Annotated in this window: 81 protein-coding genes, 2 tRNA genes and 2 pseudogenes; 41 read left to right on the forward strand and 44 right to left on the reverse strand. The window is 70.7% G+C overall.

The features are described from left to right. Nucleotides 1-54 precede the first annotated feature (54 nt). Nucleotides 55-486 (forward strand): hypothetical protein, encoded by a 432-nt coding sequence (locus tag ABS52_08615; protein ID ODT03588.1) that lies wholly within the window; start codon nucleotides 55-57, stop codon nucleotides 484-486. 68 nt (nucleotides 487-554) lie between these two features. On the opposite strand, the gene ABS52_08620 is transcribed toward ABS52_08615, so the two are convergent. From ABS52_08620 to ABS52_08635, 4 genes are all read right to left on the reverse strand, one after another. Further along, nucleotides 555-2,516 (reverse strand): peptidase S9, encoded by a 1,962-nt coding sequence (locus ABS52_08620; protein ID ODT03589.1) that lies wholly within the window; start codon nucleotides 2,514-2,516, stop codon nucleotides 555-557. Nucleotides 2,517-2,698: 182 nt separating this feature from the next. Continuing rightward, nucleotides 2,699-4,582 (reverse strand): hypothetical protein, encoded by a 1,884-nt coding sequence (locus tag ABS52_08625; GenBank protein ID ODT03523.1) that lies wholly within the window; start codon nucleotides 4,580-4,582, stop codon nucleotides 2,699-2,701. A 133-nt stretch (nucleotides 4,583-4,715) separates the two neighbouring features. Then, nucleotides 4,716-5,144, reverse strand: coding sequence for a hypothetical protein (locus tag ABS52_08630; GenBank protein ID ODT03524.1), 429 nt, complete (start codon nucleotides 5,142-5,144; stop codon nucleotides 4,716-4,718). A gap of 55 nt (nucleotides 5,145-5,199) precedes the next feature. Further along, complete coding sequence (locus tag ABS52_08635; protein ID ODT03590.1) at nucleotides 5,200-6,663, reverse strand: amidase; 1,464 nt, start codon at nucleotides 6,661-6,663, stop codon at nucleotides 5,200-5,202. A 479-nt stretch (nucleotides 6,664-7,142) separates the two neighbouring features. Here ABS52_08635 and ABS52_08640 point away from each other — a divergent pair, with 479 nt between their 5' ends. After that, complete coding sequence (locus tag ABS52_08640; protein ODT03525.1) at nucleotides 7,143-8,711, forward strand: hypothetical protein; 1,569 nt, start codon at nucleotides 7,143-7,145, stop codon at nucleotides 8,709-8,711. 108 nt (nucleotides 8,712-8,819) lie between these two features. Here ABS52_08640 and ABS52_08645 read toward each other — a convergent pair whose 3' ends face one another. After that, complete coding sequence (locus ABS52_08645) at nucleotides 8,820-10,667, reverse strand: hypothetical protein (GenBank protein ODT03526.1); 1,848 nt, start codon at nucleotides 10,665-10,667, stop codon at nucleotides 8,820-8,822. 336 nt (nucleotides 10,668-11,003) lie between these two features. Here ABS52_08645 and ABS52_08650 point away from each other — a divergent pair, with 336 nt between their 5' ends. Together ABS52_08650 and ABS52_08655 are read left to right on the forward strand one after the other, a co-directional pair. Further along, nucleotides 11,004-11,801, forward strand: a complete 798-nt coding sequence (locus ABS52_08650) for a hypothetical protein (GenBank protein ID ODT03591.1) — start codon at nucleotides 11,004-11,006, stop codon at nucleotides 11,799-11,801. Between the two features lie 156 nt (nucleotides 11,802-11,957). Further along, nucleotides 11,958-15,140, forward strand: coding sequence for a hypothetical protein (locus tag ABS52_08655; protein ODT03592.1), 3,183 nt, complete (start codon nucleotides 11,958-11,960; stop codon nucleotides 15,138-15,140). Between the two features lie 127 nt (nucleotides 15,141-15,267). On the opposite strand, the gene ABS52_08660 is transcribed toward ABS52_08655, so the two are convergent. Then, nucleotides 15,268-17,655, reverse strand: coding sequence for a hypothetical protein (locus ABS52_08660; GenBank protein ID ODT03527.1), 2,388 nt, complete (start codon nucleotides 17,653-17,655; stop codon nucleotides 15,268-15,270). Between the two features lie 196 nt (nucleotides 17,656-17,851). Here ABS52_08660 and ABS52_08665 point away from each other — a divergent pair, with 196 nt between their 5' ends. After that, nucleotides 17,852-19,123, forward strand: a complete 1,272-nt coding sequence (locus tag ABS52_08665) for a glutamate/aspartate:proton symporter GltP (GenBank protein ODT03528.1) — start codon at nucleotides 17,852-17,854, stop codon at nucleotides 19,121-19,123. Between the two features lie 15 nt (nucleotides 19,124-19,138). On the opposite strand, the gene ABS52_08670 is transcribed toward ABS52_08665, so the two are convergent. Then, nucleotides 19,139-19,897, reverse strand: a complete 759-nt coding sequence (locus ABS52_08670; protein ODT03529.1) for a hypothetical protein — start codon at nucleotides 19,895-19,897, stop codon at nucleotides 19,139-19,141. Then, nucleotides 19,867-20,655, reverse strand: coding sequence for a 3-deoxy-7-phosphoheptulonate synthase (locus ABS52_08675; protein ID ODT03530.1), 789 nt, complete (start codon nucleotides 20,653-20,655; stop codon nucleotides 19,867-19,869). Before ABS52_08675 ends, ABS52_08670 begins: the two co-directional genes overlap by 31 nt. Nucleotides 20,656-21,096: 441 nt before the next feature. On the opposite strand from ABS52_08675, the gene ABS52_08680 reads away from it, so the two are divergent. Further along, nucleotides 21,097-21,657, forward strand: a complete 561-nt coding sequence (locus ABS52_08680; GenBank protein ID ODT03531.1) for a hypothetical protein — start codon at nucleotides 21,097-21,099, stop codon at nucleotides 21,655-21,657. 205 nt (nucleotides 21,658-21,862) lie between these two features. Then, nucleotides 21,863-22,048: a hypothetical protein gene (locus ABS52_08685; protein ODT03532.1), complete on the forward strand. Its 186-nt coding sequence runs from the start codon at nucleotides 21,863-21,865 to the stop codon at nucleotides 22,046-22,048. A 93-nt stretch (nucleotides 22,049-22,141) separates the two neighbouring features. Here the strand turns inward: ABS52_08685 and ABS52_08690 are convergent, their stop codons facing one another. Next, nucleotides 22,142-23,317, reverse strand: coding sequence for a hypothetical protein (locus ABS52_08690; protein ODT03533.1), 1,176 nt, complete (start codon nucleotides 23,315-23,317; stop codon nucleotides 22,142-22,144). A 73-nt stretch (nucleotides 23,318-23,390) separates the two neighbouring features. Continuing rightward, nucleotides 23,391-24,692 (reverse strand): hypothetical protein, encoded by a 1,302-nt coding sequence (locus ABS52_08695; protein ID ODT03534.1) that lies wholly within the window; start codon nucleotides 24,690-24,692, stop codon nucleotides 23,391-23,393. Nucleotides 24,693-24,906: 214 nt separating this feature from the next. Here ABS52_08695 and ABS52_08700 point away from each other — a divergent pair, with 214 nt between their 5' ends. Both ABS52_08700 and ABS52_08705 read left to right on the forward strand, forming a co-directional pair. Next, entirely contained in the window at nucleotides 24,907-26,385 is a 1,479-nt protein-coding gene (locus tag ABS52_08700; GenBank protein ODT03535.1) for a hypothetical protein, read from the forward strand. Nucleotides 26,386-26,708: 323 nt separating this feature from the next. Beyond that, entirely contained in the window at nucleotides 26,709-30,374 is a 3,666-nt protein-coding gene (locus tag ABS52_08705; GenBank protein ID ODT03536.1) for a hypothetical protein, read from the forward strand. A gap of 156 nt (nucleotides 30,375-30,530) precedes the next feature. Here the strand turns inward: ABS52_08705 and ABS52_08710 are convergent, their stop codons facing one another. Next, entirely contained in the window at nucleotides 30,531-31,688 is a 1,158-nt protein-coding gene (locus ABS52_08710; protein ODT03537.1) for a serine hydrolase, read from the reverse strand. 391 nt (nucleotides 31,689-32,079) lie between these two features. Between ABS52_08710 and ABS52_08715 the strand changes: the two genes are divergently transcribed. From ABS52_08715 to ABS52_08725, 3 genes are all read left to right on the forward strand, one after another. Further along, nucleotides 32,080-32,451 carry a hypothetical protein gene (locus ABS52_08715; protein ID ODT03538.1) on the forward strand — a complete coding sequence of 124 codons (372 nt, stop codon included), beginning with the start codon at nucleotides 32,080-32,082 and terminating at the stop codon, nucleotides 32,449-32,451. 276 nt (nucleotides 32,452-32,727) lie between these two features. After that, complete coding sequence (locus tag ABS52_08720; protein ODT03539.1) at nucleotides 32,728-34,287, forward strand: amidohydrolase; 1,560 nt, start codon at nucleotides 32,728-32,730, stop codon at nucleotides 34,285-34,287. Nucleotides 34,288-34,318: 31 nt separating this feature from the next. Further along, nucleotides 34,319-34,948: a hypothetical protein gene (locus tag ABS52_08725; GenBank protein ODT03540.1), complete on the forward strand. Its 630-nt coding sequence runs from the start codon at nucleotides 34,319-34,321 to the stop codon at nucleotides 34,946-34,948. Between the two features lie 16 nt (nucleotides 34,949-34,964). Here the strand turns inward: ABS52_08725 and ABS52_08730 are convergent. From ABS52_08730 to ABS52_08755, 6 genes and pseudogenes are all read right to left on the reverse strand, one after another. Beyond that, a pseudogene (locus ABS52_08730) lies at nucleotides 34,965-35,864 on the reverse strand (hypothetical protein). Nucleotides 35,865-36,454: 590 nt separating this feature from the next. Beyond that, nucleotides 36,455-37,105, reverse strand: a complete 651-nt coding sequence (locus ABS52_08735) for a hypothetical protein (protein ID ODT03541.1) — start codon at nucleotides 37,103-37,105, stop codon at nucleotides 36,455-36,457. A 136-nt stretch (nucleotides 37,106-37,241) separates the two neighbouring features. Beyond that, nucleotides 37,242-38,414 (reverse strand): hypothetical protein, encoded by a 1,173-nt coding sequence (locus ABS52_08740; protein ODT03542.1) that lies wholly within the window; start codon nucleotides 38,412-38,414, stop codon nucleotides 37,242-37,244. Nucleotides 38,415-38,610: 196 nt separating this feature from the next. Further along, nucleotides 38,611-38,853, reverse strand: a complete 243-nt coding sequence (locus ABS52_08745; GenBank protein ID ODT03543.1) for a hypothetical protein — start codon at nucleotides 38,851-38,853, stop codon at nucleotides 38,611-38,613. Between the two features lie 10 nt (nucleotides 38,854-38,863). After that, a complete protein-coding gene (locus ABS52_08750) occupies nucleotides 38,864-39,079 on the reverse strand; it encodes a translation initiation factor IF-1 (GenBank protein ID ODT03544.1) in 216 nt (71 codons plus the stop codon). A gap of 91 nt (nucleotides 39,080-39,170) precedes the next feature. Continuing rightward, nucleotides 39,171-39,383, reverse strand: coding sequence for a cold-shock protein (locus tag ABS52_08755; GenBank protein ODT03593.1), 213 nt, complete (start codon nucleotides 39,381-39,383; stop codon nucleotides 39,171-39,173). A gap of 315 nt (nucleotides 39,384-39,698) precedes the next feature. On the opposite strand from ABS52_08755, the gene ABS52_08760 reads away from it, so the two are divergent. Further along, on the forward strand, nucleotides 39,699-41,492 hold the full coding sequence (locus ABS52_08760; protein ID ODT03545.1) for a hypothetical protein: 1,794 nt from the start codon (nucleotides 39,699-39,701) through the stop codon (nucleotides 41,490-41,492). A gap of 28 nt (nucleotides 41,493-41,520) precedes the next feature. On the opposite strand, the gene ABS52_08765 is transcribed toward ABS52_08760, so the two are convergent. Then, nucleotides 41,521-43,557, reverse strand: coding sequence for a hypothetical protein (locus tag ABS52_08765; GenBank protein ODT03546.1), 2,037 nt, complete (start codon nucleotides 43,555-43,557; stop codon nucleotides 41,521-41,523). A gap of 494 nt (nucleotides 43,558-44,051) precedes the next feature. On the opposite strand from ABS52_08765, the gene ABS52_08770 reads away from it, so the two are divergent. The 5 genes from ABS52_08770 to ABS52_08790 are packed head-to-tail and all read left to right on the forward strand — an operon-like array spanning nucleotide 44,052 to nucleotide 49,486. Next, on the forward strand, nucleotides 44,052-45,836 hold the full coding sequence (locus ABS52_08770) for an acetate--CoA ligase (GenBank protein ODT03547.1): 1,785 nt from the start codon (nucleotides 44,052-44,054) through the stop codon (nucleotides 45,834-45,836). Further along, entirely contained in the window at nucleotides 45,833-46,855 is a 1,023-nt protein-coding gene (locus ABS52_08775; protein ODT03548.1) for a pyruvate dehydrogenase (acetyl-transferring) E1 component subunit alpha, read from the forward strand. The genes ABS52_08770 and ABS52_08775 overlap by 4 nt, the downstream gene beginning before the upstream one ends. Beyond that, on the forward strand, nucleotides 46,852-47,847 hold the full coding sequence (locus ABS52_08780) for a pyruvate dehydrogenase (GenBank protein ODT03549.1): 996 nt from the start codon (nucleotides 46,852-46,854) through the stop codon (nucleotides 47,845-47,847). The genes ABS52_08775 and ABS52_08780 overlap by 4 nt, the downstream gene beginning before the upstream one ends. 53 nt (nucleotides 47,848-47,900) lie before the next feature. Continuing rightward, entirely contained in the window at nucleotides 47,901-49,235 is a 1,335-nt protein-coding gene (locus ABS52_08785) for a hypothetical protein (protein ODT03550.1), read from the forward strand. Further along, nucleotides 49,232-49,486: a hypothetical protein gene (locus ABS52_08790; GenBank protein ODT03551.1), complete on the forward strand. Its 255-nt coding sequence runs from the start codon at nucleotides 49,232-49,234 to the stop codon at nucleotides 49,484-49,486. Before ABS52_08785 ends, ABS52_08790 begins: the two co-directional genes overlap by 4 nt. Before the next feature lie 97 nt (nucleotides 49,487-49,583). Here ABS52_08790 and ABS52_08795 read toward each other — a convergent pair. Further along, a tRNA-Gln gene (locus ABS52_08795) sits at nucleotides 49,584-49,656 on the reverse strand. A gap of 104 nt (nucleotides 49,657-49,760) precedes the next feature. Here ABS52_08795 and ABS52_08800 point away from each other — a divergent pair. Beyond that, on the forward strand, nucleotides 49,761-51,035 hold the full coding sequence (locus tag ABS52_08800; GenBank protein ID ODT03552.1) for a hypothetical protein: 1,275 nt from the start codon (nucleotides 49,761-49,763) through the stop codon (nucleotides 51,033-51,035). Nucleotides 51,036-51,215: 180 nt separating this feature from the next. Here the strand turns inward: ABS52_08800 and ABS52_08805 are convergent. After that, nucleotides 51,216-51,288: transfer RNA gene (locus ABS52_08805), tRNA-Ala, on the reverse strand. Nucleotides 51,289-51,584: 296 nt separating this feature from the next. Between ABS52_08805 and ABS52_08810 the strand changes: the two genes are divergently transcribed. Next, entirely contained in the window at nucleotides 51,585-53,012 is a 1,428-nt protein-coding gene (locus ABS52_08810) for a hypothetical protein (GenBank protein ID ODT03594.1), read from the forward strand. Nucleotides 53,013-53,158: 146 nt separating this feature from the next. On the opposite strand, the pseudogene ABS52_08815 reads toward ABS52_08810, so the two are convergent. After that, nucleotides 53,159-53,365: pseudogene (locus ABS52_08815) on the reverse strand (stress-induced bacterial acidophilic repeat motif family protein). Between the two features lie 402 nt (nucleotides 53,366-53,767). Between ABS52_08815 and ABS52_08820 the strand changes: the two are divergent. Next, nucleotides 53,768-54,703 (forward strand): ribonuclease Z, encoded by a 936-nt coding sequence (locus ABS52_08820; GenBank protein ID ODT03553.1) that lies wholly within the window; start codon nucleotides 53,768-53,770, stop codon nucleotides 54,701-54,703. Nucleotides 54,704-54,732: 29 nt separating this feature from the next. On the opposite strand, the gene ABS52_08825 is transcribed toward ABS52_08820, so the two are convergent. The 5 genes from ABS52_08825 to ABS52_08845 form a co-directional block, all read right to left on the reverse strand. Beyond that, entirely contained in the window at nucleotides 54,733-55,008 is a 276-nt protein-coding gene (locus tag ABS52_08825) for a hypothetical protein (GenBank protein ODT03554.1), read from the reverse strand. A 17-nt stretch (nucleotides 55,009-55,025) separates the two neighbouring features. Continuing rightward, nucleotides 55,026-55,448, reverse strand: coding sequence for a hypothetical protein (locus ABS52_08830; protein ID ODT03595.1), 423 nt, complete (start codon nucleotides 55,446-55,448; stop codon nucleotides 55,026-55,028). Then, a complete protein-coding gene (locus ABS52_08835) occupies nucleotides 55,445-56,812 on the reverse strand; it encodes a hypothetical protein (GenBank protein ODT03555.1) in 1,368 nt (455 codons plus the stop codon). Before ABS52_08835 ends, ABS52_08830 begins: the two co-directional genes overlap by 4 nt. Nucleotides 56,813-56,868: 56 nt before the next feature. After that, nucleotides 56,869-58,113, reverse strand: a complete 1,245-nt coding sequence (locus tag ABS52_08840) for a cysteine desulfurase-like protein (GenBank protein ID ODT03556.1) — start codon at nucleotides 58,111-58,113, stop codon at nucleotides 56,869-56,871. A 61-nt stretch (nucleotides 58,114-58,174) separates the two neighbouring features. Continuing rightward, nucleotides 58,175-59,062, reverse strand: coding sequence for a 3-hydroxyisobutyrate dehydrogenase (locus tag ABS52_08845; protein ID ODT03557.1), 888 nt, complete (start codon nucleotides 59,060-59,062; stop codon nucleotides 58,175-58,177). Nucleotides 59,063-59,119: 57 nt separating this feature from the next. Between ABS52_08845 and ABS52_08850 the strand changes: the two genes are divergently transcribed. Continuing rightward, nucleotides 59,120-59,368 (forward strand): hypothetical protein, encoded by a 249-nt coding sequence (locus ABS52_08850; GenBank protein ID ODT03558.1) that lies wholly within the window; start codon nucleotides 59,120-59,122, stop codon nucleotides 59,366-59,368. A gap of 96 nt (nucleotides 59,369-59,464) precedes the next feature. On the opposite strand, the gene ABS52_08855 is transcribed toward ABS52_08850, so the two are convergent. Beyond that, complete coding sequence (locus ABS52_08855) at nucleotides 59,465-62,014, reverse strand: hypothetical protein (protein ID ODT03559.1); 2,550 nt, start codon at nucleotides 62,012-62,014, stop codon at nucleotides 59,465-59,467. A gap of 385 nt (nucleotides 62,015-62,399) precedes the next feature. Here ABS52_08855 and ABS52_08860 point away from each other — a divergent pair, with 385 nt between their 5' ends. After that, nucleotides 62,400-63,779: a magnesium transporter gene (locus tag ABS52_08860; protein ODT03596.1), complete on the forward strand. Its 1,380-nt coding sequence runs from the start codon at nucleotides 62,400-62,402 to the stop codon at nucleotides 63,777-63,779. After that, nucleotides 63,776-64,687: a hypothetical protein gene (locus ABS52_08865; protein ID ODT03560.1), complete on the forward strand. Its 912-nt coding sequence runs from the start codon at nucleotides 63,776-63,778 to the stop codon at nucleotides 64,685-64,687. Before ABS52_08860 ends, ABS52_08865 begins: the two co-directional genes overlap by 4 nt. Before the next feature lie 61 nt (nucleotides 64,688-64,748). On the opposite strand, the gene ABS52_08870 is transcribed toward ABS52_08865, so the two are convergent. Continuing rightward, a complete protein-coding gene (locus tag ABS52_08870) occupies nucleotides 64,749-65,477 on the reverse strand; it encodes a hypothetical protein (GenBank protein ID ODT03561.1) in 729 nt (242 codons plus the stop codon). A gap of 28 nt (nucleotides 65,478-65,505) precedes the next feature. Then, nucleotides 65,506-66,387, reverse strand: a complete 882-nt coding sequence (locus tag ABS52_08875; GenBank protein ID ODT03562.1) for a hypothetical protein — start codon at nucleotides 66,385-66,387, stop codon at nucleotides 65,506-65,508. Nucleotides 66,388-66,520: 133 nt separating this feature from the next. On the opposite strand from ABS52_08875, the gene ABS52_08880 reads away from it, so the two are divergent. The 3 genes from ABS52_08880 to ABS52_08890 all read left to right on the forward strand — a co-directional run bounded on the left by ABS52_08880 (nucleotide 66,521) and on the right by ABS52_08890 (nucleotide 68,192). Further along, nucleotides 66,521-67,390 carry a hypothetical protein gene (locus ABS52_08880; protein ODT03563.1) on the forward strand — a complete coding sequence of 290 codons (870 nt, stop codon included), beginning with the start codon at nucleotides 66,521-66,523 and terminating at the stop codon, nucleotides 67,388-67,390. A gap of 104 nt (nucleotides 67,391-67,494) precedes the next feature. Next, nucleotides 67,495-67,695, forward strand: a complete 201-nt coding sequence (locus ABS52_08885; GenBank protein ID ODT03597.1) for a hypothetical protein — start codon at nucleotides 67,495-67,497, stop codon at nucleotides 67,693-67,695. A 140-nt stretch (nucleotides 67,696-67,835) separates the two neighbouring features. Beyond that, nucleotides 67,836-68,192, forward strand: coding sequence for a hypothetical protein (locus ABS52_08890; protein ODT03564.1), 357 nt, complete (start codon nucleotides 67,836-67,838; stop codon nucleotides 68,190-68,192). 22 nt (nucleotides 68,193-68,214) lie between these two features. Here the strand turns inward: ABS52_08890 and ABS52_08895 are convergent, their stop codons facing one another. From ABS52_08895 to ABS52_08945, 11 genes are all read right to left on the reverse strand, one after another. Next, nucleotides 68,215-69,708, reverse strand: a complete 1,494-nt coding sequence (locus tag ABS52_08895; GenBank protein ID ODT03565.1) for a hypothetical protein — start codon at nucleotides 69,706-69,708, stop codon at nucleotides 68,215-68,217. A gap of 15 nt (nucleotides 69,709-69,723) precedes the next feature. Next, entirely contained in the window at nucleotides 69,724-70,575 is an 852-nt protein-coding gene (locus ABS52_08900) for a hypothetical protein (protein ODT03566.1), read from the reverse strand. After that, on the reverse strand, nucleotides 70,518-71,705 hold the full coding sequence (locus ABS52_08905) for a hypothetical protein (protein ODT03567.1): 1,188 nt from the start codon (nucleotides 71,703-71,705) through the stop codon (nucleotides 70,518-70,520). The genes ABS52_08900 and ABS52_08905 overlap by 58 nt, the downstream gene beginning before the upstream one ends. Next, nucleotides 71,705-72,640, reverse strand: coding sequence for a hypothetical protein (locus tag ABS52_08910; protein ID ODT03568.1), 936 nt, complete (start codon nucleotides 72,638-72,640; stop codon nucleotides 71,705-71,707). Before ABS52_08910 ends, ABS52_08905 begins: the two co-directional genes overlap by 1 nt. A 143-nt stretch (nucleotides 72,641-72,783) precedes the next feature. Beyond that, nucleotides 72,784-73,407: a DtxR family transcriptional regulator gene (locus ABS52_08915; GenBank protein ODT03598.1), complete on the reverse strand. Its 624-nt coding sequence runs from the start codon at nucleotides 73,405-73,407 to the stop codon at nucleotides 72,784-72,786. Between the two features lie 177 nt (nucleotides 73,408-73,584). Next, nucleotides 73,585-74,034 (reverse strand): hypothetical protein, encoded by a 450-nt coding sequence (locus tag ABS52_08920; GenBank protein ID ODT03599.1) that lies wholly within the window; start codon nucleotides 74,032-74,034, stop codon nucleotides 73,585-73,587. Then, entirely contained in the window at nucleotides 74,034-75,416 is a 1,383-nt protein-coding gene (locus ABS52_08925; protein ODT03569.1) for a divalent metal cation transporter, read from the reverse strand. The genes ABS52_08920 and ABS52_08925 overlap by 1 nt, the downstream gene beginning before the upstream one ends. A gap of 134 nt (nucleotides 75,417-75,550) precedes the next feature. Continuing rightward, nucleotides 75,551-76,396: a polysaccharide deacetylase gene (locus tag ABS52_08930; GenBank protein ID ODT03600.1), complete on the reverse strand. Its 846-nt coding sequence runs from the start codon at nucleotides 76,394-76,396 to the stop codon at nucleotides 75,551-75,553. Nucleotides 76,397-76,618: 222 nt separating this feature from the next. Further along, nucleotides 76,619-78,139 (reverse strand): hypothetical protein, encoded by a 1,521-nt coding sequence (locus ABS52_08935; protein ID ODT03570.1) that lies wholly within the window; start codon nucleotides 78,137-78,139, stop codon nucleotides 76,619-76,621. A gap of 66 nt (nucleotides 78,140-78,205) precedes the next feature. Beyond that, nucleotides 78,206-78,754 carry a hypothetical protein gene (locus ABS52_08940; GenBank protein ID ODT03601.1) on the reverse strand — a complete coding sequence of 183 codons (549 nt, stop codon included), beginning with the start codon at nucleotides 78,752-78,754 and terminating at the stop codon, nucleotides 78,206-78,208. 68 nt (nucleotides 78,755-78,822) lie between these two features. Then, a complete protein-coding gene (locus ABS52_08945) occupies nucleotides 78,823-79,185 on the reverse strand; it encodes a hypothetical protein (GenBank protein ODT03571.1) in 363 nt (120 codons plus the stop codon). A gap of 93 nt (nucleotides 79,186-79,278) precedes the next feature. On the opposite strand from ABS52_08945, the gene ABS52_08950 reads away from it, so the two are divergent. Beyond that, entirely contained in the window at nucleotides 79,279-80,562 is a 1,284-nt protein-coding gene (locus tag ABS52_08950) for a hypothetical protein (GenBank protein ID ODT03572.1), read from the forward strand. On the opposite strand, the gene ABS52_08955 is transcribed toward ABS52_08950, so the two are convergent. Both ABS52_08955 and ABS52_08960 read right to left on the reverse strand, forming a co-directional pair. After that, on the reverse strand, nucleotides 80,543-81,772 hold the full coding sequence (locus tag ABS52_08955) for a hypothetical protein (GenBank protein ID ODT03573.1): 1,230 nt from the start codon (nucleotides 81,770-81,772) through the stop codon (nucleotides 80,543-80,545). The genes ABS52_08950 and ABS52_08955 overlap by 20 nt on opposite strands. Before the next feature lies 1 nt (nucleotide 81,773). Further along, nucleotides 81,774-82,841 carry a hypothetical protein gene (locus ABS52_08960; protein ID ODT03574.1) on the reverse strand — a complete coding sequence of 356 codons (1,068 nt, stop codon included), beginning with the start codon at nucleotides 82,839-82,841 and terminating at the stop codon, nucleotides 81,774-81,776. 140 nt (nucleotides 82,842-82,981) lie between these two features. On the opposite strand from ABS52_08960, the gene ABS52_08965 reads away from it, so the two are divergent. The 9 genes from ABS52_08965 (at nucleotide 82,982) to ABS52_09005 (ending at nucleotide 94,605) form a co-directional block, all read left to right on the forward strand. Next, nucleotides 82,982-86,251: a hypothetical protein gene (locus ABS52_08965; GenBank protein ODT03575.1), complete on the forward strand. Its 3,270-nt coding sequence runs from the start codon at nucleotides 82,982-82,984 to the stop codon at nucleotides 86,249-86,251. Nucleotides 86,252-86,723: 472 nt separating this feature from the next. Next, entirely contained in the window at nucleotides 86,724-87,197 is a 474-nt protein-coding gene (locus ABS52_08970) for a hypothetical protein (protein ID ODT03576.1), read from the forward strand. Between the two features lie 74 nt (nucleotides 87,198-87,271). Next, nucleotides 87,272-89,635 (forward strand): hypothetical protein, encoded by a 2,364-nt coding sequence (locus ABS52_08975; protein ODT03577.1) that lies wholly within the window; start codon nucleotides 87,272-87,274, stop codon nucleotides 89,633-89,635. Nucleotides 89,636-89,700: 65 nt separating this feature from the next. Continuing rightward, nucleotides 89,701-90,381 carry a hypothetical protein gene (locus ABS52_08980; GenBank protein ODT03578.1) on the forward strand — a complete coding sequence of 227 codons (681 nt, stop codon included), beginning with the start codon at nucleotides 89,701-89,703 and terminating at the stop codon, nucleotides 90,379-90,381. A 172-nt stretch (nucleotides 90,382-90,553) separates the two neighbouring features. Next, nucleotides 90,554-91,093, forward strand: a complete 540-nt coding sequence (locus ABS52_08985; protein ID ODT03602.1) for a hypothetical protein — start codon at nucleotides 90,554-90,556, stop codon at nucleotides 91,091-91,093. Further along, nucleotides 91,090-91,920, forward strand: a complete 831-nt coding sequence (locus ABS52_08990) for a hypothetical protein (protein ODT03579.1) — start codon at nucleotides 91,090-91,092, stop codon at nucleotides 91,918-91,920. Before ABS52_08985 ends, ABS52_08990 begins: the two co-directional genes overlap by 4 nt. A gap of 2 nt (nucleotides 91,921-91,922) precedes the next feature. Continuing rightward, nucleotides 91,923-93,032, forward strand: a complete 1,110-nt coding sequence (locus ABS52_08995; protein ID ODT03580.1) for a hypothetical protein — start codon at nucleotides 91,923-91,925, stop codon at nucleotides 93,030-93,032. Between the two features lie 19 nt (nucleotides 93,033-93,051). Next, nucleotides 93,052-93,855 carry a hypothetical protein gene (locus ABS52_09000; GenBank protein ID ODT03581.1) on the forward strand — a complete coding sequence of 268 codons (804 nt, stop codon included), beginning with the start codon at nucleotides 93,052-93,054 and terminating at the stop codon, nucleotides 93,853-93,855. 72 nt (nucleotides 93,856-93,927) lie between these two features. After that, the gene (locus tag ABS52_09005; GenBank protein ID ODT03582.1) at nucleotides 93,928-94,605 is read left to right on the forward strand and encodes a hypothetical protein; all 678 of its coding nucleotides are present in this window, start codon (nucleotides 93,928-93,930) and stop codon (nucleotides 94,603-94,605) included. Between the two features lie 138 nt (nucleotides 94,606-94,743). Here ABS52_09005 and ABS52_09010 read toward each other — a convergent pair whose 3' ends face one another. Both ABS52_09010 and ABS52_09015 read right to left on the reverse strand, forming a co-directional pair. Beyond that, nucleotides 94,744-95,028: a 4a-hydroxytetrahydrobiopterin dehydratase gene (locus ABS52_09010; GenBank protein ODT03583.1), complete on the reverse strand. Its 285-nt coding sequence runs from the start codon at nucleotides 95,026-95,028 to the stop codon at nucleotides 94,744-94,746. A gap of 38 nt (nucleotides 95,029-95,066) precedes the next feature. Beyond that, complete coding sequence (locus ABS52_09015) at nucleotides 95,067-96,455, reverse strand: hypothetical protein (protein ID ODT03584.1); 1,389 nt, start codon at nucleotides 96,453-96,455, stop codon at nucleotides 95,067-95,069. A gap of 352 nt (nucleotides 96,456-96,807) precedes the next feature. On the opposite strand from ABS52_09015, the gene ABS52_09020 reads away from it, so the two are divergent. The 4 genes from ABS52_09020 (at nucleotide 96,808) to ABS52_09035 (ending at nucleotide 101,717) form a co-directional block, all read left to right on the forward strand. Beyond that, a complete protein-coding gene (locus ABS52_09020; GenBank protein ODT03603.1) occupies nucleotides 96,808-98,886 on the forward strand; it encodes a hypothetical protein in 2,079 nt (692 codons plus the stop codon). A gap of 280 nt (nucleotides 98,887-99,166) precedes the next feature. Continuing rightward, nucleotides 99,167-100,630, forward strand: coding sequence for a hypothetical protein (locus tag ABS52_09025; protein ID ODT03585.1), 1,464 nt, complete (start codon nucleotides 99,167-99,169; stop codon nucleotides 100,628-100,630). Between the two features lie 91 nt (nucleotides 100,631-100,721). Then, nucleotides 100,722-101,231, forward strand: coding sequence for a hypothetical protein (locus ABS52_09030; protein ODT03586.1), 510 nt, complete (start codon nucleotides 100,722-100,724; stop codon nucleotides 101,229-101,231). Nucleotides 101,232-101,240: 9 nt separating this feature from the next. Further along, nucleotides 101,241-101,717 carry a hypothetical protein gene (locus ABS52_09035; protein ODT03587.1) on the forward strand — a complete coding sequence of 159 codons (477 nt, stop codon included), beginning with the start codon at nucleotides 101,241-101,243 and terminating at the stop codon, nucleotides 101,715-101,717. Nucleotides 101,718-102,719: the final 1,002 nt, after the last annotated feature.

Raw genomic sequence — 102,719 nt, forward strand, 5'->3', positions numbered from 1 at the left:
CGCGCCGCCGATGAGGGCGAGGCGATCCGCAAGGTGCCCTGGGGGGTGATCGTCATGGTGTGCGGGGTGTCGCTCCTGATCGCCCTCCTGGAACGGACCGGGGGGCTGGACCTCTTCACCTCGCTCCTCGCCCGCCTGGCGACGCCCGCCACGCTCAACGGGACGATCGCCTTCGTCACCGGCGCCATCTCCACCTACAGCAGCACATCGGGAGTCGTCCTCCCCGCCTTCCTCCCGACCGCCGCATCGCTGGTGCAGAAGGTCGGCGGTGGCGATCCGCTGGCCGTCGCCCTCTCCATCAACGTCGGCTCGGCGCTCGTCGACGTCTCGCCACTCTCCACGCTCGGGGCGCTCTGTGTAGCGGCGCTCCCGAGCCCGGAGGTGTCGCGCACCCTCTTCAACCAACTCCTCGCCTGGGGGATGGCGATGACCGTCGTGGGCGCGGTCTTCTGCCAGCTCCTCGCCGGGCTCCTGGCCCGCGCCTGACGAGCCGGCGCATCGGCCGGCTCGCGCGGCGGCGCGGGGCGCTGCGTCGCGCCCGCAGGCGCGCGCGGCTACGGCGTGGGCGGGCGCAGGTACTTCTCGTACCAGCCCAGGTAACGCTGGTAGCGGTCGAGCACGAACGAGGGGCGCGTGATCCCGTGGAACTGGCCGGGATAGACGATGAGCTGGGCGTCCACGCCTAACGACTTGAGCGCCTGGTACATCTGCTCGCTCCCTGCGATCGGGACGTTGAAGTCCTTCTCGCCGCCAAGGAACAGCGTGGGCGTGCGGATGCGGTCGGCGTGGTAGAACGGATAGGAGACCTTCTCCCATGCCTTCGGGTTCTTCCACGGCGCCCCGAGCTCGGCCTCGTACTGGAACGTGTACTGGTCGCTCCCGTACATCGACGTCTGCAGCGAGCTCCCCGCCCCGCTCGTCGCGGCGCGGAAACGGGGCGTGGTCGCGATGGTGTAGTTGGTCAGGATGCCCCCGTAGCTCCATCCGCCGATGGCCAGGCGATCGGGGTCGGCGATTCCCGCCGCAATGACGTGATCCACGCCGGCGAGGAGGTCCTGCACCTCCTTGTTCCCCCAGTCGGCGAAGATCGCCTTCTTCCAGGCCTGCCCGCGCCCGGAGCTGCCGCGATAGTTCACCGCCAGGACCACGTAGCCTCGGGCGGCGAAGAGTTCACGCTCGAGGGAGAAGGCGTGCTGGTCCTGCCCGTTCGGCCCGCCGTGAATGCGCAGGACGAGCGGGTACCTCCTTCCAGGGGTGTAATCGGCCGGCTTCACCAGGAGGGCCCCCACCGTGAGCCCGTCCTTGTTCCTGAACGAGAGGTCCTCCGTCGTCCCCAGCCGCAGGTCACGCACCAGCGAGTCGTTGGCGTGCGTCAAGGCGCGCAACGCCCCCGCTTCCACCGCGAAGGCCTCGTAGGGCTGCGTCGCCGAGGCGACGCGGGCCACCATGCGTCCGTCGTCGCTCATGTCGAAGGCGCTCACTACCCGGCGTCCCTCCACGACTCGCGTCACCGCCCCGCTACCCACCGCGATGCGCGCCAGGTGCTGTGCCCGGTCGTCGGTGACCAGGGCCCAGATCGACTGGCCATCGTGCGCCCACATCGGGCGCGACACGTCGCGATCGAGCGCGGGCGCGAGCAGCCGTGGTGTCCCTCCGGTGCTCGGGATGACGGCGAGTGCGTCCTGGTTGTAGGCGTAGAGTCGCGGCTCGCTCCCCTGCAGGTAGGCGATCTGCGTCCCGTCGGGGCTCCACTCGGGGGTGTCGTCGGGTCCGGGCCAGCTCGTCAGGCGCACGGGCGTGGCGCCGGCACGCGCCTCGACCACGAAGATGTCACTGTTGTTCTCCCGGTCGGCGTCGCTCCCGCGTCGCGACACGAAGGCGAGGCGCGTCCCGTCCGGCGACCAGCGCGGCGAGGCGTCGTCGAAGTCGCCGCTGGTCACCTGCTCGACCTTGCGGCTGGCGACGTCGACCACGTACAGGTGGCTCCGCCGTCGCTCGAGGTACCCCTCCCGGTCCTCCTTGAAGTGGTACCGGTCGATGACGATCGGCTTGGGTGACCTCGCGGCCGCGCTGTCCCTCTTCTCGTCCTCGGGCACCGGGTCACGCGACACCACCACGAGGCGCGTGCCGTCGGGTGACCAGGCATACTCGGAAACCCCGTCCTTGAAGTCCGTCAGCCGCACCCCTTCCCCCCCGGCACGGTCGAGCAGCCAGACCTGCCCCCCCTTGCCCTCGTAGCGTCCCGAGACGAAGGCCAGGTAACGGTTGTCGGGCGACCACCGCGGCGCCCCCTCTCCCTCGGGCGAGTTCGTCAGGCGCACCGTGCGCGTCCCGTCCCAGCTCACCATCCAGACGTCGCTGTCCGACTTGTCCTTGACGGAATCGGTCGTCGTCAGGGTATAGGCAACCCAGGCGCCGTCCGGCGAGATGCGTGCCTCGCCCACGTCGCGGAAGCGGAAGATGTCCCCGGGCTGGATCGCGCGCCCTTGTGCAGCGAGGGCGAGCGGAAAGGCCATCGCGGGCGCGATCGCGATGGCGAGGAGGAAGCGGGCGGGAAGGCGCATGCGTGAGCGGGCGGGTGTCGGCGAGGCGTCCTGGGCATGGGCACCGGAAACGCGGCGCCCCGGCAGACGTTAGCCTCCAGCCGAGCGTCGTGCAAAGCGCGCCACCCGGGGCGCGGAACCCACGGGGCGACCGGCTACGCCGCCTCCGCCAGCGTCACCCGGTTCCGCCCCGCCTGCTTCGACCGATAGAGCGCGCGGTCGGCCTGCTCGATGAGCTCCCCCAGCGTCACCTCGCTCGACTCGGCGGTCGCTGCCCCCACGCTGACGGTGATGGGACGGTCCTCCCACGGCGCGCTCGCAATCAGGAGGCGCAGGCGCTCGCCCATGTCCTGCGCCCCGCCGACCCCGGTGTTCGGGAGGATGACCGCGAATTCCTCGCCGCCAAAGCGCACGGCGACGTCGGAATCGCGAATCGCGCGCGAGAAGAGGCGCGCCACCGTCCGGAGGACCTCGTCACCGCGGGGGTGTCCGAAGGAATCGTTGAACGCCTTGAAGTGGTCGATGTCGAGAAGGAGGAGCGAGACCGGCTGCCCCGACCGCCGGATGCGCGCGAGTTCCTCCGTCATCCGCTCCTCGAACGCGCGGCGGTTCTTCAGCCCGGTGAGCCCATCCTGGGAGGCCAGTGCCGCGAGCCGCTGGTTGGCCTCCACCAGGCTCTCCTGGTTGGCTTGCAGCCGGCGGCGCGCATCCTCCAGCTGGCGCTCGTACTCCTTGCGCTCGGTGATGTCGCGCGACGACGCCTGGAGGCGCGCGACGCGCCCATCGTCATCGGTCATGCTGCGCCACATCATCTCGAGCCAGAGGTGGCGCCCCGTCTTGTGCAGCATGCGACAGGCAATCGCCGTCACCGGCTCGCCGCGCAGGAGGTCCTCGAAGTGACGGCGCAACCGCTCGCGGTCGTCGGGGTGCACGAGGGCGAACGGCCCCATCCTGGTCACCTCGTGGGCCGTGAAGCCGAGGATCCGCTCGCACGACGGCGAGATGTAGCAGATGCGCCCCGACGGGTCGTGCAGCGACACCACGTCGCTCCCGTTCTCCGCCAGGAGGCGGAAGCGCAGTTCGCTGTCGCGCAGGGCCGCCTGGGCACGCGCCCGCTCCACGTACGTCTGGTGCACCTGGGTCGCGTTCCAGGCGATGAGCCCGACGAAGACGAGGATCATCGCCATGATCAGGAGCATGACGACCAGCTCAGGCTTGTTCGGCTGGACCTCGTTGCGCACGCCCCACACCGCCACCCAGCCGAAGATGGCGGGGACGAGGAAGCCCGCCGGGAGGAGCCCCCGCGCCAGCGTCCCGCCCGGACCGTCGCTCAGCACGACGGCGAGCACCCCCGAATCGCGGCGCAGCGCCAGGGTCCCGAGGGCAAGCAGCACGAACGCCATGGCGCTCGGCACGGCCATGCGGTTGAAGTAGCCGATGGTCTCGAACCACCCGCTGCGATACACGTGCGCCAGCAGCGCCACGGTCGACGACGCCAGGACGATGGTCGCGAGCACCTGGGCCAGCGCCTCGCGCGTGCTCACGCGCTGCGCCATGAGGAGCAACGCCGTTCCCGACAGGAGGAGGTTGGTGGCGGTCCCCAGCGCCATGCGATTGTCGCGCCCATCGTGCGTCGCCGCCATCGCGTCGTGGAAGATGATGGTGTCGATCCCCTCCGCGTGCCCGAACACCATACTGGCCAGGCGCAGGATGCCGACGCTGACGACGACCACCGCGAGCCCCTCGGCGACATACCATCGCGTGTGCGCGCCGCGCTCCGCCAGGGTCCAGAGCGACGCCGCGACGCCGATGAAGCAGAGGGCCACCGTCGGGTTGGTCGCGGCGTTGCCGGCGGGGCCCAGCGCCCGCAGCTCCGCCACCCCCATCATCCACCCCACCAGCACGAGAGTACCGAGCGACGCGACGATGGCCGCGGTCGCGCGGGGGATGACACTCCCGCCAAGCACCGTCTGGAACGACGACGGGGCCGGGTCGGCCGGGGGGGCATTCGCGGAGGACGTGATCGAGGAGAAGGGCATGGCGGGCGTTTGCCCAAGGACGGTGCGAGTCGCGGTCCCGTCACGCGTGCCGAGCGGCGCGTTCCCTCCGCGGCGCGTTCCCTCCGCGGCGCGTTCCCGTTACGGCACGTTCCCGTTACGGCGCGGCCGCGGCCTACGCCACGATGTCGGTGTCGCCCTGCCCCGAGAGGCGCCGCGAGAAATGCGACCACGACATCCCGATCCCGAGCACGATCGAGACGGCCGCGAGGACGAGGCGGGCGACCCCCTTGCCGCTGGACGCCGTCATCACGTTGCGGCTGATGAGGAGCCAGATGACCCCGGCGCAGATGGCAGTGATGAGGACCGCCCCCGCCAGGCCGATGGAACGGCGTGTCGCCTGCACGTACACGACCCACCCCGCCGCCAGCAGCGTCCCGACGAGGAACTTGGCGGCGTCGAACGACCGGACCCCCTGTCGCAGGGGGGCGATCGCCCAGTGGAAGTACGAGAAGCCCTCGGGGTTGTACGTGGCGAAGACGAGGATCGCGGCAGCGACGACGCGCAGGGCGACGCCCCCCCAGGAGACGGATTCGGTGGCCATGGCGGAGAAGCTACGTCTCCCGAGGGAACGGCACCAGACGCCCGGCCGCGCGGGGCTAGGGCCGCAACGCGGCCGTGGCCAGGAAGCGCGGTGCCCGCCGCGCGCGCACCGCCTGCTCGAAGGCGTACGCGTACCTAACGAGCTTTCCCTCCTCCCACGCCCCGGCCACGAACGAGAGCCCCACCGGGAGGCCGAAGACCCGCCCGGCCGGGACGGTGATGCTCGGGTATCCCGCCACCGCCGCGAGCCCCGAGCTCCCCCCGCCGAAGTGATCGCCGTTGACCAGGTCGGTGAGCCACGCCGGGCCGCCGGTGGGCGCCACCAGGGCGTCGAGCCGGTGCGTCCGCATCACGAGGTCGATCCCCTGCGCTCGCGTCAGGCGCCGGCACGTCGCCAGGGCCTTGCGATACGCCGGCGAGTCCAGCCCGCCCTTCTCCTGCGCCCGCTGCAGGATGTCCTGCCCGAAGTAGGGCATGCTCGCGTCGGCATGCTCCTCGTTGAACCGGATGACGTCGGCCAGGGTCCGCGGCAGCCCCGGCGTGATGAGCGTCGCGAGGTAGGCGTCGAGCCCCGCCCTGGACTCGTACAGCAGGACCTCGTACTCCGCCGCCTCGAACTGCCCTAACGAGGGGACGGCGACCGGGTCGACGAGGACGGCGCCTGCCTCGCGCATCGCCGCGAGCACATCCTCCATCACCCGCGTCACCGCCGGCCCGGCGTTGAAGAGCTGGCGCACGACGCCGATGCGTGCCCCCCTGAGGCCGTCCGGGTCGCAGAAGGCGGTGTAGTCCGGCGCGATGCGCCCGGCAGATGCCCTCGTCGCCCGGTCGCGTTCGTCGGGGCCCGCCATCACGCCCAGCAAGGCCGCGGCGTCGCGCACGGTGCGGCACATCGGCCCCGCCGTGTCCTGCGACGCCGAGATGGGGATGATCCCCGCGCGCGAGACCAGCCCCACCGTCGGCTTGATTCCCACCAGTCCATTGGCATTGGACGGGCAGACGATGGACCCGTCGGTCTCGGTCCCGATCCCGACCGCGGCGAGGTTCGCCGCGATCGCCGCCCCGGTCCCCGACGATGACCCGCAGGCGTTGCGGTCGAGCGCATAGGGATTGCGCGTCAGTCCGCCGCGACCGCTCCATCCGCTGCTCGAACGCGACGAGCGCCAGTTGGCCCACTCGGACAGGTTGGTCTTGCCAAGGATCACCATTCCCGCCTCGCGCAATCGCGTCACGAGCCCCGCGTCGCGTGGCGCGTGCGACTGCGCCAGCGCCAGCGACCCCGCCGTCGTCTTCATCCGGTCCGCGGTGTCGATGTTGTCCTTGATGAGCACGGCGATCCCGTGCAGCGGCCCGCGCACCTTCCCGGCCGCGCGCTCGGCGTCGAGTTGGGCCGCGATCGCCAGCGCGTCGGGGTTCACCTCGATGACCGAGTTGACCGAGGGGCCGGTGCGATCGACGTCCTGGATGCGCTGGAGATAGCGCTCGGCGATGCCGTGCGCGGTGAAGCGCCCGCTCGCCATCCCCGCCTGCAGTTCCGCGACCGTGACCTCCTCGAGCGCGAATGGAGAGGGGGGAAGCTCCGCCGGGGCGCCCCCCGGTCCCCCCGCTGCGCCCGCCGCCGGACGCCCGGCGATGGTGACTCCCGCCCCGATGGCGACCCCTCGCCTAACGAACTGCCGGCGGTCCATCGGCGGGGGAGGCGTGGCGGGGTGCGAACGGTCGGAGCGCGACATGGCAAGCCTCGGGGCGGCGAAATGGAACGACGGCTGGGCATCGGCGCACCGGGCGCCGTGCCGGTGATCCTATCCGCTGTGCCGGGGCAAGGGTAGGCGGCGGCGCCCGGGCGAGCGCTCCGACGGCGTCCCGCGTACAGCATACCTGGGGAGGACACGGCGCATCGTCGTCACCCGTCGCGAGACGCCCCCTCCCCAAGTCGCGCGTCGGCACGTACAATCGCCGCGCTCCATCCATCCGCTCCCCCTGCCCCTCTGGAGGGTACGTGTCCCAACAGCACGGCTTCTCGTCGCGCCTGACCATGATGCTGGCCATGCTCAGCATGGCGGTCGGCACCGGCAACATCTGGCGCTTTCCGCGCATCGCCGCCACCAACGGGGGCGGCGAGTTCCTCGTCGCCTGGGCGATCTGCCTCTTCACCTGGTCCATCCCGCTCATCCTCATCGAGCTCGGGATGGGGCGCCTCACGCGGCGCGGGTCGGTGGGCGCCTTCGTCATCACGCAAGGGAAGAAGTCCGCCTGGATGGGTGGCTTCATCGCCTTGGTGGCCATCGCCATCATGTGGTACTACTCGGTGGTGTGCGGCTGGACGCTGCGCTACTTCATCGCCTCGGCCGGCGGGCAGCTGACGGGCAACAACTCGGTCGGCTTCTGGCGCGACTTCTCCACCTCGTACGCCCCCGTCCTCCCGCACATCATCTCCATGCTCGGCGCGACGTTCATCGTCGCCCGCGGCGTGAAGGGGATCGAACGGGCGACGACGATCCTGATGCCGATCCTGATCCTCATCATCCTCGGGCTCACCGGGCGTGCCCTCATGCTGCCCGGGGCGAGCGACGGCCTGGCCTACCTGTTCACGGTCGACTGGCACCGCCTGGGCGACGCGAGCCTCTGGCTGCAGGCGCTGACGCAGAACGCCTGGGACACCGGCGCGGGGTGGGGGCTCGTCCTCTGCTATGCCGCCTACATGCGGCAGAACGAGGACACCGCGCTCAACGGCTTCATCCTCCCCGCCGCCAACAACATGATCTCGTTGTGCGCGGGAATGATGGTCTTCTCCACCGTCTTCACCGTCGTCCCGCAGCTGGCGGCATCGCTCGCCAGCCACCCGGAGGCGCTGGCCGACTTCCCCGCCCTCGCCGATGCGGTGAAGGGAGGGGCCGCGCTCGACGCCACGCTGGTGCAGAACACGATCTTCAACGCCGGCAACGAGGGCGTCACCTTCATCTGGATCCCGAAGCTCTTCGCCACGCTGCCGGGCGGACGCATCCTCATGAGCTTCTTCTTCCTCGCCCTCTTCTTCGCTGCCTTCACCTCGCTCATCTCGATGGTCGAGCTGGGGACGCGGGTCTTCCTCGACATGGGATGGAAGCGCGAGAAGGCGGTCTGGCTCGTCGGGCTCACCGGGCTGGTGATGGGACTCCCCTCGGCCTTCTCCATCGACATCCTCCACAACCAGGACTGGGTCTGGGGGATCGGCCTGATGATGTCGGGCTTCCTGTTCGCCTACGCCGTCATCAAGTACGGCGTCACCAAGTTCCGCGAGGAGCAGCTCAACCACGCGCACTCCGACATTCGCATCGGTGCGTGGTGGGACGTGCTGGTGAAGTACCTCCTCCCCTTCCAGGCCATCGCCCTCATGCTGTGGTGGATGTGGCAGGTGCGCGGGCCGGGCGCGATGAACCCCTTCGGGATCGAGAACATCGGGACGATCCTCTTCCAGTGGGGGATCGCGCTCATCCTCCTCCTGGTGTTCAACAAGAAGCTGGGCGACATCAAGGCGGTCGCCGCGCACGACCTCGAGGCCAACCGGATGCCGCCAAGCATCCCCTGACGGCGTCGCGGGGTCCGGCAGGCGAGCGCCCGGCCACGTGGCCGGGCGCTCGCGCGTGTCAGGCCCGGCACGTCACGCCCGGCGGGGGCTCCGCCGGGCGCGCGGCGGTCACCAGCGCGGATTCCGCCGGAGCAGCGCCTCGAGCTCGTCGGCGTCCAGCGGGTGCGTGAAGAAGTACCCCTGGCCGAACGGGCACCCCATGCGCCGCAGCATCGCGAGCTGCTCCGCGCTCGCCACCCCTTCGGCGATCACGTCGAGCCCGATCGCTCCCACCAGCGTGAGGATGGCCGCCACCACGTGCCGGGGGCGATCCTCGGTCTCCATCGAGCTGGTGAAGGCCCGGTCGATCTTGATGGCGTCGAGCGGGAGGCGATGGAGGTAGCTGAGCGACGAGTAGCCGGTGCCGAAGTCGTCGAGGTGGATGGCGACGCCGAGCTCGCGCAGCTCGGCGATGGTCTGCAGCGCCGGGTCCTGCTGGCCGATGATGGCGCTCTCGGTGATCTCGAGTTGCAGCTGCGCAGGCGCAAGTCCCGTGTCCTCGAGCGCGGCCGACACGGCGCGCACCAGGTCGCCCTGGGCGAACTCGCGCACCGAGAGGTTGACCGACAGGTGCAACCCGGACGCCGAGGGCACCCGCTCCCCGAGCGCCTTGACCTGTGTGCACGCCTCGCGCAGCGCCCAGCGCCCCATGGGGACGATCAGCCCCGTGTCCTCGGCCACCGGGATGAAGTCGTTCGGGGAGATGACCCCTCGCTCGTGATGGCGCCACCGGATGAGCGCCTCCACCCCGTGCACCCGCCCGTCGGCGAGGGAGACGATCGGCTGGTAGTGGAGGACGAACTCCTGCCGCTCCACGGCGCGGCGCAGGTCGGTCTCCATCTGCAGGCGGGTCAGCGCCTCGGCGTGCATCGCGCGGTCGAACATCTCGAATCGCGCACGCCCCTGGTGCTTGGCGCGGTACATCGCCATGTCGGCGCTGCGCAGGAGGTACTCCGGCCGCTCGCTCGCGGAACTCGACAGGACGACCCCGATGCTCGCCGTCGTCACCCACTCGTACCCGCCGATCGTCATCGGTGCCGTCAGCGCCCGCTGGATCCGGTCGGCGACCATCGCCGTGTCGCGCGCATCCTCCACCCGCTCGAGGAGGACGGCGAACTCGTCGCCGCCCAGCCGCGCCACGATGTCGCCGCCGCGAATGCACTCCTCCAGCCGTCGCGCCACCGTGACGAGCACCTCGTCGCCGACATGGTGCCCCATGCTGTCGTTGACGAGCTTGAAGTCGTCCAGGTCCAGGAAAAGGACCGCGAAGAGCCCGTCACCCTCGCGCCGCGCGCGCAGCGCGGCGTCGGCCAGGCGCTTCATGAAGAGCGCCCGGTTCGGGAGTCCCGTCAGTGCGTCGTGCAACGAGTCGTGCCGCAGCTGGCGCTCGCGCATCTCGCGTTCGGCGAGCGCGTGTCGCAGCTGCAACTCGACCGAGGCGACATCGGCCAGGTCGGCCAGCAACCGCAGGTCCTCGTCGCTCCAGCGGCGCGGCAACTCGTCCAGGGCGAGGAGGGTGCCCAACAGCGTCCCGTCCTTCCTGGTCAGCGTGGCGACGGCGACACTTCGGACCTGCATCTCCTCGGCGGCCGATCGCATCTCGCTGCCGGTCGGCTCGTCACTGGCGTCGTCGATGGCGAAGATCCCGCCGTTCTCCAGGGCCCGCGAGACGACCCCCGCCCGGACGAGAACGCCGGCGTCGTGCGATATCCACGAACACGCGATCGAGCCGGCCCGGAAGGTCCGCCGATCGGCCCCCATCAGGGCCAGCGTCGCCGCTGGCGCGCGCAGCATGCTGGTGGCGAGGCGCGCGACGCGCTCCATGGATGCGGCCAGCGTCCCACTGAGCAGGGTTCGCTCGGTGGACCCGGTGCTGCCGGAGAGCGGGGGATCCGCGGGAATGAGGGACGCTGCCACGATACGAGGACGCGCGCGCCACCTCCGCGTCACGCGGCGGAGTGGTGCCCGCCGCCGTGGCGCGCGCCTGCAGCCGCAATTAGCGGCCGCTAACGTCCCTAACGACCCGCGTGACGATCGCCTGCAGCCGCGATCGGTGGATTCCGCCCCCCTAGCGACCCGCGTGGCCCGTGCGTAAGACAGTCCGGCCAGTCGTCCGCCCCCCTCCTCCCCCTCCTCCCCTTCCCCGGACCACAGCCCATGCGCCCAGGCACCGTCCTCTCCCTTGCCGCCGCGGCGGTCGCCCTCCTCGCCGGCCAGGGAACCGCCCAGCCCTCCCACACGAAGAAGGTCTACATCTCGGTCGATCTCGAGGGAGTTGCCGGGGTGGTCGCCGGCACCCAGACCTCCCCGGGGGGGCAGAACTACGAATGGGCGCGCCGGCAGATGATCGCCGAGGCCAATGCGGCCATCGAGGGCGCGTTCGCGGGCGGGGCGACCGAGGTGCTGGTCAACGATTCGCACGGGCCGCAGACCAACCTCCGTCCCGACGAGATCGACCGCCGCGCGACGCTGATCACCGGGCAGCCCAAGCCGTTAGGCATGACCCAGGGGCTCGACTCGACCTTCGACGCCGCGGTGTACATCGGCTACCACGCCCCGGGATCGACCGCGAACGCCGTGCAAGGCCACACCTTCTCCAGCGCGCTCAAGGTCGTGCGCCTCAACGGCAAGGAGGTCGGCGAGTACGGCCTCAACGCGATGGTCGCCGGTCACTGGGGGGTCCCGGTGGTCTTCATCTCGGGCGACAAGGCAGCGGTCGAGATGGCGCAGGACTTCATCCCCGGCATCGACGGCCTGGTGGTGAAGGAGGGGATCGGCACCTTCGCCGCGAAGACGATGCACCCGCTGGAGGCGCGCGAGAAGATCGCGGCCGGCGTGCGCGCGGCGCTGGTGAAGCGCATCGCCCGCCAGCCGGTCCGGCTCGGGAGCAGCATCACGCTCGAGGTCGAGCTCGATGCGCTCGCGCACGCGGACCAGGTCGCCCTCGTCCCCGGGATGCAGCGCCGCGGCCGCACCGTCAGCTACACCTCGGCCGACCCGCTCACGATCTACCGGGTCGCCCGCGTGATCATGGCGCTCTCCCGCGACTAGCCGTCGATGACCCACGATGCGATCGTCCCCGGCGCCGGCGAAATGGGGAGCGCCGGCGCATCCCCCCTCGCCCGGCGCGGGATGCGCCTCCTCGCCCCCCTCTCCCCCCGCCCTGCACGGAGCTTCCGCATGCACTCCCACCTTGCCGCCGCCGCCCTGCTGGCGGCCTGGACGCTGGCGCTCCCCGCCAGCAACAACGCGCACGCGCAGCGCGCGCGCCCTACCGGCCAGGCGGCGTCGGCGCCCCCTCCGGCACACGACAGCACCCTCTTCGCCGCCCTCTCCTACCGGATGATCGGCCCCTTCCGCGGCGGGCGCTCGACGGCCGTCACCGGGATCGCCGAGGAGCCGCACACCTTCCTGATGGGGAGCACCGGCGGCGGGGTCTGGAAGACCGACGACGCGGGGCTCAACTGGACCAACATCTCGGACGGCTTCTTCGGCGGGAGCATCGGCGCCATCGACGTCGCCGACAGCGACCCGAACGTGATCTACGTCGGCACCGGCTCGGCCGACGTCCGGGGGAACTCGTCGCAGGGACGCGGCGTGTGGAAATCGGTCGACGCCGGCAAGAGCTGGCACTTCATCGGGCTCCCCGAGTCCGGCGCCATCCGGCGCGTGGTCGTCCACCCCGCCAACCCGGACCTGGTCTACGTCACCGCGCTGGGCCACATGTTCGGGAAGAATCGCGAGCGCGGCGTCTATCGCTCGCGGGACGGCGGGACGTCGTGGGAGCAGGTGCTCTTCCTGAACGACTCGACGGGAGCGAGTGACCTGGCGATGAACCCGCGGAACCCGCGCGTGCTGTACGCCGGGATGTGGCGTGCCGAACGGAAGCCGTGGACGATGATCTCCGGCGGTCCGGACGGGGGGATCTACAAGAGCGCCGACGGCGGCGACACGTGGACGAAGCTCGCCGGCGGGCTCCCCACCGGGATCGTGGGGAAGGTCGGGGTGACCGTCTCGCCCGCCAATCCCGATCGCGTCTGGGCCATCGTCGAGGCCGAGCCGGCGGGGGGTGTGTACCGCTCCGACGACGCGGGCAAGACGTGGGTGCGCACCAACAGCGAGAACAACCTGCGGCAGCGCGCCTGGTACTACACGCGCATCGAGGCCGACCCGGTCGACGAGAACACGGTGTACGCGCTCAACACGTCGATCTACCGCTCCATCGACGGCGGCAAGACCTTCACCCCGATCGAGGTCCCGCACGGCGACACGCACGACCTGTGGATCAACCCGCGCAACAACCGGTTCATGGTGATCGGCGACGACGGCGGGGCGCAGGTCTCGCTCACGCGCGGGAAGCGCTGGTCGTCGATGAACAACCAGGCCACCGCCGAGTTCTATGATGTCGCCGTCGACAACCAGTTCCCCTACCGCGTGTACTCGGCGCAGCAGGACAACACGACGATCTCCATCCCGGCATGGTCGGGACCGAACGTCCTGCATCCGATGAACGAGTGGCGCTATGCCGCCGGGTGCGAGACCGGGCCGGTGGCGCTGCACCCGGATCATCCGGAGGTCGTGTGGGGCGGGTGCTACGGCGGCGCCATCAACCGCCTCGACCTCCGCAGCGACGACCGCCGCAACGTCGTCATCTATCCACAGCTGCAACTCGGTCAGGCGGCCAAGGACCTCAGGTACCGCTTCCAGTGGGTGGCCCCCATCCTCGTCTCGCGGCACGACCCCAACGTCGTGTACCACGGGTCCCAGTACGTGCACCGCACGCGCGACGGCGGCATGACGTGGGAGACGATCTCGCCCGACCTCACCACCAACACGCCAGCGCACCAGGAGGCGGCCGGCGGTCCGATCAATCACGACGTGACCGGCGTCGAGATCTACAACACCATCTTCGCCATCAGCGAGGACCCGCAGGATGCCCGCACGCTGTGGACCGGGAGCGACGATGGCCGCGTGCACCTCACGCGCGACGGCGGCAGCAGCTGGCAGGACATCACGCCGCGCGCCATGCCGCAGTTCGGCACGGTGGAGAACATCGACCTCTCGGCACACCAGCCGGGACGTGCCTACATGGCGGTGCAGAAGTACCGCCTCGACGACTTCCGGCCGTACATCTTCCGCACCGACGATTACGGCAGGACGTGGACCCTGCTCACCGACGGGAGCAACGGGATTCCCGCCGGGTCGCCGGTGCGCGCGGTCCGCGAGGACCCGGGGCGGGACGGCCTCGTCTACGCCGGGACCGAGCACGGGATGTACGTGAGCTTCGACGGCGGACGGCGGTGGCAGTCGTTGCAGCTGAACCTCCCCGTCACGCCGGTGGCCGACATCCGCGTGCACCGCAACGACCTGGTGGTCGCGACGCAGGGGCGCTCGCTGTACATCCTCGACGACCTCACGCCGCTGCACCAGCTGGCCGGCGTGGCGCCGGGGGCGCGTGCGCACCTCTTCGCCCCGCGCGACGCGTACCGGGTGCAGGTCGGCGGCGGCGGTGCCGGCGGCGTGGAGGCCGCCCCCGACCCGCTCCCACAGGGGGCGTTGATCCACGCCTGGTTCGCCGCCCCTCCCGATTCCACCGCCCGCCTCGAGATCCTCGACGCCCGGGGCCAGGTGGTGCGCAGCTTCAGCGCGGACACCGCCCACGCGCGTGCCGCCCAGCAGCCCGCGCTCAAGACGACGGCCGGCGCCCTACGCGTGGTGTGGGACCTCACGTACCCGGGCCCACGCCTCATCAAGGGGCAGGTCATCTGGGGCTACACCGGCGGGGTGAAGGCCCCACCGGGCACGTACCAGGTGCGGCTGACGGCGGCCGGGACGACCCAGACGCGCGCCTTCCGCCTCCTCGCCGATCCGCGCCTCCCGACGGTCACGCAGGGCGACTACGACGAGCAGTTCCGCGTGTCGATCGCGGTGCGCGACTCGCTCAACGCCGTCAACCAGGCGTTGGAGACCGTTCGCGCCGTGCGCGAACAGGCCAATCGCGCCGTGGAGCAGGCGGGGCGAATCGACCGCGCCGGCGAGGTCAAGCCTGCCGCCGACGCGCTCGGGGACAAGCTGGGCGGGGTGGAACGATCGCTCAACCAGGTGAAGAGCATGAGCGGGCAGGATCCCATCCGGCACCCGGGGCAGCTCGACAATCAGTTGATCGAGCTCTACACGAACCTCACCGGGGATGACAGCTATATCTATGGCGGCCCCGAAGGGCGCCCGACGCGCGGGGCGATGGAGCGCACGGCCGACGTGATGCGACAGTGGGCCCCGCTCTCGGCCAGGTTGCGCACGATCCTCGAGCAGGACGTCCCGGCCTTCAACGAACTGCTGCGGCGGCTTGGGCTCGGGGCCATCGTGATCCCGTCGAAGACGGTGATGTAGCCGCGGTGGCGCTCCCGGTGTGGCGGCAACAGGCGACGGGCGGGCTCCCCGGGGAGGAGCCCGCCCGTCGCATGTCTGCCAAGGCGCGCGTGAAAACGGTGCGGCACCCGCGCGCGCACGCGCGCATCTATTTCGCGGGGGGGGCCCCCGCCAGGCTCAACACGATCATCTCCTCCCCCGGCACCTCGAGCACCCCCTTCTCCAGCAGCCGGTCCATGTCGCTCGGCGCCAGCGGCTGGCTGAACAGGTACCCCTGGCCGTAGTCGCACCCGAGGTCGCGCAGCCGCGCATGCTGCCGCGCGTGCTCCACCCCCTCGGCAATCGTGCGCAGCGTCAGCAGGTCGCCCAACGCGATGATCGTGCGCGCCAGCGCATCATCCTGGCCGCTCCCCATCAGTCCATCGGTGAAGCTGCGGTCGATCTTGAGGATGTCCACCGGGAACTGCTGCAGGTACGACAACGACGAGTAGCCGGTCCCGAAGTCGTCGATCGCCAGGCGCACGCCGAGCGCCTTGATCTCGTGCAGGCGCTCGATGGTGAGCTCCGCACGCTGCATCAGCGCGTTCTCGGTGATCTCGAGGACGAGCGTTTCCGGCGCCAGCCCGCTCTCGGTCAGCGCCGCCTGCACGTCGGTGACGAGCGTCGGCGATTCCAGCTGCCGCACCGAGATGTTCACCGTGACCGAGAAGCGCTGCCCGTCCGTGCGCCGCCCGTTCCACTGCGCGGTGCGCTGGCACGCCTGCCGCAGCACCCAGCGGCCGATGGGGATGATCAGCCCCGTCTCCTCGGCGAGTCCGATGAAATCCGCGGGCGGAATGTTCCCCTTGGTGGGGTGCGACCAGCGAAGCAGCGCCTCGATCCCGAGCACCTCGTGCGAGTCGAGCGAGACGATCGGCTGGTACGCGACCCAGAACTCGTTGTTGTCGAGGGCGCGGCGCAGGTCCCCCTCCAGCGTCACGCGGTCCACGAGCGCCGCGTGCATCGAGGGATCGAAGAAGACATGCCCCCCGCAGGCCGCACTCTTCGCGGCATACATCGCCACGTCGGCGTTGCGCAGCAGTTCCTCCACGCCATCGCCGGCGGCGGCACGCGCGATCCCGATGCTCGCGCTCACTCGAACCGTCACCCCCGACGAGAGCGGCACCGGCGTGCTCAACGCCTGCTCGATGCGCCCGGCCACGATCGTCGCGTCGTCGTCGGTCCGGACGTTCTCGAGGAGGACGGCGAACTCGTCGCCGCCGAGCCGCGCCACGGTGTCGCACCCACGCGTCGCGTTCAGCAGGCGCGTGGCGACGATCGACAGCAGGTCGTCGCCGGCCGCGTGCCCGAGGGTGTCGTTCGTTCCCTTGAAGTTGTCGAGGTCCAGGAACATGACCGCGACGAGATCGTGCTCGCGGGACGCACGTGCCAGGGCATGCTGCACGCGGTCGCGGAAGAGCGAACGGTTCGCGAGCCCCGTCAGCTGGTCGTAGAACGCCTGCTTCAGGAGCTCCTTCTCCAGCGACTTGCGCTGGGTGACGTCCTGCAGCACCGCGATCAGGCGCGCCCCGCTCTCGGCGGGGGCGCGCGTGAGCGTGAGGCTCCCCCACACCGGCCCGCTGTCGCCGCGCACGTACCGCTGCTCACCCGACACCGAGCCCCGCTCGCCCGACACCACCTCGCGCGCCATCGCCCCCACGGCGTCGCTGTCTTCGCCGGCCGCGAAGCCGTGCAGCTGTTCACCCGCCAGTCGCTCGGCGGTGGTGCCGAGGAACGTCGCGAGGGCCTCGTTGGCCTCGATGATCGTCGACGACTCGCTCAGGAGCGCCACGCCGACCCCGGTCTGCTCGAACACCGAGCGGAAGCGGGCATCCGCGTTGCGCCTGGCGGAGATCCCCTTCACCAGCGTGGCCTCGATCCACCCCGTCGCGTACGTCGAGACGACGCCGGCGACGATGAGCATCATGACCTTGGACCCCTCGTCGAGGAGCGTCGTCCCCGCCTGCATCCCCGATACCATGGGGTCGGAGAGCAGCGGCAGGCGCCCGGTGAGGAGCAGGAACGTCACCAGTCCCGCGTATTGCGCCGTGGCCAGGCTGGCGGCGAAGGCGGCCCGGCGTGGCGACCCGGTGAATGGGCGCGTCGCCAGGACGACGAAGTAGATGCTGAAGATCGGCGACTTGACCGCCAGGTTCGGGTCGCCAAACACGCCGTAGCCGAGGAGGAGCAGCGTCGTCGCCGTGATGTCGAGGACGATGTTCGCGAGGAAGAGCCGTCCGCCCGCCCGGCCCGTGCGATGCGCGAACAGGTGCTGTCCGATCGCCCACGCCAGCATGGGGGCGAGGACGACGAAGTTGGTCAGGGCCAGCGGCCGTGACAGGTGAGGGGCGTACACGGTCGCGGCGATCGCCAGGACCCCCATTACGGCGATGCGCACGCCGTTCACCCGCAATTCCGCATCGGCGAACTGCCGCCCGAGAAGGGTGGCAGTGTCTGCGTCGAACGACCGATCGCTGTCCTCGTGCGGATTCGGCATGGGTGGAAGCTGTCGCATGTGGGTGGCTCCGCCCTGGCCGAGGTTCGGACGGGGCGAGCCGTCCCCATATAGACGGCCCGGCCGATTCTGAGTCACTTCCAATGTGCTGGCGCCGGCTCCACCCGGGGTGTACCCTCCTGCCCCCCGCGCGCGATCGGTTCCTCCGCCCCTCGCGTCCACCCTCCGTCCGTCCCTGGTGCGCCGCCTCCTCGACAACCTCACCGTCCGCGTCCTCACCGCCGTCGCCCTCGGTGTCGTCGTCGGCATCGTGTGGCCCGAATTCGGCAAGGCGCTGAAGCCCCTCGGCGATACCTTCGTGAACCTGGTCCGGATGGTGATCGCGCCGATCATCTTCCTCACCATCGTCGCCGGCATTGCCACGATTGGTGACCTGAAGCACGTCGGCCGCGTGGGGGGGAAGGCGTTCCTCTACTTCGAGGTCGTCACGACCTTCGCCCTGGCCATCGGGCTCGTGATCGTCAACGTCACCAAGCCGGGGGCCGGCCTCGACGCCTCGTCCATGGCCAAGGGCGACATCTCGCGGTATGCGCAGGCAGGGCAGGAGATGAAGTTCGTCGACTACCTCGTCCACATCGTCCCGTCGAGCGTCGTCGACGCCTTCGCCAAGGGCGAGATCCTCCAGGTCGTCTTCTTCGCCGTCCTCTTCGGCATCGCGCTGACGATGTCCGGCGAGATCGGGCGGAACATCACCGACGGCTGCGAGCGACTGGCCCAGGTCTTCTTCAAGCTCGTCGCGATCATCATGCACGTGGCCCCGCTGGGCGCCTTTGGGGCCATGGCGTTCACCGTCGGTTCGTTCGGGCTCAGGACGCTCCTCCCGCTGGGGCGCCTCATGCTCGACGTGTACCTGACGATGTTCCTCTTCGTCTTCGTCGTCCTCAACGTCATCTGCCGCCTCTCCGGCTTCTCGCTCTGGGAGTTCCTGACGTACATCCGCGAGGAGATCCTCCTCGTGCTGGGGACCAGCTCGAGCGAGGCCGCCCTCCCCGGCATGCTGGAGAAGCTGGAGCGATACGGCTGCAGCAAGTCCGTCGTGCGACTGGTGATCCCCACCGGGTACTCGTTCAACCTCGATGGGACGTCCATCTACCTCTCGATGGCGCTCATCTTCATCGCCCAGGTGTTCCGCGTCGACCTCTCGGTCGGACAACAGATCGGCATCCTCCTGATCCTGATGCTGACCTCCAAGGGGGCAGCGGGGGTGACCGGGAGCGGCTTCATCGTCCTTGCCTCGACGCTCGCCGCCATGCGCGTCGTCCCGCTCGAGGGGCTCGCCCTCCTCCTCGGTGTCGACCGCTTCATGTCCGAGGCGCGGGCGATCGTGAACCTCATCGGCAATGGCGTGGCGACGCTCGTCATCGCTCGCAGCGAGGGCGCCTTCGACGAGGCCAAGCGGGCCGAGGCGCTCGAGCAGCAGCACCTGCGACGCGTGGGCATCGCGGCCTGACGCCGCGCCTCCGCGTCATCCCGCTCCCGGCGAACGGCGGAGGGGGCGCGGCCCGCCCGTAGCCGGGGGCGCACCGGGACGCCGCCCGCGGGATTGCACCACGGCAAAGATGGTCGCGTTGTCGTCGCGGTCGCCGATGCCGCGCGCCAGCAGCTGCAATCCGTAACGTTCCGCGCACCCTTCGGCGGCGATCGCCGCCTCGCGACGGTCGCCGCGCGCCGCCACGTCCCGCGCCGCGCCGGCCGTGTCGTACGCCTCGCGCGGCGCCATGGCGCGATGCCGCGCAAGGAAGCCCCGGCACTGGGCGAGCGCCGCCGGGTGCGAGAAGACCGCGGCAACCTCACCGAGCACGCTCCCCGCGGGGGCCAGCAAGCAGTGCTGCACGGGCTGCCGAATCTCGCCCACCACCTGCAATCCCGCCGCCGCGATCAGCGCCCCCACCCCGGCGATCTCGCCGATGATCTCGTTGCGGAGCGGGAGAACGGCGTACTCCGCACGCCCCGACTCCACCGCCAACACCACGTCGTCGAAGCTCCGGCACGGGACCACCTCGGATCGCGCGCCCCACACTCGCTCGAGGGCGAGGTGCCCATAGGCGCCGCGCTCCCCCTGGAAGGCCACCAGGACCGGGGGCTCGCCATCGCCCTCGAGTCGCTCGGCGAGTCGCTCGGCCAGTCGCTCGGCCAGTCGCTCGGGCAGTCGCTCGGGCAGTCGCTCCGGTCCGTTCCCTCCCGGTGCCACCGTCATCCGGCGCTCGCCGCACGCGCCGTGCACGTCCGACGCGGTGCCGCGTCGAGCGAGAGCACGCGCGCCTCTCCGCCCAGCGGCACCACCGAACGCTGCATCGTCTCTCCAAGCGCCATGAGCATCCGCATCATGTCGTCGAAGGCGCCGGGCGTGAGCGACTGGTCGCCGTCGGACTTCGCCGTCGCCGGACTCGGATGGACCTCCACGATCAGGCCGTCCGCCCCCGCCGCCATGGCCGCGTACGCGATCGGTGCGACGAACTCCGCGCGCCCGGCCGCATGGCTCGGGTCGACGAAGACCGGGAGATGCGTCTCCTTCTTGAGCACCGGGATGGCGGCCACGTCGAGCGTGTTGCGCGTCGACGGCTCGAACGTGCGGATTCCGCGCTCGCACAGGATGACCTGCGTGTTCCCCCGGACGGCGATGTATTCCGCCGCCGACACCAGTTCGTGGACCGTGGCGGCGAACGAGCGCTTGAGCAGCACGGGGAGCCCACTGTCACCCACCGCGTTCAGGAGCGGCACGTTGTACATGTTGCGGGCGCCGACCTGCAGCACGTCGGCGTGTCGGGCGACGAGTTCCACGTGGCGAACGTCCAGTACCTCGGTCACCACGGGGAGTCCGGTCGTGGCGCGCACCTCGGCGAGCATTTCCAGCGCCTCGGTCCCGAGCCCCTGGAAGGCGTACGGCGACGTGCGCGGCTTGAAGGCGCCCCCGCGCAGCAGGCGAGCTCCGCTGGCCGCCACGGCCGTGGCCACCTCGGCAAGCATCGGCATCCCCTCCACCGAGCACGGACCCGCCGCCACCACGAAGGATCCATTGCCGATGCTGACGTCGCGCGCATCGGATCGCCCTCCCCCTACGGCAACTACGGTGGAGGCATGGCCGCGAGCGTGCGACCTGGCAACGAGCGGGGTGTCGGGCATGGGATCCTCGGGACGGTGTGGGTGTGACGGGCAACAAAAAAGGCCCCCGAGTCTTCGGGGGCCGCTGGATCGACGCTGGTATGCTGAACCGCTACCGCATGCTCACGCGCGTGATCGACGCCCCCCGGAGGCCCGGAAGCCGTAATACCACGTAAAGCCGAACCACTGGGTGCGCGAGGAGGCGGTGCTCATGGTCCGCGCAATCTTGGGGTGGGACTCGCGCGACGCAAGGGGGCACGCGACATAACCCTTGACGCCGTCCGCCGGTATAATGGGACAGCCCCGCAACGGAGTCGACACATGGCCGCGCCTCCCCCGGTCCCGGAGTTCTACCTCGTTCGCGGCTTCGAGGTCGTGGTCGAGAACAGCCGTCCCGACATCGTCACCGCCGACGTCGTCGCTCGCCTCGACGAGGCGCTGGGCCTCATCGAGCGCCACCAGCCCTGGCGGCTTCGCCACCTGCGCCGCGACCTGCGCCACTTCTGGGTCGTGCGCTATCCCTGCCGCGGCGCCTACCTGCCCGACCAGCGCGCCTGCATGACGGAACTCACCTTCCTCAACCGCCGCGACATCACCGCCGCCACCGTGGCGTCGTCGATCATCCACGAGGGCATGCACGCGCGGGTGGACCGGATGGGCGTGCAGCGCGAGGGGCGCGACCGGGCGCGCGAGGAGCGGCTCTGCCGACGCGCCGAGCTCGAGTTCGGCCGCTCGCTCCCGGAGGCGTTGGGAGCCCCGGTCGTGGAACGCGCCCTGGCGTCGTTGCAGCTGGCGGATCCGGACGTCGCCCCCGACATCGACTGGCGCCTGGCGATGCAGCGACAGGCCGAAGTGGATCGGCAGGCGCTCGGCGAGCGATAGGGCGCACCCACCCCGGGCGCAGCACGCGCTCGATCCCCCTCGCCTGGCCGAGCTCGCCGCACCAGTCGCTCCCCCCTCCCGGCGCGCCATTTCCCTGACGCATTTCCGGGGCTCCCCGACAGCGTCCATCAGCACCCTCCCTACCGTGGGCAGCACCCCAGGAGGCGCCGCGCACAGCTGGCTTCGCGCCAGCAGGAGGTGAGCCATGGACGCCCTGATGACTGTCCTGCTCCAGATCGTACTGCTCGCCATCCTCGCCGGGTACTTCGCGCTACTGATGGCTGCGGGCTACTCCCTGGCGTGGTTCGCCTGGCACGTGTTGCACGACCACTGGACGCTCGTGCAAACCTGGCGTGAGACTCGCGTCCGCCTCCTCGGGCTGGCGCACTAGCCGCCATCTCGCGACTGGCGGAACGGCGAGGGGGACAGGAGCGTCCGGCGCACCTGGCGCCGTCGCCTCCTGCCCCCACTCAGCGGGCGAACGTCACCGACGCGCCACCGGCTCGAGCCGAACGATCGGGGTCGGCTTCCCCTCGCGGTCCTCGATCGCCAGGTAGATGTAGCCGTCGGGCCCTTGGCGCACGTCGCGCACGCGGCCGATCCCGCGCACCAGCTGTTCGGCCATCTCTGCCTTCTGTCCGGCCAGCGTAAAGCGAGTCACCCGTTCACCCGACAGCCCGCCGGCGAAGAGGTTCCCCCTCCATCCGGGGAACTTGTCGCCGGTGTAGTACATCAGCCCGGACACCCCGATCGACGGTACCCAGACCTGCACCGGCTGCTCCATCCCCTCACGCGCCGTGCCGGCATGGATGGCGGCGCCGGTGCGGTAGTTCACGCCAAACCCGATGACCGGCCACCCGTAGTTGGCCCCCTTCTTGATCAGGTTCAGTTCGTCCCCGCCCTGCGGGCCATGTTCCGTCTCCCACACGTCGCCCGTCTCGGGGTGCACCACGAGCCCCTGCATGTTGCGATGCCCGTAGCTCCAGATCTCGGGCAATGCCCCCTCGCGCCCCACGAACGGGTTGTCGCTGGGCACGCGTCCGTCGTCGTGCAGGCGCAACGTCTTGCCGTGATGGTTGGAGAGGTCCTGGGCAGGGTGCGCCTCCAGGTTCCCCGCCGGCGGCACCATGCGGTCGCCGACCGTCACGAACAGGTACCCCTGACGGTCGAAGGCCAGGCGAGAGCCGAAATGGCCGATCGTCCCGCGTGTCTTCGCGACGAAGATGTCGGCCACCCCCGTTAGGCGATCGTTCTCGAGACGCCCCCGGGCAATGGCCGTCGTCGTCAGGCCGCTGTCCCCGGCCGGCTTCGAGTACGTCAGGTAGACCAGCCGGTTGCTCGCGAAGCCCGGGTGGGGCACGACGTCGAGCAGTCCGCCCTGCCCGCGAGCCGCGACCTCCGGCACCCCCGCCACCGGCGTATCGAGGAGCCTCCCGTTCCGGACGATGCGCAGGCGCCCGGGGCGCTCGGTGACCAGCATGTCGCCCCCCGGGAGGAAGGCGACCGACCAGGGATTGACCAGCCCGTCGACGACGGTGACGACGCGATAGTCGTGCTCGGCGGACTTGTACACCTTCCCCTGCGCCGCGGCCGGGGCGGGGAGCACCAGGGCGGGGGCCACCACGGCGAGTGCCACCAGGGCGAGTAATGGGCGAAGCATTGCGATGTTCCTCGGAGATTGTCTCCGGGGAAAGATGGCGCGTGGCGTGAGGGGAGCCAAGGGTACGGCCCGCCTAACGCGCCGAGTCGCCGGCCGCGCGGCGATGAGTAGGATCGTAGACTTCGAGCGGAATCGATTCGCCGCGCAGGTACGCGCGGATGACGTCGGCGTACATCCCCGGTTGCTCGAGCCAGATGAAGTGCCCGGCGGCAGGGATGGCGACGTAGCGCGCCCCCGGCAGGACCTTCAGGTATTCGGCGGACACGGGCCAGTCGGTATAGTCGCACGTCCCCCGGATGATCAGCGCCTCGGTGGTGACCTTTCCCAGCGCGGGACGCGGGTCCGGGTGGGTGACGGCGTCGGCCAGCGTGTAACTGTTGACGAAGAAGCCAAGCCCCGCGGGATGGGGGATCCCGTGCCCCGGGTCGCTGTAGCATGTGTAGTTCGGCTGCCCCAGCCTTATCGCCTCCTCGGTGGTGCGCGTCCACCACTGGTCAGCCTCCCAGTCGGCGATAAACGTGTGCGCCGAGCGCGGGCTGAAGTCGGCCATCATGCGCCCGATCACCAGGCGCACCGGCGGTCGCTGCAGCGCCGCCAGCGCCGACGCCTGCACGTCCGTCATCCTGGCGCGCGCGGCCGGGTTGATCAGCTCGGGCCACGCCGGGGCCCACAGCGCCCCGGGCGACTCGAGGATGAGCTTCTCCACACGATCCGGATGCTGCAGCAGATAGTTTGTGGCGAGCGTCGCCCCCCACCCCGTCCCGGCCAGGATCATCCGCGGGACGTTGAGCGTGCCGCGGATCGCCTCGAGATCCTCGACGTGGCGCGCCACGGTATACGGCGCCTCGCGCGTCAGGTCGAGCCGTCCCGACAGCCCGGCCCCCAGCTGGTCGTAGTAGTACACGTCGTACCCGTCGTCGCCGAGGAAGTCCAGCGGACGCTTCCCCAAGGCGTGGTAGAAGGGGAGCGCCGGCATCCCGGGCCCGTCGTGCAGCACCACGACGGGCACCGGACGCGCCACCCCCTTCGCGCGCGACACCTCGTAGGCGATGCGCGAGCCGTTGGCGAGCGTCCAGTACTGCGTCTCGCCCGTTGGTTCGGGGGCCACGAGGGTGCGCTGCGGCGCGCGCCCTACCAGGAGCTGCGCGGCGATGGCGTACACCGCCGTCCCTCCCAGCAGCCACCGCAGCGTGCTCGCACGAGGCGCCGAAACCGTGCGCCCGACCCACGACAGCAGGGCATACCCCGCGAGCATGAACGCCGCCAGCGCCAGCGCGGCGAGTGGCCAGAAGCCCAGCGGGAATCGGGCGAGCATCACGAAGGCCGCGACCGCGACGAGGAGGGCGCCGATCAAGGCACCGAGGCGCGCCAGCACAATTCTCACGTGGGACTCCTGGGCGGGAGCATGGGTCGGCGGAAGGGCCGTGGTGGCCACTACGCTCGGCGCCCACACGCGCCCCGTCAATGCCGCCGAAATCACCGAGTCCGCCTACCGGATCCCGCGCCCGACATGCGCGCCCTCTGGCGGATGGGGGCTCGCGGCTCACATTCCCCCGATCACACGTCCCCTCACCGCCGCCATCGCTCGCATGAAGCGCGTCCTCTCCCTCCTGGCTCTCGTGGTCGTGGTCCTGGCCGGCATCATGGGCGCGCGCGCGCTCCGCATGGCGCCGCCGGCCGCGGCTCCATTGGGCAACGCCTCTCCCCTTCCGGCCGTCGACCCGGCGGCGGCCGCCATGCACCTGGCGGGAGCGGTCCGCTTCCGGACCGTGTCGCTCGCGTCGGGCGCTCCCATCGACACCGCAGCCTTCCTGGGATTGCACGAATACCTGAAGGCCACCTTCCCGCTCGTGCACGCCAACCTCAGGCGCGAGCTCGTCGCCGGGCTCAGCCTCCTCTACACCTGGCCCGGGAGCGACTCGTCGCTCGCCCCCGTGGTGCTGATGGGACACTTCGACGTCGTCCCGGTCCCCGAGGCCAACCTCGAGGATTGGGAGCACGCCCCCTTCTCGGGCGACATGGCCGATGGCTACGTCTGGGGACGGGGCACGCTCGACGACAAGTCGACCGTCATGGCCGTGCTCGAGGGGGTCGAGGGGCTCCTGCGGAGCGGTCACAAGCCCAGGCGGACCATCTACCTGACCTTCGGGCACGATGAAGAGGTGGGCGGGCGATACGGGGCGCGCGCCATCGTCGAGCAGCTCGTCGCGCGTGGCGTCGAGCCCGCCCTCGTCCTCGACGAAGGCGGCTTCATGGGGAAGGGGATCCTCCCCGGCCTCTCGCAGCGCAGTGCGATCGTCGGCATCGCCGAGAAGGGGTACGTCAGCTTGCGGCTGACGGCAGCAGCGGAGGGTGGGCACTCCTCGATGCCCACGCCGCGCACCGCCGTCGGGGCGCTCGGCCGGGCCATCGTGCGACTCGAGGACGACCCCTTCCCCACCGCGCTCGATGGCCCCACCGCCCGGATGATCGAGGCGATGGCCCCCTACCAGCCCTTCGCCCAGCGCGTCGTCACCGGGAATCTCTGGATCACCCGCCCCCTGGTCGAGCGCATCCTCGCCTCCAACCCCATGGGGGCCGCCCTCCTCCACACCACGACCGCCCCGACCATGCTCTCGGCCGGGATCAAGGACAACGTCCTCCCCCCGGAGGCGACCGCCGTCATCAATTTCCGCATCCGGCCCGGCGAGACGATCAACTCGACGATTGCCCGCGTGACGCAGGTGGTGAGCGACCCGCAGGTGCACGTGTCGCTCCTCGACAGCGTCGGCGTCGACCCGTCGCCCGTCTCGGACACCAACGATCCCGCCTACAAGCTGATTGCCGCCACCATCCAGTCGATGGCACCCGGGGAGCAGGTCCCGGTCATCCCCTACGTCGTGATGGGCGGCACCGACGCCAAGTACTGGGGCCCGCACAGCCGGCGCGTCTTCCGCTTCCTCCCGATCCCGCTGGGGGAGGGCGACCGGTCGCGCGTGCACGGGGTCAACGAGCGGATCAGCGCCACCGATTTCGCGGCCTCGGTGGGGTTCTTCATGCGGCTGATCGCAGGGGCGGACCGGCTGTAGTCCGACCCTGCACTGGCCGTGTAGGGTTCGCCGGAGAGGGGCGGCAGATATTGCCGCCTCTCGTGTTTTTTCCATCTGCTGCCCGGCGATTCCGAGTTTGCCCTAGCGGTTGTCAGTAGGTCCCCTCAGTATTGTCGACTCGCCTCGTATGTGCGCTGCATCACACGCAGGCGATCATGTGACCGGCGGCGACAATGCTCGCCCGGATTGCCGGGCGGGGCCCGCAAGGCCCTCGCGTCAGGGGAATGGAAGCGGCGCGGTCGCGGTGCGGTTGGGGGTTCAACTTCCAGGGAGGTGGAGGCATGCGGATTCGGCGATCACTGATGTGGGTGGCGGGCGTCCTGTCTCTCGGCGCGTGCGCCGAGCCATTGACGAGCCCCAAGCCGCGGCAAGGAGTGCTGGATGCCGCGATGGCGCCGACGCTGACTGTGGCGACGACGACGAACCTGGTCGTGCGGCCGGGATCGCCGACGATCGCGACCAATAACGTCCTCGGCGCCGCGGGCGATGCCCCGACGGGATTCGCCGACGGAAGCTTCGCATCCGACGGAACGGGCAAGACCGACATCTACTTCACGCCGCAGCTCCTCTTCGGCCGCGACATCACGCTGGGCGAGATCACCAGCATGAGCTACTGGACGAAGAAGGGGACGACACACGCGGCGAACGCGGCCGACTGGTACATCGCGATCTACACCAAGAAGTACGCCGGACAGGCCGATACCAGCAACTGGTACGGGGCGCGCATCGGATCGGAGCCGTATTTCTCGGCCAGCATCAGCGATCCGGCCAACACGTGGAATGAGTGGACGACCGGGGGACTGAGCAACGTGCTGCGCTTCTTCGAGTCCACGGCCGGTGCAACGGGAGCCAACTTCGGATCGTACTCGGCACCGCACTGGCCGGCCTTCGTGGCCGGCAACACACTGACAGGTCCCGACGGCGGCGGCGCGCCGATGGCCACGCAACAGTTGCTGTCGTTCAGCCTCCAGACCGCGACCGGTTGGGCGGCCGGCTTCACCGGCCAGCTGGACGGCCTTCGCATCCGCCTCACCGACGGCTCCGTCGCCACGGTCAACTTCGAGGAGAACCTGCCGGCCTGCACGAGCACCTGCTACGTGGATGCCGCCAACGGAAGCAACCTCAATGGCGGCGCCAGCGCCACCGATGCCAAGAAGACCATCCAGGCCGCCATCAACCAGGTGAGCGCCGACGGCACCGTGCGCGTCCTCCCCGGCATCTACAACGAGGTGGCGCCGGGCAGCATGACGACCAGCCTGGGCGCCCCGGCAGGCGGTTACCAGTTCGGCCTCTTCTTCCCCTCGTCCAAGCCGGGAATCACGCTGATGGGCGTCACCACGGCCGACGCGCCCATCACCAGCGCCAACTCGGTGCAGGCGACCGTAAACACGAACGCCACGAACTCGTTCGGCTACAGCGGCGTCTTCGTCGAGGCGGCCAACACCACCATACAGGGACTCGCCTTCGGCCCGAACACGCCGAGCGACAACAAGACCATCGAGGTCGTGGCCGACAACTTCACGCTGCAATACTCGTCGACCGCTGTTCCCGGAGGGGGCGCTGTGTACATCAGCGAGTTCGACCCCCCTGCCACGGCGGTCGCCAGCTACCACATCCTCGACAACAACTTCGCCGACGCCACCCAGATCGCCATCTCCAGCGGCGCCGGGCAGACCGGGGCGGTGAGCGGGCGCAAGATCACGGGGAACACCTTCGTCCTCGGTGACAGCCTCTGGCCCGCGATCAGCTTCAACGGGGCTGGCGGGGTGCCATGGTTCACCAAGCCGGTCGGCGGCGCCATCGTGACCGGCAACTCGTTCTCCGGCGGCGCCGAGCAGTACATTCGCGCGCGTGGAACCGTCCACGAGCCCGAGTTCGACTGGAAGTCGTTCTGGGACGACAATACGTACGACAAGGGGACCGTTGATCTCCTGACCGAGCTACCCTTCGTCCCACGTCCATTCTCGTACACCAGCGGTTCGTACACGCTCAGCAACGTCCGCCGCATCGGCACGACGATCGCCGGCGAAGTGGCCCTTGCCGCTGCCGACAGCGGCGACGTCGTGCTGGCCAAGGCCGGCACGTATCCGGAGAGCGCGACCATCACTGTCCCGCTCACGCTCAAGGGAGCAGGGATCGGGGCGACGATCATGCAGGGGACCGGTGGCGCAGGCACCGGCCTCTCGCTCGCCGCGGGCCTGAACGGCGTCACCATCCGTGATCTCGGCGTGCAAGGCTTCAACTACGGCATCCAGATGCCGTCCGGCCCGCTGAGCAACATCATCGTGCAGGACGTCGCAGCCACTGGCAACGCCACCCACGGCATCTGGGTGCAGGCCTTCGGCATCTCCAACATGGCCTTCACCCGCGTCAACGCCTCGAACAACAACGCCGCCGGCGGCAAGGACGGGCGAGGCCTCTGGCTCATCAACGGCGTCAAGCAGAACGTCAGCATCACCGACGGGACCTTCAGCAACAACGGGCTCGTCGGGATCGACCTGGGCGACGGCAGCGTCACCGGCGTCACCATCACCGGCAATACGGTCGCCGGCAACAAGGACTCGGGGATCGGCGTCCTGGGACCGCAGGGGCCCGGCACGAACGTCGTCAGCAACAACACCGTCACCAACAACGGGCGCTATGGCATCGAGATCAAGATCCCCAATGGCACCGGCGCCACGAGCGGACCCGGGAGCATCGTCGTCAGCGACAACGTGGTGACCCGCACCATCGCCGCCACCGACGCGCGTGACCATGCCGGCATCGCCGTCTTCCGCCGCAGTGTCGATCCCGCGTTGAACGCGCCGCAGCCGCACGGCGTCGTCGTCTCCGGCAACACCGTGACCGGATATCATCGCAAGCCGGCCGGCTCCACGGGCGACGGCTTCGGCATCGTCGTCGAGGGGACCAACCACACGGTCACCCGGAACATCGTCGCCGACAACGACGTCGGCATCCAGATCCAGAGCGGCAACACCGCAGACGTTCAGAGCACCCCGTTCTTCGACCGCGGCGACGCCACACCCTCCAGCGCCGTCATCAACCGCAACAGCATCACCAACAACGCCGACCACGACGTGCGCAACGTCGGCGCCGCGCTCACCGACGCCACCTGCAACTGGTACGGCCTCGCAACCGGGCCGGCCGCCGCCAGGATCTCGGGGAGTCTCACCACCGCCCCGTGGCTGCTGACGTCGGACCTCGACGGCAGTTGCGCCATCGACACGGAGGGACCCATCACCACGACCAATGCCCCGGCGCCGGCGCCCATCAACACCGCCATCGCCGTGAGCGCCACCATCAGCGACCTCACCACCGGCAACGCACCGCTGCTCTCGTGGGAATGGTCGCGCGACGGCGTCTCGCAATCGAGTGCCAACTTCGTCACGTCGGCGGTCACCCAGTCGGTCTCGTTCTCCGTTCCGGCCGACCTCGCCTCCGACGTCGATGAGATCTGCGTCCGCGGCACCGACGTGTTCGGCAACGTCGGCGCCTGGTCGTGCGTCCTCGCGGTCTGGTACGACCCCAGCGCCGGCTTCGTGACCGGCGGCGGATGGATCAACTCCCCAGCCGGCGCCTACACCGTCGATCCGCTCCTCGCGGGACGCGCCAGCTTCGGCTTCGTCTCCAAGTACCAGAAGGGGAAGTCCACGCCGTCGGGAAGCACACAGTTCCAGTTCCAGGCCGGTAACCTGAGCTTCACGAGCACGAGCTATCAATGGCTCGTGGTGTCCGGCGCCCGCGCCCAGTTCAAGGGGAGCGGGACCATCAATGGCACCGGCAGCTACGACTTCCTCCTCACAGCCATCGACGGGAGCGTCGCGGGTGGCGGCGGTGCCGACAAGTTCCGCATCAAGATCACCAGCTCGTCAGGCGGGCTCGTGTACGACAACATGCTCAATGCTCCCGACACGAGCGACCCGACCACGCTCCTCGGCGGCGGTAACATCCAGATCCACAACAAGTAGTCGGCTTCCCGCCGGCGGTCCATCCTGTACGACAGACGGGCGCCCCTACCGGGGGGGCGCCCGTCTGCTTCTCCGCCAGCTGCATGACCGGCAATCGCGCACCCACGCCGGCGCGGCGGGCCCGATCACGCCCTCCCGCCGGCCACACCACTCCGCCTATCGCACCGCTTCCACCACCGCCTCGAACACCACCATGTCGTCGACCACCGCCCCCTGGGTGGGGTGCGGCCGCGCCCCCCACACCACGATCACGACCTTCGCCGCGGGATTGATGTACACGTACTGCCCGTGGATCCCCTGCGCCGAGAAGGCACCGTCACGCCGCCCCGCCTCGGTCTCCGACGGCCACCACATGTAGCCATAGGGCAGCGGCGCCCCGCCCTTCAGCACCTTCGGGCTCCCCGCCTCGCGCACCCACCCCTCGGGAAGCACGCGCGCGCCATCGACCACGCCGTCGTCGAGCACGAACAACCCGAACCGCCCGTAGTCGCGCAACGTCGCGCTGATCCCGCTCCCACCGATCTCCATCCCGTCGGGCGAGTCGAGCCACCACTTCGCGTCCGCCTCCATCCCCATCGGCTGCCAGATCTTCTCGGACAGGTACGCCGCCAACGGCTGCCCCACTGCGCCGCGGACGATCTCCCCCGCCACCTGCGTCTCGCCGGTGCTGTAGTTGTTCCGTGTCCCTGGCGCCGCTGCTCTCGGCAGTTTGGCCATCACCGCCATCGCGCCCCCGGCGCGCTGCGCGACCTGCGCTTCCAGCAGGTGCCGCCGGTCGGAGCTCGAGTCGGTGTACGTCTCGTCCCACTTCACCCCCGACGCCATCATCAGGACATCGCGGACGCTGACCCCTGCGTATGCGCTCCCCTCGAGCGCCGGCACGTACCGCGTGACGGAGTCGTCCAGGCTTCGGATGTGGCCGTCGTGGATGGCCGCACCGATCAGCGTCGACGTGATCGACTTGGCCACCGACATCGACATCCATCGCGTACGCTCCGTGTTGCCGTACTGGTAGCGCTCCAGCGCCACCTTGCCGTCCGCGAGGACGAGCATGGCCGCCACGCGATTGAGGCGAAGGTAATCGTCCAGGTCGTACGCCCTGCCAGCGTCGGTGAATCGGAGCGCTTCCAGCGGCCGCTCCGACACGGGCAGCACACGCGGCGCGGAGCCTCGCGCGATGATGCGCGTGGGAAAGAGGCGGTCGATGTTGCGGAAGGTGTTGACCGCCATCTCCGGGCTGAGCGCACCGTCGTAGCTCTGGCGCACCGTCCCGATGGGTTCGCTGGCGTGCGGATACGGAGTCGCAGCTGGCATTGACGTGGTGTCGGCGACGCGCGGCGCCTCGCCCCCTCTGCACGCCATCGCAAGCAGGGCGACGCCAATCCCGAGCGGGGAGCAGAAGCGGCGACGACGCGGGGCAAGCAGGCGTCGGAGCGCCGATCGCGGGGAGAGAGGATGGGGCATGCAAGCCAATCTCGCCCGTGCGCTTCGCCAGGCAAGGATGGAGGCGACGCCGGCATTTGACGGCGCTTGTCCCGCGTGGCCGGCTCGGTCGCCCCCGCGTCGGCATCGTACCGCCTTGCGCCCCGCCTGCACGAAGCGGAGGTTTCGAGGTCCCCCCCGATGGGAGGTCGACGTGTCGAGGCAATGCCCGCGCTGTGCGCACCAGCTCCCCAAGGCCGCCAACTACTGCCCATCGTGCGGCGTGAGCATCGCACTCGCCGCGACCGGCGAGCATGCCATCGTCGACTTCGAACGCTTCTTCATCTACGGCGTGGACCTCATGTGCCTCGCCGGCACCGACGCGCGCTTCATCGTGGTCAACCCGGCATTCGAACGGTCGCTCGGTTACACGGTCGCCGAACTCACCAACCGCCCCTTCCTCGACTTCATTCATCCCGACGACAGGGACGCCACTGTCGCCGAGGTAGGCCGGCTGGCCGACGGCACCCCCACCCTCGCCTTCACCAATCGCTATCAGCGCAAGGACGGGAGGTACGTCCGACTGCACTGGCGCGCCTACCCGGAGCCGGGGACGGGGCTGATCTATGCCACGGCGCGGGTCGATCCGGCCTGAGCCTCCCACGCCTCGGCCCCTCGCCCCGGCTCCTCGCACGCGCTTCCCTCGCCCGGCTCTCGCACATCACTCGCACGTCCCTCTCGCCACACGACATCTCGCCGGCGCTCGCCGACGCTCGCCGACGCTCGCCGACGCTCGCCGACGCTCGCCGACGCTCGCCGACGCTCGCCGACGCTCGCCGGCCGTGAACCAGTCGTGCGCTGGCCGCCCGCGTCTCACGCACCCTGGCAACCGCTGCCCGCAGTTCAGTACCAGTCCCCACACTCCCACCCCATGCCACAAGGAACCGCTCGCCCCCTCGCACGCACCGTCGCCGCCGTCGCGGCGATCGCCGTCGGCGCCACCCTCTTCGCCCTGTCCTCCCCCCTGACGGCGCAGGCCCCCGCCATTCACGGCAAGCGCGCGGCGCGGCTCATCATCCGCAACGCCCTCGTCATCGACGGCATGGGGACGCCCGCTTCCGGCCCATACGACATCGTCATCGACAACAACCGCATCTCGCAGATCGTCCCCTCCGGGGCGGACGCGATCCAGAGCGCGATCGGCGCGCGCAACAACCGTCCCACCGGCGGCGTGGAGATCGACGCCAGGGGGAAGTACGTCCTCCCCGGCTTCGTGAACGCGCACGCCCACGTGCAGGACGAACGAGGCGGAACACCGCAGGAGCAGGAGTACGAGCTCAAGATCTGGCTCGCCGCGGGGATCACCAGCGTACGCGACGTCGGGAGCGATTCGCGCAAGACGATCCCGATGCGCGACCGCATCAATGCCGGGCAGATGGAAGGACCGCGCATCTTCCACTACCCGATGTTCAACATGCCTCCCGTCCCCAACACGCCGGCCGAGGCGCGGGCCAAGGTGCAGGCGTTCAAGGCGATGGGGGCCGACGGGATCAAGATCCTCGGCACCAAGCGCGACGTGATGGAGGCGATGCTCGACGAAGCGCACAAGGTGGGACTGCGCGTCGCGCACCACGCCGCGGTCGAGGAGACGAATGCGTGGGACGACATCAAGTTCGGAACGACGAGCATCGAGCACTGGTACGGGATCCCCGACGCGGCGATCCCCGATGGCGTCCAGTCGTTCCCGCCCGAGTTCAACTATTCGGACGAAGTGCACCGCTTTCGTTATGCAGGACGCCTGTGGCGCGAGGCCGACCCGTCGAAGCTCGCGGACGTGCTCGCCGGGCTGGTGAAGGCCAACGTCGCCTGGGTTCCGACCCTCAACATCTACGAGGCGAGCCGCGACCTGCAACGGGCGCAGACGACCCCCTGGTATGCGGACTACCTCCATCCGACGCTCGAGGAGTACTTCAAGCCCAACCCGCTGAACCACGGCTCGTACTTCATCGGGTGGACTTCGGTCGACGAGGCGTACTGGAAGGAGAACTACCAGATCTGGTTCCGCGCGTTGCGCGACTTCGACCGCATGGGCGGGACGATCGCCGTGGGCGACGACGCCGGCTTCATCTACCAGATGTACGGCTGGGGATTCATCCGGTCGCTGGAACTGCACCAGGAAGCCGGCTTCCCCGCGCTCAAGATCATCCAGCAGGCCACCAGCAACGGCGCCAAGGTGCTGGGCAAGGACAGCGAGATCGGCCGCGTGCGGCCGGGGTGGCTCGCCGATCTCATCATCGTGAACGGGAACCCGCTGGAGGACCTCAAGGTACTCTACCCGACCGGCACCGATGCCGTCCGGAACGGAGAGATCGTCAGGACCGGCGGTGTCGAGTGGACGATACGAGACGGCTTCACCTACCACGGCCCCACCCTGCTGCGCGAGGTACGGGAGATCGTGGCCCGGGCGCGCGCCAAGGCGCATCCGCAGTGACCGTCCGCACACTCCAACGGAGACGTTGCGCATGGGTATCCATCGGCAGGTGATCAGCGGCACACTCGTCCTGGGCGCGCTCTTCGCCCCCATCCACGTCGCACAGGCGCAGGGTGGGCAGGTGGGAGCGATCGTCGGCGCCACCTTCTCGACGCTGCGCGGCATCGATGGCCTCGACAGCCGCACGGGACTGCTGGGCGGACTGTCGTTCGTGACCTCGGGCGGAACCCTGGCCTGGCAGCCCGAGGTCCTGGCGGTGAGCAAGGGCGCCAAGGGGACCACCACCGGCGCCCAGGGGCTCAAGCTCGACTACCTGGAGATCCCCGTCCTCCTGCGCCTCTCGCTCAGCCGCGAGCTCGGCATGCGACCGCATGTGTATGCCGGCCCGTACCTGGGCTTCCAGCTCGATTGCAGCGTCAAGGGGAGCTCGGCCGACTGCAACGACCTCCCGGGCGTGAGCACCCACACCGTCGACGTGGGCGGCATCGTGGGCGGGGGGCTCGACTTCGACCTCGGGCCGTTGGTGCTGACGGGAGGGGTGCGCTACGGCTTCGGCGTCTCGACGGTGGCCGACTTCGAACTCGGCCAGGTCAAGGAGTCCGCGAAGAACGGTGTCTGGGCCCTCTACACGGGCCTCTCGTTCCGGGTCGGGGGGCGCTAGCCCCCCGACCCGTCCCCTACTGGTACTGGATGTAGATCGGCACCGGCCACAGCCGCAGGATCTCCTGCTTGGTGGTCGGCGGCGAGTCGTTGCGCAGCTTGGTGAACTGCTTCCAGCCGACGAACTGCACCGGCTCCTTCTTCACGTACGCGTAGTACGAATCGCGCTTGAGCCAGGGCGCCCCGAAGCCGTCCATGTGCATCACGATCTGCACCCGCGGATCGAGGGTGATGTTGCGGTAGTTCGTCACGCCCCGCTGGGTGAAGCGATGGACGACCAGGACCTTGGGGGGGAGCTTGTACTGGTCCACGATCCCGGCCAGGAAGCGCGACGCGTAGTTGATGTCCGAGGCATCGTATGTCCCGATCTTCTTTCCCGGGAGCCCCCCGTTCTTCATCGAGAACTCGGGGTCGATCCCCAGGTGGACGTCGGGGCGCTTCAGGAAGCGCTCGAGCCGCGGGAGCTCCGCCTGCAACGTGCTCAGCCCCACTTGCACGTCGAGGAACAGGATGGCGTTCCGGCTTCGCGCCCAGCCGTACACCTTCTCGATGAGCGTGCTGTCCATGCGCGCGCGATACTTGCCATCGCTCCCCGCGCTCCCCTGCGCCACGACGGCAATCAGGTGCAACGCCGGCTGTACGGGACGCGTAGGGTCGAGCCGCTTCCACTCCGCGACCTCGGCATCCAGCTTGCGCAGCATGTCCTCGGGATCGAACTCGCCGAGAATCCCCATCCGGCGTGACAGGGGGTTGCCGTAGAAGGCGATGATCCGCCGGTCGGGAAGGATCGCCCCGGGGAGCGGCGCAGGCATCTTCGGCGGCCAGAGCGAGTCCAGGTCGCTCCCCGTGTCCCGATAGGCCAGGTGGCGGTCGCCGGCGTGCCGCCCCATTGCGCCGGAGGGGCGCGCACGACGCGTGCTGTCACCGCGCGTCGAATCCCGGCGCACCGCCGTGCCCTTCGTCGACCCGCCTTTCGTCGCCGCGCCCTTGGTCGCCGCGCCCTTCGTCGCCGCGCCCTTCGTCGCCGCGCCCTTCGTCGCCGCGCCCTTCGTCGCCGCGCCCTTCGCGGCTGCACCCTTCGCGGCTGCGCCCTTGGAAGGCGTTCGCGCACCGCGCCCGCCACTGTCCGCCGACGCCGTATCGCTTCCACGCCCCTGCTGCTGCTGGCCCCACGCAGGGTCTCCCGGCACGAGCAGGAGGAGGGGGGCGCAGACGGCAAGCACGCGGCGTGCGAACCGAGCGGCCGGGGCCGCGGGGGAAACGGGGGCGGTCGCGGCAGCCAGGGCAGCCGAGGCAACCACGTCAGGAAGGAAGGTATGTTCGCGAGACGGCATCACGGCATGCGAGTTCGGGGACGACAAGGCGGCGAGGTGTCGGCGCCCGCAGCGAAATCTCGCACCCTCGCCCCACGGGTTGTACTCCCGACAGCCCCCCCGGTGCCACGAGGAGGGACGCGCCTAACGCGCGACGCGCATCGCCGCTCGCCCCACGACGCACCCGATTCGCCTCATTCCCCCGCAGGCTGGACGGGCACGCTCCAGAGGAACGGCTTCACGTGGTGGCGACAGCACTCGGGGACCTCGGTGCGCAGGATCTCCAGCGCCCGGGCCGCCTTGGTCAGGAAATCGGGGGTCGCCTCCACCACATAGCGCCGCGGATGCGTCGACCAGCTCTCCGCGATGCGGGCATCGATTTCCGCCGCCTCCGGGAGTGTCTCGATGCGCAACGGGTTCTCCTGGCCATACGCATCGGGCTCGGTGGGCGTGCGCAGGTGGATTACCGCGTGGTAGCGCTCGATCTCCGCCTCGAGCGTCGTCCCCACGGCAGACCACAGCGTCCCCGGCCCCTCCCAGTACGCTGCCCCGTCCACCGTCCCGCGATCACACAGGACCACGGCCGTCTCCTCCAACTCGGCTGTCGACTCCAGCGCGCGCTGTACATGGTAGATGGCGCGCTGCCCGGCCTGACGCAGCTCCCAACGCGTGTTGCGAGGAAAGCCCCCGCCGAAGACGATTCCCGCCGACTCCTTCAGCGTCTTCACGTGCACGCAGAAGAAGAGGCGGATGAGCTCGAGCACCGCCGTCTTCCCGGCGCCGGGCCCACCGGTGAGGACGATGCGGCGGCTGACGTGGTGTCTCGTGCAATCGCAGGGCTTCATGCGGCAGGGAGCGGGTGGGATGTGGCCTCGTGCCCACGACGGGCGCAGGCGTGCAAGCTGGCGCCGCGCGCGCCCGCGAGGAAGCCCGCGTCCAACCACCCAGCGCCCCAGCGCCCCAGCGCCTCGGCGCCCTACCCTACTTGTTCCTGGGAGGGAGCTTGCCGCCAACCTCGCCAATGCGCGTGTCGCGCTGATACGTGATCGCGGCAAGCCCAATGGCTCCCGTCTCGTCGGTGGCGATCACGGTCAGCACGTAGGGCCCGTACTTCTGGAACATGACGTCGATCAGTGACACCCACAGGACACCCGACCGGTTGGTCGGCGTGAGCTCCAGCGGATATCGCGTTCCATCCACCTCCGCGACGACACTCCGCAGCGCTCGTTCCGAGCGCACTCCGGCGACCACGCGCAGGGTATCGCCAATGAGCTCATTGGGCACGGGGTTGGCGAAGGTCACCACGATGCTCTCGTCCACGTTGTCCCGCACCACGATGGCCAGCGCACCGCGCTGCCCCTCGCTCTCCGCCTCCACCACCACGGTCCCGGCCGACACCGCGCGCACCACCCCCGCGCCCGACAGGGTCGCCACCCCCTGTCCCGCGGCGACGCTCATGCTCCAGGTGACGTCGTGTCCGGTCAGCACATGCCCCTCGGCGTCACGCACCGTTGCCGCCAATTGCAGCGTGTCGCCGACCACGAGACGCACCGTCCGCGCCGAGATCTCGATCGTCGCCGGCTCCCCCGGGGCAGCCACTGAAACGATGGCGGTCGCGCTCTTCCCCCCCACCGACACCGTGACGTTCGTCGTCCCAGTCGCCACACCCGTGATCACGCCGCCTGGCGTGACGATGACCTTCGACGAGTCCGCGCTGCCCCAGGTCATCGCCCGACCCGCCACTGGACGGCCGCTGACGTCGAGAACGGTCGCCACCAGCTGCGTGCTGGCCCCCGGCAGGAGCGTCGCGAGGCTGGGGGCAATCGTCACCGACGAGACCGGAACGTCGAGCACTGTCAGGGTGGCACGCCCGATCTTGCCGCCAACCGTCGCGACCACCTGCGTCTGCCCGGACGAGAGGGCGGTCAGCACGCCGGCGGCGGAGACCGTCGCCACGCTCGGCGTCCCGGTGCTCCACTCGATCGTGGACAGCACGATCGGCATCCCGAACTGGTCGACCCCGGACGCCGACGCGGTCCCCGACGCTCCAACCACCAGGGTGAGCGCCGAGAGCTCCACGCGCACGTCGCTCAAGACGGGAGACGCCGGGCGCGGCGCGGCGGGCGCGGCGGCGCCACCGCATCCGAGCGCCACGACCAGCGCGAGGCACTCGACGACGCGCGATACATGGCGCTCCGGGCCCCCGAGACGCAGGCGGCCCGACTGCTGACAAACCCGAGAATCCATGCGGGCGGCGTGGGGAGCACCCAGTATGCGAAGCGGCGGAACCGGGCGCAATGCGTCGCACTGCCCCCCGTCCCGCCCTGTCACGCCTTGCCCTGCCGGGTAGCTACCGCCGGTACGACGTCCGCAGGCCTCGGTCGCGCGTCGCGTTGCACACCATGCTCCAGCGCAGCCACGCCTGCGTCAGCTGCTCCGGTCCGCGCATCATGCTGAACGCGGCGCCGCGCCGCTCCTTTTCCGCCGACTCCGCCACGCTGAACTGGTCGTGCAGCGCCCGCTCGGCGTCCTGCAGCTGATCGTTGGACAACGTGGAGATCCAATTCGCGGTGATACGGTCGGGAATCGTCATGCGGTGGTCCTCACTTGTGACGGAACGTGATGCGTCCACGGGTCAGGTCGTACGGCGACACCTCCACCGTCACGCGATCCCCGGCGAGGATCCGGATGCGGAACTTCCGCATCTTGCCCGCGGTCGTGGCCAGCAACTGATGACCGTTCTCCAGGTCCACTCGGAACATGGCGCTGGGCAGGACTTCTGAGACGGATCCCTCGAACTCGATCGCTTCTTCCTTCATGTGCTCTCCTCTCGGGCGCAGGAATGCCGGACATCGACGCGGCATCGGCGGGGACAAACGCATCCCCCCGATGCCGCGCACGACGATGGAACTAGCGCCCGAGGCGCGTCACGTTCTCCGCCGCCGGCCCCTTCTGCCCCTGAACGATGTCGAATTCCACCGACTCGCCTTCGGTCAGCGACTTGAAGCCGCTCCCCTGGATGGCCGAGTGGTGCACGAAGCAGTCCTTCTCTCCGCTGGACGGGGTCACGAAACCGAAGCCCTTGGCGTCATTGAACCACTTCACGGTGCCTGTCGTACGCATGGTCATGCTCCTGAAAATGTGCTGTGGTCGGAGCACTGGCCCACGAACGGGCAGATCACCAGCCGACAACAACGTCTGCGCGATATCCCTCGCGCGAGGTGCCGCCGACCGGCGGCTCTACAGAACGCGAAAGGGCCTGCTCGCATTGGCAGGCCCCTGGTCAGTCGGAACTTGTCCGTGCGCCGGGGCGCACGTGTCGCTTCATGTAAGGTAGCGGGTCCGGTCCGCTTCGGCAATGACCACGCTTGTAGCCGGCGAGCGCATGCCCCGCCCGCTTCCCTTGCCCGGTCGAACGACCACCTCCAACGTCAGGCCATGCCCGCGCGCTCGCGAAAGCCCGCTGCACCGACGGCCGGCCCCGCCAACACGGAAATCGCCCGCATCTTCCGCGAAGTGGCAGAGCTGCTCGAGCTCTCCAGCGCCAATCCCTTCCGGGTCCGCGCGTACCTCAACGCCGCGAGGGTGGTCGAGGAATCGCCGCAGTCCATCGCCGCGATGGCGCTCCAGGCGCCCGCCCAGCTGCGCGAGCTCCCGGGCATTGGCGACGACCTGGCCGGCAAGATCGAGGAGATCGCGCAGAGCGGGAAGCTCGCGCTCCTTGGCGAACTGTCCCGACAGGCCCCGCCCGGCGCCACGGAGCTCCTCCACGTCCCCGGCATCGGCCCACGCAAGGCACGCATCCTCAGCGAACGCCTTGGTGTCCGCTCGCTCGCGGGCCTCGAGCGCGCGGCGCGGGCCGGGCGCGTACGCACGCTCCCGGGCTTTGGCGCGAGGACCGAGGCGCGAATCCTCGAGGAGCTCGCCACCACGACCATCAAGGAGCAACGCTGGCTGCGCGCCCGGGCCGCGCAATATGGCGAGCCCCTCGTCGCGTACATGCGCGCGGCCGGCATGGTGACCCGCGCCGAACTGGCCGGCAGCTTCCGCCGGTGCCGCGAGACGGTGGGCGACCTCGACCTCCTGGTCGAGAGCGAGGACGATCGCGCCGCCGTCCAGCACTTCCTGGGCTATCCCCAGGTGCAACGGGTCCTCGCCAGGGGCACCACGCGGGCGGCGGTGCAGCTGTCGGGAGGGCTCCACGTCGACCTGCGCGTCCTCCCGCCGCAGTCGTACGGGGCCGCGATGCACTACTTCACGGGATCCAAGGCGCACAACATCGCCGTGCGCGCCATGGGACGCGGTCGCGGGCTCAAGATCAACGAGTACGGCGTCTTCAAGGGGGCGCGCCGCATCGGGGGGCGCGACGAGCGGGACGTCTTCCGCGCCGTCAAGCTCCCGTTCATCCCCCCCGAACTGCGCGAGGACCGCGGCGAAATCGAGGCCGCGCAGCAGCACGAGCTCCCACGGCTGGTCACGATCGACGACATGCGCGGCGACCTGCAGTCGCACTCCACCGACAGCGACGGCCGCGACTCACTCGACCAGATGGCCGAGGCCGCCGAGGCGATGGGATACGAATACCTCGCCATCACCGACCACACCCCCACGGTGCGCGTCGCCGGGGGACTGGACCGCGGCGGCTTCCTCCGCCAGATGCGCCGCATCGATCGCCTGAATGCGCGCCTCCGCAAGCTGATCGTCCTCAAGGGAGCCGAGGTCGACATCCACGCCGACGGATCGCTCGACCTCGACGACGACACCCTCGAGCGACTCGACGTCGTCCTCGTCTCGCTCCACTCGTCGCTCAACCTTCCGGCCGAGCGCCAGACCGCGCGTGTCGTCCGGGCGCTGCAGCACCCGTTCGTCCATGTCCTCGCCCACCCGACCGGTCGCCTCGTGGGCGGGCGGCGCGGCGCCCAGCTCGGCCTGGACGAGATCTGCCGAGTCGCGGCGAGCGAAGGCGTCCTCATGGAGATCAACGCCCAGCCCGAACGCCTCGACCTGGACGACGTCGCCGCCCGTCGCGCGCAGGAACTCGGCGCCACCCTCGTCATCAGCACCGACGCGCATTCGATCGAAGAACTGCAGTTCATGCGCTGGGGAGTGGACCAGGCGAGGCGGGGATGGATCGACCGCGCGAACGTCGCCAACGCCCGCACGCTCCGGCAACTGCTCCACCTGCTCGGCCGGCGGCGCGCGTCGAAGCCCCGCCGTTCGCCCGCGCGATAGCCGCCGGCACTGCGACAGGTGCCCCCCGTTAGGCACCCGGCGCACGCCGCTGCGCCCGCTTCCCCGCCACCAGGCGCCGGAAGCCTCGCTCGTCGAGGATGCGCACCCCGGCGCGCCGAGCCTTCTCCATCTTCGTACCGGGCGCGGCCCCGGCCACCAGGTAGTCCAAGGCGCGGCTCACGCTCGCCGTCACCTCGCCCCCCGCCGCCTCCGCCAGGCGCGACGCCTCCGAGCGCGAGAGCGACGGCAACGTCCCCGTGAAGGCGATCCGGCGTCCCGCCAGCACGCCCGCACGCCCCGCGCGTGCCTCCCGCGCGGGGCGCACGCGGACTCCCGCACCCAGAAAGCCGTCCAGGAGCGCCCTGGTACGTCGCTCGTTCAGCGCCGCGTGGATCGTCGCCGCCTCCACCGGTCCCACGTCTCGCACCGCATCGAGCTCCGCCACGCTCGCGCGCCGGAGCGCCGCCAACGTCCCGAACGCATCAGCCAACGCGCGCGCCGAAGCGCGTCCCACGCCGGGAAGGCCAAGTCCAACGAGGAAATGCGGCAGGTCCACCCGCTGCGCCCGCGCCACCTCACCCGCCAGGTTCGCGGACGACTTCGTGGCGAATCCCGGCAGGCCACGGAAATCGTCCGCCGTCAGGGTGAAGAGGTCGGGGACGCGACGCACCAGCCCGGCGTCCACCAATCGACGCGCCACCTCCTCGCCCAATCCGGTGATGGAGAACGCCTCGTCCCGCGCCAGCAGGCGCAGTGCGCCGATGAGCTGCGCCGGGCACTCCCATCGGTTGTCGCACCGCAAGAACGGTCCCTGGCGCGCCAGCCGTGATCGGCAGGCAGGACACTTGGATGGCACTCGCGCCCGGTGCCGACGCGCTCCACGTCGGCGCTCGACGATCTCGGGAATGACGTCGCCCGCGCGATGGACGCGCACCCGGTCTCCCACCTGGACGTCGCGACGTGCCAGCTCGGTGAGGTTGTGCAGCGTCGCGCGCGACACCGTGACACCACCCACGTCCACCGGGCGAAGCAGTGCCACCGGCGTGAGCACCCCGGTCCGCCCCACCTGAAAGACGATGTCGTCGACGATGGTCGACTCGGCCCGTGGCTCGAACTTCCACGCCAGCGCCCAGCGCGGGTGGTGACTCGTCTCCCCCAGCCGGCGGCGCCCCTCCAGCGCGTTCGCCTTCAGGACGATACCGTCGATCTCGTAGTCGAGCCGCTCACGACGCGCTCCGAGCTTTCGGTGATAGCGCGCGATCTCTTCCACGGTGCGGGCGCGCTCGACGGCGTCGGGGATCGTGAATCCCCAGCGGCGGAGCGCGGTGAGTGCCTCCTCGTCGGTGGCCAGCGACGCCCCGCGCGACGCCAACACCTCGTACGCCACGAATCGCAATGGCCGGCGCGCCGTCACCGCCGGGTCGAGCTGGCGAAGCGATCCGGCCGCCGCGTTCCGCGGATTGGCAAACGGCTCCTCGCCGCGCGCCAGCAGGTCGCGGTTCATCCGGGAAAAGGCGGAACGAGACATCAGCATCTCGCCACGGATGGAGAGCATCGCCGGGGCCTTGGCTCGAGCTCCGCGGAGCCTGGGCGGGATGGACGCGACGGTGCGTACGTTGGCCGTCACATCCTCGCCAACGACACCGTCGCCGCGCGTGGCGGCGCGCGCCAGCACTCCCCCCCGATAGACGACCTCCACCGACAGGCCATCGAGCTTTGGTTCGAGGAGCACGTCGCCTCTCGCCCCGCTCCCCTTGGCGATCCGCGTGACGAACGACGCCACCGTGGCCTGGTCGCGCGTGGCCTCGAGACTCAGCATTGGTGCCGCATGGCGAAGGCTCGCGAACGGTCCCGCCGCGCGCCCGGCCACACGCTGGGTCGGCGACTCCGGGGTGACCAGCTCCGGGTGACGCTCCTCGAGCAGCCGAAGCTCATGGACCAATCGGTCGTATGCCGCGTCGGAGATCGACGGGCGGTTCCGTTGGTAGTAGAGCTCGTCGTGATGACGAATCTGCGCACGCAGCACTTCCGCACGACGAACCAGGGACCGGGAGGCCGGCGTCATGCCCGTAAGATATGCAAACCCCTGCAGGGGCATTGCTGCCATCTGCAGGGGTTTACGTCCGCTGGCGGTCGTGTTCTGCGATTCGGTGCCGTGCGCCTCACAGCTGTTGAGAACTGCCCTGCGCTCGACCTGGTTCACGACCTTCCCCACACTCGACGAGACGAATGCAGGTGCTCCGTGATCACGGAGCTTCAGTTGTGTCCAGCGACCTCACAACCTGCGTGTCAGCACCGAACGACTGGCACGCTGCCTTCCGACGATGTCTCGCGGGAAAGCATCCGTCGCAGGTTTCTCGTCCTGCCGACGCGCCATCACGCTACCGCTTGCCGGTGACACCATCGATAGGGGAGCACCTCAGCGTTCCGGGGGATTCCCCCTCTTGATCAGCCTCATCAGGAAGCGCCCGACGCCCGACGACCGCCCCCCCGACAGCACCCCGTCCGCGCAAACCACACATTGCCGGTCAGGTTGGTCGCTAGCGATCGCGGAGGCGCATGCCTGTTCCGCTCGTCCTGGAGCTCTCCGGCACCATCATCCGGAAGACACAATCGCCTGAGCCGGCGCCGGTGATGACGGACTACGACTCGGCGCGCGCCACATTCTCATGGGACGCGGCGCGCGCCGAGCTCGACGGGCTCCCCAGCGGCGCCGGACTCAACATCGCGCACGAAGCCGTCGACCGTCACGCCATCGCCCCCCACGCCGGCCGCATCGCCATCCGGTGGATCGGCCGGCACGGCGAGCGCCGGGACATCAGCTACGCCCAGCTCGCACGCCTCAGCAGCCGCTTCGCCAACGTCCTGCGCTCGCTCGGCATCGCGAAGGGCGAGCGCGTCTTCGTTCTCGCCGACCGCATCCCCGAACTGTACGTCGCCGCCCTCGGCAGCTGGAAGAACGGCTGCGTCTTCTGCCCGCTGTTCTCCGCATTTGGTCCGGAACCCGTCCGCATGCGGCTCACGATCGGTGCCGGGAGCGTCCTCGTGACGACCAGGGAACTGTACCAGCGGAAGGTGGCGCCGATTCGCGATGCCCTCTCGTCGCTGCGTCACGTGATCATCATCGGCCCTGATGTGGACGCCCTCCCCCAGGGCGCGCATCGGTTCGACGAGCTGATGGCGGCCAGCAGCGAGGACTTCGAGATCGCGCCGACGCGCGACGACGACCCGGCGGTGGTGCACTTCACGAGCGGGACGACCGGGACGCCCAAGGGCGCCCTGCATGTCCACGGCGCGGTCGTCGCGCACCACATCACCGGGCGCCTCGCGCTCGACCTCCGCCCCGGCGACACCTTCTGGTGCACCGCCGACCCCGGATGGGTCACCGGGACGTCGTACGGCATCGTCGCCCCCCTCTCCATCGGCGTGACCAGCATCGTGGACGAGGGCGACTTCGACCCCGCACGTTGGTACGCCACGCTGCAGGACGAGCGCGTCACCGTCTGGTATACCGCGCCCACCGCCATCCGCATGCTGATGAAGGCGGGGCCGGAACTTGCCCGGCGCTACGACCTGTCACACCTGCGCTTCGTGGCCAGCGTCGGCGAGCCGCTCAACCCGGAGGCGGTCGTCTGGGGACGCGACGTCCTCGGCCTCCCCATTCACGACAACTGGTGGCAGACCGAGACCGGGGGGATCATGATCGCGAACTTCCGGTCCATGGACATCCGCCCCGGTTCCATGGGGCGCCCCCTCCCCGGGGTCGACGCCGCCATCGTCCGGCGTGCCGATGACGGGAGCGTCCAGCTGCAATCCGCCGGCACCGAGGGCGAACTCGCCCTTCGTCCCGGGTGGCCCTCGATGTTCCGCGCGTACCTGGGCGAGGCAGAACGCTATCGCAGGTGCTTCGCCGGCGGATGGTACCTCACGGGCGACCTCGCGCGGCAGGACGACGACGGATACTTCTGGTTCATCGGACGCTCCGACGACGTGATCAAGTCGTCGGGCCACCTCATCGGCCCGTTCGAGGTGGAAAGCTCGCTCCTCGAGCACCCCGCCGTCGCCGAGGCCGCAGTGATCGGCAAGCCGGACCCGACGGCGGGCGAGCTGGTGAAGGCCTTCGTCTGCCTGAAGGACGGTGTTGCTCCGTCCGACGAGCTGCGCCTCGAGCTGCTCGGCTTCGCCCGCAGGCGCCTGGGGGCCGCGGTCGCGCCCAAGGAGATCGCCTTCGCCGAGTCGCTCCCCCGCACGCGCAGCGGCAAGATCATGCGCCGGCTCCTGCGCGCGCGCGAGCTCGGGCTCCCCGAGGGCGACCTGTCCACGCTGGAGGGGACGTCCCGATGACCGTTGCGCCTGGCGGCACCACGGCTGCCGTCGAATCCTTCGCCGTCGCGAACGGCGCGCACGCCCGGCACCTCCTCGAGGAGATGCTCCGCATCCGCCGCTTCGAGGAACGCTGCGCCGACCTGTACAAGGAGGAGAAGATCCGCGGCTTCCTCCACCTCTACATCGGTGAGGAGGCCGTCGCCGTCGGCGTCATGCAGGCGCTCACGCCGGCAGACGCCGTCGTCGCGACCTACCGCGAGCACGGCCACGCCCTCGTGCGCGGCGTCAGCGCGCGGGCGATCATGGCCGAGATGTACGGCAAGCGCGAGGGGTGCAGCGGCGGACGGGGCGGCTCGATGCACCTGTTCGACGCCGCCACGCGCTTCTACGGCGGGAACGCCATCGTCGGCGGAGGATTGCCGCTGGCGGCCGGGCTCGCGCTGGCCGACCGGATGCGGCACGTCGCGCGTGTCACCGCCTGCTTCTTCGGCGATGGCGCGGTCGCCGAAGGGGTCTTTCACGAGACGCTCAACCTGGCCGCCCTCTGGCGACTCCCCGTCCTGTTCGTCTGCGAGAACAACCTCTACGCCATGGGGACGGCGCTGGCGCGCTCCCACGCCGAGTCGAACCTCGCGCTCAAGGCGTCGGCGCATCGCGTCCCCTCGTGGGATGTGGACGGCATGGACGTGGAGGCGGTCGCGCATGCGGCGCGCGGCGCCTGCGAGGCGATCCGCGCCGGCGAGGGGCCGTACTTCCTCGAATGCCGCACCTATCGCTTTCGCGCGCACTCGATGTTCGACCCCGAGCTGTACCGCGAGCGCACCGAGGTGGAGGAGTGGAAGAAGCGCTGCCCCATCGAGACGTACGACGCGACCGTGCGCCGGCGCGGGGCGCTCGACGACACGCAGCGCGCCGAGATGGAGGCCCGGGTGAGCCAGGAGGTCGACGACGCCGTCGCCTTCGCCGAGGCGGGGACGTGGGAGCCCGCCGAGACGCTGACCCGGCACGTGATGCGCGAGGCGGGAGGGGGCGCATGATCACCACCTATCGCGAGGCGGTGCGCCAGGCCATCCGCGCGGCCATGGTCGCCGACGAACGGGTCTTCCTCATGGGCGAGGACGTCGGGCGGTATGGCGGCTGCTACGCCGTGAGCAAGGGGTTGCTGGACGAGTTCGGCCCCGAGCGGATCCGGGACACCCCGCTCTCCGAGCTGGCCTTCGTGGGGATGGGGATCGGCGCGGCGCTCGGCGGGATGCGCCCCATCGTCGAGATCATGACCGTCAACTTCTCCCTCCTCGCGCTCGACCAGATCGTCAACACCGCCGCCACGCTCCTGCACATGTCGGGGGGGCAGTTCAACGTCCCCGTCGTGATCCGGATCCCCACCGGCGCTGGGCGGCAGGTGGCGGCGCAGCACTCGCACGCCCTGGAGGGATGGTTCGCCCACGTTCCGGGGCTCCGCGTCGTCGCCCCGGCAACGCTCGAGGATGCGCGCGGGATGCTCCCGACGGCGCTCCAGTCCCCCGACCCGGTGATCGTTTTCGAGCACGCGGGACTGTATGCGATGGAGGGGGAGCTCGCCGACGACGCCGGCGCCGTCTCCCTCGACCGGGCGGCCGTGCGCCGTCCCGGGAGCGACGTCTCGCTCATCACCTTCGGGGGGATGCTCCCCCGGACCCTCGAGGCCGCCGAGCAGCTTTCCGCAGTTGGGGTCAGCGCCGAGGTCGTCGACTTGCGGACGCTGCGCCCGCTCGACGACGCCACGATCCTCGACTCCGCGCGACGCATCCATCGCGCCGTCGTCGTGGACGAGGAATGGCGCAGCGGGAGCCTTGCCGCGGAGGTGAGTGCACGTCTCATGGAGGGGGCGTTCTACGACCTCGACGCCCCCGTCGCGCGGGTGTGCGGGGTCGAGGTCCCCATGCCGTATCCGCGCCATCTCGAGCAGGCGGCGCTCCCGCAAGTCGCCGGGATCGTCGCGGCGGCGCTCTCCCTCATGGGCGGCGTCAGGGGCGCCGCGCCAGCATGAAGGCCGCTACGACGATTGCGCCGAGTGGCGCTCCCCCCCCGAGCGAGTTCCGCATGCCCTCGCTCGGTGCCGACATGCAATTCGGGACCGTGGTCGGCTGGCGCGTTGCGCCTGGCGACACGGTCGCCAAGGGCGACGTCATCGTCGAGGTCGAGACCGAGAAGGGGGTCTTCGAGGTCGAGGCGGGCATCGGCGGCGTCGTGGACGAACTGGTCGTGGCGAAGGGGACCAGGGTCCCGGTGGGGACGGTGCTCGCGCGGCTGCGTGCTGCTGGTGGCGACGTGTCTCCGGCAGCACCGGCCGTCACCTCACCGGAGGCCGCGGCGCCCGCCGCCATTCCATCGCCGCCAGCTACAACGCCGGCGCCGGCGGTGCCCGCCGCCGTCCCACCGCCGCCAGCTGCAGCGCCGGCGCCGGCGGCACCCGCCGCCGTCCCCGCGCCCGCCGCCCCCGTCCCCGCGCCGGCGCCGGTTCCCGCGACGCCACGCCGCACGCGCATCCGAACTTCCCCACTGGCCCGTCGCATCGCCGAGGAGGCGGGAATCGACATCTCCACCATCGCCGGCACCGGCCCGGGCGGCGCCATCACGAAGGAGGACGTGGAGCGCGCCATGGCGGCCGCGCCCGCCGCCACCGCGCTCCCCGCGCCTCCCGTGCCTCTCGCGCCTCCCGTGCCTCTCGCGCCTCCCGTGCCTCCCGTGCCTCCCGTGCCGACGCGCACGGCCGCCGACGCCATGCGCCAGGCCGTCGCCGCCGCCGTCTCACGCTCGAAGCGCGAGATTCCGCACTACTACCTCGGCACCGACATCGACATGTCGGCGGCGCTCGACTGGCTCGAGGAGACGAATGCGCAGCGCCCCATCACCCAGCGCATCCTCCCTGCCGCCCTCCTGCTCAAGGCGGTCGCCCTCGCCCTGCTCGAGTACCCGTCGCTCAACGGCTGGTGGACCGAGGGTGCCTTCCGCGCCGGTGGCGGGGTCCACCTCGGGGTGGCGATCTCGCTCCGCGGCGGGGGGCTCATCGCCCCGGCCATTCACGACGTCGATCACCTGTCGCCCGCGGCGCTGATGGCAGCGTTAGGCGACCTGGTGCAGCGCGCCCGCGGTGGCGGGCTGCGCGGGTCCGAGATGACCGACGCCACCATCACCGTCTCGAACCTCGGCGACGAGGGAGTGCAACTCCTCTTTGGGGTGATCTATCCGCCGCAGGTCGCCCTCGTCGGCTTCGGCCGCATCTCGGAGCGGCCATGGGCCTCCGGCGGATTCCTCGGCGTTCGCCCCGTCGTCACCGCCACCCTCTCCGCCGACCATCGCGCCACCGACGGGCACTACGGCGCGCGCTTCCTCGCCGAGCTCGCCCGCCGCCTCCAGGCGCCGGAGGCCCTGTGAGCACGAACGACATCCGCGAGGCGATTCTCCGCGCCCTGCGCCGCATCGCACCCGAGGCCGACCCGGCCTCGATCGATCCCGCGCGTCCGCTCCGCGAACAGGTCGACCTCGACTCGGTCGACTTCCTGAACTTCCTGATCGGCGTACACCAGGAGCTCGGCGTCGAGGTACCCGAGGAGGATTACCCGCAGGTGGCCACGCTCGCGGGATGCGTCGCCTACGTGGAGGCGCGGATGCCGGCGGCAGGTTGAGCGACCGGAGCCCGTCCATGGGCCCGCACGCTTTCCTCCCGGTGGCCCTGGCAAAGACGAAGGGCTGCGGTGCCGTAAGGCGCCGCAGCCCTTCCAGTTGCCCCTCCTGGGCTCGAACCAGGACTCTTCTGATCCAGAGTCAGACGTGTTGCCAGTTACACCAAGGGGCAGTGCAAACGCCGGGGGACCTTCCGTCTGGCCCGCAGCGTAGGAGAAAATACCCGGATAACGACACGCCGGGCAACCCCTGCCTGCCGTCCCCAGACTCCGCTTCATGCCGCGCCTCCGCTCCCTCGCACTCTTCGCCACGCTCGCCATCGGAGCCTGTCGAGACGCTGTTCCCGCATGGGGCCCCTCGCTCGACGCGGCCAAGCGGAATGCCGACAACGTCTTTGCCGGCTTCGCCTTCCGGTTCTACAACGTTCAGCGCGACCCGCGCTTCGCCGCCGCGCGCCCCAGGATGGCGAACGCCGCCCTCGCCCCGTCGCGCATCTTCGACGACTCCAGCATCTGGTCGGCAATGGCGCCCGACTCGGTGCGGGCCCTCTATCTCCACGCCGAGCTCACCGAGAAGGGGTACCTCTTCTCGTCACGCCCCGCCGCTCCCTACCCCGTGCGCCTCGGCGACGAGCGGCACTTCATGCAGCTCACCCGCCTTGGACGCGACCGGTACGAGTGGATCACCCACGTCGATCACGGCATCGGCCCGGTGCGCGCCCCCCAGGTGGCCCGCGCGTTAGGCACCCTGTTCACGGCCTTCGAGCGGCGCACGGGGCCCGCCCTCCTCGCCGATGCGCGCGCCACCTTTCCGCGCACCGGCCGGCACCTGGGACAGCTCTTCGCCCTCGACTCGCTCCGCTCCACGCCGCTCGCCGACGGGTCGACGGCGTTCGCGTTGCACCTGAGCTTCACCCCCGATTCGCTGCGGCGCCGCTACCCGTACTTCGCCGCCTACATCGACAAGTACGTCATGCCGACCGAGGCGCGCGTGCAGCTCATGGATCGGACGGGAGCGCAGGTCGTCGACCTCGTCCTCGACCGCGGCAAGGCCGTCGCCCGGCTGCGCGCGCGGGGGGGGCACCTCGTCACGCTCGCCGGACCGCCGCGGGCCATGGAAGACTCGCTCCGGGTGCGCCTCGACTTCTCCGCGAAGTTCATGATGTTCCGGGTCGGCTTCTCGAACCTCGTCGGCGACTTCACCATCGAACGCGGCGAGCACGAGCGCGCATGGATGATGCGATTCCGCCGCGAACCCGAGTGGCACTTCCCCCTCGCCACCGATCGCCTCATCAAGAGCCCCCTCCGCTCTCCATTCGAGGGGCGCGGCAGCGAATTGCGGCTGGCCGTTCGCGACGACCTGGGAAACCAGGCGATGAGCGTGCGCCAGGTTCGCACGGCGGTGAAGGAGAGCGCGATCATGCGCTGGCTGGGCGGGCTGGGCTCCACCGCCTTCGGCGACTTCGCCGGACGGTCGGAAGCCGAGGAGAACCGATTCCTCCTCGAGACCTTCGGGGCGCTCCGACAGGACGTCGCCGTCTTCACCCCCTGACCCCCCTGCAACACGAAAGGCCACCGACTCTCGTCAGTGGCCCCACCGTCTGCTGGCCCATCCGTCAGGGCTCGCCAAGCACGTTGCCATTGGAACTCTGCGTCCTACCGGACAACGGCTGGCTAGTCACCCTGCGGCGGTCTCCCGCCATGTGCTGCGGCCGGCCTGCGCCGGCGTCTATGGAGCTGAGGGGGATCGAACCCCTGACCTCTGCAGTGCGATTGCAGCGCTCTCCCAGCTGAGCTACAGCCCCGTTCTGCCAGGATTGCGCCACCCAGTTGACGACGGTCGCACTCCGGCGTAACGACGCGGCCCCGCGTGGGCGGGGCCGGCGATCGACGGAAACCTAGCCCCATCGGCCCCAAAGTCAAGCCGATCGCCGTTAACCTCTGGAACAACGGCAACTTGGCCCACCGTTGACACCGTGTCGTGACCGCGCGGCAACGATCGTGTCACGCCCGGCGCCGCCCGCCCTCCCTCACCCGATTCCGCTCGCTTCACGTGGCCTCGCCACTTCACGCCCTCACCAGCCAGCACGTCCGGGACCAGCTGTCGCTGCGCGGCACCCGCGTCAACGACAAGCGCACCCAACCCGAGGGCGAGTTCGTCCTGTACTGGATGCAGAGCACCCATCGTTTCGAGGAGAACTGGGCCCTGCGTTTCGCGATTCTCGAGGCCGACCGGCTCAACAAGCCCCTCGTCATCCATCAGGGGTTGGATCCCACCTACGAGCACGCCAACGACCGCATCCACAGCTTCATCCTCCACAACGCCCGCGAGCTGGCGGCCCGAGCCGGCGCCCTGGGGCTGCACTATCACTTCGTGCTGCGCCGCCGCCGCGACGACGATCGCCGCGTGGTGGACCGCCTCGCGGCCCGCGCCGCGCTGCTGGTCACCGATCGTTTCCCCACCTGCGGCATCGCCGAACGCACCCCGCGACTGGCCGACCGCGTGAACTGCCGCGTGGTGGCCATCGAGTCGCACGCGGTCGTTCCGTCAGGCGCAATCGGGAAGGAGGAGTACGCCGCGCGCACCATCCGCCCCAAGCTGCGGCAGCTCCTCCCGCTGGCGCTGGAGGAGGTCGAGGAACGCCTCCCGCGCCGCGCGGTGACGCCAACGCTCGCCGCGTCGCTGCACGACACGCTTGGGGTCGAGCCGCTCGACCTGGCCGGCGCCGACCTGGCCGCCGAGATGGCCTCCTGCGAGATCGACCATACCGTCCCCCCCGTTTCCCTCACCAGCGGCCGCGACGCCGCCCGGGCCCGGTTGCGTGCCTTCTGCGACGGCGCCCTCGCCGACTACGCCGAGCGCCGCGCCGACCCGAACGATCCCGACGGGTCGAGCCGGCTCTCCCCGTACCTGCACTTCGGCCAGATCGCCGCCGCCGAGGTGGCGCGCACCGTCCTCGCCACCCCGCACGCCGAGCAGGCCGAGAAGTTCATCGACGAGCTGGTCACCTGGCGCGAGCTCGCCCTCAACTTCTGCCTGCGCAACGCCGCGTACGGGACGCTGGCCGGCCTCCCGGAGTGGGTGCATCGCACGATGGCGAAGCACGCCAGCGATGCGCGCGAGGCCACCTACGCGCTGCAGGCCTTCGAGCGTGCCGCGACGCACGATGACCTGTGGAATGCCGCGCAGCGCGAGCTGCTGCTCAGCGGCGCCATGCACAACGTGGTGCGCATGCTCTGGGGAAAGACCCTCATCCTCTGGAGCGCGCACTACGCCGACGCGCTGGCGTGGCTGATACACCTCAACAACAGGTACGCGCTGGACGGCCGCGACCCCAGCAGTTACGGCGGGATCCAGTGGTGCTTCGGGAAGTTCGACCGCCCCTTCTACGATCGTCCGGTGCTGGGCGTGATTCGCCCCATGTCGCTCAAGCGAGCCTCGGACAAGTGGGACACGGCACGCTACATCCGGCGCTGGCTGGGCGCCCCCTCGTCAGGCGCCCCAGCCGGAGTCCCGCGCGCTCCCTAGCGCGTCGCCTCGGGGCGAGGAAGCGTCCCCCCCATCCGGTCACCGTGGAGCGGCGTCGACGGCATCGACTCGCGCGACATCGTGACGCTGGACTCGCGATCGGTGAAGCCGTTCTGGCGCGCACGGGCCGTGGACCGCCCGCGTGCCTCGCCCCCTTCCTTCCCGATCGCCGCCATGTGGGCACGATCGCGGCTCACCACCTCGCCCCCCTTCCGCCCGGCGTTGCGTGCCTCGTCGCGCGACCATTCGTGCGCCGTGCCCTTCGCGTGCGCCGCCCGGCCGCCCTTGCTGGCGATCTCACGCTGCCGATTGGGATCCATCGACGCGAATCCCCTCTTGCTCTTTGTAGCCATGGTCTCCTCCCCTGTCCATCGCTGCTGCGTTTGCGACCGTGTCGTCCCGCTCCCTTCGCCGTCGTCGAGCGCACCGCTCGCCACTTCGGGTCGAGCTTACTGCTAACACCGGAAGGTTGGAATTTGTTCACATGAGTCGCGCCAGCACCGCCGAAAAATCAAGCAACCTCGACCGTAGTTGCGTCGGTGCATCACCCTGGCGTGCCGTGACCCGGCCAATCTCCCCGTGCTCTCGCGCCCGCTCGACGCGGCTGTCGTCTCCGTATGTTGGCCATCTCTCATGCCAACCTCAGCGAGCTAGGTCACACTCGCACGGCCGACGCCGAAGCTGCCCGGCCGCCGCGCCGTTTCGTTCCGCGCCTCCGTCGCCGCAGCAAGCTCGGCGGCTATATTCCGCGCCCCATGCCGCTCTCCCTCCGCTTTCTCGGGACTTCCGCCTCGCGCCCCACCGTAGAGCGCGGCGTGTCGTCCATGGCCCTCACCCGCGAGGGTGAGACTCTCCTCTTCGACTGCGGCGAGGGGACCCAGCGCCAGATGATGCGCTACGGCGTCTCGTTCAACTTCGGCGACGTCTTCTTCTCGCACTTCCACACCGACCACTACCTCGGGATCATCGGACTCCTGCGCACCATGGCGCTGCAGGGACGCACCGAACTCCTTCGCGTCTGGGGCCCTCGCGGCGCCAGCCGGACCATGAAGAAGTGCGAATCGCTCGGCACCGACCGTCTCACCTTTCCGCTCGAAGTCACCGAGCTCGCGCCCGGTGATGTGGTGCGGCGGAAGGAGTATGAAATCCAGGCGATCGGCGCCGACCATCGTGGCGCCGCGGCGCTGGGATGGGCCCTCGTCGAGGACACGCGGCGCGGCCGCTTCAACCCCGAGCGCGCCCGTGAACTCGGCATTCCCGAGGGGCCGCTCTGGGGGAGGATCCATCGAGGCGAGTCGATCGTCCTCGAGGACGGGCGCGAGGTGCACCCTGGGGAGCTGGTGGGCGTCACCCGCCCGGGACGCCGCATCGTCATTACCGGCGACACGCGCCCCTGCGACGCCACCCGCGTTGCGGCCGAAGGCGCCGACCTCCTGGTGCACGAGGCCACCTTCGGCGACGAAGAGCACGAGCGCGCCATCGAGACCGGGCACTCCACCGCCCGCGAGGCCGCCGGGATCGCGCGACAGGCGGGAGTCCTACGCCTCGTCCTGACGCACCTGTCGGCCCGCTACACCCGCGACGTCAGCGACCTCGAACGCGAAGCCCGGAGCGTCTTCCCGCAGACCATCATTGCGCGCGACGGGTTGGAGGTCGACGTCCCGTTCCGGGACGCAGAGGCAGAGGCGTAGCCGCGCTTCGTCCTCGCGAGCCGTTGCGGCTAGGACGCGATGTAGGCCGGACGCTCCGTCTGCACCGGAACCGACCGCCGGAACAGTCGTGCCAGGTCGCGGTCCGTCAGCCCCTCGCCCACCGTGGCCGGGTCGAGGCGAGCGCGCGGGTCGTTCACTTGCGGCCCCTTCACGTTGATCCATGCGTAGCGATCGTAACGCCCCGTCGGCGCCGGATACTCGAAGACCACGAGCGCGCTGGAATGGCTCGGGGACTCGACCGAGATCGTCCAGGTGACGCCATCGGGAGAGCGATATGTCTTCATGAGGCTGTGCGCGTCGGTCAGTGGTGATGAGCGATCGAGGGCTGCAGGAGGGCGTCGACCGGCTGCCGGCCGTTGAACCCGGCGTCGAGGTCGTGCCAGTAGCCGACCTCCGGCTCGCCATGCTTCCAGCACCAGAAGATGTTGCGCCCCTCGACGTCGGCGGGAAAGTCGACGAGGCCGAGTTCGAACCCCTTGAACTCCAGGCCCAGCCGGGTGAGCTCGCCGACGAAGCCCTGGATGTCGCGCGCCAGCTCCTGCGCCTTGTGCTGCAGCGCCTCGGCCTCCGGGGTCGGCTTGTCGGACCGGTTGAGGGTGGCGGCGATCTCGAACGCCTCCACGGTCCGCTGCCACTCGCGGTAGTGCTCGATGATGTCACGCACGATGCGCGTCACCAGCGGCAGCATCCGGTTGGCCTCGTCGAGCGAGAACTTCTTGGTCATCCACGTCTCCAGGTGCAGCGACATCCTGCGAGCATCGGCCCCGCCGGACGGTGGGGCGCTTCGCGCTCGCGTCCCGCATGCAAGAACGCCACTTGGCGTCTGCTCAGCAAGGGGAAGGAGCTACCGCCTCGGCGCGCCGGCGCGAGGGTCTTGACGGGGGACGCGACGCCCGGGGCCGGGCGCGCGCGCGGCCCCGGCAGCCGCGCGGCGGTGCGGACCTCGCCGGAATAGAGAGCCGACTCGTCGAACGCCCGGCGAAGGGCCTGCACGGTGGCCGGGAGCACGGCGGGGTGGTCCAGGCGACGGACGCGGCGCACGGGCGCGGGAAGGCGCCCGACGACCCACTCGTTAGGGGCGGCGCGCAGCGCCACCTGCACCGATTCACCCGCCGAATCCTCGCGCGCCACGACATCGTATCCCGGCCCGCGCCAGGTGCCTCCACCCGCGGGTTCCGTGGGGAGGGTCGCGCGGATGGGCGCCCACCATGTCGCCCCCTCGATGCGGATGGGGGGAAGGGGGAGCGCGTAGCCACCCGCGCGTGGTCCCCGACCGGGGACGAGGAAGGCGATCGCCGGCATCGCCTCCTCGTCCACCAGGGCGAAGGAGAGCGAGTCGAAGACGAATCCCGTGAGCGCGGTCGCCGCGCGCCGCGCGCGCTCGTCGTTCGCGCGGCGAACGGAGTCGAGCGCCTCCGCCAGCAGCGCGCGCGCCCGGCGCACGATGTCGCTGCCCTGCGCCTCGCCGACCAGCTCACTCACGGTCACCTGACGCCCGTCGCGAATGTCGATCACGCCGCGCCGGGTGACATGCTGGTCGCGATCGCCGACGACGTCGATGTCGACATGCTGCTCGAAGGTCAGGAACGGGCCGGCGACGTCGAGCAGTTCCGTCTCGGTCGTCGCATGCGTCGTTGGCTCATCGGCCGCGTCCTCGTCCGGCGCGAGCGGCACCTCGTTCGGGTGCCGCGCGGCGTAGTCGCGGGCCAGCTCCGCCAGCGTCGAATCTTCCAGCAGGAGGAGCGAGTCGCCGCGCTCGAGGTCGCGGCGGAAGATGCGCTGCCCCACGATGACGGCGTCGTAGTACGAGCGGTCGTCATCCGTCAGGTACAACTCGTGGAAGCGCCCGTCGAACTCCGCCAGCAGCATCGACGACCGGCGCACGCGGATCCCGGCACTGTCGCTCTCGACCCAGAAGGTCGAGTCTCCGGCCGCCACGAGGAACGACGCACGGGGCGCCCCGGAAGCGGCATCGCGCCCGGCGCTGCAGCCGGTGGCCAGCAGCGTTGCGACCAGCAACAGCCAACCGAGCGGGGTCGCGCGCACGACGCGCGCGAACCGGAGGGGGAACGTCGGGGGGAGAGTCATGCCGCGGGGGAATATATCACGCCCCGGCGCGCCCCCGGCGCGCCTCAGGCGCGACGCTACCTCGCCCCCAGCTCCGCCACCGCCGCCACCAGGCGGTCGACTTCGTCCTCGGTGGTATAGCAGGCGCAGCCGGCACGGACCACGCCGTCCGCCGACTCCCCCAGGCGCTCGATCACCGTCACCGCGTAGAAATCGCCGTTCGATGCGTAGATCCCGCGCGGCACGAGCGCGCGCGCGACGTCGGTCGAGCTCCTCCCGGCGACGGTGAAGATGACGGTCGGCGTCCGGGCACCGCCCGGGGCCACGCCGTAGAGTGTCACGCCGTCCACCTCGCGCAGCCCGTTCCAGAGCCGCGCGACGAGTTGCTCGCCGCGGGCGTGCAGGGCGGAGAGGGCGTTCGTTAGGCGCTCACGCCGGCTCCCCCCTGGCGCCAGCGAGGCCATGAACTCGATCGCGGCCCCCGTCCCCACGATCCCCTCGTGGTTCTGCGTCCCCGTCTCCAGCCGCTCGGGACCGGCATTCGGCGCCGGCTCGAGCTTGGGAACGTCGAGCCCGTCGATCAGTCCGCGCCGGCCGTAGAAGACCCCGGCATGCGGCCCATAGAACTTGTACGCCGAGCACGCCAGGAAGTCGCAGTCCCAGGCCTTCACGTCGATCACGCCGTGGGCAGCGTAGTGGACGGCGTCCACGTAGCACAGCGCCCCCGCCTCGTGCGCCAGCCGTGCCGCGGCCGCGACATCGGTGACGGTGCCCAGCGCGTTCGACGCCGCGCCGATCGCCAGCAGCTTCGTCCGCGGGGTGAATGCGCGGCGCAGGTCGTCCCAGTCGAGCGTCCCGCTTGCCGGGTCCATCCGCACCGTGCGCACCACCAGCCCCCGGTCGCGCGCCAGCTCGCGCCACGGCGCCACGTTGGCATGGTGGTCGAGCTCGGTCACGATCACCTCGTCGCCCGCGCTCCAGCGCCTGCCTAACGCGCGAGAGACGTGAAAGGTGATCGTCGTCATGTTGTTGCCGAACGCCACCTCGTCACTCCCCGCGTTGAGCAGGTCGGCCGCCGCCGCGCGCGCCTGCTCCAGCGCCGCGTCGGTCTCGTGCGAGGTCGGGTACTCCCAGTGCGTGTTCGCGTTGTGGTGGTACAGGTAGTCGCTCATCGCCTCCACCACCTCGCGCGGCACCTGGGTCCCCCCGGGGCCGTCGAAGTACGCCACCGGATGACCTCCCTCCCATCGCTTGAGCGCGGGGAAGCGGGCGCGGATGTCGGACACCGGTATGAGCGCGGAGGCACCCTGCAGGGAAGTCATGGGAAACGAGAAGACGAGAAGACGAGAAGACGAGAAAACGGGAAGACGGAGAGACGAGGGATCAGTCCGCGATCACCACGTCGCTCCACTGCTCGATCAGGCGTGCAGCCTCAACATGGTCGGCGTCCTCGCCCAGCTCGTGCCGGGCCAGGCGGAAGAGCTCGGCCGCCTGCTGGATCACCGCCGAGGGAACGCGCTGCTCCCGAAGGAACTCGGCCGCGATCGCGACGTCCTTTTCCAGGAGCGCCAGCTTGAAGGTCCGCGGGAATGCGCGCGTCACGACGCGTTGCGGAACGAGGTTCTCCGATGTGTTCGAGCGCCCGCTCGACGCATTGATCACCTCGAGCGCCGCCGATGGCTTGACCCCGGCCTTGGTCAGCGCCGCCAACCCCTCGACCGTCGACCAGATGTGCACGGCGAGCAACGCGTTGTTCACCGCTTTCAGGGCATGTCCCGCCCCCACCGGACCCACCAGCACGATCTTGCGCCCGAACGACTCCAGCACGGGGCGCGCACGATCGAACGCCGCCGTATCGCCGCCGCACATCACCGTCAGCGTCCCCGCCTCGGCCCCCGAGACGCCGCCGCTCACCGGCGCGTCCAGGAAGGCGATGTCCCGTCCCGACAGGTGCGACGCGATGCGTCGCGACGAGGCGGGATCGCCCGACGTACAGTCGATGAGCAACGTGCCGTCCGCCATCCCCACCAGGATCCCCTCGCTCCCATGCAGGAGCGCCTCCACCTCGCGGGAGGTGGGGAGGCACGTGATGACGACGTCCGCCCCGGCGACCGCTGCCGCGGGGGTGCCGGCGACGGCGGCGCCATGCGCCTTGGCGAAGGCGCTCGCCTTGTCGGACGAACGGTTCCAGACGGTGAGCGGGAACTTGGCGGCGACCTGGCGCGCCATGGGCGTCCCGATGGCCCCGAGTCCGAGAAACGCGATCTTCATGCGCGAAATCTGTCCGCGCCGCGCCCCGGGCGCGAGGGCGCGCTATCTTCCCGCCCCATGGTGACCACTCTCGACATCGACGGGATGCGCACGGTGCACTGTGCCCGCGCCATCTTCACGTCGCTCGCCGCCGTGGACGGGATCGCGAAGGCCGAGGTGGTGGTGGGGCGGGCAACGCTCGAGCACGAGCGTCCCCTCGACCAGGCCGCCCTCGCCGCGGCGGTCGAGGCCGCGGGCTACCGCCTCCGCGCGACCACCACCGACCGCCGTCAGCTATCACTCCTGTCGGACGACGCCCACCCCTGACGCGCCGGCCGGGGCGCCTAACGCACTCCCGTCTCCCGTCTCCCGTCTCCCGTCTCCCGTCTCCCGTCTCCCGTCTCCCGTCTCCCGTCTCCAGAGCTACATCGCGAACCAGTAGCTCGCCTTGACGAGGAACGTGTTGTCGGGATGCGCGCCGAACAGGTTGCGGTAGTCGCGGTTGAAGCGGAACGACCCCGCATCGAGCCCATCCTGCACCCGCCCCTGCGCCCAGACGAAGAAGAGCGTCGACCCCGGGCGGTACTCCCAGCGCACCACCGTGTTCGAGCGGAACTGCTTGAAGTTGAAGCCCCCCGGCTCCCCCTCGATCGTGAACGGACGGAAGCGCGCGTCGTAACCACGGGCGCGAGGTGCCACCACCTCGCGCCAGTCCGAGTATTCGCCGCCCGTCACGAACGGCTGGGCATACACCTGCAGCGACAGCGTGGGCGAGGCGGTCCAGTTGATGCGCGTCGTCACCGACACCGTCTTCTGGTCCAGGCGCGCGACGGTGAAATGCGTCGTGTCGCTCCCCACGTCGCCAAAGTTGCCGAGCCACTGCCGGTCGTCGATGTTGCGGTTGAAGCTCACGCCGAGCGACGCGGAGAACGAGGAGGCGAAGCGCCCCTCGACCCGCGGCCCCAGGTTGATGCTGCTCGACCGACCACCGTCGGTGCGCCGGAAGAAGGCTTCGAAGGCGGGATAGACCGCGCGGCGCTGGTCGCCCGTGAAGCCTGCCCATCCCTGGACGGAATGGTTCTCCCACAGCGCCGGTCCCCCGCGCAGGCACGCGCCGCAATACGCGCCCTTCTCGCCGCCAAGGCCCCCGTACACGAACCACATGTTCCGGAGCTGCCCGTTCATGTTGATGTTGCCGCCGTGACCGGTGTTCATCCCGTCGGCGAGCCAGCTGTTCCACTGGTTGAAGTTCACCTGCCACCGGCGATAGAACCACTTGGGGCGCTGGAGGACGAAGGCGAACCAGTTGCTCTGCCCCATGCTGTTGGCGCTCGACATGAAGCCGACGTCGTTGATCTCCAGCCCCGGCCCCTTGTACCACACCCCGGTCCAGAAGCGCGTGAGGCCACCGTTCTTCGACAGGCCGAGCCCCGAGCCGACCCCGGACAGTGACGTCCGCGTCGGGTCGTACGCCAGGTCGTCGTCCGGACGCTGGTAGAAGTGCACCGCCGAGCGCTGCGTCCGGGCGATGGCCTCTTCCGAGCCGCGCACCACGCTCCCGTACAGCTGCCCCGACAGCTCGTAGGCGCTGTTGGGGCCGAAGCGATGGCGCGCGTCGAGCCCCGCGGTGTACGCCTCACGGCGCAGGTAGTTCTCGGTGTACCCATCCAGCTCGCGGTTCACCGCAGTGAAGATCGCCCCGACGCCACTGCGCCCGCCGCGCAGGTCCTGCTGAGCACGCACCACGAAATAGTTCGTGCGCGGCTCCACGGTGAGCGACTCGGCCACGCTCTCGCGACCGGTGATCGCGTTGAGGACCCCGAGCGAGAGCCCGTTCGAGAGGCGCCCGGTGACCTTGGCGGCACCGAGGATGGTGGAGTTCAGCGGGACGGCGTTCTGGTCCTCGCTCAGGAAACCCGCCTGCGGTGCGCGCCCGATACGACGCGAATAGAACGGCCCCGTGCACTGCCCGTCGTTGCAGTCGATGTCGTAGCGGAAGATCCCCGTCCCCTCCAGGAAGAAGGGGCGGCGCTCCTCGAAGAACTGCTCGAAGGCCCCCAGGTTCAGCACGCCGGGATCGGCCTCCACCTGCCCGAAGTCGGGGTTGATCGTCGCATCGAGCGTCAGGTTCGACGACAGGCCGTACTTGACGTCGGCCCCTAACGCCATGCGCTGTGCGCGGCCGTAACCATCGGCCCGCAGCCGCGAATCGTTGGCCTGCACCGTATACGGCATCAACTCGAGTCGGCGCGGGCTCGAGATCCCCGCCAGCCCCCCGAGCTCGCCCAGCTGCGAGGCGATCCCGAACTGCGAGCGGCGCCAGAGCGGCCAGCTCGAGCGCTCGCCGAGGCGCGCGATTTCGCGGTGAATCCCGATCCCGAAGGTGTGCTCGTCCTTGCGCGGGTAGCGCAGCTGGCTCAGGGGAATGCGGAACTCCGCCGTCCACCCCAGCGAGTCGATCGCCGTCTTGACGTCCCAGACGGCGTTCCAGGTGACGTCCTCGTTGGAATCGTTGTACAGGTAGATGTCGCGCTGCACCCCGGCGGGGTTCACCATGAATTCGTAGCCGGTGCGCTTGTCGTGGTACGAGTCGACGATCAAGCGGATGTAGTCCGACTGCGTCCGCTCGTCGCGGCGGGACAGCAGCGCCATGATGCTGTCGGGGTGCGGGTCGAAGGCCCGCACGAAGACGTAGAGGTTGCGGTCGTCGTAGGCGACGCGCGCCTCGGTGGCCATCGACGGCTCACCGTCCTCCACGGGATCGAACATCCGGAATCCGTCGATCTTCTGCGCTCGCGCCCAGATGTCGTCGGTGTCCTTGCCGTCGATGACCGGGGGCTTGGTGGCGCGCACCGCCCGAGTCGTCTTCACCGACGAAGTGGCCGGGGCCGCGCGCCCCTTGGCGAGCAGCTGCTGGGCCACGCCGACGCCGGGGAACAGTGCAACGAGGAGCAGGGCGTGTGAGATGCGCATGATAGCCTTCCGAGCCTTGGGGGACAGGCGCTTGGTGCGGACCTGGCGTTTGGACAGCGAATCGGCCGCCTGCGATATCGCGCGTGGACGAAGCGCGTGACGACGCGATGAAGCGTGCGATGGCGAGGCGAACCGTCGCCCGACCATGCGGTCGCAGCGCACCGCCGCAGCGCACCCCTGCGGCGCACCCCTGCGGCGCACCCCTGCGGCGCACAGCCAGCCCTGCGCGGCGTCGGCGCCCTCTCTGACAGCGGCATGCCGCAAAGGGTTGGTTTCGCGTCGCGCCGCGCGCTTGTTCGCCCTGTACGACGCCCGTAACTTGCGGCGCCTCGAGCGGCTGGCTCGGCCGCTCCTCCCTGCCGCACCTCGCCGGAGGGCGTCGATGATGCCACCACAACGCAACCAGGACAGCGAGCTCGCAGCCCTCCTCGCCCCTGACATCCTCGTGATGCTCGAGGAGTCACCGGCCGACGTGGCGGCAGAGACCGAGGAGCTGCACCCGAAGAGCCTCGCCGACGTGGCCGAGGCATTGCCGCGCGACCGCGTCACCGAGCTGCTGCGCGCCCTCCCCGCGGCGCGCGCCGCCGACGTGCTCGAGTACCTCGACGAAGAGCTGCGCACCGAACTGCTCGAGACGATGACCACCGAGCAGGCCGTCGCCCTCGTCTCCGAGATGACGCCGGACGATCGCGCGGATGTGCTCGAGGAGCTCGAGGAAGAGACCGCCGACGAGATCCTGCACGACCTGCCCGACGCGGCGCGACAGGAGACGGAGCGCCTCCTCCAGTACGACACGGACTCGGCCGGCGGGCTCATGACCACGGAGTTCGTCTCCGTGATGCAGGACCTCACCGTCGAGGAGGCGCTGGCCATCGTGCGCGTGGCCGCGCGCTCGGGACGCAAGGAGGCGATGCACGCGCTCTATGTGACCGACGAGCGCGGGTCGCTGGTCGGGGTGATGTCGCTGCGCGAACTCGTCGCCGCTCCCGACGGGAGCAAGGTGTCCGACGTCGCCTGGACGGAAGTGGTGCAGGTGTCCGCCACCGCCGATCGTGCCGAGGTGGCTCGCGTCACCTCGGAGTACGACCTCGTCGCCGTCCCCGTGGTCGATGCGTTCGAGCGCATCATCGGTGTCATCACCGTCGACGACGTCATCGACGCCATCGTCGAGGAACAGACGGAGGACGTGCAGAAGCTGGGGGCCGTGCAGCCGCTCGAGGAACCGTACTTCACGGTCGGCTTCTGGAGCGTCGCCCGCAAGCGCGTGGGCTGGCTGGTCTTCCTCTTCGTCGGCGAGATGTTCACGGGGACGGCCATGCGCGCCTACGAGGACACGCTGGCCTCGGCCATCGCCCTCACCCTGTTCATTCCGCTCATCATCAGCTCCGGCGGCAACTCGGGGTCGCAATCCGCGACGCTGATCACGCGCGCCCTCGCCGTCGGCGACGTGGAGCTGCGCGACGCCCTGCGAATCCTGCTGCGCGAGCTGGGCCAGGGCGTCGTGCTGGGCGCCTGCCTGGGGGCGATCGGGTTCGCGCGCGCGCTCATGTGGGGGAGCACGCAGACGCTCGCCCTGGTCGTCTCGCTCACGCTGGTCATGGTCGTCCTGGTCGGCTCGGTGGTCGGCGCCATGCTCCCGCTGGTCTTCAAGCGACTCGGCTTCGACCCCGCCATCGCCTCGTCGCCCTTCGTCGCCTCGCTCGTCGACGTCACGGGGCTGGTGATCTACTTCTCCATCGCCCGCCAGCTGCTCCACATCGGATGAGGGGAGGGCCGCTGCCGGTGGAGCGTGCCGCCCTGACGCCGGGCATCGCCACGCTCGCCGTTCTCGGCTCCGCCTTTGCCTTTTCGTCGACCACCATCGCGACGATCATCGCCACGCGCGAAGGCGTCCCGCTCTCCACCGTCGTCACCGGGCGGTTCCTGCTGGCCGCGCTCCTCCTCGCCCCCCTCGTCGGCGGATGGCGCGCGCTCCGCCTCCCGCGCCTCCACGTGCGCCGGCTGGTCGTGTGGGGCGGCATCGGCCAAGCCGTACTGAACATCCTCAACCTTTCGGCGCTCGACTACATCCCGGCAGCGACGACGGTCTTCCTGTTCTACACCTTTCCCGCCTGGGTGGCGATCTTCGCCGCCGTGCGCGGGACGGAGCGTGTCGGGCGGCGTCGCCTCGCCGCGCTCGTCCTTTCCCTTGCCGGGATCGTGGTGATCGTCGGATCTCCCGGGGCCGAGCCCATCGCCCCGATCGGGGCGGCGCTCTCCCTCTCCGCGGCGGTCGTCTACGCCCTGTACATCCCTCTCCTCCGCCAGCTGCAAATGGGCACGACCCCGGCCATCGCAACCTTCTACATCGCGGTCGGCGTCTGCCTCTTCCTCGGTGGCTACGCCGCCCTGCGCGGCCAACTCGCCTGGCCCACCGCCGCGCCGGCGGTGGGGGCGATCGCCTGGTTGGCGCTGGTCCCGACGGTCATCGCCTTCCAGCTCATGCTCCGCGGGCTCGAGACGCTCGGTCCGGTGCGCACCGCCATCATCTCGACCGCCGAACCCTTCAGCGCTGCCCTCCTCGCCGCGCTGATCCTGGGCCAGCCGTTCACCCTCCCCACGATGGCCGGCGGTGCACTGATCGCGATCGCGGTCCTCCTGTTGCAGCGCGCGGAGGGCGCCGGCGCGTCGTGACGTAGCGGCGCGACTGCATGTGGCGCCCCCGGCGCCGCCAGGTCGCGCGCCCGCCGCGCCGCTAGATCTCGCGCCTGCGGCGCGCCTGGATTTCGCGCCCGCGGCGCGCCACCACCGCGGCCCCGATCACGGCGATGGCTGCGAAGGAGAACCACTGCACGGCGTAGCTGCGGTGCGACCCCTCGTCGAGGACGGGAGTGGGGAGCCGCATGAGGTGGGTGATGGAATCGCGCTGTTCCTCACCCAGCCGTTGCACCACGACGAACGGGGCCACGCGCTCGCCCAGGCGGGCCTCGACGCTGTCGCGCACCAGGTGCCGGATCCCCCGCGGCTGCGACGCCGTCGACACCATCCCCTTTCCGGGGACGAATTCCTCCAGGTAGCCCTCCACCATCGCCGAGTCGCCCTCGTGCCACTTGGCGAGGTCCACCGACATCCCGTCGGCGGCGTACGCCCATCCACGGTTCACCAGCACCGGGGGACCATCGCCGGCCACCACGACGGGGGTGAGCACCCACACGCCGGGGGCCCCGCTCCGGGCCCGCGACGTCAGGACGAGCTCGCGCGCGTAGTCGTAGCGCCCCGTCAGCTGCACCTGGCGGTAGCGCGCGGTGGCCGAGTCCCGCGTCGCCTCGGCATACCCCTCCGGCGCCCCCGCGAGGCGCGCCGCCATCTCGCGATTGAACGCGCGGCGCTCGCCAAGCCGGGACAGCTGCCAGACGCCGAGGCGAACGCACCCCGCGGCCAGCACGAACGCGAAGAGGATGAATCCAAGGGTACGGCGAGGCATGCGGAAAGGGGTTGGCGAAGGGCGAAAGCTAGCGGCGCGAGGGTCTCGCTTGCGCGGTCGGCGTCAGGCACCCCTGGAAGAGCGACATCTGCTCGCCCAGGTCCTCGGGCGCCACCGTCGGGATGCCCAGGCGCTGTTGCAGCTCGCGCAGCGACGCCGGGCTGTGCCCGGCGAAGTGGTTGTTGACGTATCCATGGACGGTTCGCACGCGCGCCGCGAGCGACGGGAGCACCTGCGCCCAGGCCGACAGCTCGCGCGAGCGATCCACCTGGATGCGCGAGTAGTCCACCAGGTCGCGATTCGGCCCCATCCATCGCACGTAGGCAAAGTCCGCGGTCGGGCGCTCGGCGAGCGCGAGCATCGTCTTGCGCGGAATCCAGCGCGCGTCGGTGAGCGTCAGTGCGACGCGGTGCTCGGCAAGGAGGGCAATGAGCCCGTCGTGTATCCACCCGCGCTGCCGGAACTCGATGGCGAAGTCGAGGTCCCGCGGCAGCGTGGGGAGGAAGGCGGCGAGGGCGGGAAGCTCGGCGGGGACGAAATCCGGACCCAGCTGGATCAGGATAGGCCCCAGCTTGTCGCCGAGGAGGCGGGCGCGGTCGGCGAAGAGGGCGAGGAGCTCGCCCGAGTTCCGTAGCCGGTTCTCGTGCGTGATCTCCTGCGGGAGCTTGAGGGCGAAGCGGAACCCGGCCGGGACGCGTTCTCCCCACCCCTTCACCGTCCTGGCCGGTGGCGTGGCGTAGAAAGTCGAGTCGACCTCCACCGTATCGAAGGCGCGGGCGTAGACGGTGAGGTAGTCGGCGCTCCTGGTCCCGGGCGGATAGAACGGGCCGACCCAGGCATCGTAGTTCCACCCCTGCGCTCCGAGTCGGATGGCAGGGGACGTGACAACCGGCGAGGTGGACGACTTCATCCTGGCGAAGCGGTGTCGGAGTGCATCGTGGCAATGCTCTGGGTTGGCGGGCGAGTGTCAAGCACCCATCGGGACTTGCGTCCCAGTATCAAGGTGATATCATGTCGATACCATCAACGGAGACGCACGGTCCATGTTTCGCGAGATCACCAAGTCGGGCACCAACGGCCTGGCGGCGTTGGTCCTCTCACTCCTCGTCGGCGCCGTGGGCGTGCAACGCATCGTCGCCGGCGCGCGGGGCGACATCCCGTCCATGGCGATCGTCGGTGGGCTCCTCCTCTTCGTCGCCATCTTCGCGTTGAGCGGGCTGTTCACGGTGCAACCCAACGAGGGGAAGGTCCTCACCCTCTTCGGGAAGTACGTCGGGACGGTGCGCCAGGCGGGGCTGTTCTGGGCCAACCCTTTCTATACCAAGAAGGCGGTCTCGCTCCGTGTGCGGAACTTCGAGACGGCGAAGCTCAAGGTGAACGACAACCACTCCAACCCGATCGAGATCGGCGCGGTGGTGGTCTGGAAGGTGGTCGATACCGCCGAGGCGATGTTCGAGGTCGACGACTACTCGCACTTCGTGGTGATGCAGTCCGAGGCTGCGGTCCGGGCGCTGGCCCAGTCGTATCCGTACGACGCGCACGGCCACGACGAGGTGGCGCTGAGCACGCATCCGCAGGAAGTCTCCAAGGCGTTGCAGCAGGCGGTGGCCGACCGGCTGCACAAGGCCGGTGTCGAGGTGATCGAGGCGCGCATCAGCCACCTGGCCTACGCGCCGGAGATCGCGAGCGCGATGCTGCGGCGCCAGCAGGCGGCGGCCATCATCGCCGCCCGCCAGAAGATCGTCGAGGGGGCCGTCGGGATGGTCGAAAACGCCCTGTCGATGATCGGCGAAAGCGGGCTCGTGACGCTCGACGAGGAGCGGAAGGCGGCGATGGTGAGCAACCTCCTGGTCGTCCTCTGCTCGGACCGCGATGCGCAGCCCGTGGTGAACACCGGGACGCTGTACCAGTGAGGCCCGTCTCGTGAGCGAGGTGTCGCACCGGGCCGTGTCCGCCTCCCGCACGCGCCGTGGGCGTGCGGGAGGTCGTGCCTCCCTCGTCCAACGGTGAGGCGGCGATGAGCGCGCGCCGTTCGTTCCTGCTCCGTGTGGATCCCGCGCTGCTCGACGCGGTGCAGCGCTGGGCCAACGACGACCTGCGCAGCCTGAACGGGCAGATCGAGTTCCTGCTGCGCAACGCGCTGCGCGAGGCGGGGCGCCTCCCCCGTCGCCCGGCCGATGCCGGCGAACCCTCACCGCACGATCCAGCGGCACAATGACGCTCGTCGCCAGGCTCCGCGCGCGGGGACACCCTCCCATCCTCGCCGCCACCCTCATCGGCGCCGCCCTCGTTCTCCTCGCCGGAGGGATGTACGTCCTCATCGGTTGACCGTCTCACCCTGTCCACGGATCGGCTCCCATGATCTTCGTCCCGCACGTCCCCACTGCGCACCCCACGCCGCGATCGCGGGCGCTCGCCGAGCGGCTGCGCGCGACGATCGCCGACTTCCAGGTGCGCGAACCGAAGGTGACCGACGAGGAGATCGCGCTGGCACTGCGCGAGGCGCAGCCTCACGCCCCCACGCCGCCGCAAAACCGGATGATCTCCGCCCTGGTGGCCCTCGCCGCGGGGCTGGTGGCATTCGGGCTCGTCCTCGCCACCCTGCGGGACGGGCGCGCCGGCGAGGCGCCGCCCACCATCGCGATCTCGGGCGTCATCGTCGCGCTCCTCGTCGCCTTCGCGGTCCTCATGGTGCGGCTGCGCAGCCGCCGCTGACGCGCGTTGGCGCCCCGCGCACCTAACGATAGGTTTCGAAGAAGCCCGTCCCCTCACCGGCCACCACCGCGCCGTCGATGCGCCCGCTCAGGCGCGCCACCCCCTTCATCTGGATGAACCACGGACGCGGGATGCGTCGCGCCAGGCCGGTCTCGCCGCGCTCGGCCAGGGCGGTTCGCGTGTCGGTCGCCGTCGCGTCCTCGATGGCGAGCTCGAGGCGCAGGGTGTCCGGGCCGCGCACGTCCAGCATCACCGCCCGCGCGGGGACGCGCAGCGTGGTCGTCCCCACCGCCACCCGCCGCGCGTCGTCGTATTGCACCTCGCGGGGCCGGAAGACGGCGCGGAAGCCGAGCGAGTCGACCAGGTAGAGGAAGAGCGGGGCGTCGGCCATGAGCGAGTCGGGGGCCTGCACGCGGCCGTAGAGGACCGTGTAGCTCCCGGCACGCGCCGCCCCCCAGTCCCAGGTGACGCCGCGCCAGGTCCCCCAGTTGTGGTCGTGGTAGGCCTGCGCCCCATCGTACCGCTCGCAGCGCGCACCGGTGCACAGCGTCCCCGACGCCGACGCCCGGAGCCCGGCAACCACGTACCCCGACACGAAGTCACCGGCGCCTAACGACGTACCGGGGAAGTACGCCCGCGGGGCCGGCGCCACCACGAGATCCACGGTGGCCGGCGCCGACCCGTCCTCCGCCGGGATCCGCGCCCGCACGGCGTAGCGCCCGTCGGCGAGGACGCGCACGAAGGCGTCGCCAAGCTGCAGGTCGGCGTCGTCCGTGGAATAGCGCACCCGCGACCGGTCCACGAGCCGCGAATAGCGCCGGGCAGGCTTCCCCTCCTCGTGCAGCGTCAGGAGGAGCTGCCCGCCCCACTCGCCGCGCGGCACCTCGCCCCCCAGCAGGAAGGTGAGGAAGGCCCAGCGCTTCCGGTCGGGGGAGACGACGTTGAAGTAGTGCCACTCGCCCCAGCTCGCCGGGTCGCGCACGCCGGCCGGCGTCTCGTGGAAGTGGTCGATGTCGTCGCGCAGCTGCGCCTCGCTCGGCGTGGCCCACCGGCGGTCGCCGGCATCGTCGTCCCAGCGCCCCGCCACCAGCGCGGGTGCCGCCCCCACCGCGCGCGTCAGGGACGGGATCTCCCCCGACGCGCGCACCGCCAACTCCCCGGTGCGCGCGCCGCGCAGGTACAGGAGCTTCCCCTCCATCTGCGGCGCCGCCGCGCGCACCAGCGGCTGGAGCCGGGGGGACGCCAGCAGCTGCAAGTAGACGAAGCGCGCGTTGGCCACGCTGAACCACATCCCCCCCACCCCACCGGTCTTGAGCAGCTCGAGGTCGACGCCGTCGGGAAGGACGGTCACCTCGCCTCCCCCCACCAGGGTCTCGTCGCGCGACTGGATGACCATCGCCTCGCCGATCGAGAGGAGCGTGATCATCACCCCAACGCCCAGGCCGAAGCCGGCCAGGAGGAGGAACGAACGCCACGGCCGCAGGACGAGGTTGCGCAGGGCGAGGGTGACGATCATCGGCGTCGCAACGAATCAGCCACGCGGGCGGCGGAATGGTGAGGCTTCGGCGGCGACCGACGGCGATGATGTGATTCGGGGGGGGCCCCCCGACTCCGCCGCCGCATTCGGCTCGTCCGACACCACCACCCCGTCCACCATGTGCACCACCCGGCGCGCCGCCCGTGCCAGCACCTCGTCGTGCGTCACCACCACGATCGTCATCCCGTCGGCATTCAGCCGCTCGAAGAGGGCGATCACCTCGCGCCCGGTGCGCGCATCGAGCTCTCCCGTGGGCTCATCCGCCAGGAGCAAGTCCGGACCGTTGGCGAGCGCCCGCGCGATCGCCACCCGCTGCTGCTCTCCCCCCGACAGCTCCGCCGGCCGGTGCCCCCCGCGGGCCCCCAGCCCCACGTACGCCAGCAGCTCGCGCGCCCGCTCCCGCCGCGCCCCCTTCGCCACCCCGGCCTCGGCCATCGGAAGCTCCACGTTCTCCAGCGCCGTCAGCATCGGCATCAGGTAGAACCGCTGGAAGACGAACCCCACGTGCCGCAGGCGGAACTCGGTCGCCTCGCGGTCGCGCATGTGCGACACGTCGCGCCCGCGCAGCAGCACCGCCCCGCGCGTGGGGTGGTCGATCGCGCCCAGCAGGTTGAGGAGTGACGACTTCCCGCACCCCGAGGGACCGACGATCGCGACGTACTCCCCGGGATGAATGGCGAGCGACACGCCGCGCAGGGCCTGCACCGGGACGCCGGCCAGCGCGTACTCGCGCACCAGGTCCTGCGCCTGCAACAGCGGCGCCCCGCGCTCCCGCTCGCCCCCCGCCGTCATGACACGGCCTCCGTACGCAACGTGGTCGCGATCGGGAGCGAGGCCGCGCGCCACGCCGGGAACGCCCCGGCCAGCGTCGCCGTCGCGACCAGCAGCCCGAACGACTGGTAGGCCGCGCGCGGCTCGAAGACGAAGAAGTCGATCGCCGCCGGGAGTCCGGGGAACGTTCGCAGGATCGCGTTGAGGTACTGCGCGGTCGCCAGCCCCAGCGCGAGCCCCAGCACCGTCCCCAGCACGCTGATCGCCAGCCCTTCCAGCATCACCTGCTGCGCCACGTGCGGGCGCGAGATCCCGATCGCCCGCATCACCGCCATCTCGCCGACGCGTTCCTGCACGCTCACCGTCACCAGCGTGCTCACGAGGAGGAATCCCACCGTCAGGCTCACCGACCCCAGGATGAAGGCCAGCTGCCGGAAGTAGCTCAGGCGCTCCTCCACCGACCGGACGGCGTCGGCCGTGGCGATCGCCGTCACGCGCGGGAGCGCGCGCTCGATGCGCGTGCGCAACGACTCCGCGTCCACTCCCGGCGCCGACTTCACCATGATGAGCGATACCTCGTCGGTGCCGTGCCGGGCGTCCATCGACTGCACGTCGGCCAGCGGCAGCGCCACCGCCACCTGGTCGCTCGCGAGGTAGAGGAAGCGCCCCACCCCCGCCACCACCACGCGTCGCCGGGCCGTCCAGGTGCGCAGCTGCGCGTCGTAGCCGCCGGCCACCTCCAGCGAGTCTCCCACCTTCGCCCCCGTGCGCGCCAGGAACCGCGCATTCACCACCATCCGGCCGGGCGCCAGCGCGTCCTCCCCCGCCACCATCTCGTAGTCCCCCTGCACCTCGGGGCGGACCCCCAGCGTGAAGACCGCGTCGGCGTCGTCGCCGCGCACCACGTGCAACGTCGTCCCCAGCACCGGCGACAGCATCGCCACCCCCGGGATCGCACGCAGCGTGGACTCGGCGCCCGCCGCCCGGGCGATGCGCGCCTCGGTGTCGAAGGGGAGCGTCCCTTTCGGCGTCAGGCGGACCTCGAATCCCTGACGCGTCAGGAGGGCGCGGAACGACAGCTGCATCCCGCTGGCCAGCATCACCATGTCCAGGAGCATGGCGGCCGAGACGGCGACGCCGAGGACGGCCAGCGCCGTGCGCACCGGGTGGCGGCGGAGCGACGCGAGGGCGAGTGTGCGCCGCATCAGCGACCAAAGAGGGAAAGCGGGGGAACCCCCGTCAGGCGCCGGGCCGCCAGCGCCCCCGCCCCCACGCCGAGGACCAGCGACAGCGAGACCGCGAAGAGCACCGTCCCCGGCGTCACCAGCGAGAAGGCGAGCGGGGTGCGGTACAGCGCCTGGTAGTGCCAGTTGATGATCCGCGAGCTGGCATACCCGAAGGCCACCCCCGCCGCGCTCCCCAGCAGGGCAATGCACGACGCCTCCAGCACGACGGCCGCGGTGACGGTGCGGCGCGAGATGCCCAGCAGGCGCAACGCCGCCACGTCACGCCGGCGTTCCTCGACCTTGAGGAGCATGATGCACAAGAGGAAGATCGCGCTGGCCACGATCGTGATGACCCCGATGGCGCGATTGAAGCGCGACACGACGGCGAAGGTCCGCGACGACGCGGCTGCGACGTCCCGCGACTCGTGGGCGCGAAAGCCGAAGCTCCGGGCGTTGATCGCCGCCACCGCCGGCGCCGTCGCCCCCGGCGCGACGCGCACCGCGAACCGATCCACCTGGTCGCCGGTGCCGGCCAGGGATTGCAGCTGGTCGAGGTGGAGGCGCACGCGATACTCGGCGCGGGCCACCTCCGACGGGTCGGCGCGGCGCCGCACGATCGCGCCCACGACCACGCGCTCCCCCTCGCCCCCGGGCACCGCCGAGACCTCGAGCGTGTCGCCCAGGCCGATCCCGTGGTCGCGCACCAGCCGCTCGTCGATGGCGATGCTGCGGGTGGAATCGCCCCGGTCACCCCTCTCGGCGCGCGCGATCGGGGGCCGGAGTGCCGCCGGCCGCTGCCCCGCGCCGGGACCGGGCTGTCCCCGCACACTGCCCCACGCCGTCAGGAGCGCGAGCGCCAGCGTGCTGGCGGCGAGGAGGGCGGTGCGCCGTGCGGTCGGGTGTGAGACGTCCATGCTCGACTGGAAGAACGGCGCCGTGCCCCGGTGCGTTCCCCGGTGCGTTCCCCGGTGCGTTCTCCGGTGCGTTCCCCGGTGCGTTCCCCGGTGCGTTCCCCGGTGCGTTCCCCGGTGCATTCCCGGACCGGCTCGCGCCGCCGTCAGTCCGGGAGGAGCTCCACCATCACCCGCGAGGCCAGCGCCGGCCCCATCTGGCACGTCCCCCTCCCCACCTGCAACGTGAGCGGGCCGTCGAACGGGGCGCGGTCGGTCAGGGTGACGACGACACCGGGGCGAATCCCGATGTGGGCGAGGTAGCGCAGGAGCTCCGAGTCCTCGTCGCTGACGCGCTTCACCCGGGCGCGCCCCCCTCGCGCCATGTCCGACAGGGTACGGTGCCGCGTCTCGTCGATGATCCCTTCGCGCGTCGGGATCGGGTCGCCGTGCGGATCGGTGACCGGCTCCCCGACCGCCGCCGCCATCCGGTCCACCAGTTCATCGCTCACCGCGTGCTCGAGGCGTTCCGCCTCCTCGTGCACCCGGTCCCAGGGGTAGCCCAGCGCCTGCGCGAGGTACGTCTCGATGACCCGGTGCCGTCGGATGGTGCGCAGCGCCGCGCGGCGCCCCAGGGCGGTGAGGCGCACGCCACGGTAGCGCTCGTACGACACGAGTCCCTGGTCGGCCAGGCGCCGCACCATCCCGCTCACCGACGCGGCTGCAATCGACAGTTTGGCGGCGATGTCGTTCGTCGCCGCCGCCCCCCCGCCCTGCTCGATCCCGTAGATCGCCTTGAGGTAGTCCTCGACGGGCGCCGTGAGCGCCGTGGGGGCGCTGGCGCGCGGGTGCGTGCCCGCATTCGCCGTCCCCTTCCCCCCGCCCTTGCCCCCGCCCTTGCCCCGCGCCTTCTTGCGCGGCGGGACGGGCTTCGCCTTGCGCGCCGTCATGACGTCGTCATGACGTCGTCACGACGCCGTCGTGCGCCGGCCGCCCCCGGGGGCGCGCACCAGCAGGACGGGGATCGACGTCTCGTGCCGCACCGTGTTGGCCACGCTCCCGTGGATCACGTCCCCGATGAACTTGTGCCCGTGCGTCGCCATGGCGATCAGGTCGCAGTGCTCGCGCTCGGCGGCGGCGGTGATCTCGCGTCCGGGGTCGCCATTGGCCAGGATCGCCTCCGCGTGCAGCCCTTCGCTCACCAGCTCCCCGGCCACCCGCTCGATGTATTCCCGGTCCTGCCTCATCTCCTCCGACTCCCGCAGGTTGAGCGCCGCGAGGTTGCGCGCCGCCCACCCGTCGGCCACGTGGATGAGGACGATCGACGCCCCGCAGTGCCGGGCGAGGGGACGGACGTGCGCCAGGATGCAACTGTCCGTTGGGCTGTGCTCGAGCGGGACGAGGATGCGACGATACATCAGCGGATCCACTCGCCGACCGTCTGGACCAGCAGCCACGCATTGAGCGCGGCGATGACGGTGGCGACGATGTAGGCGAGGACCTTGAGCCAGGCGGGGTTGACGAACTCCCCCATCTTGACCCGGTCCGAGGTGAACATCACCAGCGGGAAGACGGCGAACGACAGCTGCAGCGAGAGGATCACCTGGCTCAGGAGGAGGAGCCGGGCGGTCCCGCTTTCGCCATACAAGATGGCCGTGATCGCGGCCGGCACAATGGCGATGGCCCGCGTGATGAGCCGCCGGAGCCAGGGGCGCAGGCGGATGTTGAGGAATCCCTCCATCACGATCTGCCCCGCCAGCGTCCCCGTCAGCGTCGAGTTCTGCCCCGACGCCAGCAGCGCGAGGGCGAAGACCGTGCTGGCCGCGCCCACGCCGAGGAGCGGGGAAAGGAGCTGGTACGCATCCTGGATCTCGGCGACGTGCGTGTTCCCCGTGCCATGAAACGTGGCAGCCGCAACGACGAGGATCGCGCCGTTGATGAACAACGCGAGCGAAAGCGCGATCGTGGAATCGGCGAAGGCGAAGCGCACCGCCTCGCGCCGCCCCTCGGCGGACTCCTCGTACTTGCGCGTCTGCACGATCGACGAGTGCAGGTACAGGTTGTGCGGCATGACGGTCGCCCCGAGGATCCCGATCGCGATGTAGAGCATCTCGCGGTCACGCAGGATCTGGCTCGACGGGATGAAGCCGCGCGCCACCTCGCGCAGGTCGGGACGCGCGATGAGCAGCTCGAACAGGAAGCAGAGCCCCACCACGGCCACCAGCGCGATCACCAGCGCCTCCAGGAGGCGGAATCCCTTGTGCTGCAGCCAGAGCACCAGGAGGACGTCGAACGCGGTGATGGCCACCCCCCAGGGGAGCGGGATGTCGAACAGGAGGTGGAGGGCGATCGCCGTCCCGATCACCTCCGCGAGATCGCAGGCGGCGATGGCCAGTTCGCAGAGGACCCAGAGGGCGAAGGCCACCGGGCGCGTGTAGTGGTCGCGGCACGCCTGGGCGAGGTCGCGGCCCGTGACGATCCCGAGCTTCGAGGCGAGTCCTTGCAGGAGGACCGCCATGAGGTTGGAGATGAGGATGACGCTCAGCAGCGTGTAGCCGAAGCGCGACCCGCCGGCGAGGTCCGTGGCCCAGTTGCCCGGATCCATGTACCCCACGGCCACCATGTAGCCGGGCCCGGCGAAGGCGAGCAGCTTGCGCCACCAGGTGAGCCCGTGCACCGGGATGGTGCGGTGCACCTCCGCCAGCGACGGCGTCTCGCGCGCGCGCCGCCAGCCGGCGTCGGCCGGCGGTGTCGGGGATGGCTCGGGTGCGGGTGATGCGGAGGCGGGCGACCTGCTCATGCTTTGGACCGGATGGGAGCGGCGCCGGTGGCTGGCGCGCGAATTCGAACGCGAGAACTCGAGATTTAGGATTCCCTAAACCTAGGGCCGTCGCGGTCGGCCGCGCAACACCGCCACCGTGCGGCGCGCGCTCCCTACCGCAGTCCGCCCTGCGCCTTCACGTATTCCGCCACCGCCCGGTGGGTCGCGAACCAGACGCCGGGCTTGGTCCTGATGTGGGCAATCAGCAGCTCGAGCGCCTTGATCCGCGAGCGGTGCCCCGAGACGTGCGGGTGCATCGTCAGGAGGAAGAGCGAGCGCTCCTCGTAGGCCCGGTCGAACTCGTCGATCCAGACCTGCGCCACCTCGCGTGGCGACGCGTAGTTGGTGCCGCGCGGGGAGAAGAGCGGGGCGTCGTCGAGGATCCATTCCACCGGGAGCTCGACGATCCCGGTCGCGCGGCCGTCCTGCTCCAGTTCGTACGGGGCGTCGTCGGCCATCAGCGACGACTCGTACAGGAAGCCCAGGTCGCGGACGATCGCCATCGTGTGGGGGGAGAAGTTCCACGAAGGGGCGCGATAGCCCACCGGGCGCGTCCCGGTGAGGGCCGTGAGCGTGTCGATCGCCTGTTGCACCAGGCGGCGCTCGACCTCGGCCGGGAGCGTCGTGTTCATCTCGTGGATCCAGCCATGCACCGCGAATTCGTGGCGTCCCGACCGCTGGATCACCCCCACCTGCCCCCGGTCGATCATGAGGCTCATGGCCGGGATGAAGAAGGTGGCCGGGATCGCATGGCGATCGAGGAGGCGCACCACGCGCGGGAGGCCGACGCGCGCCCCGTACTGTCCCTGCGACAGCTCCCCCACCGTCGGCTCCCCGAATCGCAGGTTCACCGTCTCGTTGTCGACGTCGAACGACAGCGCGACCGCGACGCGCGCGCCGCTGGGCCACGCCGTCGGCTTGAGCGACCGCCCGGCGCGCACCGCGTGAACCACCTGCATCACGGTGTCGGTGCTCCACTGCCATCCGGGCTTCACCGGGCGCTGGGACTGCGCCGCGGCGGGAAGGGCGAGGAGCGCCGCGGCGCACGACACGGCGCGGCGGGCGCGCGGGACGAGCGGGACGAGCGGGGCCTGGCGGGTGCGGAGCGGCATGGGGACCTGCACGGAAGGAGAGGGTGTGCGAGGGGGCGCGCGCGGGGAGCCCCCCGGGCGAGGCACCGCCTAACGACGAGCGTCCGGGACGCGCCCGAAGGCGGTGCGCCCCACCCGCAGCTCCGACACCCCCGCGCGCGGATCCAGCACGAAGGTCAGGACCTCGCCCCCGCCGCGCCCCCCGTCCCATCGGGCCATGAACGTGTCGTAGTGCCAGTGCTCGAGCGTCCCGGCCTTGCTCCTCCCCCACGCCGCCCGCAGGGCATCCCCCTGGCGCGTGACCGTGACGGTCCCGTTCAGCGAGTCGGCGTAGCTCCCCACGTAGCGGTCCAGCGGGAGCGACGGCCTCGTCCCCGGAACGCGGGCGCGCACGAAGGCGGCTTGCGCCTGGCGGGCCTGCTCGTCCAGCCCGTCGAACAGCGCCTTCACCTCGCGCGACCAGTCGCGCGGGGGGCGTCCGGACACCAGGTCCAGCGCGCGGTACATCAGGGCGTGCCGCAGTTCGGCGTGGTCGGCGTTGGCCAGGACGTACACGCCGACGCGCCGGGAGGGGACGAGGGCGATGAGCGCGCTCATCCCGTCGATGCTCCCGGTGTGCATCGCCACCTCGTCACCGGCGTAGCTGTGCAGGAACCACCCCAGCCCGTACGTCACGCGGTTGATCCCCGCCAGGGGCGCCGTCGGATAGAAGTCGCGCAGCGGGACGACGACCTGGGGGGCGAGCCAGTCGACGAAGCGCTCCTCCGACACCAGCCGGCGCCCTCCCACCCGCCCGGAGTCGAGGACGAAGCGCATCCAGCGCGCCATGTCCGAGACGCTCGACCAGACCGAGCCGGCGGCGGCCACCGGGTCGGTCGTCCGCTTCGGGACGACACGCAGCGCGCCGTCGACGACGTCGTGCGGCTTCGCCACGTTCGGCTGCCCCTCGGTCGAGGCCACGGTCGGGAGCGACTCGTCCATCCCCAGCGGGGCGAAGATGCGCGCGCGCACGAACGCGTCCCACGCGATCCCGGTGGCGGCGTGCAGCACCTCGCCCGCCATCAGGTACTGCACGTTCTGGTAGTTGTACTGGTTACGGAACGAGGCCGTCGGCTCCAGGAAGCGCATCCGCCGGATGATCTCGTCCGGCGGATGGTCGTTCCCGCCCCACAGCTGGTCGGCGCCGGGGAGCCCGGTGTGGTGCGTCAGGAGGTCGCGCACGGTGATCTCGCGCGTCATCACCGGGTCGTACAGCTGCAACGTCGGCAGGTAGCGCAGCACCGGGGCGTCGAGCGCCACCTTGCCGCTGTCGGCCGCCATCAGCAGCGCCAGCGTGGTCATCGCCTTGGTCGTGGACCCGATCGCGAAGCGGGTGTGGATGTCCACCGGCTCCGGCCGCCCCACCTCCCGCACGCCGTATCCCTTGGCGAAGAGGACCGAGTCACCGGCCACGATCGCGATGGCGAGCCCCGGGACGTTCCAGGCCCTCACCCCCTGCGTCACGTAGGCGTCGAAGGCGGCAAGGTTCGGCCGCTGCGCTCGCGCGCCAGGCGCGGCGAGTGTCGAGGCGAGGGCGGCCACCGCAAGGGCCGTCACGGCACGGGCGGGCATGCGAGCAGACAGACGGATGTGCGGGCGCATGAGATGCGGGCGGAGACGCGCCCAATCTACCCCCGGTCACCCCAGGCGCGAGAGCAACTGCCGCAGGATGCGCTCGGTCATCCCCCACACCACGTGCTCCCCCACCACGAAGCTGGGAACGCGCCACGTGGCCCCGCGCACCTGCACCGGCGACTCGCGGCTCAGCGCCGGGTCGCGCAACACATCCAGCGAGACCCAGAAGGCATCGGCGACCTCCTCGCTGAGCACCAGCGGCGGGGGGTCACCGAGCGCCACCACCACCGGCGTGACGATGATGGGCGGGAGGGTCGCGGTGCGGGGGCGGAGCTCGTCCAGCGTCCCCAGCACGATCCCCGTCGCCGCGAGGTCGATCCCCGTCTCCTCCCACGTCTCGCGCAAGGCGGTCCGCAGGAGCGACTCGTCGTTAGGCGACCACCGCCCCCCGGGGAGGGCGATCTGCCCGCTCCACGGGTCGCCCACTCGCTCGGCCCGCCGGATGAGGAGGATCTCGGCCCCCTCCCCCGCCGTCGGCCGCAACGTGAGCGCCACCGCCGCGCGCGCGGGGGCCCCATCGTCCTCGGCGGGGAGCCCGGGCGTCGTCGCCAGCACCCCGGCCAGCCGCCTCAGGAGCGGGTGTGACAGCCGTGGATCGCCGATCATCGGGGCCGGGTCGATCAGCTCTCGACCTCGCCGCCGGCCGCGATCCACCCCTTGATCCCGCCGCTCATCGAGGCCACGTCGTGGTACCCCATCTGCTCCAGCGAGTCGGCCGCCATGGCCGAACGGTTTCCGCTGGCGCAGTAGATGATGACCTTGCGGTCGCGGGCCACCGAGCGCTCGATGCCAGACTCGAGGATCCCGCGGGGGATGAACACCGCCCCCGGGATGCGCGCCAGGTTCCACTCGTTGGATTCACGGCAATCGACGAGCACCGTCTCCGGGTGCGCCTGCAGGATCCGCATCGTCTCCTGCGGCGTGACCTGCGTGATCCGCGCGCGCACCTCGTTGAACAGCTCCGCCGCCGACTTGTATTTCATCTGCCTCGTGCCCTGACTGGTCCTGCGCCCCGCCGCGCCCTGCGCGCCGCCGCGCTCCTCGCGCCCCTCCGAACATCCCCGTAGTTTGGGCGCGTGTCCCTCACAACGAAAGTCCTCGTCGCCCTCGCACTGGGAATGGCGCTCGGCATCGCCATCTCCATCGCGCAGAGCCCCACGCTCTCGGCCCTCGTCCCCATCGTCGAACCGCTGGGGACGCTCTGGATCAATGCCATCCGCATGACGGTGGTCCCCTTGGTGATGGGGAGCATCATCGTCGGCGTCACCTCGGCGCCCGACGCGCGCACCATCGGACGCATCGGCACGCGGGCCCTGGTCTTCTTCCTCGTCCTTCTGGTCGCAGCGGGGGTCTTCGCGGCCGTGGTGACGCCCCCCCTCATGGCGCTCATCCCCCTCGATCCGGCCGCCGTGGCCGCCCTCCGCGAGAGCGGGGCGACCGCCACCTCCGCCGCCTCGGAGAGCGTGAAGAGGATCCCCACGTTCGCCCAGTGGCTCACCGACCTGGTCCCGGTCAATCCGGTCAAGGCGGCCGCCGATGGGGCAATGCTCCCCCTGATCGTCTTCTCGGTCTTCTTCGGCCTGGCCATCACGCGCCTCACCCCCGACGGGCGCGACCTGATGTCGCGCTTCTTCCGTGGCATCTCCGACGCCGCCCTCACGCTGGTACGGTGGGTCCTGGCCGCCGCCCCGATCGGGGTCTTCGCCCTCGCCGTGCCGCTGGCGGCCAAGCTCGGTGTGGCGGCCGCCGGCGCGCTCATCGGCTACATCGTGGCGACCGCCATCGTCCTGGTCGCCTTCGCCGTCATCGTGCTCTACCCGCTCGCCGTCGTCGGCGGCCGCATGCGCCTCGGGGACTTCGCCCGGGCCACCTTCCCGGCCCAGGCGGTGGCCTTCAGCTCGCGCTCCTCGCTGGCGGCGCTCCCGGCGATGATGGAGAGCGCCCGCTCGCGCCTGGCGCTCCCCGAGGGGATCACGAACTTCTTCCTCCCGCTCGCGGCCTCGACGTTCCGCGTGGGAGGCGCGTTAGGCATCACCACCGGCGTCCTCTTCATCGCCCGGCTGTACGGCGTCGAGCTGGCGCCTGCGCAGATGGCGACGATCGTGCTCACCGTCGTCCTCACGACCTTCTCCGTCCCGGGAATCCCGGCCGGCTCGATCATCGTGATGGTCCCGGTCCTCCTCGCGGCCGGGCTCCCGGTGGAGGGGATGGGGATTCTTCTCGGCGTCGACACGATTCCGGACATGTTCCGCACGACGGCCAACGTGACCGGCGACATGGTGGCTTCGGCGGTGCTAGGACGCGGCGAGCGCGGGCCCACCCGGGCCGGCGAGCCGCCTGCTATGCCCCCGGCTTCCTGAGACAGCGGTCGATGAACGCCTCCTTGATCCCGTTCGCGTCGGCCACCGACGGGAAGAACGACTCCAGGTACTCCTTCGCGTCGCGCCGCTCGCGTTCGTCGAGATCCGGGACCTCGTCGAGGAGGGCCAGGATCTCGCCCTTCCGCGAGGTGAAGCGCTGCACGCTCGGGAGCAGCTCGTCCAGCGTCCGGCAGGGGCCGCGGAACAGGCGATCGCGCACGCTGCGGATTTGCAGCTGCGGCGCCGGGGTCGAGTAGGGGGCGCTCACCAATCCCGAGAAGTCGAAGTCGTACGGGATGGGATAGACGCGCGCCGAGTCGTCCACCACGAGGCGGACGTTGTGCAGGGCGTAGATGGACCAGTCGGTGTTCCCGATGAGGTACTCGAAGATCGCCATCTGGTCGAGCGTGGGCGCGTGCATGTCGTCGAAGAGCGCCCGGCGGAACTCGCGGAGCCTCCCCCCCTGCCGGGCCGCCATCAGGTCCTCGTTCTCGATCCAGACCGCCGCGCGCGTGTCCATCGCCTTGCCGCTGGCGGAGTCGACGTAGGTCGCGGCCGACAGGCGGGCCCGGAACGAGCGCGGCGTGATGACGTTGAACACACGGTACGCCAGGTACTCGCGCCGCACGATGTCCTCGTAGCGGTGGTTGTCCTGGCAGTGTGCCCCCAGCTTCAGCGACTTCTGTCCCTCGAACGGCGTCCCCTCTGCCTCCTTTCCCTTTCCCGGGAAGATCACGAGGAGGTTGACGAACTTGCACGTGCTGCGCCGCAGCCGGAAATGCCCGCGCGTCCGCAGCTGCACCGGGATGCGCCGCTCCGCGCCCGACTGGTCCTTGACGACGAGCGTGCCGGGATAGCGCACCTTGCTGGTCGAGTCGCGGTTCTTGTTGATCGCGTTGAAGTTGGCCACCAGCGTGAACGGGAGCGGCGTGCGCTCGGCGAACAGCGGCTGGCGCTCGGCCTCGGTGCTGTCCTTCACGAGCTTGTCGCGCGGGGCCTTCTTCTCCTTGCTCGCCGAGGCGGAGTCGCCGGAGGCCTTCTTCTTCTCGCCCTTGGGCCTGGCGCCCTTGGCCGCTCCCTCCTGGGCCTGCAGCGCGCCGGCGCGGGACGCCAGCAGCGGCGCCACCCCGGGCGCCGTCAGGGACAGGACCGAAGCCGCCAGCACCAACACCGTCAACCGCAACTCTCGCATCTCGGCATCCTCCCGCAACCTACATCCACTGCTCCGCCGTGGCCCTCGCCACGTACGGCACCCCTTCGTGCTCCACCGTGCGCGCGACGTCGTCGAGCCGCTGTCCCTTGCGTGCCCGCACGGCATAGACGAGCGTCGTCTCGCCGTTGGCCATCCCGCTTCGCACCAGCTCGAAGCGCTTGGTGTGCGTCGTGAGGAGCGCCTCGATCACCGGACGCGCGTCGTCGGTCCCGGCCACGACGATGGTCACGCGCCCATCGAACTTCGGGCGGTCCTCCGGTTCCTCGCCCGCCACTTTCACGTCCTCGCGGCGGCGCCGCACGCGCGAGGCGAGGGCGTCCAGCTGCTCGGGGGCCAGCGTCTCCAGGATCTCGCGATCGAGCCGCGCGACAAACTGGCTCGTGCGGTTGGCGATCGCCATGGCGCGCTGCATGTGCTGCTCGGCCCGCTTCCCTTCCAGCGCCGGCGGCGTGCGGGCGAAGTCGGTCTGCCACAGGGTGAGGGCCGCGATGATGTACAGCAGCGAGAGGACCACCGCCACCTCGAGCTGGACGCCGCAGGCGAGCCCGAGGGCGCTGACGACGAAGACGTAGACCGCATCCTTCGAGTCCTCGAGCGTGGTCCGGAAGCGGACCGCCGCGACGATCCCGGCCAGCGAGAAGGCGAGGGCGATGCTGTTCCGCACCAGGACGGCCACCGCGGCCACGACCGCCGGGAGGAGGACCAGGGTGTGGACGACCGACTGCGAGTATCCCTTCTTCTGTCGCGTGAACATGTAGACCCACGCGATGGGGAGGGAGAGCAGGATCGCGGCCACACACGCCACCGCGGCGAGAAGCGTCACCAGGTGCGGGGGGAGCGCGACGAGGGTCCCGCCAGCCGCAAAGCCGGGGACCTTCTCCTGCATGTGCGTCCCGCCGCCCACTCCCATGATCGGCCCCAGCGCCTCGAGCACGCCGGACCGCGATGCGGGCGAGAGGACCAGCCACGTTCCCCACACCGCGGCGGTGAGGGCGGCGTAGTAGACCAGCAGGCGCGAGACGACACCCTGAAAGAGCGAGGCGATCCCCGGGCGGGGCTGCGTCATGGGGCGAGGGGGGCTGGGGGAATCTTCGTCGCCCGATTCTAGCGCCCGTGCGCCCGCCCAGCGAGGGCGCCGCGCGGAATTCGCACGGGTGGCAATGGTCGGGTACCGCTTCCTCGGCTGGCCACCGGTAGGGTGCGCCCGTGCTCACCCGACGCCTTGCGACCGACCTGCTGGCCCGCTTCTCCGACGGCCGCCCGCCGGCGCCACTCCTTCCGTTCCTCGGCTTTCGCGGCGACCTGCTGGCGCTGGACCGGTCGCTCGCGCTCCTCGGGTCACTCCCCCTGCAGGAGGCGCGCATCCTGGCCGCCCCTCACGGTCGGCGCGCGTTGGTGATCACCACCCATCCCCAGCTGCAACTCCGCGGCGTCCTGGCCACGCTCGCGCAGCGGCTATACCGGGAGGGGGCGCACCATCCGTGGATGGTGCTCGCCGCCACCGCCGACGGCGCGAGCGGGGGGCTCGCGACCTGGCGCCCGGCCGACGCCCGGCCCCGGGTGAGCGCCCTGGTCTTCGACCCCCGGCGCGTGATGGCGAGCGACGCGGAGACGCTCCTCGCCCTCGCCGCCGCGGCCGAGGGCGACGACATGGTGGTGCACCAGCGCTGGTGCGAGATCCTCGGGCGAGAGGCGCTGTCGCACCGCTTCTACCGGGCGCTCGAGCATCACGTCCTCGCACTGGGAGAGGGGGGACGGGGACGGGCCCCCTCCGATGTCCGCCGCGAGCTCGCCCTCGTTGTTACCTCGCGCCTCCTCTTCCTCGCCTTCCTGCAATCGCGCGGCTGGCTCGACGGCGATGCCGACTTCCTGGCCCGCCACCTCGACCGCGTCCTGGCCTCTGGGGGAGACGCGCACCGCCGCTTCCTCGAGCCCCTCTTCTTCGGGACGCTCAACACGCGCCTCTCGCGCCGCGCCGCGGCGGCGCGACGCTTCGGCCGCGTCCCCTTCCTCAACGGCGGACTCTTCGCCCGCTCTCCCCTCGAGCGGCGGTATCGCGCGCTTCGTTTCGGCGACGACGAGCTTGGCGCCCTGTTCGACGAGCTCCTCGGGCGCTACCGCTTCTCGCCGCGCGAGCAGGAAGGCGAGTGGAGCGAGAGTGCGGTCGACCCGGAGATCCTCGGACGCGCCTTCGAGTCGCTGATGGCGTCGCGCGAGCGCCGCGACAGCGGGGCATTCTACACGCCGCACCCCCTCGTCGCGCGCATCACCGACAGCGCGCTGGAGCACGCACTGGCCGCGGCGGGCATCGTGCGCGACGCGCGCGAGGCGCTGCGTCACCCGGCCGGCATGGCGCCTGACGAGAGAGACGGGCTGCGGACGTTCCTGGCGGGGGTGCGGTTGGTGGACCCTGCCTGCGGGTCGGGCGCGTTCCTGGTGCATGCCCTCGAGCGCGTCGCCCACCTCATGGCGGCCGCCGGCGACGCGCGCCCTCCGGCGGCCATCCGTCGCGCGGTGCTGACGCATTCCATCTTTGGCGTCGACCTCAATCCCATGGCCGTCTGGCTGTGCGAGCTCCGGCTCTGGCTCTCCGTCGTGATGGACCTCGACGTGACCGATCCGCTCGACGTCCCCCCGCTCCCCAACCTGGACCGGAACGTGCGAGTGGGAGATGCGCTGGCCGGCGGCGCGTTCGACTCCCGCGTGGCGGCGTCGTCCGTGGCTATCGTGCGCGAGCGCTACGCCCGCGCGACGGGCGCCCGCAAGGTGACGCTGGCGCGTGTCCTCGATCGTGTGGAGCGCCGCGCGGCCCTCGCCGCCCTCGAGCGGCAGGCGGCGCAGGTCGCCGAGTCGCGCCGCGCCCTCGTGCAGGCGGCGCGCGGGCGCGACCTGTTCGGCAACCGGCGCGGCGCCGTGGGCGACGAACGCGTGGCGCGCGCAACGTTGCGGGCGCGCGCACGAGGGCTCCGCCAGGCGCAACGACTGCTGGCAGGGGGAGGGGCCCTCCCCTTCCGCTTCGAGTCGCACTTCCCCGACGTCGCCGCCAGCAGCGGCTTCGACCTCGTCATCGGCAACCCGCCATGGGTGCGGCTCCACCGCATCCCCCCCGAGCGGCGGGAGGCGTTCCGGCGCGACTTCTTCGTCTTCCGCCACGCCGCCTGGCAGGCCGGGGCGGTGAGCGCGGGGGCGGGGGCGGGCTTCGCCGCGCAGGTGGATCTCGCCGCGCTCTTCGCCGAGCGTGCGGTGGAGCTCCTGCGCCCCGGCGGAACCTTGGCGCTCCTCCTCCCGCTCAAGTTGTGGCGTTCGCTGGCCGGCGGCGGGGTGCGCCGCCTTCTGGGCGACACGCACGAGCTGCAGCTCGTGGAGGACTGGTCCGAGGCCCCCGCGGCCTTCGACGCCGCGGTGTACCCGTCGCTCGTCGTCGTGCGGCGGTGCCACCCGCTCGCGGCTGGCGCCACAGGCCAGGTCCTCGGCCACGTGTCGGGGCAGGCGACCTCGGCGTCGGGCGCGAGCGCTGCGAGCGGGTCAGGCGCAAACCCCAACGACTCCGTGCAGCTGGGTGTGCACCGGCGCGACTTCGCCATCAACTGGTCGATCGCCCGGCGCTCGCTCGCCTTCGATGCGTCCCCGGGCGCCCCGTGGCTCATCCTCCCCCCGCCCGCCCGCGACGCCTTCGCGCGCCTGGCCAAGGCCGGCCCCCCGCTCGCCGACAGCGGGCTCGGACGCCCCTCGCTCGGCGTCAAGTGCGGGTGCAACGACGCCTTTCTCGTGGACTGCGTGCGCGGCGCGGCGGATCACGCCATCGTACAGGGACGCGGGCGTGAAGCTCCCATCGAGGGTGCGCTCCTCCGTCCCGTCCTTCGCGGGGAGCGCTCGCGCCTGTGGACCCCGGCCCCGTCGCGCGAGCGCATCATCTGGACGCACGACGGCGCGGGACGCCCCCTGGCCGTGCTCCCGCCGCTTGCCGGGCGCTGGCTGGCGCGATGGCGCGGCGAGCTGTCGCGCCGCACCGACCTGCGCGGCCGGCGCGCATGGTGGTCGCTGCATCGCATCGACGGCGCCGTGAGCGCGCGGCCGCGCGTCGTCTGGGCCGATGTGAGTCGCGGGATGCGGGCCTGCATCCTGCCGGCCAACTCTCCCGTCGTCCCGGTCAACAGCTGCTACGTCCTCACCTGCCGCGACGATACCGATGCCGCGGCCTTCGCCGCCCTCCTCAACTCGCCGCTCGCGACCGCGTGGCTCGACGCCCTCGCCGAGCCGGCGCGTGGCGGCTTTCGCCGCTACCTCGGCTGGACGGTGGCCCGCCTCCCGATTCCGCACGATTGGGATCGCGCGCGCGAGCTGCTGGCCCCACTGGGGCGGCGCGGGGTGGCGGGGGAGGCGGTGGGGGGTGAAGAGTTGCTGGACGCCGTCGTGGCGGCGTATCGCGTGCGGGCATCGCTGGCGCGGGGGCTGGTGGAGTGGACGTGGCGATGAATGCAGGTAGTGCGACGTGGGATGGCCACGGGCGACTATCGGCGTTGCCTCGCCTGTTCCGTAGCCGCCATCGACATCGCGTTCGGTCGTCGTCGCACATTCACGCCCTCTCGGGCCCAAATCCTGATGAAGTCTCCCTTCATGAAGACTTGCCATTCTCTCGCAAGGGCGACGCTCCTGCCGCTGGCCGCAGGCGCGACGCGTACGAACGCGCAGTCAGGCGCTTTCGTGGCGATGCATCCGAATCCCTCACCAGCCACGCGGGAGTGGGACCAGTACCTGGTCCTCGACTCGCAGTTCCACGTTGTGGCGAGATTCGTGCGTTGACGGTGCGCCTCCTCGCGATCGGGAATCCGGACCCGTGCGACGGGCTCGCTGTCGGAGCATCACACCGCTGGTGGCTCGTGCCGCCGAGTCGGCTGAACGGTCGCGGCACCTCCAACCTTGATCACACGCTCGACCAAGACACGCTATGCCTTCTCTTCGCGGCTCGTTCCTGTTCGGCACGATGCTACGGGCCGGCACCGATCTGGCGCTTGACGCGCCGTGGGATCGACACTTGCCATTGCCGGTCGATGCCCTGCCCTTCTGCAAGGTACCGGGTCCCGAGAGTGAAGCGGCGCCACGGTACCTGGGGCGCTGGGTGACGGCCACCGACTCCCGAATCGTCCAGGCGCGAACCAGCCTTGGCGTCGGGGCGCTTCGCGAGTCGGAGGTGTCCATGCCTTCAGACGAGAGCACGTGCCGGCTGGCCTCAACATTGGTGGACAGTGTCACGGGCATTCGCCCCGCGAGCGGCAATGCCGTGTTCGTGTATCACCTGGGTTCCTCGCATCGGATGGTCGATCGGGGGTGGCGAGCGGAAGGAGAGTACAGGGGCGGCTTCCTGTTCGATGCCGCATGGAGGTTCATTGCCGAGGTGAGTCTCCTGAACCAGCGCCCCTGACCCCGTCTCGTCACGCGCGCGCGCGCAGCAGAGGTCGCGTTTTACGCCTGACGCCCGACTGCGGGAGGTGGGGGATGAGCACAGCGGCACGCCTTCACGAAGCCCGGAATTCCGCGGCCGATGCCGCGCACCTCCTTCGTCACTGCATCGCGCGCCTGACGGGCGATGGAGTCAGCCTCGACGCCGATCCTCACGCGAGCGACACCCTCGGCGAGGTCACCCTCCTCCCGCACCAACGCGAAGGCGCACGTCGCCTGCGCGCCGCCCTCCGTTCCCACGGCGGCGCCCTCCTGGCCGACGAGACGGGACTCGGCAAGACCTACACGGCGCTTGCAGCCGCGCGCGACGAGCGCGCCATCCTGGTGGTCGCCCCGGCTTCGCTGCGCGACATGTGGGAGCGCTCGGCGCGGCGGTGCGGCGTGACAATCGAGGTCACCAGCTACGAGCGCCTGAGCGCCGGCAGTGCGCCTGACGGCGCCCCCTGGTCGCTGGTCATCCTCGACGAGGCGCACCACGCCCGCTCCCCCGCCACCAGGCGCTACCGCCTCCTCGCACGACTCACGCAGGGGGCGCGGGTGCTCTGCCTCACCGCGACACCGATCCACAATCGGCTCCGCGACCTCACGGCACCCCTCGCCCTCTTCCTCGGGGCGGGGGCGGAGCAGCTCGATGCCGCCACGCTCGCCGCGATCGTCATTCGACGGCGCGCCGAAGTCGTCGAAGGCCCGCTCCCGCGCCTGGGAGACGTCATTGCGCACGACATCCCGCTCGCGCCCGAGGTGCTCGACGCCCTGCGCACCCTCCCGCCTCCGCTCCCCCCCGCCGATGGCGGCGTGGCGCAGGCGCTGGTCGCGTTGCAGCTGACACGCGCCTGGTGCTCCAGCGACGCCGCCCTCCTCGCCGCCATCCGGCGGCGCCTCGCCACGGCGGCGGCGCTCGAGCAGTCGCTCGCGTGCGAGCGCCTCCCCTCGCGCCGCGACCTCGCCCTCTGGACGGCCGACGCCGACGGGAGCGTGCAACTCGCACTCCCCGAACTCTTCGCCACTCCCGCACCTGCACTCGGCATCGCCGTATCGCTCGATGTCGTACGCGCGCACGCCCGAGCGCTGCGATCGGTGCGGGAGATGCTGCGTGGAGGCGCCGCGCGTGACGACGCGCGACTCGCGACGCTGGCGCGGGTGCTCCAACAAACGCTCGGATCGCCCTCGCACCGCAAGGCCGTCGTCTTCACACACAGCGTCGAGACCGCCGATCGCGTCTTTCGCGCCCTGATGGGGACGTTCAGGATGGCGCTCCTCACCGGGACGGGGGCGCGACTGGCCTCGGGCCCGGTCGCAAGGCGCGACGTCCTGGCGGCCTTTGCGCCTGACGGTTCGCCGCCCGACCAGCGCGACGGAGCGAGCCGCATCGACGTCCTGGTCGCCACCGACGTCGTGAGCGAGGGGATCGACCTGCAGCGCGCCGCGGCAGTCGTCCACCTCGACCTCCCGTGGACCATGGCCCGGCTGGAGCAGCGCATGGGACGCATCCGGCGCATCGGCTCACCGCACGAGCAGGTCGAGGCCCACCTGGTCTCGCCCCCCGCCGACGCCGAGGCGCTCGCCTCCACCCTCCGCCACCTGGCGCGCAAGGCGGCGCTCACGCACGAGGTGATCGGCGTCTCCTCGATTCTCGCCGGTGGCGGCGACTGGCCGGGCATCGCGGCATCGACGCGCGACCCGGCGCCGACGGTCGAGCGCGAGCGCATCATCACCCTCCTGCGGCAACTGGCGCATCGCGCCGGCGCGAGGGCAGCGTCGGGTGGGCCGATCGCACCCTCCGCGTTCCCCGTGGTTCGTCGCTGGATCCTCCCCCGCCCGGCCACGCCCACCGCCCTGGCCCTCGTCTCCATCGGCGGCGTCGCGCACCTGCTGGCGGGCGAGGAGGCATCCCTCTCGATCGAACCGGGGAGCGTCAGGCCGATCCTCGCGCGACTCCTGGCGCAGCTCGGCGACCGTGACACGCCATCGCGCATGGACCGGCCGCCCGGGGACGTGGACGGAATGGTGCGACGCGTGCTGGACTGGTGCGAACGGCGCACCGCCGCCCTCCAGCTCCTCCCGCCCACCGCCTGCGACTCGCCGGCGCATCGCCGCGTGTTGCACCTGCTCGACCAGCTCCCCACCCACCTCCCGCGAGCGGCCCGCGCCCGGCTCGCCGCTCGCGCGGCCGAGGGGCGTCGCCTCGTCCAGCTGCAGGCCGGGGCCGGCGCCGAGACGACGCTGCAGTCGCTCGCCGCGGAATTTCCCGCCAGGTCGCCGGACCCCGCGTCGGCCGAGCGATGGCTCGACGCCCTCCTCGAACACCTGCGGCGGCCAGCGTCGCCGTCGACGCAACACGAGGCGGCGCTCCCCCACTCCGAGAGCGCCGTCGCCGAGGCGGTCCTCGTCGTGGGGTGACGTGGCGGGGGCCGGCGGCGCCTGCGGGGTGAAGCTCCGGGCATGATGGCGCTATCCTTCACCTCATGCGGCCCACTCACACCCAGTACCCGGTCGTCCTCTTCGACCTCGACGGGACGCTCATCGACTCGCTCGAGCTCCTGGTGGGCGCGATGACGCATGCCTTCGACTCCCGCCAGGGACCTCGCCCCACGGTGGAGGAGTGGGTCGCGACGATCGGGCGCCCCCTCCTGTGGCAGTTCGGCCAGTACGCCACCAGCGATGACGACCTCCAGCACCTGGTGCGTACGTACCGCGCCTTCCAGCTGGAGCACCACGACCGGCTGACCCGCGCCTACGATGGGATCCCTTCCCTCGTGGCCTCCCTCGACGCGGCCGGCCACCCGCTGGGGGTGGTCACCAGCAAGTTCGGCCACCTGGCCAGCCGCTCCCTCGACCACGTGGGGCTCTCCCGCCACTTCGACCTGGTCGTGGGGGCCGATCACACCGCGAAGCACAAGCCCGACCCCGACCCGCTCTGGTTCGCCCTGGGGCAGCTGCAGCAGGAGCCTTCGGGCGCGGTCTACGTGGGCGATTCCCCCTTCGACGTCATGGCCGCCAACGCCGCCGGCGTCACCTCGATCGCCGTCACCTGGGGCGCCGCCTCCCGCACCCCCCTTCTGGACGCCTCCCCGCGCCACGTGGTGGACACCGTGGCCGAGCTGGAGTCGCTCCTCCTGCAACTTCGCGCCGCGGCCGCCCCGTAGAGAGAAGAAGCGACAGGTGGCCGAAAGGCAGGGAGGGAAGCGCAGGATTTGCGCCCTCGTCTTCTCGTCTTCTCGTCTTCTGCCTCTTTCAAACCTTCCAGTCGCCCCCGCTATCTCACTCGGTGAGCATGCGACGACTGGTTCGATCGTGACGGTGGCTTCCCTGGAACCGATCCCCAACCCCGTAGCGACCGACGCCTCCGACGTGGCCCTGGCCGCGTCGGGCGATCGCCGGGCGTTCGAGCGGCTGTATCGCTCGCACGTGAACCGCGTCTTCGCAGTCTGCGCGCGGATGGTCCACGACCGGACGCTCGCCGAGGAGCTCACGCAGGACGTCTTCGTCCGCGCCTGGGGCAAGCTCTCCCTCTTCCGGGGGGACTCGGCCTTCGGCACGTGGCTCCACCGGCTGGCGGTCAACGTGGTCCTGAACGCGCGGAAGTCCGAGGGGAGGACGCGCTCACGGTTCGAGGACGACGGCGACCTGGTCGACGAGCTCCCGCAGGGCGCCGCCACCTCGGTCCCCGGCGCCTCGATCGACCTGGAAGCGGCCATCGCGCTCCTTCCACGCGGCGCGAAGACGGTGTTCGTCCTCCACGACGTGGAGGGCTACAAGCACGAGGAGATCGCGGAGATGCTCGGCATCACCGCTGGGGGGAGCAAGGCGCAGCTGCACCGCGCCCGGCACCTGTTACGAGAGGCACTGAACCGATGACTGACCGCAACCTGACCTGCGCCGAACTGGACGAGCGGCTGGGCGACTACCTCGAGGGGACGCTCGACGACTCGTCGGTGGCGGCGATCGAGCTGCACCTGGCGGGGTGTCCCTCCTGCGCCTCGCTGGTGCGCGACGTCGAGCGCATCACCCGTGAGGCGGCGGCCCTCCCGGCACTTGCCCCGTCGCGCGACCTCTGGGCGGGGATCGCGTCCCGGCTCGACGCCCCGGTGATCGACCTTGCCGCGCGCGCGGCGGAGCGATCGGCCGGGCGGCGCTCGGAGCCGGGGCGCCGGACGGCGCCGGCCCGCTGGCCGCGACTCCGCATGGGGGCGATGGCGGCGGGACTGGTCGGCGTCACGGCGATCGGCACCTACCTCGTCACCTCGCGAGCGGGCGCTCCCACGGTCGCCGTGGCCCCCGCCGCTGATCCTGCCTTCCCGGCCGAGCGCACCGCGGGAACGCCCTCCCTGACGGGGACCCCCGCACCCGGGCTCCCGCCGGGCGAGCGGGTCCCGGGCGCCACCGCCGGTCCGGGCGGTGCAACGATGGTGAACCGCCCGGCGCGCACGTCGGCGCGGGCCACCTACGATGCCGAGATCGCCGCCCTGCGCGGCGTCCTGGCCCAGCGCAGCGACGAGCTCGACCCGCGCACGGTCGCGGTCCTCGAGACCTCGCTGGCCACGATCGATTCCGCCATCGCCGAGGCGCGCCAGGCGCTCCAGGGCGACCCCGCCTCGCGGTTCCTGTCCACGCAGTTGAACAAGATGCTGGAGAAGAAGCTCGGCGTGCTGCGCACCGCCGCCCTCCTCCCGTCACGCACCTAACGATGACCGCCATGTCCTCCCTCACGCGCACCACGGTGCTGGCCCTCGCCGTCGCCCTCGTTCCGGCGGCGGCCGGCGCCCAATCGAGCGAACGCCGGAGCGAGCGCGAGGCCGAGCGCTCCCTCGAGCGCATGGCCGACCAGATCGCCGCCGCCGCCGAGCGCGTCGCGGCGCGCGCCGAGAAGCATGCGTCGCTCCTGGCCGAGCGCATCGAACGCGAGTTCGACCGCAAGGGGAAGTCCGTCCCCTACTGGGCCGAGGATGACGAACCCGGCGCGCAGCAGCTGCGCACGCGCATCGACACCACGGTGGCCTTCTCGCCCGACGGGACCATCGACCTCTCGAACCTCTCCGGCGACATCACGGTCACCGGGTGGAGCCGCCGCGAGGTGCAGATCAAGGCGTCGAGCGAGCGGGGCAACCTGGCGCTCGACATCTCCTCGTCGCGCATCTCCCTCGAGGTGGAGGGGCGCGGATCGGTGTGGGGGAGCCGCACGCGCGGCGAGACGCGCTACGAGCTCTCCGTCCCCCGCGGGGTGCGGGTCATCGCCCGCAGCACCTCGGGTGACGTCACGGTGCGCGGCACCGGTGCCGCCGTGGAGGCCAGCTCCACCAGCGGCGACGTGATCGTCGAGGACGCGTCGCGGCGCATCGAGCTCAACTCGGTCTCGGGCGACGTGACCGGGCGCACCCTCAAGGGGACGGTCGAGGCGACGTCGGTGTCGGGGAGCGTGGAGCTGGAGAACGCCGAGGGCGACGTGCACGCCGGGACGACCAGCGGCGACATCGTCCTCACCAACGTGACGTCTCGCGACATCGAGGCCTCCACGACCTCGGGTGAGATCGCCTTCTCGGGCGCCCTGGCGGCCGACGGCCGCTACGAGTTCCACTCGCATTCCGGCAGCATCGAGCTGTCCATCCCCGCCTCGGCCAACGCCCGCTTCTCGGTGGAGACGTTCAGCGGCGAGCTCGACGCCGACTTCCCCATCACCTTGCAGCCGGGCGACCGTTCGACGCGCCGCCCGCGCCGCTTCGAGTTCACCGTCGGCAACGGCGGGGCCCGCGTCATCGCCGAGACCTTCAGCGGCGACCTCGAGATCCGCAAGCGTTAGGCATCCAGGAGACCTACCCGTGAAGCGCGCACTCTGCACCACCCTGCTCGCCCCCCTCCTCGCGGCCTCGGCCGTCGCGGCCGTGGCCGTCCCGGCCGAGGCGCAGCAGCGCCCCGACTTCTCGTGGGAGGGGGCGATCCCCCGCGGGCGCTGGCTCTACGTCCGCAACCTCAACGGCTCCATCCGCGTCGACAAGGCATCGGGCGCCAAGGCCGAGGTGACCGCCGAGAAGCGGGTGAGGCGCGGGAGCGGCGACGAGGTGCGCATCGAGGTGAAGAAGGTCGGCAACGACGACATCCTCATCTGCGCCATCTGGTTCGAGAACACCACCTGCGACGAGGACGGCTACCGCACGCGCGGCAGCGACCGCTGGAACCGGCGCAACGAAGTGTCGGTCGAGTTCACCGTGCGCCTCCCCGAGGGGGTGAAGCTGGTGAGCAGCTCGGTGAACGGTGCCATCCGGATCGAGGGGGCCACCTCCGAGGTCGACGCATCCACGGTGAACGGGAGCATCAGCGCCAACACGTCGGGCGGACCGGTGCGGGCCAACACGGTCAACGGCGCGATCGAGGTGACCATGCGCGAGACCGGCACCGCCGACCTGGAGTTCGAGACGGTGAACGGCTCGATCGACATCCAGCTCCCGGCCGAGCTCAACGCCGAACTCGACATGCGCACCGTGAACGGGCGCGTCTCGTCGGACTTCCCGCTCACCATCACCGGGCGCATCAACCCGCGGCACATCCGGGCCACCGTCGGCAAGGGGGGACAGCGCCTCAAGGTCTCGACGGTCAACGGCTCGGTCGACATCCGGAAGATGTAGGCGTGCGGAGTACCCCTCCTGCGGACGTCCGGGGTATCTTGAGGGTGTCCCCCTCATTCGCAGGAGACTGACATGGGCATTTCGGCCCGTCCCTATCCGGGCATCGCGGTACGAACCGGCGCCGAGCGCGCGACGCTCGTGCGCCGCACGTACCTCCTGGTCTTCGCCAGCGTCCTGGTGACGATCGTAGGCGCGGCCTTCGGCATGTCGCAGCCGGGGATCATGCAGGCCATCGCGCGGCATCCGTTCATCACCATGCTGTGCATGTTCGCGCCGCTCATGCTGGCGATGAAGTTCCGCGACGCCTTTCCGGCCAACCTCGGGCTGGTCTTCCTCTTCACCTTCGTGGAGGGGCTGGCCATCTCGCCGATCCTCTACGTGTACGGGCGCGCCAACCCGGGGGTGATCGGGCAGGCGGGGATCCTCACGGCCAGCGCCTTCGGCATCCTGACGCTCTACGCCTTCGCCTCGCGCCGCGACTTCTCGGCGCTGGGGGCGTTCTTCACCGTCGGGTTGTGGGTCCTGATCGCGACCTCGCTCCTGAACCTCTTCTTCCAGAACCAGACCGCCTCGTTGTGGCTGGCGGGAGCGACGGTGCTGGTCTTCAGCGGGCTCCTCGTCTTCGACACCTGGCGCCTGCGGAACGTGTTCGGTCCCGGGGACTACGTGCAGGCGGCGGTCGCGATCTACCTCGACCTGCTCAACATGTTCCTGGCGATCCTCACCCTCCTGGGCGGGCGTCGCGAGTGACGGCGCGCCGGTGCCCGCCGCGCCGGCGCGCGGCGGCACCGAGTGGGCGGCCCCGACGACACGACGGCCCCGGTCTCCTCGACCGGGGCCGTCGCGCATCCGGCGTCGCGGTGCAGCTGGCGGGGCCCCGTGCCGGGATCAGAGGGCGTCGATCCGCCGCGCCAGGGTGATGTCCCTCGCCGTGATCCCGCCGCTGTCGTGCGTGGAGAGGGTGAGGGTCACCTTCGTGTAGCGGATGTCGATGTCCGGGTGGTGGTTCATGGCCTCGGCCACGTCCGCGACGCGCCGCACCCAGTCGATGGCCGCGGGAAACGTCGGGAAGGCGCAGCTCCTGACCAGCGCATTGCCGCGTCGCCCCCAGCCGGGCAGGGAAGCCAACTCGCGCTGGATCTCGATGTCGGAAAGCGGGGGTATCGCGGCCATGGCGTTCGCGGACGGGAAGAGGGTGATCGGGGACGGATTCAGCGGGCGATCGGGGGGCGGCGCTGGTGCCAGTGCGTCTCGCGCTGGAACGCCGCTCCCAGCGCCAGGACCGCCTCGTCGCCCCCTTCGGGCCCGAAGATCTGGAGCCCGATGGGGAGCCCCCGGGACAACCCGCACGGGACGCTGAGCGCCGGGAGCCCGGCCAGGTTCTGCGGGGCGTTGAAGCGGGTGAAGGCGTCGACCGTGTTCGCCTCCTTGCCGTTGATGTGCACGACGTGCTCGTCGATGCGCGGCGGGAGCGTCGGGAGCGTGGCCCCGATGAGGATGTCGACGTCGGCGAAGACCCGGACGAAGCCGGCACGCACCGTCTCGCGCACCGCCATCGCGTTGAGGTACTCCAGCGCCGTGAGCTTGTAGCCCGCTTCCATGCGCTTGCGCACGAGCGGACCGTAGGCGGACGGCGAGGCCTTGAGGTAGCGGTCGTGGTAGGCGATCGCCTCGGCGCCGGTGATGACCGCCGACGCCTCCTGCGCCCCCTCGAGCTCGGGGATCTCGACCTCGCGGATGTCCTTCACCAGCGGGCCCAGCGTCTTGAGCGCCTTGTCGATCGCCTTGGCCACCTCGTCGTCGAGGTCGCGCAGGTGGTACTCGGAGATCCCGATGACCATCCCCTTGCTGCTGGCGCGGAGCGCCTTGGTGAAGCGTTCGCAGGCCTGCCGGGTCCCGATCATCGCCCCCATCATGAGGGCCGCGTCGGCGACCGTGTGGGTCATGGGGCCCACGTGGTCGAGCGAGGGGGAGAGGGGGACGACTCCTTCGTTAGGCAGGAGCTGGTAGGTCGGCTTGAAGCCGGTCACGCCGCAGCAGGCGGCGGGGATGCGGATGGATCCGCGGGTGTCGGTGCCGACGGCGGCGGCGCACAGCCCGGCGGCCACCGCCGACGCCGACCCGCCGCTCGAGCCGCCGGCGACGTGCTCGGCGTTCCACGGGTTCCGCGCCGGCCCGAAGTGCTCGTTGGCCGACGTCACGCCTAACGCCACCTCGTGCAGGTTGGTCTTCCCCAGCACGATCGCCCCCGCCTTGCGGAGGCGCTTCACCACCGGGGCGTCCTCGCCGGCCGGGATCCCGTCACCGAAGATCCGCGACCCGGCGGTGGTCGGGGCATCGGCGGTGAGGATGAGGTCCTTGATGGCGACCGGGACGCCGGCCAGCGGGCCGGGATCCTTCTTCTGCGCCACGCACTTCTCCACCTTCGCGGCCGCCTCGAGCGCGGCCTCGGCCGACACCGAGATGTAGGCGTTGAGCGACGGATTGTGACGGGCGATGGCATCGAGGACGTCGCGCACGAGCTCCGAGGGGGAGACCTGGCGATGCGTGACGGCCTTGGCGATATCCTGAAGGTCCGTGAAGGGCGTGAGTGCGGACATGCGGTGGTTGAGCGATGAGGCCGGCGGCCGTGCGTTTCGCGCGCGACAGGTGGCCTGCGGGGGCGCCGGGTTCCGGCAGCCACCTCCCCCAAGCCGGTCCTCGCCGGTGGGCGAGGGTCCCCGGAGGGGGGTGAGGCCATGACAGGGCGTGGGCCGCCCCTAAAGATGATCGGTTCGACGCGTTTTCTGCACTCGTCGGCGCGAATTCGCCCCCCCGAGTTGCCGCCGACCGCGCGCCGCCGCACGTTCGATCAGGGGGGCGATGGTCACCCCGCCGTCGCCCGCCCCAAGTCGTCCCCCGCTCTCCCCCAGTGCCATGCGTCCCGCCCTCGCCTTCCTCGCCCCCTCGCTCCTGGCGCTCCTCTGTTCCGCCACGCCCTCGCCCACCCCGCTCGGCGCCCAGCCCCGCGGGGACGCGCGGCGCGTGCTGGGCCCCGCCGACATCTTCCAGATGGAGTACGCGGCCAGCCCCGCCATCTCGCCCGATGGGGGCTGGGTCGCCTACGTGCGCCGCTGGAGCGACCCGATGACCGACCGGCGCTACAGCAACATCTGGGTGGTGCGCCGCGACGGCACGGGACATCGCCCCATCACGACGGGGCAGTTCAACGAGGACGCGCCCGCCTGGTCCAACGATGGGACGCGCCTCGCCTTCGTCTCGAACCGCGGCGGGAGCGCCCAGCTGTGGGTGCGCTGGATGGACACCGGGGAGCTGCTCGCGGTGACGCACGGGAGCCAGGCGCCGAGTGCCCCGGCCTGGTCGCCCGACGGGACGCAGCTCGCCTTCCTGCAGCTCGTCCCGCGGGCGCCGCTGGTGGTGGGGGTGCCGCTGGTACCACCGCCAGGCGCAACGTGGTCGCCGCCGCCGAAGTACACCGACCGCCTCGTCTTCCGCCAGGACCAGCTGGGCGAGCTCCCCAGCGGCTTCGTGCACGCCTTCGTCGTCCCCGCCGAGGGGGGGACGCCGCGCCAGGTGACGAGCGGCGATTACCACCACGGCGGGCAGGCCTTCGGGGGCGGGGCAGTCACGTGGAGCGCCGACGGGAGCGAGTTGGTGCTGGCGGCCCGGCGCGGCGACAACCCGGAGTGGAACGCGCGCGAGAGCGACCTCTTCGCCTTCAGCGTCACCACCGGCGCCATGCGACGCCTCACCGACCGCTTCGGCCCCGACCAGTCGCCCGCCGTTTCGCCCGACGGGAGGCTCATCGCCTGGACCGGCTACGACGACCGCAAGCAGGGGTACCAGAACACGCTGCTGTACGTGATGAACCGCGACGGGTCGGGGAAGCGTGCGCTCACCACGGCGATGGACCGGAGCGTCGCCGCCCCGGTGTGGAGCGCCGACTCGCGCACCCTCTACGTGGCCGTCGACGACTCGGGGAACACCAAGGTGGCCCGCGTGGCGCTCGACGGGACGTGGCGCATGGTGGCGCGCAACCTGGGCGGTGGGAGCTCGGCCTACAGCGGCGGGAGCTTCTCGGTGGCGCGCGACGGGAGCATCGCCTTCACGCTCAGCACGCCGGCGATCCCGTCGGAGGTGGCGGTGGTGCCTAACGCGGCGCCGGGAGCGGCGCCGGGGGCGGCGCCGCCGGCGCCCCGCATCCTCACCGCCCTCAACGCCGACGTCCTGGCCGGCAAGACGCTGGGGGCGGTGGAGGAGATCTGGTACGAGTCGTCGAAGGACAAGCGGAAGATCCAGGGGTGGATCATCAAGCCCCCGGACTTCAACCCGTCGCGGAAGTACCCGCTCATCCTCGAGATCCACGGCGGCCCGTTCGCCAACTACGGCGACCGCTTCGACGAGGAGAAGCAGGTCATGGCGGCCAACGGCTTCGTGGTGCTGTATACCAACCCGCGCGGGAGCACCAGCTACGGCGAGGAGTTCGGGAACCTGATCCACCACGCCTATCCCGGCGACGACTTCTACGACCTGGACTCGGGGGTGGATGCCGTCATCGCCAGGGGATACATCGACGAGAAGAACCTCTTCGTCACCGGGGGGAGCGGGGGCGGCGTGCTGACGGCATGGATGATCGGCCGCACCGACCGCTTCCGCGCCGCGCTCGCCTTCTATCCCGTCATCAACTGGGAGAGCTTTGCCCTCACCGCCGACATGGCACCGATGGCTGTCAATGATTGGTTCCCGGGCTTCCCGTGGGACTACCCGGAGAACTACGACCAGCGCTCGCTGCTGAGCGTGGTGAAGAACGTGAAGACGCCGACGCTGATCATGACCGGCGAGGAGGACTTCCGCACGCCGATGTCGGAGTCGGAGCAGTACTACAAGGCGCTCAAGATGCGCGGCGTGGAGTCGGTCCTGGTGCGTGTTCCCGAGGAGCCGCACGGGATCCGGCGGCGCCCGAGCCATGCGGCGGCGAAGCTCACGACGCTGCAGGGGTGGTTCGAGAAGCACCGGGCGGCCGTGCAATAACGGCAGAAGACGAGAAGACGAGAAGACGAGAAGACGAGAGAGAAGACGAGAGGCGGGGCGTGCGGACGGCGTGCGCCCCGCCGTCGTGTCGGCATGGCGGCCGAGGACGCTTGCCTCGGCTCCACATGAACCAGTGTCCCTCAAGCCTCCGACGGGCAACGAGTTGCCGATCCCCCTCCCGTCTCCCGCCGTCCATCGCCCGTCCGCCTTCTTGCGTTTTCGGGATTTATTCGGTATCTGTCATCGCCCCGGGCTCACGCCCCACGGCACAGGTGGCACGATGCAGCAGGCGCTTTCGCTCCCCGAACTGGTTTCCCCGCCCCCCCGGCATCCGGTGGTCGGCGTGCAGAAGGACATCCGCTACTACGGCACCACCGCTACCGCGGTGCTCAACAGCCCGGAGACCACCGGGATGTCCTTCTGGTCCATCAACCCCTACATCGGGTGTGCCTTTGGCTGCGCGTACTGCTACGCGCGGTATGCGCATCGGTATGTCATGAGACGGGAGACGGGAGACGGGAGACGGGAGTTCGAGGGAGGGAGGGCGAGGGGGGCCGCGCAGGGGGCCGCGCAGGGGGCCGCGCAGGGGGCCGCGCAGGGGGCCGCGCAGGGGGCCGCGCAGGGGGCCGCGCAGGGAGAGGACGGGGAGACTCGGCGCACGGGCCACCTCGCTGACCTGACGAGCAATCCTGGGAGCGACCTGGCGAGCGACCTGGCGAGCGACCTGGCGAGTGACCTGGCGAGCGACCTGGCGAGCGACCTCGAGGAGCTCCCGCCGTGGCTCGCCTTCGAGCGGCGGATCTTCGTCAAGCGCAACGCGGCGCAGGTGCTGCGTCGCACGCTGCAGGGCGGCCGCAAGTCGTTAGGCGCGGTGCAGCGCGGCGAGACGATCGTCATCGGGACCGCCACCGACCCGTACCAGCCGGCCGAGCGCCACTTCCGCGTCACCCGCGACCTCCTCGAGGTGCTGGCCGAGGTGCGGCGGTTGCGCCTGGTGATCATCACCAAGAGCCCGCTGGTCACCCGCGACGTCGACCTCCTGGCGCGCATCGCGCAGCGCTCGCGCCTCACGATCCACCTCTCGCTCATCACCCTCGACCGCGACCTCGCCCGCCGCATCGAGCCGCGCGCCCCGACGCCGGAAGCGCGCCTGCGCGCCCTTCGGCGGCTCAGCGAGGCCGGGCTCGACGTGGGGATCAACATCATGCCGGTCCTCCCCGGGATCACCGATCGCCCCGACGCCCTCGCCGCCCTCGTGCACGCGATCGCGGCCAGCGGCGCCTCGCACATCAACGCGTGCGCCCTCCGCCTTCGCGCCACCTCGCGGCGCCGCTACCTCCCGTGGCTCGACGCCGAGTTCCCGGAGCTGGCGATGCGCTACCAGCGCGCATACGGGAGGGGGCACCAGATCACCGATCGCTATCGCGAGGGGCTGCGGCAGTTCCTCAGGAAGGCGTGCCGCCGGGCCGGGATCCGCTACGGCTCCCCGGACGACCGGGCCTTCGAAGGGGCGGCCGATGGCCGGGCCGGCATGGCGTGGGAAGGAACCTCGGCGGGTCCCCTCGCCATCGCTCCCGCCACCGCTCCCGCCATCGCTCTCGCTACCGCTCCCGCCATCGCTCTCGCTACCGCCCCCCGCTCGCTCCCCATCGTGGCAGAAGGGCCCCTCTCCGCCGGCTGGCCTGCGCCCTCCACCCTCCGCGGCGGCACGCCCATGGAGACGCAGATGACCCTGGGGATCTGAACGACGCGCCTCACCTCCGGTCCCGGCCTTCGTCCGGGCACCGGGTTCTCGCGGCTTTTCGCCGTTTGTCTTCCACCTCCACGGAGTTGTCATGTCCATTGCCGACACCATCGTTGCCGAGTTCGACCACGAGACCACCACCACCCGCAAGTTCCTCGAGCGCACCCCGGCTGCCGCCGCCGGCTGGAAGCCACACGAGAAGTCGATGACGCTCGGGCAGCTGGCGGCGCACCTGGCCAACCTCCCGTCGTGGGGCGGCTCCATGTTGCTCCTGCCGGAGCTCGACATCGCCCCCGTCGGGCAGCCGCCGCTCAAGGGGCCGGACTTCCAGTCGACCGAGGCGCTGTTGGCCACCTTCGACCGGAACGTCGCCGAGGCGCGCACCATCCTGGCCGGGATGTCGGACGAGGAGTACGGGCGCCCCTGGACGCTGCTCGCGGGCGGCCAGCAGGTCTTCACCATCCCGCGCCTGGCGGTCGCGCGCACCTACGTCCTGAACCATCTCATCCACCACCGCGGGCAGTACTCCGTGTACCTGCGCCTGCAAGACGTCCCGGTGCCGGGGAGCTACGGCCCCTCGGCTGACGAGACCGGGATGTAGGAGGTTCGCATGATCCGTCCCGTCACACCCGCCGATGCCGGGGGATGGCAGCTGATGCGCCAGGCGCTCTGGCCAGAGGGCTCCGAGGAGGCGCATGCGATCGACATCGCCCGCTTCTTCTGGTCGGGCGACGACACCGCCGCCTGCCTCGTGGCCGATGGTCCCGACGGGCTCATCGGCTTCGTCGAACTCTCCATCCGCCCGTACGCCGAGGGGTGCGAGACCGGGCGCGTGGGCTACCTGGAGGGGTGGTACGTGGCGCCGCCCTGGCGGCGGCTGGGGGTGGGACGGGCGCTGATAGCGGCAAGCGAGGAGTGGGCCCGCCAGCAGGGGTGCCTCGAGTTCGCCTCGGACACCCAGTGGGACAACGTTACCAGCCAGGCGGCCCACCAGACGCTCGGCTTCGTCGAGACCGAGCGCATCGTCTGCTATCGCAAGTCGTTGACGGGGCGGGCAGCATCTCCGGTGCACACGCCTTTGTCCTGAGTCGTCAGGGGCGAGGGGGGTGTGCGCTTCTGATTGCCCTGGAGTTTCGGTTTTTGTTCGGTATTCAGGAAGGCTGGCGCCCTTCTGCTCGTTAGGCGCTTCTCGTCTTCTCGTCTTCTCGTCTTCTCGTCCTTCCGTGTCCCTCGCCACCCTCCGCCAGCAGATCGCCACCGTCATCGCCCCCCCGCCCATTCCCGGGGGTGGGGTGTCGACGGGCATCGCGGCACTCGATGCCGTGCTGACCGACGGCGGGCTTCCGTGCGGGCGGCTGACGGAGATCGTGGGCGGGCGCGGGAGCGGGAAGACGACGTTGGTCCGGGCAATCGTGGCCCAGGCGCTCGCGGACAAACGATGGGTTGCCTACATCGACGCGGGACGCACCCTTGCCCCTGCCGACTGGGCCTCGCTGGCGGCGTCGGAGCGGCTGTGGATCGTGCGCCCCCCCCCGCCGACGCCACGGGATGTCGCCACTGCGCGGGGCGCGCCCCTCCCGGCGAAGGGCGTGGCCCATGGGCCGTGGTGCGCCGACGTCCTCCTGCGGAGCGGGGCCTTCGGGTTGGTCGTGCTCGACGGGAGCGAGGGAGTACCGCACGGCGTGGCCGTGCGCCTCACGCGACTGGCCCGGGAGAGCAACGCGGCCTTCGTGATCCTGCGCGAGGAGGAGGATGAAGAACGGGAAGGCATGGGAGGACGGACCGGGCGAGCGAAACGGGGGGGCGTGATCGGGGGGGCGGTCCGCCTCAGGGTACGCCAACGCCCGCGCACCGGGGAGGGAGGGGAGGGCGAGGATGGTGAACGACGTGAGGGACGTGAGGGACGTGAGGGACGCAAAGGACGCGAAGGACACCCGGGAAGTCGCTGGGCAGTGTTAGGCCGCCGGCTGGCACGAGCGGAGGCAGGGGATGGGGAAGGAAGGAGAGGCACGGCAGTCCCCGCAATCGCAACAGGACCAGCAGAACCAGCAGGGCCGGCAGGAACGGCAGGAACGGCAGGAACGGCCGG

Source organism: Gemmatimonadetes bacterium SCN 70-22, from assembly GCA_001724275.1.
In the GTDB taxonomy this organism is placed as follows: Bacteria; Gemmatimonadota; Gemmatimonadetes; order Gemmatimonadales; family Gemmatimonadaceae; genus SCN-70-22.

Excerpts from the sequence above, each read along its gene's own strand:
- ABS52_08615 (ODT03588.1), top strand. The coding sequence starts at position 55 with ATGGTGTGCGGGGTGTCGCTCCTGATCGCCCTCCTGGAACGGACCGGG.
- ABS52_08620 (ODT03589.1), bottom strand. The coding sequence starts at position 2,516 with ATGGCCTTTCCGCTCGCCCTCGCTGCACAAGGGCGCGCGATCCAGCCC.
- ABS52_08625 (ODT03523.1), bottom strand. The coding sequence starts at position 4,582 with ATGCCCTTCTCCTCGATCACGTCCTCCGCGAATGCCCCCCCGGCCGAC.
- ABS52_08630 (ODT03524.1), bottom strand. The coding sequence starts at position 5,144 with ATGGCCACCGAATCCGTCTCCTGGGGGGGCGTCGCCCTGCGCGTCGTC.
- ABS52_08635 (ODT03590.1), bottom strand. The coding sequence starts at position 6,663 with ATGGCGAGCGGGCGCTTCACCGCGCACGGCATCGCCGAGCGCTATCTC.
- ABS52_08660 (ODT03527.1), bottom strand. The coding sequence starts at position 17,655 with ATGCCGAATCCGCACGAGGACAGCGATCGGTCGTTCGACGCAGACACT.
- ABS52_08680 (ODT03531.1), top strand. The coding sequence starts at position 21,097 with ATGGCCGCGCCTCCCCCGGTCCCGGAGTTCTACCTCGTTCGCGGCTTC.
- ABS52_08685 (ODT03532.1), top strand. The coding sequence starts at position 21,863 with ATGGACGCCCTGATGACTGTCCTGCTCCAGATCGTACTGCTCGCCATC.
- ABS52_08690 (ODT03533.1), bottom strand. The coding sequence starts at position 23,317 with ATGCTTCGCCCATTACTCGCCCTGGTGGCACTCGCCGTGGTGGCCCCC.
- ABS52_08700 (ODT03535.1), top strand. The coding sequence starts at position 24,907 with ATGAAGCGCGTCCTCTCCCTCCTGGCTCTCGTGGTCGTGGTCCTGGCC.
- ABS52_08705 (ODT03536.1), top strand. The coding sequence starts at position 26,709 with ATGTGGGTGGCGGGCGTCCTGTCTCTCGGCGCGTGCGCCGAGCCATTG.
- ABS52_08710 (ODT03537.1), bottom strand. The coding sequence starts at position 31,688 with ATGCCAGCTGCGACTCCGTATCCGCACGCCAGCGAACCCATCGGGACG.
- ABS52_08720 (ODT03539.1), top strand. The coding sequence starts at position 32,728 with ATGCCACAAGGAACCGCTCGCCCCCTCGCACGCACCGTCGCCGCCGTC.
- ABS52_08725 (ODT03540.1), top strand. The coding sequence starts at position 34,319 with ATGGGTATCCATCGGCAGGTGATCAGCGGCACACTCGTCCTGGGCGCG.
- ABS52_08735 (ODT03541.1), bottom strand. The coding sequence starts at position 37,105 with ATGAAGCCCTGCGATTGCACGAGACACCACGTCAGCCGCCGCATCGTC.
- ABS52_08745 (ODT03543.1), bottom strand. The coding sequence starts at position 38,853 with ATGACGATTCCCGACCGTATCACCGCGAATTGGATCTCCACGTTGTCC.
- ABS52_08750 (ODT03544.1), bottom strand. The coding sequence starts at position 39,079 with ATGAAGGAAGAAGCGATCGAGTTCGAGGGATCCGTCTCAGAAGTCCTG.
- ABS52_08755 (ODT03593.1), bottom strand. The coding sequence starts at position 39,383 with ATGCGTACGACAGGCACCGTGAAGTGGTTCAATGACGCCAAGGGCTTC.
- ABS52_08760 (ODT03545.1), top strand. The coding sequence starts at position 39,699 with ATGCCCGCGCGCTCGCGAAAGCCCGCTGCACCGACGGCCGGCCCCGCC.
- ABS52_08765 (ODT03546.1), bottom strand. The coding sequence starts at position 43,557 with ATGACGCCGGCCTCCCGGTCCCTGGTTCGTCGTGCGGAAGTGCTGCGT.
- ABS52_08770 (ODT03547.1), top strand. The coding sequence starts at position 44,052 with ATGCCTGTTCCGCTCGTCCTGGAGCTCTCCGGCACCATCATCCGGAAG.
- ABS52_08775 (ODT03548.1), top strand. The coding sequence starts at position 45,833 with ATGACCGTTGCGCCTGGCGGCACCACGGCTGCCGTCGAATCCTTCGCC.
- ABS52_08780 (ODT03549.1), top strand. The coding sequence starts at position 46,852 with ATGATCACCACCTATCGCGAGGCGGTGCGCCAGGCCATCCGCGCGGCC.
- ABS52_08785 (ODT03550.1), top strand. The coding sequence starts at position 47,901 with ATGCCCTCGCTCGGTGCCGACATGCAATTCGGGACCGTGGTCGGCTGG.
- ABS52_08800 (ODT03552.1), top strand. The coding sequence starts at position 49,761 with ATGCCGCGCCTCCGCTCCCTCGCACTCTTCGCCACGCTCGCCATCGGA.
- ABS52_08820 (ODT03553.1), top strand. The coding sequence starts at position 53,768 with ATGCCGCTCTCCCTCCGCTTTCTCGGGACTTCCGCCTCGCGCCCCACC.
- ABS52_08825 (ODT03554.1), bottom strand. The coding sequence starts at position 55,008 with ATGAAGACATATCGCTCTCCCGATGGCGTCACCTGGACGATCTCGGTC.
- ABS52_08830 (ODT03595.1), bottom strand. The coding sequence starts at position 55,448 with ATGACCAAGAAGTTCTCGCTCGACGAGGCCAACCGGATGCTGCCGCTG.
- ABS52_08835 (ODT03555.1), bottom strand. The coding sequence starts at position 56,812 with ATGACTCTCCCCCCGACGTTCCCCCTCCGGTTCGCGCGCGTCGTGCGC.
- ABS52_08840 (ODT03556.1), bottom strand. The coding sequence starts at position 58,113 with ATGACTTCCCTGCAGGGTGCCTCCGCGCTCATACCGGTGTCCGACATC.
- ABS52_08845 (ODT03557.1), bottom strand. The coding sequence starts at position 59,062 with ATGAAGATCGCGTTTCTCGGACTCGGGGCCATCGGGACGCCCATGGCG.
- ABS52_08850 (ODT03558.1), top strand. The coding sequence starts at position 59,120 with ATGGTGACCACTCTCGACATCGACGGGATGCGCACGGTGCACTGTGCC.
- ABS52_08855 (ODT03559.1), bottom strand. The coding sequence starts at position 62,014 with ATGCGCATCTCACACGCCCTGCTCCTCGTTGCACTGTTCCCCGGCGTC.
- ABS52_08860 (ODT03596.1), top strand. The coding sequence starts at position 62,400 with ATGCCACCACAACGCAACCAGGACAGCGAGCTCGCAGCCCTCCTCGCC.
- ABS52_08865 (ODT03560.1), top strand. The coding sequence starts at position 63,776 with ATGAGGGGAGGGCCGCTGCCGGTGGAGCGTGCCGCCCTGACGCCGGGC.
- ABS52_08870 (ODT03561.1), bottom strand. The coding sequence starts at position 65,477 with ATGCCTCGCCGTACCCTTGGATTCATCCTCTTCGCGTTCGTGCTGGCC.
- ABS52_08875 (ODT03562.1), bottom strand. The coding sequence starts at position 66,387 with ATGAAGTCGTCCACCTCGCCGGTTGTCACGTCCCCTGCCATCCGACTC.
- ABS52_08880 (ODT03563.1), top strand. The coding sequence starts at position 66,521 with ATGTTTCGCGAGATCACCAAGTCGGGCACCAACGGCCTGGCGGCGTTG.
- ABS52_08885 (ODT03597.1), top strand. The coding sequence starts at position 67,495 with ATGAGCGCGCGCCGTTCGTTCCTGCTCCGTGTGGATCCCGCGCTGCTC.
- ABS52_08890 (ODT03564.1), top strand. The coding sequence starts at position 67,836 with ATGATCTTCGTCCCGCACGTCCCCACTGCGCACCCCACGCCGCGATCG.
- ABS52_08895 (ODT03565.1), bottom strand. The coding sequence starts at position 69,708 with ATGATCGTCACCCTCGCCCTGCGCAACCTCGTCCTGCGGCCGTGGCGT.
- ABS52_08905 (ODT03567.1), bottom strand. The coding sequence starts at position 71,705 with ATGCGGCGCACACTCGCCCTCGCGTCGCTCCGCCGCCACCCGGTGCGC.
- ABS52_08910 (ODT03568.1), bottom strand. The coding sequence starts at position 72,640 with ATGGACGTCTCACACCCGACCGCACGGCGCACCGCCCTCCTCGCCGCC.
- ABS52_08920 (ODT03599.1), bottom strand. The coding sequence starts at position 74,034 with ATGTATCGTCGCATCCTCGTCCCGCTCGAGCACAGCCCAACGGACAGT.
- ABS52_08925 (ODT03569.1), bottom strand. The coding sequence starts at position 75,416 with ATGAGCAGGTCGCCCGCCTCCGCATCACCCGCACCCGAGCCATCCCCG.
- ABS52_08930 (ODT03600.1), bottom strand. The coding sequence starts at position 76,396 with ATGCAGGTGGTTCACGCGGTGCGCGCCGGGCGGTCGCTCAAGCCGACG.
- ABS52_08935 (ODT03570.1), bottom strand. The coding sequence starts at position 78,139 with ATGCCCGCCCGTGCCGTGACGGCCCTTGCGGTGGCCGCCCTCGCCTCG.
- ABS52_08945 (ODT03571.1), bottom strand. The coding sequence starts at position 79,185 with ATGAAATACAAGTCGGCGGCGGAGCTGTTCAACGAGGTGCGCGCGCGG.
- ABS52_08960 (ODT03574.1), bottom strand. The coding sequence starts at position 82,841 with ATGACGCAGCCCCGCCCGGGGATCGCCTCGCTCTTTCAGGGTGTCGTC.
- ABS52_08970 (ODT03576.1), top strand. The coding sequence starts at position 86,724 with ATGCCTTCTCTTCGCGGCTCGTTCCTGTTCGGCACGATGCTACGGGCC.
- ABS52_08975 (ODT03577.1), top strand. The coding sequence starts at position 87,272 with ATGAGCACAGCGGCACGCCTTCACGAAGCCCGGAATTCCGCGGCCGAT.
- ABS52_08980 (ODT03578.1), top strand. The coding sequence starts at position 89,701 with ATGCGGCCCACTCACACCCAGTACCCGGTCGTCCTCTTCGACCTCGAC.
- ABS52_08990 (ODT03579.1), top strand. The coding sequence starts at position 91,090 with ATGACTGACCGCAACCTGACCTGCGCCGAACTGGACGAGCGGCTGGGC.
- ABS52_08995 (ODT03580.1), top strand. The coding sequence starts at position 91,923 with ATGACCGCCATGTCCTCCCTCACGCGCACCACGGTGCTGGCCCTCGCC.
- ABS52_09005 (ODT03582.1), top strand. The coding sequence starts at position 93,928 with ATGGGCATTTCGGCCCGTCCCTATCCGGGCATCGCGGTACGAACCGGC.
- ABS52_09010 (ODT03583.1), bottom strand. The coding sequence starts at position 95,028 with ATGGCCGCGATACCCCCGCTTTCCGACATCGAGATCCAGCGCGAGTTG.
- ABS52_09015 (ODT03584.1), bottom strand. The coding sequence starts at position 96,455 with ATGTCCGCACTCACGCCCTTCACGGACCTTCAGGATATCGCCAAGGCC.
- ABS52_09025 (ODT03585.1), top strand. The coding sequence starts at position 99,167 with ATGCAGCAGGCGCTTTCGCTCCCCGAACTGGTTTCCCCGCCCCCCCGG.
- ABS52_09030 (ODT03586.1), top strand. The coding sequence starts at position 100,722 with ATGTCCATTGCCGACACCATCGTTGCCGAGTTCGACCACGAGACCACC.
- ABS52_09035 (ODT03587.1), top strand. The coding sequence starts at position 101,241 with ATGATCCGTCCCGTCACACCCGCCGATGCCGGGGGATGGCAGCTGATG.